125 protein-coding genes, 5 pseudogenes and 1 CRISPR repeat array (1 of these 131 only partly in view) are annotated in these 113589 nt (G+C 49.0%); of the genes and pseudogenes, 24 read left to right on the plus strand and 106 right to left on the minus strand.

Annotated features, from left to right (window positions below):
- Window positions 1-477: 477 nt before the first annotated feature.
- Window positions 478-900: a hypothetical protein gene (locus ABH897_RS16330; protein ID WP_404592399.1), complete on the plus strand. Its 423-nt coding sequence runs from the start codon at window positions 478-480 to the stop codon at window positions 898-900.
- A gap of 342 nt (window positions 901-1242) precedes the next feature.
- Here the strand turns inward: ABH897_RS16330 and ABH897_RS16335 are convergent, their stop codons facing one another.
- From ABH897_RS16335 to ABH897_RS16345, 3 genes are read right to left on the minus strand one after another with little or no spacing between them, the layout of a single operon-like run.
- The gene (locus ABH897_RS16335; protein WP_404581156.1) at window positions 1243-2115 is read right to left on the minus strand and encodes a MetQ/NlpA family ABC transporter substrate-binding protein; all 873 of its coding nucleotides are present in this window, start codon (window positions 2113-2115) and stop codon (window positions 1243-1245) included.
- A 22-nt stretch (window positions 2116-2137) separates the two neighbouring features.
- Window positions 2138-2908, minus strand: a complete 771-nt coding sequence (locus ABH897_RS16340) for an SDR family NAD(P)-dependent oxidoreductase (RefSeq protein WP_404592400.1) — start codon at window positions 2906-2908, stop codon at window positions 2138-2140.
- A 5-nt stretch (window positions 2909-2913) separates the two neighbouring features.
- Window positions 2914-3375 (minus strand): S-ribosylhomocysteine lyase, encoded by a 462-nt coding sequence (locus ABH897_RS16345; RefSeq protein ID WP_404519773.1) that lies wholly within the window; start codon window positions 3373-3375, stop codon window positions 2914-2916.
- A gap of 265 nt (window positions 3376-3640) precedes the next feature.
- On the opposite strand from ABH897_RS16345, the gene ABH897_RS16350 reads away from it, so the two are divergent.
- Window positions 3641-4444: a GTP pyrophosphokinase gene (locus ABH897_RS16350; protein WP_404592401.1), complete on the plus strand. Its 804-nt coding sequence runs from the start codon at window positions 3641-3643 to the stop codon at window positions 4442-4444.
- A gap of 201 nt (window positions 4445-4645) precedes the next feature.
- Here ABH897_RS16350 and thrS read toward each other — a convergent pair whose 3' ends face one another.
- From thrS to ABH897_RS16390, 8 genes are all read right to left on the minus strand, one after another.
- A complete protein-coding gene (gene thrS / locus ABH897_RS16355) occupies window positions 4646-6559 on the minus strand; it encodes a threonine--tRNA ligase (RefSeq protein WP_404592402.1) in 1914 nt (637 codons plus the stop codon).
- Window positions 6560-7139: 580 nt separating this feature from the next.
- A CRISPR array of direct repeats spans window positions 7140-7640; the repeat unit is 32 nt; unit sequence ATTTCAATCCACGCACTCATGTAGAGTGCGAC.
- Window positions 7641-8340: 700 nt separating this feature from the next.
- Window positions 8341-10377, minus strand: a complete 2037-nt coding sequence (gene tkt / locus ABH897_RS16360) for a transketolase (RefSeq protein WP_404592403.1) — start codon at window positions 10375-10377, stop codon at window positions 8341-8343.
- An 89-nt stretch (window positions 10378-10466) separates the two neighbouring features.
- Window positions 10467-11747, minus strand: a complete 1281-nt coding sequence (locus ABH897_RS16365) for a class II D-tagatose-bisphosphate aldolase non-catalytic subunit (RefSeq protein ID WP_404592404.1) — start codon at window positions 11745-11747, stop codon at window positions 10467-10469.
- Window positions 11748-11902: 155 nt separating this feature from the next.
- Window positions 11903-12952, minus strand: a complete 1050-nt coding sequence (locus ABH897_RS16370; RefSeq protein ID WP_404592405.1) for a PTS fructose transporter subunit IIC — start codon at window positions 12950-12952, stop codon at window positions 11903-11905.
- Between the two features lie 37 nt (window positions 12953-12989).
- Window positions 12990-13304: a PTS fructose transporter subunit IIB gene (locus ABH897_RS16375; RefSeq protein ID WP_404592406.1), complete on the minus strand. Its 315-nt coding sequence runs from the start codon at window positions 13302-13304 to the stop codon at window positions 12990-12992.
- A gap of 55 nt (window positions 13305-13359) precedes the next feature.
- Window positions 13360-13809 carry a PTS sugar transporter subunit IIA gene (locus tag ABH897_RS16380; protein ID WP_404592407.1) on the minus strand — a complete coding sequence of 150 codons (450 nt, stop codon included), beginning with the start codon at window positions 13807-13809 and terminating at the stop codon, window positions 13360-13362.
- 2 nt (window positions 13810-13811) lie between these two features.
- Complete coding sequence (locus ABH897_RS16385) at window positions 13812-15788, minus strand: BglG family transcription antiterminator (protein ID WP_044646553.1); 1977 nt, start codon at window positions 15786-15788, stop codon at window positions 13812-13814.
- Window positions 15789-15944: 156 nt separating this feature from the next.
- Window positions 15945-16754: a histidinol-phosphatase HisJ family protein gene (locus tag ABH897_RS16390; RefSeq protein ID WP_044646552.1), complete on the minus strand. Its 810-nt coding sequence runs from the start codon at window positions 16752-16754 to the stop codon at window positions 15945-15947.
- Between the two features lie 68 nt (window positions 16755-16822).
- Here ABH897_RS16390 and ABH897_RS27555 point away from each other — a divergent pair.
- The 3 genes and pseudogenes from ABH897_RS27555 to ABH897_RS16400 all read left to right on the plus strand — a co-directional run.
- Window positions 16823-17176, plus strand: a pseudogene (locus ABH897_RS27555) (hypothetical protein); the annotation flags it as partial.
- A gap of 355 nt (window positions 17177-17531) precedes the next feature.
- The gene (locus ABH897_RS16395) at window positions 17532-18086 is read left to right on the plus strand and encodes a TetR/AcrR family transcriptional regulator (protein ID WP_283654493.1); all 555 of its coding nucleotides are present in this window, start codon (window positions 17532-17534) and stop codon (window positions 18084-18086) included.
- Between the two features lie 12 nt (window positions 18087-18098).
- Complete coding sequence (locus tag ABH897_RS16400; protein ID WP_283654492.1) at window positions 18099-18527, plus strand: DUF3995 domain-containing protein; 429 nt, start codon at window positions 18099-18101, stop codon at window positions 18525-18527.
- Between the two features lie 204 nt (window positions 18528-18731).
- Here ABH897_RS16400 and ABH897_RS16405 read toward each other — a convergent pair whose 3' ends face one another.
- Complete coding sequence (locus ABH897_RS16405; protein ID WP_404581153.1) at window positions 18732-19883, minus strand: glycosyltransferase; 1152 nt, start codon at window positions 19881-19883, stop codon at window positions 18732-18734.
- Window positions 19884-20059: 176 nt separating this feature from the next.
- Window positions 20060-20482, minus strand: coding sequence for a MarR family winged helix-turn-helix transcriptional regulator (locus ABH897_RS16410; RefSeq protein ID WP_404581152.1), 423 nt, complete (start codon window positions 20480-20482; stop codon window positions 20060-20062).
- Window positions 20483-20650: 168 nt separating this feature from the next.
- Between ABH897_RS16410 and ABH897_RS16415 the strand changes: the two genes are divergently transcribed.
- Window positions 20651-22120, plus strand: coding sequence for an MFS transporter (locus ABH897_RS16415; RefSeq protein WP_283654489.1), 1470 nt, complete (start codon window positions 20651-20653; stop codon window positions 22118-22120).
- A 139-nt stretch (window positions 22121-22259) separates the two neighbouring features.
- Window positions 22260-22760 (plus strand): NUDIX domain-containing protein, encoded by a 501-nt coding sequence (locus ABH897_RS16420; RefSeq protein ID WP_283654488.1) that lies wholly within the window; start codon window positions 22260-22262, stop codon window positions 22758-22760.
- Between the two features lie 90 nt (window positions 22761-22850).
- On the opposite strand, the gene ABH897_RS16425 is transcribed toward ABH897_RS16420, so the two are convergent.
- Complete coding sequence (locus tag ABH897_RS16425) at window positions 22851-23927, minus strand: Gfo/Idh/MocA family protein (RefSeq protein WP_404519778.1); 1077 nt, start codon at window positions 23925-23927, stop codon at window positions 22851-22853.
- Between the two features lie 418 nt (window positions 23928-24345).
- Between ABH897_RS16425 and ABH897_RS16430 the strand changes: the two genes are divergently transcribed.
- Entirely contained in the window at window positions 24346-24777 is a 432-nt protein-coding gene (locus ABH897_RS16430) for a hypothetical protein (protein ID WP_283654486.1), read from the plus strand.
- Window positions 24778-24829: 52 nt separating this feature from the next.
- Here the strand turns inward: ABH897_RS16430 and ABH897_RS16435 are convergent, their stop codons facing one another.
- The 5 genes and pseudogenes from ABH897_RS16435 to ABH897_RS16455 form a co-directional block, all read right to left on the minus strand.
- Window positions 24830-27967 carry a hybrid sensor histidine kinase/response regulator gene (locus ABH897_RS16435; RefSeq protein WP_404592408.1) on the minus strand — a complete coding sequence of 1046 codons (3138 nt, stop codon included), beginning with the start codon at window positions 27965-27967 and terminating at the stop codon, window positions 24830-24832.
- Window positions 27968-28218: 251 nt separating this feature from the next.
- Window positions 28219-29114, minus strand: a pseudogene (locus ABH897_RS16440) (M15 family metallopeptidase).
- Window positions 29115-29264: 150 nt separating this feature from the next.
- Window positions 29265-29981 (minus strand): phosphoribosylglycinamide synthetase, encoded by a 717-nt coding sequence (locus ABH897_RS16445; RefSeq protein WP_404592409.1) that lies wholly within the window; start codon window positions 29979-29981, stop codon window positions 29265-29267.
- Between the two features lie 20 nt (window positions 29982-30001).
- Window positions 30002-33127, minus strand: a complete 3126-nt coding sequence (locus ABH897_RS16450) for a DEAD/DEAH box helicase (RefSeq protein ID WP_404519783.1) — start codon at window positions 33125-33127, stop codon at window positions 30002-30004.
- A 157-nt stretch (window positions 33128-33284) separates the two neighbouring features.
- On the minus strand, window positions 33285-34223 hold the full coding sequence (locus tag ABH897_RS16455; RefSeq protein ID WP_404592410.1) for a helix-turn-helix transcriptional regulator: 939 nt from the start codon (window positions 34221-34223) through the stop codon (window positions 33285-33287).
- Window positions 34224-34327: 104 nt separating this feature from the next.
- Between ABH897_RS16455 and ABH897_RS16460 the strand changes: the two genes are divergently transcribed.
- A complete protein-coding gene (locus tag ABH897_RS16460; protein WP_404592411.1) occupies window positions 34328-34870 on the plus strand; it encodes a dihydrofolate reductase family protein in 543 nt (180 codons plus the stop codon).
- Between the two features lie 82 nt (window positions 34871-34952).
- Here the strand turns inward: ABH897_RS16460 and ABH897_RS16465 are convergent, their stop codons facing one another.
- Genes ABH897_RS16465 through ABH897_RS16475 form a run of 3 tightly spaced genes read right to left on the minus strand, consistent with a single transcriptional unit; the run spans window position 34953 to window position 38012 of the window.
- Window positions 34953-36251: an ABC transporter substrate-binding protein gene (locus ABH897_RS16465; RefSeq protein WP_404519787.1), complete on the minus strand. Its 1299-nt coding sequence runs from the start codon at window positions 36249-36251 to the stop codon at window positions 34953-34955.
- A 42-nt stretch (window positions 36252-36293) separates the two neighbouring features.
- A complete protein-coding gene (locus ABH897_RS16470; RefSeq protein WP_283654479.1) occupies window positions 36294-37130 on the minus strand; it encodes a carbohydrate ABC transporter permease in 837 nt (278 codons plus the stop codon).
- Complete coding sequence (locus ABH897_RS16475; RefSeq protein ID WP_044646534.1) at window positions 37131-38012, minus strand: carbohydrate ABC transporter permease; 882 nt, start codon at window positions 38010-38012, stop codon at window positions 37131-37133.
- A 204-nt stretch (window positions 38013-38216) separates the two neighbouring features.
- On the opposite strand from ABH897_RS16475, the gene ABH897_RS16480 reads away from it, so the two are divergent.
- Both ABH897_RS16480 and ABH897_RS16485 read left to right on the plus strand, forming a co-directional pair.
- Window positions 38217-40031, plus strand: coding sequence for a cache domain-containing sensor histidine kinase (locus ABH897_RS16480; protein ID WP_283654478.1), 1815 nt, complete (start codon window positions 38217-38219; stop codon window positions 40029-40031).
- A gap of 6 nt (window positions 40032-40037) precedes the next feature.
- Window positions 40038-41699, plus strand: coding sequence for a response regulator transcription factor (locus ABH897_RS16485; protein ID WP_283654477.1), 1662 nt, complete (start codon window positions 40038-40040; stop codon window positions 41697-41699).
- Here the strand turns inward: ABH897_RS16485 and ABH897_RS16490 are convergent.
- The 3 genes from ABH897_RS16490 to ABH897_RS16500 all read right to left on the minus strand — a co-directional run bounded on the left by ABH897_RS16490 (window position 41629) and on the right by ABH897_RS16500 (window position 44621).
- Window positions 41629-42216 (minus strand): GNAT family N-acetyltransferase, encoded by a 588-nt coding sequence (locus ABH897_RS16490; RefSeq protein WP_404592412.1) that lies wholly within the window; start codon window positions 42214-42216, stop codon window positions 41629-41631. The genes ABH897_RS16485 and ABH897_RS16490 overlap by 71 nt on opposite strands.
- 111 nt (window positions 42217-42327) lie before the next feature.
- Entirely contained in the window at window positions 42328-43452 is a 1125-nt protein-coding gene (locus tag ABH897_RS16495; protein ID WP_404592413.1) for an NADH-dependent flavin oxidoreductase, read from the minus strand.
- Between the two features lie 218 nt (window positions 43453-43670).
- Window positions 43671-44621, minus strand: a complete 951-nt coding sequence (locus tag ABH897_RS16500) for a bile acid:sodium symporter family protein (RefSeq protein WP_404592414.1) — start codon at window positions 44619-44621, stop codon at window positions 43671-43673.
- A gap of 209 nt (window positions 44622-44830) precedes the next feature.
- On the opposite strand from ABH897_RS16500, the gene ABH897_RS16505 reads away from it, so the two are divergent.
- A complete protein-coding gene (locus ABH897_RS16505) occupies window positions 44831-45586 on the plus strand; it encodes a tryptophan-rich sensory protein (RefSeq protein ID WP_404592415.1) in 756 nt (251 codons plus the stop codon).
- A 90-nt stretch (window positions 45587-45676) separates the two neighbouring features.
- Here ABH897_RS16505 and ABH897_RS16510 read toward each other — a convergent pair whose 3' ends face one another.
- From ABH897_RS16510 to ABH897_RS16525, 4 genes are all read right to left on the minus strand, one after another.
- On the minus strand, window positions 45677-46057 hold the full coding sequence (locus ABH897_RS16510) for a RidA family protein (RefSeq protein WP_014279543.1): 381 nt from the start codon (window positions 46055-46057) through the stop codon (window positions 45677-45679).
- 160 nt (window positions 46058-46217) lie between these two features.
- Window positions 46218-46937: an NAD(P)H-binding protein gene (locus ABH897_RS16515; protein WP_404519791.1), complete on the minus strand. Its 720-nt coding sequence runs from the start codon at window positions 46935-46937 to the stop codon at window positions 46218-46220.
- Between the two features lie 49 nt (window positions 46938-46986).
- On the minus strand, window positions 46987-48432 hold the full coding sequence (locus ABH897_RS16520) for an ATP-binding protein (protein WP_404592416.1): 1446 nt from the start codon (window positions 48430-48432) through the stop codon (window positions 46987-46989).
- Window positions 48433-48607: 175 nt separating this feature from the next.
- The gene (locus ABH897_RS16525; protein WP_404592417.1) at window positions 48608-50110 is read right to left on the minus strand and encodes an HD-GYP domain-containing protein; all 1503 of its coding nucleotides are present in this window, start codon (window positions 50108-50110) and stop codon (window positions 48608-48610) included.
- Window positions 50111-50329: 219 nt separating this feature from the next.
- On the opposite strand from ABH897_RS16525, the gene ABH897_RS16530 reads away from it, so the two are divergent.
- Together ABH897_RS16530 and ABH897_RS16535 are read left to right on the plus strand one after the other, a co-directional pair.
- Window positions 50330-50488, plus strand: a complete 159-nt coding sequence (locus ABH897_RS16530) for a hypothetical protein (protein WP_404581145.1) — start codon at window positions 50330-50332, stop codon at window positions 50486-50488.
- Between the two features lie 97 nt (window positions 50489-50585).
- The gene (locus ABH897_RS16535) at window positions 50586-51254 is read left to right on the plus strand and encodes a hypothetical protein (RefSeq protein WP_404581144.1); all 669 of its coding nucleotides are present in this window, start codon (window positions 50586-50588) and stop codon (window positions 51252-51254) included.
- Window positions 51255-52140: 886 nt separating this feature from the next.
- Here the strand turns inward: ABH897_RS16535 and ABH897_RS16540 are convergent.
- The 3 genes from ABH897_RS16540 to ABH897_RS16550 all read right to left on the minus strand — a co-directional run bounded on the left by ABH897_RS16540 (window position 52141) and on the right by ABH897_RS16550 (window position 53203).
- Window positions 52141-52449, minus strand: coding sequence for a LexA family transcriptional regulator (locus tag ABH897_RS16540; protein ID WP_283656178.1), 309 nt, complete (start codon window positions 52447-52449; stop codon window positions 52141-52143).
- 142 nt (window positions 52450-52591) lie between these two features.
- A complete protein-coding gene (locus tag ABH897_RS16545) occupies window positions 52592-52714 on the minus strand; it encodes a hypothetical protein (RefSeq protein ID WP_283654467.1) in 123 nt (40 codons plus the stop codon).
- 195 nt (window positions 52715-52909) lie between these two features.
- Complete coding sequence (locus ABH897_RS16550; protein ID WP_283654466.1) at window positions 52910-53203, minus strand: hypothetical protein; 294 nt, start codon at window positions 53201-53203, stop codon at window positions 52910-52912.
- A gap of 170 nt (window positions 53204-53373) precedes the next feature.
- Between ABH897_RS16550 and ABH897_RS16555 the strand changes: the two genes are divergently transcribed.
- On the plus strand, window positions 53374-53751 hold the full coding sequence (locus ABH897_RS16555) for a VOC family protein (RefSeq protein ID WP_044646520.1): 378 nt from the start codon (window positions 53374-53376) through the stop codon (window positions 53749-53751).
- Between the two features lie 90 nt (window positions 53752-53841).
- On the opposite strand, the gene ABH897_RS16560 is transcribed toward ABH897_RS16555, so the two are convergent.
- From ABH897_RS16560 to ABH897_RS16575, 4 genes are all read right to left on the minus strand, one after another.
- Window positions 53842-55803 carry an FAD-dependent oxidoreductase gene (locus ABH897_RS16560; RefSeq protein WP_404592418.1) on the minus strand — a complete coding sequence of 654 codons (1962 nt, stop codon included), beginning with the start codon at window positions 55801-55803 and terminating at the stop codon, window positions 53842-53844.
- Between the two features lie 125 nt (window positions 55804-55928).
- Window positions 55929-57221 (minus strand): homocysteine synthase, encoded by a 1293-nt coding sequence (locus tag ABH897_RS16565; protein WP_014279530.1) that lies wholly within the window; start codon window positions 57219-57221, stop codon window positions 55929-55931.
- A gap of 317 nt (window positions 57222-57538) precedes the next feature.
- Window positions 57539-57853, minus strand: coding sequence for a protease inhibitor I42 family protein (locus ABH897_RS16570; protein WP_404519799.1), 315 nt, complete (start codon window positions 57851-57853; stop codon window positions 57539-57541).
- A gap of 16 nt (window positions 57854-57869) precedes the next feature.
- Window positions 57870-58754, minus strand: coding sequence for a C1 family peptidase (locus ABH897_RS16575; RefSeq protein ID WP_404592419.1), 885 nt, complete (start codon window positions 58752-58754; stop codon window positions 57870-57872).
- A gap of 145 nt (window positions 58755-58899) precedes the next feature.
- On the opposite strand from ABH897_RS16575, the pseudogene ABH897_RS16580 reads away from it, so the two are divergent.
- Window positions 58900-59591, plus strand: a pseudogene (locus ABH897_RS16580) (DUF2278 family protein).
- A 221-nt stretch (window positions 59592-59812) separates the two neighbouring features.
- Here ABH897_RS16580 and ABH897_RS16585 read toward each other — a convergent pair.
- Window positions 59813-60628 (minus strand): DUF2935 domain-containing protein, encoded by an 816-nt coding sequence (locus tag ABH897_RS16585; RefSeq protein WP_283654461.1) that lies wholly within the window; start codon window positions 60626-60628, stop codon window positions 59813-59815.
- 240 nt (window positions 60629-60868) lie between these two features.
- Between ABH897_RS16585 and ABH897_RS16590 the strand changes: the two genes are divergently transcribed.
- Complete coding sequence (locus ABH897_RS16590; protein ID WP_404519800.1) at window positions 60869-61522, plus strand: acetylglutamate kinase; 654 nt, start codon at window positions 60869-60871, stop codon at window positions 61520-61522.
- Between the two features lie 76 nt (window positions 61523-61598).
- On the opposite strand, the gene ABH897_RS16595 is transcribed toward ABH897_RS16590, so the two are convergent.
- The 3 genes from ABH897_RS16595 to ABH897_RS16605 all read right to left on the minus strand — a co-directional run bounded on the left by ABH897_RS16595 (window position 61599) and on the right by ABH897_RS16605 (window position 62411).
- A complete protein-coding gene (locus tag ABH897_RS16595) occupies window positions 61599-61733 on the minus strand; it encodes a hypothetical protein (RefSeq protein WP_404592420.1) in 135 nt (44 codons plus the stop codon).
- Window positions 61726-61959 (minus strand): hypothetical protein, encoded by a 234-nt coding sequence (locus ABH897_RS16600; RefSeq protein WP_283654459.1) that lies wholly within the window; start codon window positions 61957-61959, stop codon window positions 61726-61728. Before ABH897_RS16600 ends, ABH897_RS16595 begins: the two co-directional genes overlap by 8 nt.
- 95 nt (window positions 61960-62054) lie before the next feature.
- Window positions 62055-62411, minus strand: coding sequence for a hypothetical protein (locus ABH897_RS16605; RefSeq protein ID WP_404592421.1), 357 nt, complete (start codon window positions 62409-62411; stop codon window positions 62055-62057).
- A gap of 426 nt (window positions 62412-62837) precedes the next feature.
- Here ABH897_RS16605 and ABH897_RS16610 point away from each other — a divergent pair, with 426 nt between their 5' ends.
- Entirely contained in the window at window positions 62838-63083 is a 246-nt protein-coding gene (locus ABH897_RS16610; RefSeq protein WP_283654457.1) for a helix-turn-helix domain-containing protein, read from the plus strand.
- Between the two features lie 153 nt (window positions 63084-63236).
- Here the strand turns inward: ABH897_RS16610 and ABH897_RS16615 are convergent.
- Together ABH897_RS16615 and ABH897_RS16620 are read right to left on the minus strand one after the other, a co-directional pair.
- Window positions 63237-63632, minus strand: a pseudogene (locus ABH897_RS16615) (BclA C-terminal domain-containing protein); the annotation flags it as partial.
- 171 nt (window positions 63633-63803) lie between these two features.
- Window positions 63804-64088 (minus strand): DUF4183 domain-containing protein, encoded by a 285-nt coding sequence (locus ABH897_RS16620; RefSeq protein ID WP_283654455.1) that lies wholly within the window; start codon window positions 64086-64088, stop codon window positions 63804-63806.
- Between the two features lie 219 nt (window positions 64089-64307).
- Here ABH897_RS16620 and ABH897_RS16625 point away from each other — a divergent pair, with 219 nt between their 5' ends.
- Entirely contained in the window at window positions 64308-65447 is a 1140-nt protein-coding gene (locus ABH897_RS16625; protein ID WP_404581142.1) for an IS4 family transposase, read from the plus strand.
- A 205-nt stretch (window positions 65448-65652) separates the two neighbouring features.
- Here ABH897_RS16625 and ABH897_RS16630 read toward each other — a convergent pair.
- The 29 genes and pseudogenes from ABH897_RS16630 to ABH897_RS16770 all read right to left on the minus strand — a co-directional run bounded on the left by ABH897_RS16630 (window position 65653) and on the right by ABH897_RS16770 (window position 87596).
- Window positions 65653-66681 (minus strand): annotated as a pseudogene (locus ABH897_RS16630) (IS630 family transposase).
- A gap of 462 nt (window positions 66682-67143) precedes the next feature.
- Entirely contained in the window at window positions 67144-68010 is an 867-nt protein-coding gene (locus ABH897_RS16635) for a collagen-like protein (RefSeq protein WP_404592422.1), read from the minus strand.
- 457 nt (window positions 68011-68467) lie between these two features.
- Entirely contained in the window at window positions 68468-68581 is a 114-nt protein-coding gene (locus ABH897_RS16640; protein ID WP_404519804.1) for a DNA cytosine methyltransferase, read from the minus strand.
- A gap of 407 nt (window positions 68582-68988) precedes the next feature.
- On the minus strand, window positions 68989-69192 hold the full coding sequence (locus ABH897_RS16645) for a hypothetical protein (protein ID WP_283654452.1): 204 nt from the start codon (window positions 69190-69192) through the stop codon (window positions 68989-68991).
- 104 nt (window positions 69193-69296) lie between these two features.
- Window positions 69297-70097, minus strand: coding sequence for a hypothetical protein (locus ABH897_RS16650; protein WP_404592423.1), 801 nt, complete (start codon window positions 70095-70097; stop codon window positions 69297-69299).
- A gap of 126 nt (window positions 70098-70223) precedes the next feature.
- The gene (locus ABH897_RS16655; protein ID WP_404592424.1) at window positions 70224-70421 is read right to left on the minus strand and encodes a hypothetical protein; all 198 of its coding nucleotides are present in this window, start codon (window positions 70419-70421) and stop codon (window positions 70224-70226) included.
- A gap of 1 nt (window position 70422) precedes the next feature.
- The gene (locus ABH897_RS16660; RefSeq protein ID WP_404592425.1) at window positions 70423-71184 is read right to left on the minus strand and encodes a M15 family metallopeptidase; all 762 of its coding nucleotides are present in this window, start codon (window positions 71182-71184) and stop codon (window positions 70423-70425) included.
- A gap of 6 nt (window positions 71185-71190) precedes the next feature.
- Complete coding sequence (locus ABH897_RS16665) at window positions 71191-71499, minus strand: BhlA/UviB family holin-like peptide (protein WP_404592426.1); 309 nt, start codon at window positions 71497-71499, stop codon at window positions 71191-71193.
- A gap of 19 nt (window positions 71500-71518) precedes the next feature.
- Window positions 71519-72790, minus strand: a complete 1272-nt coding sequence (locus ABH897_RS16670; RefSeq protein WP_404592427.1) for a pyocin knob domain-containing protein — start codon at window positions 72788-72790, stop codon at window positions 71519-71521.
- A 2-nt stretch (window positions 72791-72792) separates the two neighbouring features.
- Window positions 72793-73365, minus strand: a complete 573-nt coding sequence (locus ABH897_RS16675) for a putative phage tail protein (RefSeq protein ID WP_404592428.1) — start codon at window positions 73363-73365, stop codon at window positions 72793-72795.
- Window positions 73362-74438, minus strand: a complete 1077-nt coding sequence (locus tag ABH897_RS16680; protein WP_404592429.1) for a baseplate J/gp47 family protein — start codon at window positions 74436-74438, stop codon at window positions 73362-73364. The genes ABH897_RS16675 and ABH897_RS16680 overlap by 4 nt, the downstream gene beginning before the upstream one ends.
- A complete protein-coding gene (locus ABH897_RS16685; RefSeq protein WP_404592430.1) occupies window positions 74438-74791 on the minus strand; it encodes a DUF2634 domain-containing protein in 354 nt (117 codons plus the stop codon). Before ABH897_RS16685 ends, ABH897_RS16680 begins: the two co-directional genes overlap by 1 nt.
- 61 nt (window positions 74792-74852) lie before the next feature.
- Window positions 74853-75329 carry a DUF2577 domain-containing protein gene (locus ABH897_RS16690; RefSeq protein WP_404592431.1) on the minus strand — a complete coding sequence of 159 codons (477 nt, stop codon included), beginning with the start codon at window positions 75327-75329 and terminating at the stop codon, window positions 74853-74855.
- Window positions 75326-76453 carry an XkdQ/YqbQ family protein gene (locus ABH897_RS16695; RefSeq protein WP_404592432.1) on the minus strand — a complete coding sequence of 376 codons (1128 nt, stop codon included), beginning with the start codon at window positions 76451-76453 and terminating at the stop codon, window positions 75326-75328. The genes ABH897_RS16690 and ABH897_RS16695 overlap by 4 nt, the downstream gene beginning before the upstream one ends.
- On the minus strand, window positions 76453-77127 hold the full coding sequence (locus tag ABH897_RS16700) for a LysM peptidoglycan-binding domain-containing protein (protein ID WP_404592433.1): 675 nt from the start codon (window positions 77125-77127) through the stop codon (window positions 76453-76455). Before ABH897_RS16700 ends, ABH897_RS16695 begins: the two co-directional genes overlap by 1 nt.
- An 11-nt stretch (window positions 77128-77138) precedes the next feature.
- Window positions 77139-79187 carry a phage tail tape measure protein gene (locus tag ABH897_RS16705; RefSeq protein ID WP_404592434.1) on the minus strand — a complete coding sequence of 683 codons (2049 nt, stop codon included), beginning with the start codon at window positions 79185-79187 and terminating at the stop codon, window positions 77139-77141.
- A 33-nt stretch (window positions 79188-79220) separates the two neighbouring features.
- A complete protein-coding gene (locus ABH897_RS16710; protein WP_404592435.1) occupies window positions 79221-79355 on the minus strand; it encodes a hypothetical protein in 135 nt (44 codons plus the stop codon).
- A 26-nt stretch (window positions 79356-79381) separates the two neighbouring features.
- Entirely contained in the window at window positions 79382-79756 is a 375-nt protein-coding gene (locus ABH897_RS16715) for a phage tail assembly chaperone (protein ID WP_404592436.1), read from the minus strand.
- Window positions 79757-79815: 59 nt separating this feature from the next.
- Complete coding sequence (locus ABH897_RS16720; RefSeq protein ID WP_045245306.1) at window positions 79816-80256, minus strand: phage tail tube protein; 441 nt, start codon at window positions 80254-80256, stop codon at window positions 79816-79818.
- 15 nt (window positions 80257-80271) lie between these two features.
- Window positions 80272-81318, minus strand: a complete 1047-nt coding sequence (locus ABH897_RS16725; protein WP_404592437.1) for a phage tail sheath subtilisin-like domain-containing protein — start codon at window positions 81316-81318, stop codon at window positions 80272-80274.
- 50 nt (window positions 81319-81368) lie between these two features.
- Window positions 81369-81797, minus strand: a complete 429-nt coding sequence (locus tag ABH897_RS16730; RefSeq protein WP_283654437.1) for a hypothetical protein — start codon at window positions 81795-81797, stop codon at window positions 81369-81371.
- Window position 81798: 1 nt separating this feature from the next.
- Window positions 81799-82272, minus strand: a complete 474-nt coding sequence (locus ABH897_RS16735; protein WP_283654436.1) for an HK97 gp10 family phage protein — start codon at window positions 82270-82272, stop codon at window positions 81799-81801.
- Window positions 82273-82590, minus strand: a complete 318-nt coding sequence (locus ABH897_RS16740; RefSeq protein ID WP_404592438.1) for a hypothetical protein — start codon at window positions 82588-82590, stop codon at window positions 82273-82275.
- A gap of 1 nt (window position 82591) precedes the next feature.
- Entirely contained in the window at window positions 82592-82990 is a 399-nt protein-coding gene (locus tag ABH897_RS16745) for a hypothetical protein (protein ID WP_404592439.1), read from the minus strand.
- A 14-nt stretch (window positions 82991-83004) separates the two neighbouring features.
- On the minus strand, window positions 83005-83211 hold the full coding sequence (locus ABH897_RS16750) for a hypothetical protein (protein WP_283654433.1): 207 nt from the start codon (window positions 83209-83211) through the stop codon (window positions 83005-83007).
- Window positions 83212-83259: 48 nt separating this feature from the next.
- Window positions 83260-84378, minus strand: a complete 1119-nt coding sequence (locus ABH897_RS16755) for an SU10 major capsid protein (protein ID WP_283654432.1) — start codon at window positions 84376-84378, stop codon at window positions 83260-83262.
- A gap of 57 nt (window positions 84379-84435) precedes the next feature.
- Window positions 84436-85113, minus strand: a complete 678-nt coding sequence (locus ABH897_RS16760) for a phage scaffolding protein (protein WP_404592440.1) — start codon at window positions 85111-85113, stop codon at window positions 84436-84438.
- A gap of 72 nt (window positions 85114-85185) precedes the next feature.
- A complete protein-coding gene (locus tag ABH897_RS16765; RefSeq protein WP_404592441.1) occupies window positions 85186-86001 on the minus strand; it encodes a phage minor capsid protein in 816 nt (271 codons plus the stop codon).
- Complete coding sequence (locus tag ABH897_RS16770) at window positions 86001-87596, minus strand: phage portal protein (protein WP_404592442.1); 1596 nt, start codon at window positions 87594-87596, stop codon at window positions 86001-86003. Before ABH897_RS16770 ends, ABH897_RS16765 begins: the two co-directional genes overlap by 1 nt.
- A 53-nt stretch (window positions 87597-87649) precedes the next feature.
- On the opposite strand from ABH897_RS16770, the gene ABH897_RS16775 reads away from it, so the two are divergent.
- Window positions 87650-87970, plus strand: coding sequence for a hypothetical protein (locus tag ABH897_RS16775; protein ID WP_025365274.1), 321 nt, complete (start codon window positions 87650-87652; stop codon window positions 87968-87970).
- 1 nt (window position 87971) lies between these two features.
- Here ABH897_RS16775 and terL read toward each other — a convergent pair whose 3' ends face one another.
- From terL to ABH897_RS16805, 6 genes are all read right to left on the minus strand, one after another.
- Window positions 87972-89828 (minus strand): phage terminase large subunit, encoded by a 1857-nt coding sequence (gene terL / locus ABH897_RS16780; protein WP_404592443.1) that lies wholly within the window; start codon window positions 89826-89828, stop codon window positions 87972-87974.
- Window positions 89829-89846: 18 nt separating this feature from the next.
- The gene (locus ABH897_RS16785) at window positions 89847-90089 is read right to left on the minus strand and encodes a hypothetical protein (protein WP_404592444.1); all 243 of its coding nucleotides are present in this window, start codon (window positions 90087-90089) and stop codon (window positions 89847-89849) included.
- A 606-nt stretch (window positions 90090-90695) separates the two neighbouring features.
- Complete coding sequence (locus ABH897_RS16790) at window positions 90696-91097, minus strand: phBC6A51 family helix-turn-helix protein (RefSeq protein WP_404592445.1); 402 nt, start codon at window positions 91095-91097, stop codon at window positions 90696-90698.
- Window positions 91098-91195: 98 nt separating this feature from the next.
- Window positions 91196-91471: a hypothetical protein gene (locus ABH897_RS16795; RefSeq protein ID WP_404592446.1), complete on the minus strand. Its 276-nt coding sequence runs from the start codon at window positions 91469-91471 to the stop codon at window positions 91196-91198.
- A gap of 287 nt (window positions 91472-91758) precedes the next feature.
- A complete protein-coding gene (locus ABH897_RS16800) occupies window positions 91759-92037 on the minus strand; it encodes a hypothetical protein (RefSeq protein WP_404592447.1) in 279 nt (92 codons plus the stop codon).
- Between the two features lie 595 nt (window positions 92038-92632).
- Window positions 92633-92782: a hypothetical protein gene (locus tag ABH897_RS16805; RefSeq protein ID WP_404592448.1), complete on the minus strand. Its 150-nt coding sequence runs from the start codon at window positions 92780-92782 to the stop codon at window positions 92633-92635.
- Window positions 92783-92936: 154 nt separating this feature from the next.
- Between ABH897_RS16805 and ABH897_RS16810 the strand changes: the two genes are divergently transcribed.
- Complete coding sequence (locus ABH897_RS16810) at window positions 92937-93143, plus strand: hypothetical protein (protein ID WP_404592449.1); 207 nt, start codon at window positions 92937-92939, stop codon at window positions 93141-93143.
- A 256-nt stretch (window positions 93144-93399) separates the two neighbouring features.
- On the opposite strand, the gene ABH897_RS16815 is transcribed toward ABH897_RS16810, so the two are convergent.
- The 3 genes from ABH897_RS16815 to ABH897_RS16825 all read right to left on the minus strand — a co-directional run bounded on the left by ABH897_RS16815 (window position 93400) and on the right by ABH897_RS16825 (window position 94194).
- Window positions 93400-93687, minus strand: coding sequence for a hypothetical protein (locus ABH897_RS16815; RefSeq protein ID WP_404592450.1), 288 nt, complete (start codon window positions 93685-93687; stop codon window positions 93400-93402).
- A 55-nt stretch (window positions 93688-93742) separates the two neighbouring features.
- Window positions 93743-93958, minus strand: a complete 216-nt coding sequence (locus ABH897_RS16820) for a hypothetical protein (protein ID WP_137062294.1) — start codon at window positions 93956-93958, stop codon at window positions 93743-93745.
- A gap of 98 nt (window positions 93959-94056) precedes the next feature.
- Window positions 94057-94194 carry a hypothetical protein gene (locus tag ABH897_RS16825; RefSeq protein WP_404592451.1) on the minus strand — a complete coding sequence of 46 codons (138 nt, stop codon included), beginning with the start codon at window positions 94192-94194 and terminating at the stop codon, window positions 94057-94059.
- 158 nt (window positions 94195-94352) lie between these two features.
- On the opposite strand from ABH897_RS16825, the gene ABH897_RS16830 reads away from it, so the two are divergent.
- Both ABH897_RS16830 and ABH897_RS16835 read left to right on the plus strand, forming a co-directional pair.
- Window positions 94353-94547 (plus strand): helix-turn-helix domain-containing protein, encoded by a 195-nt coding sequence (locus ABH897_RS16830; protein ID WP_262384591.1) that lies wholly within the window; start codon window positions 94353-94355, stop codon window positions 94545-94547.
- 88 nt (window positions 94548-94635) lie between these two features.
- Complete coding sequence (locus ABH897_RS16835; RefSeq protein WP_404592452.1) at window positions 94636-94854, plus strand: hypothetical protein; 219 nt, start codon at window positions 94636-94638, stop codon at window positions 94852-94854.
- 56 nt (window positions 94855-94910) lie between these two features.
- Here the strand turns inward: ABH897_RS16835 and ABH897_RS16840 are convergent, their stop codons facing one another.
- From ABH897_RS16840 to ABH897_RS16885, 10 genes are all read right to left on the minus strand, one after another.
- Complete coding sequence (locus ABH897_RS16840) at window positions 94911-95495, minus strand: hypothetical protein (protein WP_404592453.1); 585 nt, start codon at window positions 95493-95495, stop codon at window positions 94911-94913.
- Entirely contained in the window at window positions 95486-95758 is a 273-nt protein-coding gene (locus ABH897_RS16845; RefSeq protein WP_404592454.1) for a hypothetical protein, read from the minus strand. Before ABH897_RS16845 ends, ABH897_RS16840 begins: the two co-directional genes overlap by 10 nt.
- Window positions 95758-96150, minus strand: a complete 393-nt coding sequence (locus tag ABH897_RS16850) for a sigma factor-like helix-turn-helix DNA-binding protein (protein WP_404592455.1) — start codon at window positions 96148-96150, stop codon at window positions 95758-95760. The genes ABH897_RS16845 and ABH897_RS16850 overlap by 1 nt, the downstream gene beginning before the upstream one ends.
- 1 nt (window position 96151) lies before the next feature.
- Window positions 96152-96601, minus strand: a complete 450-nt coding sequence (locus ABH897_RS16855; protein WP_404592456.1) for a DNA N-6-adenine-methyltransferase — start codon at window positions 96599-96601, stop codon at window positions 96152-96154.
- The gene (locus ABH897_RS16860) at window positions 96601-97848 is read right to left on the minus strand and encodes an HsdM family class I SAM-dependent methyltransferase (RefSeq protein ID WP_404592457.1); all 1248 of its coding nucleotides are present in this window, start codon (window positions 97846-97848) and stop codon (window positions 96601-96603) included. Before ABH897_RS16860 ends, ABH897_RS16855 begins: the two co-directional genes overlap by 1 nt.
- Window positions 97848-99224 carry a DNA-methyltransferase gene (locus tag ABH897_RS16865; RefSeq protein WP_404592458.1) on the minus strand — a complete coding sequence of 459 codons (1377 nt, stop codon included), beginning with the start codon at window positions 99222-99224 and terminating at the stop codon, window positions 97848-97850. Before ABH897_RS16865 ends, ABH897_RS16860 begins: the two co-directional genes overlap by 1 nt.
- Before the next feature lie 345 nt (window positions 99225-99569).
- Window positions 99570-100892: a DNA cytosine methyltransferase gene (locus tag ABH897_RS16870; RefSeq protein ID WP_404592459.1), complete on the minus strand. Its 1323-nt coding sequence runs from the start codon at window positions 100890-100892 to the stop codon at window positions 99570-99572.
- Window positions 100843-101031, minus strand: a complete 189-nt coding sequence (locus ABH897_RS16875) for a hypothetical protein (protein WP_404592460.1) — start codon at window positions 101029-101031, stop codon at window positions 100843-100845. Before ABH897_RS16875 ends, ABH897_RS16870 begins: the two co-directional genes overlap by 50 nt.
- On the minus strand, window positions 101028-101651 hold the full coding sequence (locus ABH897_RS16880) for a nucleoside/nucleotide kinase family protein (protein ID WP_404592494.1): 624 nt from the start codon (window positions 101649-101651) through the stop codon (window positions 101028-101030). Before ABH897_RS16880 ends, ABH897_RS16875 begins: the two co-directional genes overlap by 4 nt.
- Window positions 101652-101656: 5 nt before the next feature.
- Window positions 101657-103159, minus strand: coding sequence for a hypothetical protein (locus tag ABH897_RS16885; RefSeq protein WP_404592461.1), 1503 nt, complete (start codon window positions 103157-103159; stop codon window positions 101657-101659).
- 50 nt (window positions 103160-103209) lie between these two features.
- Between ABH897_RS16885 and ABH897_RS16890 the strand changes: the two genes are divergently transcribed.
- The gene (locus ABH897_RS16890; protein ID WP_404592462.1) at window positions 103210-103626 is read left to right on the plus strand and encodes a hypothetical protein; all 417 of its coding nucleotides are present in this window, start codon (window positions 103210-103212) and stop codon (window positions 103624-103626) included.
- A gap of 297 nt (window positions 103627-103923) precedes the next feature.
- Here ABH897_RS16890 and ABH897_RS16895 read toward each other — a convergent pair whose 3' ends face one another.
- The 16 genes from ABH897_RS16895 to ABH897_RS16970 form a co-directional block, all read right to left on the minus strand.
- Window positions 103924-104562, minus strand: a complete 639-nt coding sequence (locus ABH897_RS16895; RefSeq protein WP_404592463.1) for a hypothetical protein — start codon at window positions 104560-104562, stop codon at window positions 103924-103926.
- A gap of 13 nt (window positions 104563-104575) precedes the next feature.
- Window positions 104576-105085 carry a hypothetical protein gene (locus ABH897_RS16900; RefSeq protein ID WP_404592464.1) on the minus strand — a complete coding sequence of 170 codons (510 nt, stop codon included), beginning with the start codon at window positions 105083-105085 and terminating at the stop codon, window positions 104576-104578.
- Between the two features lie 307 nt (window positions 105086-105392).
- Window positions 105393-106241 carry a hypothetical protein gene (locus tag ABH897_RS16905; RefSeq protein ID WP_404592465.1) on the minus strand — a complete coding sequence of 283 codons (849 nt, stop codon included), beginning with the start codon at window positions 106239-106241 and terminating at the stop codon, window positions 105393-105395.
- Window positions 106242-106435: 194 nt separating this feature from the next.
- A complete protein-coding gene (locus ABH897_RS16910; RefSeq protein WP_404592466.1) occupies window positions 106436-106597 on the minus strand; it encodes a hypothetical protein in 162 nt (53 codons plus the stop codon).
- 14 nt (window positions 106598-106611) lie between these two features.
- Window positions 106612-108891 carry a ribonucleoside-triphosphate reductase, adenosylcobalamin-dependent gene (gene nrdJ / locus ABH897_RS16915; RefSeq protein WP_404592467.1) on the minus strand — a complete coding sequence of 760 codons (2280 nt, stop codon included), beginning with the start codon at window positions 108889-108891 and terminating at the stop codon, window positions 106612-106614.
- Window position 108892: 1 nt separating this feature from the next.
- Complete coding sequence (locus ABH897_RS16920) at window positions 108893-109069, minus strand: hypothetical protein (RefSeq protein ID WP_283654405.1); 177 nt, start codon at window positions 109067-109069, stop codon at window positions 108893-108895.
- Window positions 109066-109296, minus strand: a complete 231-nt coding sequence (locus tag ABH897_RS16925) for a hypothetical protein (protein ID WP_283654404.1) — start codon at window positions 109294-109296, stop codon at window positions 109066-109068. Before ABH897_RS16925 ends, ABH897_RS16920 begins: the two co-directional genes overlap by 4 nt.
- Complete coding sequence (locus ABH897_RS16930) at window positions 109293-109514, minus strand: hypothetical protein (RefSeq protein ID WP_404592468.1); 222 nt, start codon at window positions 109512-109514, stop codon at window positions 109293-109295. The genes ABH897_RS16925 and ABH897_RS16930 overlap by 4 nt, the downstream gene beginning before the upstream one ends.
- Window positions 109511-110056 (minus strand): crossover junction endodeoxyribonuclease RuvC, encoded by a 546-nt coding sequence (locus tag ABH897_RS16935; RefSeq protein ID WP_404592469.1) that lies wholly within the window; start codon window positions 110054-110056, stop codon window positions 109511-109513. Before ABH897_RS16935 ends, ABH897_RS16930 begins: the two co-directional genes overlap by 4 nt.
- Entirely contained in the window at window positions 110034-110543 is a 510-nt protein-coding gene (locus ABH897_RS16940; protein WP_404592470.1) for a hypothetical protein, read from the minus strand. Before ABH897_RS16940 ends, ABH897_RS16935 begins: the two co-directional genes overlap by 23 nt.
- Window positions 110544-111509: a hypothetical protein gene (locus ABH897_RS16945; RefSeq protein WP_404592471.1), complete on the minus strand. Its 966-nt coding sequence runs from the start codon at window positions 111507-111509 to the stop codon at window positions 110544-110546.
- 75 nt (window positions 111510-111584) lie between these two features.
- Window positions 111585-111839: a hypothetical protein gene (locus ABH897_RS16950; RefSeq protein ID WP_404592472.1), complete on the minus strand. Its 255-nt coding sequence runs from the start codon at window positions 111837-111839 to the stop codon at window positions 111585-111587.
- The gene (locus ABH897_RS16955) at window positions 111839-112168 is read right to left on the minus strand and encodes a hypothetical protein (RefSeq protein ID WP_404592473.1); all 330 of its coding nucleotides are present in this window, start codon (window positions 112166-112168) and stop codon (window positions 111839-111841) included. The genes ABH897_RS16950 and ABH897_RS16955 overlap by 1 nt, the downstream gene beginning before the upstream one ends.
- On the minus strand, window positions 112169-113167 hold the full coding sequence (locus ABH897_RS16960) for a DNA polymerase (RefSeq protein ID WP_404592495.1): 999 nt from the start codon (window positions 113165-113167) through the stop codon (window positions 112169-112171).
- A gap of 76 nt (window positions 113168-113243) precedes the next feature.
- Window positions 113244-113525 carry a DUF6440 family protein gene (locus ABH897_RS16965; protein WP_404592474.1) on the minus strand — a complete coding sequence of 94 codons (282 nt, stop codon included), beginning with the start codon at window positions 113523-113525 and terminating at the stop codon, window positions 113244-113246.
- Window positions 113522-113589, minus strand: partial view of a DNA polymerase gene (locus ABH897_RS16970; RefSeq protein WP_404592475.1) — the 3' portion only. It continues 1750 nt past the right edge of the window; only the last 68 of its 1818 coding nucleotides appear in the window; its start codon lies beyond the right edge, outside the window — the gene reads right to left on this strand; it ends in the stop codon at window positions 113522-113524. The genes ABH897_RS16965 and ABH897_RS16970 overlap by 4 nt, the downstream gene beginning before the upstream one ends.

The following is a 113589-nucleotide window of genomic DNA, read 5'->3' on the forward strand; positions in this document are numbered from 1 at the left end:
GTCATTTCTATTTATACCATTTCCATAAGTACTTTAAGAGAGTGGAAACAGAAATATGCTTTTGTGAAAGGACAACAAAGCGAACCTTCATGTTTAGTCTTCTACAAAACGGATATATGGACGTTGAAAATACCTTTGGTCAGACACGAAATAATATTCTTTCCCCACAACAAGAGGAGGGATAACGGATTTTGAAGTGATATATAATTTTTTAATCTCACCTCCGTTAGCCGGATCACTCTGTATTACTAAGTAATCATCATGAATTTCAACTAATTTAGCCATTTCACTTGGATGAGATCCTGAATAATAATAAATCCAGCCTAATATTAGCAAAATAAATACAATTCTTAAAGTGACTTTAATTATTTTATTTTTTGACCAAAAATATCATCACCTCCAATAATTGATCATTATACTATATATATGATAATATCGAGAATATATTTACAAATAATTCCATTTTTAAGGTATAAAATGAAACATAAGACAGGTTTACTCTCGCTTGTGGTAGTTGGACTCCTTGCATTATCTCAAGGCTCAGTTAGCGCGGCTAGTGCGGCAGAAATTGCAGTAATGGACTATACTCCACTGAAAATTGACAGCAATCTAACGGTTAAAAAATTTTCTGATGGTCGTGTTGAGCCAATTGAGAATGCAAAATCTTTGACGGAGAAACAACAATACGAGATCTTAAGCGAAATGGATTATACCGAAAAAGAAATTAAAAAACTCTCTGAGACAGAGAAAGTTTTTCTCATTACTGAGGGTGGAGCGAAAGTTAATTTAAACCAAAGTGAAATGGTTCACAAATATTTTGACCTTAGTGGTAAGGAACAGCACCACAGCTTTCGGGCTTCGGTGATCAGGTCGGCCAATGTGCTGGCCTTTTTTATATAATCCTTGCAGAATCTTTGGATCTCATGCAGTTCTTGCTCCATATGAAAAAACAAGTGGAAGGATATACATTTCACTTTGTCGAAGTATGCTGTCATGGGGAGGTGTTGATTCATTGGGTTTCTGGCAATTGATAATCGCGTGGATATGTACTGTTTGTTTGGTAATCGTTTTTAAAGGTAGAGTTAGCAAGTGGCTGCTCTATCCTTTGTCGCTTGTTTGTATATTGGGTACATTGTGTTTTTGGGTTTATAATCAATAAATTGGGCAAATAGAGGAAATCGGGAGCATCCTGTCATTCCTCTACCGCTCAACTATGATTTTAACGACAGCTACTTCCGAGTATTACTTTCCTTCCAAATAAGAAACAGGCTCTTTAACCTCTACCTTGGTGCCGCCAAATTCATCTTTAATGTATTTTTGGGTATCCTCGCTATGATACAGATCTGCCAACTTTTGAAGTCCTTTGTCATTCGCCTTATCGGATGAAGTGACCAGGACATTAATATTATTTTTGGTCGCCTGACTGATCTCTTCGTGGAACAAAGAATCTTTAAGTACATTCAGGCCACCTTCTAAAGCAATCGTATTCCCGATCAAAACCAATCCCACATCCTGAATCACACGAGGACCTGTTTTATCGTCGATCAGCTCAAATTTCAGGTTTTTAGGATTGCTGGTGATATCATTGACCGTGCCTAAAGCATCATCAAAATCTGCTTTCAGCTTAATTAGGCCGGACGCCTCCAACAGCTTCAAGCCTCTTGCCGTATTGGCCGGATTATCTGCCAAAGCCACCAAAGCCCCGTCCGTCACTTCATCAATGCTTTTGAATTTTTGTGAGTAGATGCCCATCGGCTCCAGATAGGTTGTGGCAATAGCCTTCAAATCCGCCTTACTTTCCTTGTTGTAGGTAACGAGATATGCCCACGACTGGAATGCATTCACATCCACTTCGCCTTCCTTGGTGGCATTGTTCGTTTCGATCCCGCCGTTAATTTCCTTCACTTGAATGTCCAGCTTGGCATCCTTGGCTGCTTGAGATTGGGCAATATGCTTCCAGATCTGTGCGTCAGAACCCATGGAGCCGATGACTAATTTCTGTGTTTCCGAACCGGAAGTGGAGCTGGCGCCACTACTGTCAGAGCTTTTATTGCCACATCCTGCAGCTACTAATAATAAACTGATTCCTAATAGTAAAATTAATGATTTCTTCATCTCTACTTCCCCCCAGATCTTGCTAGTGCATCGTCATTCCGCCTGTAACATTAATCGCTTGTCCTGTCATGTATGCAGAGAGCGGACTTGCCAAAAACAGCACCACATTGGCGACGTCCTCCACCTCAGCCGTTCTTCCCAGAGGTACCTGAGAACAATCTTCCTCATATATTTCTTGAGCGGTCATTCCACGAATGACGCCCCCCTCAATCCGTTCCCGATGCTTCATCGGCGTTTCTACAATGCCGGGACACACCGCATTGACCAAAATATTTTGGGACGCAAGCTCAATCGCCATAACCTTGGTTAATCCGAGAACCGCATGTTTGGAGGCGCAATACCCTCCCATCGCCCGATATCCATTTTTTCCAGCCTGCGAAGCGATTTGAATAATTCGTCCCGGCTTATGAGCGTTCACCATTTCTTTGGCAAACCGTTTGGACGTCACATATAATCCGGTTGAATTAATAGAAAATACCTTCTCCCAGTCTGCTAACTCGCTATCAATGACATAGTCCATCGTGGAAGTGCCCGCACAGTTTACCAATATGTCAGGGACTCCCGTTTCACTGAACAGTACATTGCACCATCTCTCAATATCGTCCGGCTTGGAAATGTCCAAATGAGTTTCAACCAACTGCGGATTGACCACTCGATACGGCTCTTCATAAGAAATATCAGCAGAAATCACTTTGGCCCCGCTTTGAATGAACAGTTCCACAATTCCCTTGCCTATACCTGACTTGCCGCCTGTCACTACCGCTGTCTGATGAGATAAGTCGATCGAAATCATAGATTTTAAAAAACTCTTTCAAAAGGATCCCGGCTAATGCCAGCTTCCAATACAATTTTTACATATTCCTGCGCCGAGAAAAGAGAGTGGTCCTTGTAGTTCCCACATTCCAAAGACGTAACAGCCGGAACCTCCGTGGTTTCCAGAATTCTTTTCAAGGTTTTTTCCAAAGCGACTGCAATTTCTTCAGGCTCATGCTCGTTCCAAAGAATTAAATAGAACCCGGTTCTGCATCCCATCGGAGAAATATCAATAATCCCTTTAATTTCATCTCTCAAATACGTCGCCAACAAGTGTTCCAGCGTATGTACAGCGGCTGTTGGAATTGCATCTTCATTCGGCTGTAAAAATCTCAAGTCATACTTTTGGACTGTACTTCCTTTTTCGTCATGCTCTACACCGGCTGCTCTTACATAAGGGGCTTTTACAATCGTGTGATCTAATTGAAAGCTTTCTACTTTTGCCATTTGTCCCGACCTCTTTTTCTGTAATTTATATTGAATAGAGTGACTAACAGAGCTTCATGTAATTTTTTTAAAATGCTTCGAATCAACATTTCGGTAATTATACATCGGTTTACTCGGTTTTACAATATGAATTGTTATCCTTTTTTTCTTCCCGCAGCCTCTTCTCCTTTGCCTGTAGGTTTTGACATAGTGTACAATATATACGGTAGTGCATATTTACGAAATAGATCGAGGACATCGTAAGCCTCAATTAGGAGAATGGCCTGTGAATGAACCGGATTGGAAGCACTTGAATGCTGTCCCTTTGCCCTTACAGGAATTTCAGCTACAGCTGGAGCAGAACGGAGTTAACGCCAAGCAACTGGAGGAATGGAGAAAAATCCCTGTCCTTTATCAGTTGGCTCTGGAGGAATTAAAGAACAAAATTAAGCTGATTCAGACGGAATGGAAACTGTTGGACGGCTTTAGCCCGATTGAGCATATCAAGACCCGAATCAAAGAGCCTCACAGCATTGTGGAAAAGGTTCGGCGCAAAGGGTATGAGGTCACCCTGGACAATATATTGCGTGAAATTCATGATATCGCGGGAATGCGGGTCGTGTGTGCTTTTGTTAAAGATATTTACCGCCTGATGGATCATCTGCGTACACGGGAAGACATCCGTATTCTGGAGGTCAAGGACTATATTGAGCAACCCAAGCCCAACGGCTATCAGAGCCTTCATGTGATTGTAGAAGTTCCCCTGATTCTGTTTGAAGGTACGCGCTGGATCAAGGTTGAAATTCAGCTCCGCACACTGGCTATGGATTTCTGGGCCAGCATGGAGCATATTTTGTACTATAAGTTCGATAAGAAAGTGCCTGAGCATGTCGTTAACGGATTATCCGAGGCTGCGCGTGCAACCTATGAACTGGATCAGAAAATGCTAAAACTACGCGGCGAAATCTTGTCGCTCAGCGAGGAACAGGAGCAAGAAGAATCCCCCGAGCAGCCAACTGCTGCGGAATCCTCTTCGAAGACACTCTCCCTCGCCACGGATCACATCGAATCCCGGCCACAGACCTGCTAGACATTGGTATATATGATCCTTGAACATTGGGCTGAGGCGTCAACAGCCTCGATTCAGCTTCAGCATTGCTAATTATGCATTATGAGGATTTTACAAAATCCTGATTATTAAATTAAGAGCGCTCAAAACCACTTTTATCGTGGCTTGAGCGCTCTTTTGCTCTATATTTTTTTGTCTTGCTCTATTTCTTTTATTCAGAGCTTACTGCTTCTCGCGAATCTCTGTGCTGATTTTCTCAACGATGTCCGCAATGCTGAGTGATCCCAGATCGCCTTCGCCGCGTTTACGAACCGCTACAGTACCGGATGTTTTTTCATTTTCCCCGATAACGAACATATATGGAACCTTCTCCAATTGCGCCTCGCGGATTTTATAACCAAGCTTCTCATTACGAGTATCCACTTCGACGCGCAGGCCCGCTTTCAGCAATGCATCCTGTATCTCATTGGCAGTCTCGATATAGTTCTCGGATACAGGCAGCAGCTTCGCATGTACAGGGGCCAGCCACAATGGGAATGCACCTGTAAAATGCTCAGTCAGGATGCCCATGAAGCGGTCAATCGAACCGTAGATGGCACGGTGAATGACGACTGGACGGTGCTTCTGGTTGTCCTCGCCCACATAAGTAAGGTCAAACTTCTCAGGCATTTGGAAGTCTAATTGGATCGTTCCGCACTGCCAGCTGCGTTTGAGCGCATCGAGAATGTGGAAGTCAATTTTCGGACCGTAAAACGCTCCATCTCCCGCATTAATACGGTAGCTGATGCCGAGATGATCCAGCACGTTTTGCAGAGCTTGTTCCGCTTGATCCCACAGCGCTGGCTCGCCCATAAAGTCATCCGGACGTGTGGACAGCTCCACTGTAAAATCAAAGCCAAACACACTATACATTTCGTTAATCAGCTTGATTACATCTGTAATCTCTTGCTCAATCTGACCCGGAGTAACGAAAATGTGCGCATCATCCTGACAGAATGTACGAACACGCATCATACCGTTCAACGCACCGGACAGCTCATGGCGATGCACTTGTCCAAATTCGGATATACGAATCGGCAGATCGCGGTAAGAATGAAGCTCATTTTTAAACACGAGCATATGCCCCGGGCAGTTCATCGGTTTCAGAGCAAATGTAGTTTCATCGACTTCGGAGAAGTACATGTTTTCCTTGTAATGCTCATAGTGTCCTGATTGTTCCCACAGACGGTTGTTCATCATCAGCGGTGTGCGTACTTCCTCATAGCCATGCAGGCGTTGAATTTCACGGGAGTAATCCTCAAGCGCAGTACGGACAACCATACCTTTAGGCAGGTAGAACGGCATGCCCGGTGCTTCTTCGGAGAACATGAACAGCTCCAGCTCTTTACCCAGCTTGCGATGGTCGCGTTTTTTCGCTTCTTCCAGCAAGTACAGATGCTCATCTAGCTGTGCTTTTTTCGGGAATGCAGTTCCGTAGATACGTTGCAGCATCTTGTTGTTGGAATCGCCTCTCCAGTATGCACCTGCTACACTCAGCAGTTTAAAAGCTTTAATGCGGCCTGTAGATGGCAAATGCGGCCCGCGACACAGGTCAAAAAATTCTCCCTGATCGTAGATCGTGATTTCTGCATCCTCTGGCAAATCGCGAATCAGTTCCAGCTTCAACGGATCTTCCAGCTCTCCGAAAATACGAGTTGCTTCCTCACGGCTAACGACACGACGTGTAATCAGCAGATTTTCCTGTGTAATCTTCGCCATTTCCTTCTCGATCTTTGCCAGATCGTCAACGGACAACGGGTTTTCAATATCAATGTCATAGTAGAAGCCGCTGTCAATGACCGGACCAATACCCAGCTTCACGTTTTTCTCGCCATAAATGCGTTTGAGGGCTTGTGCCAGCAAATGCGCTGTGCTGTGACGATAAATTTCCAGACCGTCCGCACTGTCCAGCGTAATAATTTCAAGGTCACTGTCCTGATCCAAAACGGTGTTCAGATCCACAGCCTTCCCATTCACTTTACCTGCGACTGCGTTCTTTTTCAGCCCGGAGCTGATCGAACCCGCCACGTCGGCGATCGTTACGCCCTGCTCGTACTCGCGTACGGCTCCATCCGGCAATTTCACTTGAATACTCACGATTAAAGCCTCCATTCAAATTGTAGGTTGCATGCTATATATCAAAATTGAACGCAAAAAAACGCCTCTCTCCCTCAAGGGACGAGTGCGTTCAGCTCGTGGTTCCACCCTAGTTCGGCCCGCTCCTGTGTGTACATTCATGTTCATTAAAACATGCTCATGCACGACATGCGTGACCCTCCATTGGTATCCGTTAACGGGGATAAATCGGTAGGCGCTTACTGATGTCACTGTCACATTGCACAGCTACATGTTCAACGTTACGGCTACAAAGGGGTAACTTCACATGCGGTTGCCGGAAAAGCTCTCAGCCTCGTCTTTTCTCTCTGAACGGCCCTTCAAGGAAATCATGTCTTTGGTCAATGCCTTGAGTATTACTATATGCTACAGCATTATAGATGAAACTTGCAGCTATTTCAAGAGGGTGTTTATGTAAGTAGTTGTTTTTCTGTGATAATGTCACTATGGGACAGGAGACAATCACATGAGAGTAAACAAGAATTGAAAAAGGTACTCGTCGTCGAAAAGATCATTGCAGGACACATGACCAACAACGAAAACAGAACAGCGAGCCGATGACATTTCAATCCACGCACTCATGTAGAGTGCGACTGAAAAAGTGGACTATATGTTTGGATCCTAGAAATTTCAATCCACGCACTCATGTAGAGTGCGACCACGTACACGGCGCCGGAGCATGATCAAGAACTTATTTCAATCCACGCACTCATGTAGAGTGCGACAAAAAAAATCGATAATGAAATTGTTTATTTAGATATTTCAATCCACGCACTCATGTAGAGTGCGACAGTAGAGGTTGTCCATAGAGTCGATGGGATAATGATTTCAATCCACGCACTCATGTAGAGTGCGACGTACCCGATCCCCTACCTGTATATCTGGCTCTGGATCATTTCAATCCACGCACTCATGTAGAGTGCGACCGCGGCTTCCGCTTGCGTCGCAAAAAAAGGTTCATGCGCTATTTCAATCCACGCACTCATGTAGAGTGCGACGCCGTGACGGATGCAGAAGCACCAGCAGCCAAAATTTCAATCCACGCACTCATGTAGAGTGCGACAGCGAAAAATGGGTAAAATGAGCTTAAGTTAAGCCCATCTTAGCGCATTTTGGACCAAATGACATCAGAATTAATAAGTTTGGAGCATCATTCGTTCACAACATGTTCACATTCGACATATTTTCGACAAAATCTGAGGTGCGAATGTCCCAGGGATTTCATGTGAGCTTGAGGTTCGCACCAGTTCGCTGCCTTCTGTATCCTTCCAAACAATATGAAATAATACGCAGCACTGTAACAAGTTGCTGTTCGCTCGTTTTCAGCACGGCTTGCAGCTTGGAGTGACCTGGTCCTTTACGGTGTGGAGATGAATTGCACTCCTTCTAAACTCAAATGAGAACTACTCTGCTTATATGCGAAATGGCGAGGGTATCCCCTACAGGTTGGAACATATCCTGTTGATCCCACTGCGCCCATCCTTCTTATGGCTGTCATTATCCGCGTGTTTCTGAGCGTGAGCTAAACCGGCAACAGAACAGTCTTGCGGCGCTCATCCTGAGTGAGCTACATATATGGCGGAGTACGCTTGTTGGGTTATAGTAAACGGTAAAATAAGCCACCTGTGTAGAGGTGGCTTAGGTGAAATCCTCACTCTTATATTGAGTGTTGCAGGAGCAATATACAAAAGTCTCAGGGCGAATGGGTGCTTCCAATCCACATTAAACTCATGCTGTTTAAGAACTCATAACAGGCTGCATCACTATAGCCTATCGAGCCCTACTATTTCAATTGCCTTCTTCACGTGCGACACTACATTGTCCACCGTAAAGCCATACTCCTGAATCAGTCGGTCACCCGGGGCCGACGCGCCAAAGCGGTCAATGCCCAGCATGGTGCCACGATCTCCCGTATAGCGTTCCCAGCCGAAGGAAGACGCCATTTCCAATGCAATTCGCGCCTCCACATCAGGAAGGATGACGGAATCCTGATAAGCCTGCTCCTGCTGCGTGAACAGCTCCCAGCTCGGCAGGCTGATGACGCGCACATGAATACCGTCTGCTGCCAGGGCAGCCTGAGCCCGTACCGCCAGTTGCACCTCGGAGCCTGTAGCCAGCAATTGTGCCACGGGACAGCCGTCCTGTGCTTCTGCCACTACATAGCCTCCGCGCCCGATACCTGTTCGGGCCTTCTCTAGATCAGGCACGGTCAAGGGTAGGTTTTGCCGGGTCAGCACCAGAGCGACGGGGCCTTCGTTGTGCTCCATGGCGTAAGCCCACGCTGCCGAGGTCTCATGGGCATCGGCAGGGCGAATGACCGTAAGCCCTGGAATAATCCGCAGGGAAGCCAGCTGCTCAATCGGTTCATGGGTCGGACCGTCCTCTCCGACGGCTATGCTGTCATGCGTCAGCACGTATACCACCGGCAGCTTCATTAATGCCGCAAGGCGAATCGCCGGACGCAGGTAATCCGTGAACACAAAGAATGTCCCGCCAAATACCTTCACCCCGCCATGCAAAGCCATTCCGTTCATGATGGCGCCCATGCCGAATTCCCTGATGCCGAAATAGATATTCCGGCCAGCATAATTACCGGGACGATACACTGATTCAGCATGCAGGTGCGTCATGGTGGAGCTCTCCAGATCCGCCGAGCCTCCCAACAGCCACGGCACAACCGGGCTGAGCGCGTTCAGGGCCTTACCTGAGGCAACCCGGGTGGACAGGGACATATTAGGCTCCGTATACTCCGGCAGGTGCTGGTCCCAGCCCTCCGGAAGCTGCCCGGATATGGCTTGTCTGAACTTCTGTGCCAGCTCCGGGAACTCTGCTTCATACAGGGCGAAGCTGCCGTCCCATTCCTGATTTGCGGCCACTCCGCGCCGCTTCACCTCCGCGAAGAATTGACGAACCTCCGCAGGAACGTGGAAATCCTCCTCATTGTGCCAGCCATAGGCTTGCTTGGTCAAGCGCGTTTCTTCCTGCCCAAGCGGCGAGCCATGAGGTCCGCCGTGGCCTCCCTTTCCTTGCTTGTTGGGACTGCCGTAGCCGATCACGGTCTTGACCTCAATCAATGTCGGACGAGCATCTCGCTTTCCCTCTTCAATCGCTGCGGCAATGGCAGACAGCTGATTCCCGTCCTCCACCAGCAGGGTATGCCAGCCGAAGGCCTCAAAGCGCTGCCGGACATTCTCCGAGAAGCTGAGACTCAGTTCCCCATCCAGGGAGATATCATTGGAATCGTACAGCACGATCAGCTTGCCCAGTTGCACATGTCCGGCCCATGAAGACGCTTCGGAAGAGACTCCTTCCATGAGGTCACCGTCACCACAAATAGCAAATGTGTAATGATCCAGCAGATTGTAGCCAGGTTTGTTATATATAGTCGCCATATGCGCTTCCGCAGCCGCCATACCCACCGCCATCGCAATACCTTGGCCTAGCGGGCCTGTGGTGGCATCCACTCCGGGAGTATGTCCGTACTCAGGATGTCCCGGCGTTTTACTGCCCCATTGCCGGAAGGACTGTATATCCTCCATGGATAGGTCGTAGCCGCATAGATGCAGCAGAGCGTACAGCAGCATGGACCCGTGTCCCGCCGACAATACAAACCGGTCGCGGTTGATCCATGAAGGGTTATCCGGGTTGTGGGTCATTGTCTTGGCAAAAAGCTGGTAGCCCATCGGTGCGCTGCCCATCGGCATGCCGGGATGTCCGGAGTTGGCCTTCTCGATAGCATCAATAGCCAGGGTACGAATCGTGTCTATAGACAGCTGGTCTATCTCCATCGAATTCAACATTGTATCTCTCCTTTACACAGAACGCGAACTCTACAATACGTTGTTAGTAGACTTCATGTAATGCTTTCACTGTTTATGAAGCGACCCCATCAGGCAAAGGCAGATAATTCGTTCATAATTTTGGCTGTACTTTCCTCCAGATTGAAGCCTTCAACATACACATTCAGCGAGCGCTTGATGCGGTTGATGACGAACCGTTCCCCGTCAATATGACCTTTCTTGAGGTTGTCGATCAGCAAGCCAATCTCCTGTTTGACGGATTCATTATTAAAGGTATAATGACCTGCAATATCGAGAATTTGCCGTGTAAGCTGCTCATTGCTGATAATTTCCTCATTGCTTAAATCACCTTCATTATTCGTCATCCATTTCTGCCACCTGCGGCATTGGATGGCCTCTTGCGCCAGCACCTGGCCTATATTCGATTTGGCGGAGATGACACCATCTGATAGGAGCTGCTCTTCTACCTTGGCCAGTTCCAGATAGGCCCGTGTCTCCTCCGTCCCGAATTGCGGTGCCACATTGGTAGCCGTGATTCCGGTAGCCTGATGCAGCAGCAAGATATCGTCGGCAATATAGTCACCATTATGCTCCTTCAAGCCCACACCCAGCTCTTTGGCCGCGTCAGCCAGCTTCAGTGCAATGCTGGAGTTGAAGGTGCCTACATTTTCGGTCTTTTTGACGAGTGTGCCTGTTTGACCGACGATGAAGATCGGTTTGGGCAATCCTTTTTCCTTGAGTATCTGATTCAGTTGTTTGATAAAAGCCGTGTAGCTATCTGTTGAGGTTAGCCCGCCGTTCGTTTCTTCAGTACCCACCTCATATCCAATTTCCGGTAATCCGCGCTTCAGGCGTTCTTCCTCGCAGTACGCTATCAATTCGACCGTTCTGGTTAGGACAAAGTCCATCGGTACGACCTTGCCCATCACATAAGGATCCTTGGTAGGGTCAATGTGGAGCAGATCGAAGCCGCTGACGATATCCTCCAGATAGGATTGCTTGCCAAACTTCATGGCCTCATCTACCTCCAGATGTTCGTTGCGCTCATTATCCCGCTGCCACGGTCCGCCGTGATCGCGGCAGATATAATAGAGACCGTCGAAGCCTACTTCTTCCGCCACCTCCGAGATCGCAGCGACGAAGGACTTCTGATCCCAGTTGCACACATAGCCTCCGCCAAGCTCGCGGGCATCAACCTGATTGCGGCTGGCAATGAACATGAGAGGGAAGCTCTTTTCCTTGCCCAATTCCAGACTGGCCTTGATCAGGTTGTAGGACATCGGTCCAATCCCGAGTAATGTTATCGGCTCCCCTTTTTCACGCAAATTCAGAACGGTGGTGACCACTTGGTTAATGCTGGGTTTTGTCATCTTAATCTCTCCTCTGTGAATGAATGTGAGTTAGTTTGCACATGATTCAAGTGTTCGGTTGAAGCACGGTAGACGTACGTAATGATTCCCTGGATATAGGACAGTTCCAGTACAGGAATACTCGGCACGTCAGTCTCCATAGGGGATAAGTTAGATCAAGGAGTGGCTTCGGTATCTGACGGAATATTCTTCTTCAGCAGGTTAACCATTAACGCCGTTACCAGAGTTCCGACTATAATGGCTACTACATACCACAGGCGTTCTCCAACAACCGGCAGTACAATAGGGCCACCGTGCGGAGCATGATCTGTTACCTTCGCCAGTGCACCGATTACGGCTCCGGTGGCAGACCCCAGCATGATGGAAGGAAGCACCCGAACAGGATCACCTGCCGCAAATGGTATGGCTCCTTCCGTGATGCCGATCATCCCCATGGCGAGTGCGGCTTTGCCTGATTCCCGTTCCTGCTCCGAATATTTACGCTTGTTCAGGAGTGTAGCCAGACCCATACCCAGTGGCGGTGTACAGATGGCTATGGCAATTATGCCCATTACAGTATAGACTCCCTCAGCCATCAGACCGAAAGCGAACATGCAGGCCACTTTGTTGATGGGTCCCCCCATATCAAAGGCAATCATACATCCGAGGATAATAGCCAGCAGTACCAGGCTGGAATCGGTCATGCCTGTCAAGGTGTCGGTAAGACCTGTCATCATCCAGGAAATGGGGCTGGCCAGCAGATAAATGTAGCCCAGACCAATAATCATGGAGCTGAGGATCGGAATGACGAAAATCGGCATGACTGGTCTCAGCATCGTCGGAACCTTCCAGGTCTTAATCCATTTCACCAGGAATCCGGCGGCCAAACCAAGAATAAGTGCTCCAAGGAAACCCGCCTTGACCCCGCTGCCTTCCAGCGGCGTATTAGCCAGGTACCCTCCAATCATGCCTGGTATTAGAGCTGGCTTGCCCGCGATCGAATAGGCAATGAAGCCCGCCAGAATCGGAATCATCATGGTAAAGCCCGCGACGCCGATGAAGTTGATATTTTTCATGAACTCGTTCGTAATGACCATACCTTTGTCGCTGGCCGTACCAGTAGCAAGTGACAGGGCAATGAATATGCCCCCGACGACAACTGCCGGAATCATGTAGGATACACCTGTCATCAAGTGATCCTTAAGCGCCTTAATTTTATCCTTCATCTGAATGCCCCCTTGTTGGACATAATATGGTGTATTTTCACTGCTGTTTGGCCAGTTGTTCCGCGTCAGAAATGACCTGGGCTGACTTGGAGATAGCGTCCTTGATCTCTACCTTCAGCACCGGCTTGCCTTCAAACCGCTCCAGCTTATCCACGGCACAGCCGACAGCCAGAATCACTACATCCGCTGCAGTGATGTCCTTCTTGCTCAATTCACTCTCAATGCCCATCGCGCCCTGTGTTTCAATCGAGATACTGTGTCCCAACTCCTTGGCCTTTTTCAGCAATGCAGACTGGGCCATGTACGTGTGGGCAATTCCGGTTGGACATGCTGTGATACCGACAATATTCATGGTGTTAGCCTCCTTGATCTGACTGATTTGATTTCTTGATTGATCTGATGCTGATTTACTCGTGAATTTGTCCCAGTAGGCCGTACACCTCGTTGACCGAATCCGACTGAAACAGCTTTTCCCGGAATTCTTCCTCCATAATGTTCCTGCTTAGATTAGCCAGAATCTTCAAATGAATATTGCCTGGATATTTTGGGGGTACCCCCAAGAGAAAAATGGTATTCACTGTAGCATCCTCTTCTTCATGGTTCCATACGATGGAATGCTTCAATTTGCCGTATACCACAAAAGGCTCCTTCACCGCTGAACTTTTCCCATGGGGAATTGCCACGGAATAACCTACGGAGGTAGGATATTCATCCTCCCTTAGTGAAACCGCTTGCAAATAGTTTTCCAAGGAATACAGCCTGCCCAGATCAAAAGCTCGTTGTCCCAGTTCCTGAATAGCCTCCTCCTTGTTCTCTGCCTCCACGTCCAGCAAAATCAATTGTTTGTCTATAACCATGTCTATTCCCCCTTTCCGGCAAGAAGCTCGTAGAGTCTTTGGTGATCCTGACAGATGCGCAGTCTGTTCATGTTGTAGTCGGAGTCCAGCAGATTGTACAGATCGTTCAGAATTTCCTTGGCCGAAAGTTCATCATCGAGCTTGAGTGCGATCAAGAATACGATATATACCTGCTCTCCTCCCCAATCCACTCCTTCGGGAATGGACATTACCGCGATCTTGGATTGGAGAACATGGTCCACCTCTCCATGCGGAATCGCTACTCCATTGCCGAGTGACGTAGGTGTAAGGGCCTCGCGTCTAAAGACGGTTGCTTCAAACTCACTGTTAATAAAACCCATTTCATGCATCCTATTAGTCAGGTTTGCGACCGCCTCTTCCCGGCTGCTCACCTTCGCTCCAGCCACACACAGCTCGGGAAGCAATACCCGAGACAAATATACGGGATTGTAGGTTTGCTTTTCTCGTTCGTACACATAATCCAGATAAAAGTAATTGATATTCTGAATATCTTTTTTGCTGACCAGCGGCGATATCGTAACTACGGGTGTGTCATCATGCAGTTCAATCGGAACGGTGGAGATCACAAAATCTATGCCTGCCAGGTCTGTTTGCTCGAATCGGCTTAATGGTAAAATGTCGGCAATCTGGATTTGGGGAACAAAGCGCTGGATTCTATTGGCAATTAGCTGCGACGTGCCGATCCCCCCGGAACACACAATGATGGTCTTCTTGATGCTAGCATTTCTCTCCATCGCCGCCTGAAAATGGATGGTGAGATATCCAATCTCATCCTCGTTCATGCGAATGCCGTAATTATGCTCGATGGAGGAGCTGATCAGACAGGTAGCAGCAAACATTGCCCCATACTGCTGCTTAATCTCGTCAAGGTGCGGATTCTTCACCCCGGAGGAATGCCGCAGCCGATGGATCATCGGCTTGATGTGCATCAAAAGCCCTTGATACAGTACTGTTTCTTCGCTGAAATCCACTTTCATCATTTCCGAAAATAGCCGAATCATATCCTTTACCAAAATCTTCATGTCCTCATCTACACTCTCAAGCCAGGCATCCTTGGAACTCACTAGCGGATTATCCATACCGGACGACATGAGATAGAAGTTAATGCACATCTTCTCTTTATCATTAATATCCACTTGAAAATGAAGGGCGATCTGGTCAGCTAGGGATTCCGCTACATTTGAAGCGTTTACAATAGTGGTATCGTCAAGCTCTATCTGTCGATTCAGCCTGAGTCTGTTCACAAGAATCAACAATTGAATCAACAGGTTCATATACGAATAGTCGTTAAAGCGGTATGACAGCATCTGCTCCGCATTGTTAACAATCCCTTCAATGTTCATCACCTCGTTGTCACCAAACAATCCGGCAAGCTTATTACGGGTTGCGGTGTTCAGGCGCCCACCTTTTGTGAGATTGTAAGGCTCTCCTGGGCCATCGGCCATTAGCATGACGACTGCGGCATACAGCGCTTTGCGGATATCCTCCTCCTTACCAGCGAGTTGCGTACCAATTCTGTTCTTGACGAGCGTCAGGTTATAATTGCTTCCCCAACGCTCTATCCATTCCAGATCGGCCACGATAGAAGTACGGCTTACATAATAGGCTTCCGACAATTTCTGAACGGAGGTTGTCTTCCCGGTACTTAGCATCTGCATGGCCATCTGGCATCTTCTGACCCCGGTGGACAACGGGTCATCCCCCTCACTGCCAGAGGCGGCCATATTCAACAATCGCAGCCTGGCTGATGCCGTAGCATGAAGCTGTATCCCAATGCCCGGCTGCTTATTCAGAGTGGCTTCCTTCCCGTCCAGTACATTTTTCAATTCATTCAAATCGTTATGGACTGTACGTTCAGAAACCTGCAGGGCTCGGGCAAATAATGATATCGGTCTGTACTCTGTTTCACTGATCAACATTTGCAGCAGCTTCTTCTGGCGAGAAGACAGATCGTTCATGTTCATTCTCCTTTTAGGCGAACTTCTGATAGCCTGAGCCTTATGCATCTCCTCTGTATGACTTGATTATAGATTTGCGACCATGATTCCTGAATACCAAAGCATTGCAACAAGTTCTTGAAAAAAGATAACTCTGCTTCGCTGCATTCAGCCCAGCTAATCCAGTTTCACAGCCATAGGCTTGCGGTTGGCATACGTAAATACGTAATGGAAGCCGCATTGTTTAGCCAGCGCATAAGCCTCCTTCAGATCGGCACCTGTGTCCTCCACCTTATGCGAGTCAGTGCCAATCGTCAGCAGTTCTCCCCCCAACTGCTTGTACAAGCGCAGTACCTCCGGCGAGGGAAAAGGACTACCCACTCCGCCCCGTATGCCCGAGGTATTGATCTCAATCCCGATGCCGCGGGATATGGCGGTCTTCAGCACCGTCTCCAGCAGCTCGGCATAGGCGGCAAAGGAATAATGTCCCACACTGCCGTGTGCATAACGCTTCAGCAGATCCAGGTGGGCAATGATATCGATGTCCGCATGCCGCACCAGATTCAGCACCTCTAGAAAGTAAGCTTCATACACGTCTACTCCAGTATGCTCATTCTCTTTCAGGAACGTCCGCAGCGTCTTCTCGTTCATGTTATGCACTGAGCCCAGAATCATATCCAGTGGCAAATCCCGCAGCTCATCAGCATATTCGTCCATCATCAGGTGAGGCTCACACAGCTCAATTCCGACCCGGATGGTCAATTGGGACGAGCAGGCCTCACGACAGGCTGTAATATTGTCAAAATAATCAGCAAAGCTCATATGTCCGTATGTCGGCAGCTTCGGATTCACCGCAAAATGCTCCGTAAAGCAGATTTCTGTCATACCCTGCTGCATGGCTGAGCGGCATACGTCAAACATATCCGCCTGCGAATCGAACGAATGGCGGGTATGTACGTGGTAGTCAGACAGGAAAAAGATTGTCATTTTAGTCACTCCACTCTGTTTTTGTCACAAGGATATAAATATTCACTAAAATCGTCAACTTACAATATATGGAACTGTTGTTCTTCTGTGATCATGTCACCCCGGGGCAGGGGGCAATCACATGGAGCAGACAAGAATTGAAAAAGGTACTCGTCGTCGAAAAGATCATTGCAGGACACATAACCAACTAGGAAGGAGCCATCGCGCTGGGGATTTCCGTTCGGAAAATCATCCAGCTGGAACACAAGTATCATTCAGAAGGGAGCACAGGGCCTGGCCCACAAAAATCGAGAAAAAAACCTATACATGCCTTGAGTGAGGATCTCAAGGATCGGGCCGGGGATCTCTAAAAGTCGAAGTATCACGGCAGTAATTGCTGCCATTTTGCCGAGTTGCTTGGGGAACATGAAGGCATCCAGCTTAAAAAGAAAAAGCAGCTCTGCGCAGCCACGCAAACCCGCATACTCGCATCCGTGGAAAGCCACGTATGCCCAAAAACAGCTTAAGCGTAACACAAAACAGAGCGTCTTCCAAGACGCAATGGATTCGTAACATGACTATTATTTCGAGGCCTCCTGGTAAGGCGGCCTTTATTCTAACAAGTGACATTTTCACAGACGATTGACAGAGGATGTTTATGTAAGTTTCACTCCTCACATTCATCATCTGGTGGTGAGAATGGATGTACATATATTTACACAACTCAAAAAACGCTGTAATATAACACCTATCTAGACGGTATCGTACAGAAAAAAAAGGAGAGAGGGGGAAGGAACGATGCCCAAAATCATTGTCACAGAAGAACAATGGATTCAGAAAGGAATTGAACGGTTTGAACAGGGCGGCATCGAGCAGCTCGTTATCGAAAAAATGGCCGTTTCCTTAGGATGCAGCAAGAGCAGTTTTTATTGGTATTTTGACAATCGCAGCAGCTATATTAGACAGATTGTTGAGACGTGGAAGGAACAGACAACACAGCGGGTTATTGCAGCGTCCATCATCCATGCTACCGCAGATGAGCGGATCAGAGACTTGCTGACCCGGATGTTCGGTACGACGAAACGGGGAGACTTCCTGTTTTATCTACGGAAACTGTCTTTGAGGGATGACACGTATCGCTCCATTCTGGATGAAGTGGAACAGATGAGAACGGAGTTTATGAAGCAGTTATTAATACAGCAGGGAATGCAGCCAGAGAAAGCCTTCCAGAGATCATGGATGTTGTACCATTATTACTTAGGGTGGTATGAGCGGCACAAACAAGAGACGTTAAGTGATGAAGCCATTCAGCAACATATTCACATGATTTGGACGGAGTGGATTTCAATTTAAGGAGGATGTCACATGTTGGAGTTACTTACATGGGCAGTTGGCGGAATTCTTTTGGTACTGAGCGGCATGCATGTATATTGGGTATTCGGTGGAAAAATTGGCATTAACGCAGCGATTCCAAGCACAGGAACAGATAGGCTCTTTGAGCCCTCCAAAATAGGTACAGCGATTGTAGCCATTTTACTAGCTTTAGCCGCTTGGTTCATCTTGGAACTAGGGGGAGTTACACAATTCCTGCTTTTCAACTCCTTCTATTCCTACGGAGCAGGCTTGTTATCGTGTTTATTTATTTTACGTTCTATAGGTGATTTCAAATGGGTAGGGTTCTTCAAGAGAAAGAAAGGAACCGTTTTTGCAAAATGGGACAGTGTGCTCTATTCCCCCCTTTGTTTCCTTTTGGGAACAGCCATTTTAATGATTATGTTCCTGCGTACGGAGTAAACACGGTCTGTAGTCATATTGAATCTGTCTCTACACTCGCAGAAGCTTATTTGTCGTTATCTTCGGACAGGGGTTCGACTCCCCTCATCTCCATTTTGCTAAATCCACAATCGAGTGAGATTGTGGATTTTTCATTTCCTGAATTACCTTCACACAATAGGGAAGATGTGATGGGTATGAGCTGCACGTTGAAAACGAGCAACACTACTCTACCAGCTTTTCAGACTTCAGCACCATGTCTCGTAACACGTGAGCGACTCGACTTTTCCCACTCTTTGCTTTCTTTTTTATCCATCGCAATGATTTTTTGTATGCATGAGTATGGTTTTGATAATAGAACTGCTTGGCTGCAATTCGCAGTGTTCTCCTCAACAACAGCGCTGACGAACGTGTTTGCTTGGATCGGCTTCCACTGCGCAGTACCCGCAACGTATTTTTGTAAGTCTCCAAATCCAGGGATGGATGTACAAGGGCGAATAAATTTAACGAGGAGTCATTAAATCCGTAGGTTTTAAACATAATTTTCAGATTTTCCGTATTTAAAACGTTTCCTCTGAGGTGGGTTGGATGCTCCTGGTGATATCCGACTACCTCTTTCATGCAATAAAAAGGGATTTTCAATCGATGCAGCCTGTAGCCAAGGTCCCAGTCTTCGAGTCCATAGAGTACAAACCGTTCATTGAAACCTCCAATACGAGCCAAATGGCTGCGTCTGATGGATACACAACGTGTAACTAATAACGTCCAAGAAGCTACATCCGTTTTGACAAATTGCTTTTTGACATTTGGGGGAACTCTGGAAGGGATCATAACCTTGGACAATGCATCCGTTTGATGAAGGATATCTTCTGGCGTTATTAACGGAATAATTTCATTCGCTGCTTCAAAGTCCGCACTCCATAGGTTGGATTGTGTAAGTGTATTACGAAAATGTTCTTTTTCCGCAGGGGAAAAGTCAGGGTAATAATGGGTATAAGCATCATCCCACGAGTGAGGGAAGCCTGAAAGCACGGATTTGGGATATTTACGGTGATAACGGCTCACGATTCTAATAAAATCAGGTAACACCAAAAAATCAGCGTCGCAGAAAATGATGTATAGCCCTTTGGCACGGCGCAGTCCCAAATTTCGAACGGCAGATCGACCGCGTTGTTCTGGATGGGACACATAGATAAGAGGATAGGATGCTTTGAAGCCTTCGACCATTTCTTTCGTTCCATCTGTAGAACCGTCATCAGCTACAATCACTTCGAATAGATGCTTCGAATAGGTTTGTGTTTCAAATGAAGTGAGCGTGAGCAACAGCTGCTGGGCTCGATTATAGGTTGGAATGACGATGCTGTAGCGGATAGCCAATGTGATCTCCTCCCCATTTTTTAGAAAACCTTTAAATAAGATGAATGATAACAATATATTCAATGACTTTAGCCTGGTATAGTCAAACACCCTCTAAAGATTGAAACAGGCTTGATTTTATTGGAGATGTATGTTGGAGCCGATGGGGGAGTGGCCAATGATTCCGCTGTATACCTTTATTCACCAGGGTCTATACTAATCTTTTGCAGCAGGGCGATAAGCAGGTCTTCTTCCTCATCAGATAAATTATGTACAAGATCAGCATTGAACTCATCCAAGATTCCTTGCAGGACAGGATAAAATTCTAATGCCTTGGCCGTTGGGAACAAAAGATGGGAGCGACGATCATTCGGGTCCGTTTCTCGCTCAATGTAACCCGATTCCTCCAATTGTTTCACAGAACGCGCAGTGGTTGCTTTGTCAAATTTGAGTTCATTCGTCAACTGTTCCTGTGTAATGCTCGGACGCCGCAAAATAAGCTTTAAAAAGCTGTGTTGGCCCCCGCTACCGATCCCATAAGGAGCCAGTTTTTTGGACAGTATTTTTTGATTTCGCCGGTACAGGTGGGAAATCAGCTTTCCAATCGGTTTTTTTCTCATTAAATAAATACACCTCAGTGGCTTAAAAATGGCAAATCTTCAGGTGGGACCAAGGCAAATTTTACAACAATATTGTTGCATGCGCAACTAATTTGCTGTACACTAGAACCGTCATTTAGTTGCGTGTGCAACTAAATAGTAATGGTCAACGATGAAGAGGTGCTAATCATGAGTTCAACCGCTACAGCTGCCGCAACGTATCAGGAAAATAGCGAAATCCAGAAGAAACGTTGGATGATTTTGATTGTATTGAATCTGTTTACGTTTATGTCCACGCTGGATGGAAGCATCGTCAATATTGCTCTACCCGTGTTGTCCCGCACGCTAAATTTACCCGTAGCACAGATTGAATGGGTCACAACAGCCTATTTGATGGCTATATGTACAGCCATTTTATTTTTTGGCAAGCTTGGAGATATTGTAGGCAAAATTAAAATATTCAAGATCGGCACGATCGTGTTCATCCTTGGCTCACTGCTGTGCGGTCTCAGTCATTCGTTGCCCATGCTGCTGATCTCCCGAATCATTCAGGCGCTCGGAGCATCCATGACCATGGCCAACAGCCAGGGAATCGTCACGGATATCTTCCCTTCCACTGAACGAGGCAAGGCACTCGGCCTAATCGGAACCTTCGTTTCCCTCGGCAGTATCGCGGGACCCAGCTTGGGTGGTATTATCGTCTCTTCGCTAGGCTGGCAATATATCTTCTGGGTCAATGTACCGATTGGTCTGGTGGCCGTTTTTCTCGGCTGGAAGCTGCTGCCAAAGGATCTGATCAAGGTGAAAGACAAGATCGACGTTCCCGGCAGTCTGGTGTTTGCGGTTTTTATCCTCACTTTGTTCGCCGGATTACTACTGGGACAACAGGTCGGATATGGGGACAGCCGCATCATTGCTTTGCTGGTAATTGCCGTGATTGCTTTTGCGGTATTCCTTCGGGTGGAAATTCGCCGTCCACAGCCGTTGTTGCAGCTCGCTTTATTCAAGAATCCGTTGTTCTCGCTCAGTATTCTGTGCGCTTTTCTCGTATTCGCCGCTAACTTCTGCTTTAATATCATTTCGCCTTTCTATGCGCAGAATATGCTGAACTTGTCGCCTTTTTATGCAGGGTTCCTGCTGATGCTGTTTCCAATCTCCATGGTTATCGTTGCCCCTCTCAGCGGTGCGCTTTCAGATAAAATCGGGTCTGAACTGCTCACCTTTGCCGGACTGGTAGTCATGGTAGTCGCCCAGATTGGCTTGGCTCGTCTCCATGCAGGCAGTCCCGTTCCGTTCGTGGGTCTTTGGATCGCTATGCTGGGTATCGGCAGTGGTTTATTCCAATCGCCGAACAATTCGCTAATCATGTCCAAGGTGCCCCGCACGCAGCTCGGCTCAGCCGGGAGTGTCAATTCACTGGTCCGCAACGTCGGCATGGTGGTGGGGATTACCTTAGCCACGTCGATCCTGTTTTATATCATGAGCAAAGAGGCTGGCTATCGAGTCACCGGGTTGGTTCCAGGTCACCCGGAAATTTTTCTATCAGGAATGCATGTGGTCTTTATGACTTCCGCGTCCATTTGTCTGGTGGCGGCACTGCTGACAGGCTGGCGGCTGATCGGGTCCAGACGGGCAAAGGTACAGAAGGAAAAGCAATAAAGGAGTCGAGAGGAACGAAAACGCGCATAGACAGAATAGTTATTGTGGAATTAAGATGATGAGTATTCCGTACGAAGTACGAACATGGAATAACAAGCAACATTTACAATTTGAAAATGTGATATAAGGTGGCGCTTAGATGAAGTATTGCTATGAATGTGGAACAAAACTAATCGTGAAGGAGTGTGAAGGCGAAGGCCCTATTCCCTATTGCAATACATGTCAGGTCTTTCGGTTCCCGATATTCAGCACTGCAATTAGCACCGCTGTAATCAATCGGCAGAGAAATAAAGTGTTGCTCATACAGCAGTACAATATCAAGGATTTTATTTTGCTGGCTGGTTATGTGAACAAGGGGGAATCCGCCGAGCAGACATTGGTGCGCGAGGTTATGGAAGAAGTGGGATTGCAAGTGGATGAGTATACATATATGCGCAGCGAGTATTTTGAACGAACCCATACACTGATGCTGAATTTTGTATCCATTGTGAACGATGACAAACTGGATGCTCTCAGTGCAGAGGTAGACCAAGCACGTTGGTTTACGCTGGAGGAAGCCAAGCAGGTTATTTTGAAAAACAGCTTGGCTGAATCCTTCCTGCTGACCATTATTCAACAGATCGAAGCAGGATTCATTTGAACTGATGCAAACCGAGCGGAACTGTGATCCGCAAGAGGGTCACTCCTTTCAGGACTCCATCTTATGGGCCACAGTTTGGTATGCTTGCCCCTACACTTCCACTAAACGTCCGTTCTCTTTCCAGGATTGCAGTATTTGTTCGAGGACCCACTGGTTTTTGTAGCCGTCCTCGAACAATGGGGCACGATCCACGGACTCTCCCCTTGTCAGCTTAACAAAGTCTCCATAGGCCGTATGATCATAGATTGCAGGGACAGCCCAAGACTCGTATTCGGCATCCGGGTGCTCCAAATCTCGCAGCACAATGCGGACATTTTCCCGGTTGTTGAGACTGGCGTGCAGCGCACCGAGCTCGCCATAGATATCAACTTCGATATCGTGGCGTTTGCCAATGGCATTTTTGTGGGTGATGAACGTGCCGACGGTATTATCCCCTATGATTCCATGGAAAGCAGCGAAGTCTTCCACATCTACTTTTACAGGCAGACCTGTGACCGGATCAGGCCGCTCGGGTGTAATCGTATGTAGCAGCGCCGCGACGCTTTTAAATTCACCCACCAGAAAACGGGCCAGGTCAATAATATGCGAGGCTGTATCGCCCACGACTCCGGAGCCTGCCTTCGCTAAATTATGGCGCCATGTATACGGATGTTGACGATATGGTGAGAATGCATCCATCAGATACCGAAATTGAATGTTATAGATGTTGCCCAGCTTGTGTTCATCCAGCAATTGCTTGGCATATTGGAAAGCAGCGCCGTAACGATGCTTATAATGAACCAGAAAAGGCACCGGGTTCGCTGTATACAGCTTTTTCAACTGATCCGCTTCCTCCCACGTGAGTGTCAACGGTTTTTCCGCCAGAACGGCTTTGTGTTCTTCCAGAGCAATACGAATAATGTCAAAATGCACATCGTTGGGTGTCAGCGACAGAATCGCATCCACCTCCGGGTCACGGATTAAGGCTTCATAATGGGGATATTGCTTGGAAGCAGGCAGTTGCAATTGCTTACCCAGCAGTTGAAGGCGATTGGGGTTCACATCACTAATGGCCACAATAGAAACCCCCGAGATGGTTTGCAGGGATCTAATGTGATATTCAGCGATAAGGCCCAGGCCGATGACACCCATATGAATGGGTTTGGTTGGGGAGATGGAGGTACTCATGTGATCAGAATTCCCTTCTCTTCAATTTGGCTTTTATGACTGCATTAAATTCCTTTTTGCTATGCAGTATCACCCGTAGCTTTGCAGAATAGTCCCCGCAGAATCGATAGTTATCCATAAAATAAAAAGACCTACAATTCCGCTGTGCGGTTTTGCAGATCCTTTTCACACCTTCTCTATACCAATTCACATTAAAAATGTACCTACCTGTTCAATTTTTAGAAGATAATCCGGAAGAGTTATTACCCGGACTCGTCACGATCATGGAGACATCTTCGCTTCATTCGGTTAATGTAGATGATCTACTTGAAAGATTCTCAGAAAAAATTAAGGATTTTGGAAATCTCGAAGACGCTACAAATAGAACTCACTATTTTAGATTGTTATATCATCGGGCTATTTACTATGCTAAACATCTATGCAAGAAGAGAAGCGGCAATTTGAGCAGTTCCCTAGCAGGCAGGACAATATTAGGCAGGCGTATGAGAAGGGGGAAATTTCAACGACGATCGCTCTGAATAAAATAGTCATTCCAGCAACTCGTGTTGTTTCTGACATTGAGTTTATCGCCAAGCAGGTTATTTTAATCAAGGCAGGAAAACTTGTCTTGCAGGAGGAGCCCCAGCAGATTTTGGAGCGTATGAAAGAAAAAGTATTTGAAGTGCAGATAGAAGAAAACGCCTTGGCTCATGTGCAAGAGCAATATAAAGCAAGCAATATTACAAGTGAAAACGGCGGTGTCTGTGTTCGAATCGTTAGTGATAGCAAGCCGATAGAAGGGGATGTGCGATCCGTAAAGCCGAATTTGGAGGATGTTTATTTATATATGTTTGATCAGGATTCGAATTAGAATTTAGGCTCACGTCATGGTATCATCCCTGTCCAGGACGTGAGCCTTGTTACTATCTATCCGGAATAACAAACGACACGGTTGTTCCTTCATTAACACGGCTCACGATCGACAAGCCTTGACCGTACAGCTGCTGCAATCGCCGATTCGTATTAGGGATGCCAATGCCTGCTTTTTCACTCTGAGCCGCATTTTGCAATTGATTGACCTTTTCCTGCTCCATTCCCTTGCCGTTATCTTTAACTTCAATAAGGGTGAAGCCCTCCCGGCGAGTAATGGACAGCTGAATCGTACCGCCTGCGTTTCGGCTGAGAAGACCGTGTTTGACGGCGTTCTCGACCAGCGGCTGAATTGAGAGCGGAGGAAGCAGCAGCCGCATGCCCGTCTCCACCTCCCATTTAATCGACAGCCGATCCCCGAACCGCGTTTTTTCGATGTATAGATAGGCTTCAACGAGCGCGAGTTCATGGGCCAGCTCTACTAACTCCCCCGTATTGAGATAATCAAAACTAATTCGTAAAAAGGACGAGAAGGCCTCACCCAGCTTGCGCATGCTTTCCGTATCGATATCGCTTAACGCCATTAACGAATTAAGGGTGTTGAATAGGAAGTGGGGCTGGATTTGCGCTTGCAAATAGGCAGCCTCCACACGTAGACGCTCTTTAATGGATTGCTTTAGGGCTATCAATGCCCTGATCCGATATTTTAACTCCAAAGCGTCTACGGGCTTCGTCACATAGTCGCTTGCCCCTGCTGAAAATCCGGTGTAAATGTCCGCTTGCTGGCTGCGTGCGGTAAGGAGCAGCACAGGAAGCTCTGACATGGAAAACTGCTCTCTAACCTTCTGTGTTAATTCATAGCCGGACATTTGCGGCATCATAACATCGGCTATGAGCAGATCCCACTGCCTGGTCCCCAGCAATTCTATCGCCTCCCGTCCGGAACGAGCGGTAGTAATGTTATAAGGCTCCGTTGAAAGGATACTGACAAGAACATTTAGGTTGACCGGATTATCATCAACGGCAATTATATAGGCTTTTTCCTCCTTTAACAGCGGCGGCAGTGCGGCGGCAGCTTCCATTTCCCCAATGGAGTGCGGAAAAAGAAAGCCGGCAGGCACCTCATCTATTATTCCCTTCGTTTGTGCCTGAGCAATAGGGACCTGATTGGGTTCAAAATCTGCTGCGTCTGCTAAAGGCAGATTAAAGCTGAAAATGGAGCCCTTTCCCAATTTGGAGCGAACCGTCAAGTCGCCATTATGCAGCTCGACAAGCTGCTTGCAAATGCTTAAGCCCAGTCCGATGCCCTGCTCACCGCTTATTCCATCAGAGCCTTGCTCATAAGGGAGAAAAATACGCGACTGGGTCGCCTCATCCATGCCGGGCCCCGTATCGGCAATATGAATAACAGCCTGCCTGTCCCGAATTTCGGCTGAGACGGAGATGCTTCCCTCCTCGGTGTATTTAAGCGCATTATGCAGCAGGTTATACAAAATTTGAACGAGCCTTTTCTCATCCGCCAGTACCAAAGGCAGCGATTCCGGTATCTCCATATGCAGTTCGATTGGCTTGCTTTCCTTCATAAATTGCAGCATTGCGACAACGCCAGGAGCGATGGACTGAATGCTGAGGGGCTCCCGCTGCAAAACAATGCGCCGTTCCTGAAGCCGAACGACATCGAGAAGATCGCCAAGCAGCTGTGACATCCGTCTGCTGATCGTAATGAGCAGCTGCATATCCTCAAGGCTGCTTTTCGCAAGCCTGGTCTTCTCTTTGGTGACAACGTTATAAGCGATGTTCATAATACCGTGCAGCGGCGTGCGGAGCTCATGGGACGTATTAGCCAAAAACTGGTCCTTAATTTTATCCGCTTTTTGTAGTTGCTTGTTCAATTCCATGTTTTCTATCGAATTTCGAAAATACTTTTTAAACCAATAGGCCGAAAAGCCGGTAATAGCAAAAATAATGTCGATGGGATAGTAGACAGTCGTAACATCTCTTGCGCTCTCAGCAATACTCCACAGTAAGTTGGATAAGATGTTTGTTGCGGAGAACAGCAAGAAAATGACGTCATTATCTTTATTTTTTTGCAAAATCATCGTTCCTACTATGTATATAAACCAGACGAATGATATGAAATTAATCGTATGAAATACATTGAAATGGACGATTGTATAAGCAATATTGGCTGGTGAGACCAGGAAAATGCCGGTAAGAGCAACATTCGCTGCAATGTAGGTTTGGAACCATTTTTCTCGCAGCGGGGCCGCGTTGAAACTTTTGAATAGCAGAAGCAGAAACACATTTTGCCACAGCAGAGAGATCAGTCTAATTTTGATTGCCCATGTATAGTTAATCGGCAGCCATAACAAGAGTATATTATCGTGACTTACTAGAATCGTAATGCCAACGGATATCGTTAACAGCGCTGCGATCAACAAGGTCCTCTCTTTTGAGCTGAATAGATAGAGAATGCAAGCATACAGGCAATGAAGCAGCAGAATAAGAAAAATGAACAGCTGAAATCCAATCGAGTACCAGCGCACAAAATCAATAGTGGCCGCAGTGCCAAAGCGAATCGGAGTTACAATGCCGCCCTTATAGGGGTTGTCGAAATTGGCCACACGAATGACCAGTTCAATCTCGGTCACTCCTTCTGTGTCATAAGTAGAGGTAAAAGAGATGCTTTTGGGTGTATATTCATTTGCAGCGTCGGCTAGCTTGCCCATAGTGGCAAAATTTTTTCCGTTAATTTCAATTTCCGATGCCGCCTGAATTTTTTTAAACCAGAATGAAACAGGAGTCTGAAGCGAATCAATCAAAATGCGAAGACGATACGTTCCATACCCGTACGAGTTGTTTGAATGCTGCTGAAGCGCGCTCCCCCAGTCACCTGGTACGGTAACATGGCTTGCTTCGGGTTCCTTCTCCAGAAACTCGTCTCCCGTAACAAAATTTTCAGGATAAAACTGCCATTCTCCATTCAAATAGAGCACAGGGGAATTTTCCAGATCAATACCGCGCAGGTCAAGCACGCCGCCAACAGCACGGGGCTGGTGGTCGGATACGGGAAAAACGACAGACCACGCCCATCTCATGCCGACTAATGCAGCAAAAATAAACAGCATGATTGTTATATATTTAAAAAGTGTTATATGCTTTGCCTGCATGACGTTCATCAATTTTGTCATAAATGAATAAAACCTCTTTTGACCGCTCTTTATTGTTAATCCTTTACATTATAGCATAGGATTTAGCCATTCTCTTGCTTGGCTGCTAAAGAGAGCAGGTAACGACAAAGGTATCAAGATTCTGTAGAGCTTATTTTACTGTTTTAACATCATATAATATGATTAATGATGCGGACTTCAAAAAGTTTGTTGTCTATTTGGAATAGCCGCTGCTGCCGCAATCCCCAGGATTACGGCTTTGTTCTCGGCTACTACAGCTTGATATTCTTCTCGTCAAAATATTCCTCCAGCGTCATTCCCTGCTTGGCTACATCCTCCGCGATGTCAGTTCCCACATAACGAATATGCCAAGGCTCGTATACATAGCCAGTCACATCTTCCTTGTCCTTCATATAACGAATAATAAATCCGTATTCCGGCGCATGCTTCTCCAGCCACTCGCCTTCCCTAGAGGCTCCGAAGGATTGCTCCAGCACATTGTCTACGCTTGGACTGGACACATCAATCGCCAATCCTGTCTGGTGCTCGCTTGTACCCGGTACCGCACTGACTTTAGAGGCATATTCCTGCCCCTTTGTCTTCACATTGTTGTTGAAAATGGAAACCTGACGCTTATAGGAACGGTATCCCGATACAGCACGCAGCTCCATGCCGTCCTTCTTCGCACCGTCGAACAGCTTCTCCAGCGCCTCTGCCGCTTCTCATGCGGACCTTCGAAGGAAAAAGGTACCTTCGGCTCCACCAGATCGTCCGGGGCATAGCCTACAGGCAAGCTGCGCTTTTTGTTCACCACGACTGTATCAGCTGTTGCGTTGGTGACAATGGCAGTCCCCCCATCTTCCTTCACCGTAGCTTGCAGCGCACTCTCGCTTCGCAACGCCATCACGGGATCTGCCTGTCCGCTTCCTGTACCCACCGAGGCTTGTCCAGTACCCGTTTCAGTACCGCTACTATTGCCCGCATTCGACTGGGTGGCAGGCTGGACGCTCTCCTGTGTCGTCGGGGATGATTTCAGCGGCTCGCTTTCCTGTCCACCCGAACCTCCCTGCTGGCACGCTGCCAACAGCAGCCCCGGCAGGATCAGTCCCGGGATAAGCGCTTTGCTCCAGAGCTGAGGGGTCCGTTTCTGTTGTATATGTTGTTTCATGCGGGTATCTCCTCCAATATTACATTTGATGCATGGCTTGCTATGGTTTTACGTTCCCCTATTGTAACTGAACTTTCGACACTCTTCGAAGCCGTTATCCAGTTCGATGAAGCTGAATAGGCCCGAAAAAGAAAGAATAGACCCGAATTGTTAGGGAGTATGACGTTTTTGCGGAATTGTAGCCCGGGCGCGTTCAGCTACACGCTCACGTATGAGCTTCAGTGCCTCTTCCGCACGGGGCAGTCCCGGCAGCAATGCCGTAATGTCAGCTTCATTCATAGGCGCAAGCTTCTGCGACAGACGAATCTCAATGGCATGAAAGCCCGCGCCGGGACGATGTAATGCTCCTTCGGCGGCAGATTCAGCAATCCATTCGCTGATCGCCGCCGATCCGCTGCGTGCGCCCTCTGACCGCGAGGTTGGCTCATGCGCGAGAGATGCCCCCTGCACATGGGACAGTTCACCTGCCCAAGCACTGAATACGAATTCCAGCAGTGCTTCGCGCGTCATTCCGATCAGCTCCAGACCAAGCAGCGGCTCGCTTTCCAGCCCCGCTTGGAGAACCTTCTTCGCTTCGTCGGCTGCACCAACGCCGTCCTCCAGATTGGATGTAGCCGCATCGGCTGCTACCTGAACGACCTCATCCAGCGAGAGACAGGCTTCCCCCTGTATAAAACGGTATATGTCCCAAGGCTCCGCCTTTAGCTGCTCCAGCCATGCCGTCCGCTGTTCCGGGTCCAGTACAGGCACGGTGCCAGTCCAGCGGGCAGCCTGAGCAATCGCCGAACCGTTGTCTGTCACGTACTCCTCTACTTCCGCCTCCCATTGACCGTCAGTTACTCGCAGCTTCACTCGCGGCCTTGTCATCGTCTTCATCCTTTCTGTGCTTACTCAATCCATATATCATTTTGCAGCGCAATCAGACCACGCAATTCATCGTCAGACATTTCCGTCAGCCAATGCTCACCGGAGCCGACAACCTGCTCGGAAAGCGCCTTTTTGCTCTCGATCAGCTCGTCGATCCGTTCCTCCAGCGTACCTTGGCAGATCAGCTTATGCACCTGCACGTTCCGGCTTTGACCAATGCGGAATACCCGATCCGTCGCCTGATTTTCTACCGCAGGATTCCACCAGCGGTCATAGTGAATAACATGACTGGCACGCGTCAGGTTCAGGCCAACGCCACCCGCCCGCAGGGAAAGCACGAATATATTCGGCCCTTCCCCCTGCTGGAAGTTGTGGACAATTTCGTCCCGTTTGGTTTTCGCCAGCCCTCCATGCAGGAAATACGGTTCTTCCCCGAAAATCCGGGCCAGCCGTGCTACCAACAGCTCTCCCATGGACACATATTGGGTGAAAATCAGAGCGGATTCTCCATTCTCCCGAATGGTTTCCACCAGCTCCAGCAGCCGTTCCATTTTGCCCGAATTTTCGGTTTTTCCAGTGTCAGCCCGGCCCGGAATGATCAGACCCGGATGGTCGCAAATTTGCTTCAGCTTGGTCAGCGAAGACAGGACAAGCCCCTTGCGGGCGATACCGATCTGCCCGTCCAGTGTCCCCATGAGTTGATCCACCACGCCGCGATACAATCCAGCCTGCTCCGGTGTCAGTACACAATATGATTTCAATTCCAGCTTCTCCGGCAAATCCTTGCGTATATCCGGATCGCTTTTGAGTCGACGCAGCATGAACGGCGAGACGAGACGATATAGCTCGCGCAGCGCCCCCCCTCTCTCCTCTCCCGCCATACTGTAGCGCTGACGGAACGAAGATGAGGTGCCGAGGTAACCCGGATTCAGAAATTGAAAAATGGACCACAGCTCACTCAGCCGATTCTCCACCGGGGTGCCCGTCATGGCGATCCGATGCGGTGCTGACAGCTTCATTACGCTCTGAGCCTGCTTTGTCCGTGCATTTTTAATATATTGCGCCTCATCCAACACGATAGAGGACCAATAGACCGCAGATAAATCGCTGCCGTCCCGACCCGCCAAATGGTAGGTAGTGAGAACGATATCATACTCGCGGACGCTTTCTTGAAATGCCTCCCCGTGAAGTCGCTGGTTGCCGTGATGAATATAAAGTGACAAATCCGGCGAAAAACGCTTCAGCTCCCGCTGCCAGTTACCGAGCAGCGAGGTCGGACAGACGATCAACGCCGGACGCTGATCCGTCGCGCCGATGCCGCCATCGAGCAGGCAGGTAATCACCTGAATCGTTTTACCAAGCCCCATGTCGTCCGCAAGGCAGACACCGAAGCCCAGCCCGCGCATGGCAGCCAGCCATTGGAAGCCGCGCTCCTGATAAGGACGCAATGCGCCATGCAGCGTCTTTGGTACAGGGCGCGGCTCCACAGAACGAAGCACGCCGCCCTCAACCAGAGAGGCCAGCAACCCGGCAGATTCCGCGCCGAAGATGGACAGGCCCTTCCATGAGGCCTCGCCTGCACCTTCATTTTCCGCGGCCAGATGCATCCATTCGGACAAGGTCATTTCGCCGTCTTCACCGCGCTTGATAAAACGCAGCACCTGACGAATTTCCTTCGGATCGACCTCGATCCATTCGCCTCCCAGACGTACATACGGCAAATTAGCCGCGACGATGCTTTCCAATTCCTCCATCGTCAAGGTCGTATCGCCCAGCACAGCCTCGGCATCAAAGGAAATCATGCGGTTAATACCGACCGTCGATGTGTCGGTATTCACGCCTTCCGGCGGGGTGCCGCGCTCCGCCGGACGCATTTTGAGCCGCAAGCCTGCGCGGCGGCGACCCTCCCGGCTCCAGCGTGAAGGCATTTGCACGGTGGTTCCGTTCTTTTGCAGAGCGGGTACGGCTTCTGTCAGGAAGCGGAAGAACAGCTCAGGCTCCAGCGTGAGTCCCTCGGGATAAGGGCGGCTCAACGCTTCTTGCAGTATCGGTGCCGCTTCGGCCGCCTGTCCAAGCAGCAGCAGCAGCTGTGCCTGCACTTGGCGATACACGATGGTGCCGCGCACCAGATCGCGCTCGGGATGCGCCCACAGCGCCAAAGCAGGCAGTCGCAACCCCGGCTCGGCATCGCTTTCTGCCCAAAAGGTAATGCGCCATTCCTTAACATTCTCTTCCAGTGAAGGCTCCAGACGAAGGCACAGACGAACCTGTCCTTCGATCGGCTCCTGATCCTCCCGTTCCATGACTGGCATCGCGCTTCCTTCAAGAGAAGCCGCCTGGAGAACCAACTCCTCCATCTCGGCAGGCGTTCCCTGTATCGCAACCGGGCGGGAACCTGTCAGCAGGCTGTTCCACCACAGCTCTGCCAGCGGCGATCCCCCGCGCCGATACTCTGCGCGATATCTGCTCAGCTCACGGTCGGAGGCTGCCAGCACCGCGGTCGTTTCCGCATGGATGACCGCACACAGGAAGGAATAGAGCACAATTCCCGCTGCATCCTCCCGTGTTTCCGGCTCCTTGCCTGCGAAGACGGCGGGAGCCGCCATACAGACGGCTGGCATCGCCGAAGCCAGCTCATGAAAGCGGCGAACGTCCTCCTCCTGGCGCAGCCGGGGAATCCACACCCCAACCGCCGCCTCCGGGCCGCGCCGTCGCGGTCCCGATGGACGCGCCTCTGTAAGCGATGGCGCAATTTCGCCTCGCTGCATCAGTTCCAGCGCAAAATAAGCGGCCTTTTGCCAATATTGCATTTCCTCTCCCAGCGTAATGCCCGACGCAGCACAGCCCTTCTCGTCCATACGGGTCAGCAGGGCCAGTGTTTCGCGCGGTTCCAGCGCCAAGCCCTCCAGCGTGCGGCCCAGCATGGAGCGTCTTTTGCCTCCTCTGCCTGCGACTTCCACGCGAGCCGTGTTCGGTATCCGCACCTCGGCAAGACGCAACGCAGCCTGCCGAAACGGCCGAAGGTCTCCCTTCAGCGTCAGCCTGCGGATTACACTGCTCCACGCATCAATACGTGGTTCCGACGTCTCACCAGAAAAGCAAAAAAACACATCTCCGAGCCATATTCCATAAAGCGGTTGATTCATATCTGTCTCCCGTCCAGCCTTTTGAATTATTACTCTTCATCATATACGAAAACAGGCTCTTTTCAAAACTTTATCGCAAAAACAAATGGAAAGTCATAAGTTAATAACCTTAAATATTCATGTGGTTAACTATACAAAAGAGACTCGATCTATAGGATCAAGCCTCTTTTTCATCATCATCAGCTTCCGCATCCCTCAGATAAGAATTCAGGCTGTCTTGCAGCAGTTGCCTGACCCGCATACGCAGCTCTTCCGGATATATGACCTCGGCCTCCGGCCCATACTTTAACAGGAGTCTGGATACATAACTCAATTCCTCGGGCGGAATATATCCCTGCCATTCCTGATGGGAGACATTCTGGAAGAGGGGGTCTGATTCCGCCAGCCGGGCACCAAACGCAGTAAACTTTATTTTTGACGGAATTCCCTGGCGGGAATCATCCGAAGCCATCCATTCCCGGAGTGTGGGAAGGCTGGGTAAGGTTTGTTCCAGCATGGTCATTGCGATTACCCGATCAGAACGGTACAGGATAATCCGGTCTTTGCTCTGCGCTGGCATGTACCAATATCCGTGATCAAAATATAGCCCAACCGGATAAACTTCAGTCCACTTTTCCCCGGAAGCGGAGCGGTAATGCATCTTCACCCGGCGCTTATTCAACGCAGCCTCCAAAATGAGCGAGGTGTAGGGCGACTCTGCGTGAGTAGGCAGCATGCGAAAAGAGATATAATCCTTCAATTGATCAATGCTATCCTGCACATCCTGTGGAAGCCCGGCATAATATTGCTCGGATACATGCCCGCGAACCGATCCGAAAGGGATATCAGGAATGTCTTCCAGCAGTTGCAGCATGAGAAAAAGACCCAAGGCCTCGTCGCGGGCAAGATGAAGGGGCGGAAGAAGTCGATTGGGAAGCGCCCGGTACCCGCCATGAGGTCCGGTTTCGGTATAAAGGGGTAACCCGGTCTGCTGCAAATAGTCGAGATCTCTTTGTATCGTCCTGACGGAGACGTCAAAACGCTCGGCAAGCTCACGTGCCGTATATTTTTTTCGGGAATCCAGTATCCTCATAAGGGCAATTCTCCGTTCGTTCATCAGGTACTCCTTTTATTAAAAATTCAATCGGATACGCAATTTAACTACGACATGATATGTCATAAATACATTATATCATAGGAGATAGAAAGGAGCGATGAACGATGAAGGATACAAAATCTCGCAACAAAACTGTGCTGTATATTGCCATGAGTCTCGACGGGTATATAGCGCTGCCAGATGGCTCAGTGGACTGGCTGTATGATGTCAAAGGGGACGGCGGTGACAATGGATATGCCGACTTTTACGACACCGTAGGCACGGTGCTGATGGGCAGGTTAACGTATGAGGAGGTATTGAAGCTTTCAGATGATTTCCCTTATGCCGGCAAGCCGTGTTATGTACTCACCCGGTCATTAACGAAGCATCAGCAAGCACCGCATGTTACGTTTACAGACGAAGCTCTGTCTGAGCTTGTTCTGCGTCTGCAAGAACAATCGGAAGGTGCAATATGGCTGGTGGGTGGAGGCCAGTTAGTTCAGGTCTTCATGCGGGAGGGACTGCTGGAGGAGGCTATCATTGCGGTCATTCCCAAGGTGCTCGGACAAGGAATACCATTATTTCCAGAAGGAACGCTGCCAAGTACGTTTGAACTCAAAGAAATAGAACGCCGCGGGGATATCGTTATGCTTCATTATCATATATAATTCTGTTTACAGAAAAGCCTTCGTATTTCAGGATCATGCAATCTCCCTGAAATACGAAGGCTGTATCGCGTGCTTTTGTTCATTATTTGGTCTTCAAATTATCCCACGTGCTCTGGAAATCCTCGAACAGCTTCCCGGCATCCGATTTGCCCGCCACATAGGCTTGCATCTGACTGCCGAATTCCTGCTGCGCTCCTTCAGGATAGCGGCTAAAGAACCAGCCCAGCAGCTTGTTTTCCTGACTGTATTTCACCACTTCGGCACCCAATTGGCCCATATCAGCCTCTGACCCTTTGATGCTCTTGAACGCCGGAATGAATTTGAATTCCTTGGTGATATACTTTTTACCCTGCTCGGATGTCACCATCCAGTTTAAAAACTCCTTCGCCTCGGCTTTGACAGATGAATTTTTATTAACCACCCAGTTGTTGGCGACTCCTACAAACAGCTTATCTCCGGCTGCTGCGTCTTCACCAATCGGCATAGGCAGAATACCCAGATTCAGCTTTGGATTAATCCCGTCAATTTGTACTTGGGTCCAATTCCCTTGCTGCATCATGGCGGCCTTGCCCGTAGCAAAATTCGTTACCTGAGTATTGTAATCCGTCGTCAGCGGTTTGGAGTTGCCATACTTGAGCGTCAGATCGAACAGCTTAATCCACTCGGCGAATACAGCGTTGCCCGGGATTTTCGCTGTTCCATCATTCAGTCCCTTCACGAAAGCTGACGGGTCCGGCTGATTGGCAAATGCCACGTTCAGCAAATGATTGCCCAGTACCCAAAACTCCTGATATCCATTAGAAAAAGGTGTAATTCCTGCGGCTTGGAGCTTTTGGGCAGCTCCTTCCAGCTCAGACAGCGTTTTGGGTGTCTCGGTAATGCCCGCTTTCTTGAACAAATCCTTGTTATAAATGAATCCGTAGCCCTCCAGATTCATCGGCTGACCGTACAGCTTGCCATCCTTGGTCATCGGCTCCTTGGCGACATCGACCACGTCACCGACCCAAGGCTGGTCAGACAGGTCCTCCAAATATTCCAGCCACGTATCCAGCTCGCGGTAGCCTCCTACATTAAAAATATCCGGCTGCTCCCCGGAGGCAAACTTCGCCTTCAAGGCCGCCCCGTAGTCGCTACCTCCGCCCACGGTCTGAATATCAAGCTTGATTCCCGGATGGGAAGCTTCATATTCGGCCTTCATGCGATTGAGTGCCTCTGCAATTTCCACCTTGAACTGAAAAATGTGAATCGTCTTTTCCTTGGCTTCCTCTTTGCCTGCATTTTGTTCACCACCGCTACTGTTACAGCCTGCCAGAACAAGTGCAAACGCAGCGAGAAGCAGAATCAGGGCTTGGGCTTTCTTTTTAAAAGTATGCGTTTTCATATTCATGTTCCCTTCTATACTAAATTTCAGTTCATCCCACACTCAGCCCTTGACTGAGCCAGCCATAATACCTTGAATAATATATTTTTGCATGGCCAGAAAGAATACGATCACTGGCAAGATACCCAGTACCAGTGCAGGCAATGCCAAATCCCACTGCTTGGTGTACTGTCCGAAAAAGGCATAGGTCGCGATTGGAATCGTCCGCAGCTCCGCCTTTTGCAGCACAAGAGAAGGCAGCAGATAGTCATTCCAGATCCAGAGCGTATTCAAAATAATAACCGTTACCATCATCGGCAGCATCAACGGATATACAATGCGGAAAAACACACCGTAAGGCGTACAGCCGTCTACCGTAGCCGCCTCCTCCACCTCCACCGGTACGCCTTTGACGAACCCGTGAAAGAGAAAGATGGACATAGGCGCCCCGAATCCCAAATAACAGATAACCAGACCACTGATGCTGTTCATTAAATCCAGCGTACTTACGACCTTGACCAAAGGAATCATCACGGATTGAAACGGAATGACCATGGCAGCCACGAACAGGGTGAACAACACCCGATTATAACGCGTCGGATGCCGGACCATCCGGTAAGCAGCCATCGAGCTGATCAGCGCAAGCGACAGATTACTGACCACCGTAACCACGAGTGAATTCCATAAGGCCTCGGGAAAACGTGTAATGCTCCATGCTCTGGCATAGTTACTCCATACAAACGTTTGCGGCCAGGCCGCCGAATCGGTGAGCAGATCACCAAAGCTTTTGACCGAATTGACGAACAAAAAATAAAACGGAACGAGGAATATCAAAGCGACGAGAATCATGACCAGCTCGGTCACCCATGTTCCGGCACGGTAACGCTTGCTTGTTTCCACTTACGCCTCCACCTCCCGGCTTTTCGTCAAACGCACCTGAAGGCTCGTAACAAGCGCAACAATGATAAAGAATATGAGTGCTTTGGCCGTTCCTAGCCCATAACGATTATTCACAAACGCTTCATTGTAAATATTGAGTGCGACTGACTCCGTGGAACCGAAGGGCCCCCCTTTGGTCAGTGACAAATTGAGATCGAACATTTTAAACGACCACGAGATCGCCAGGAAAAGACATACCGTAACGGCAGGCATGATCAAAGGCAGTATAATTGACCTTAATATTTGCATCCGGCTCGCTCCGTCAATTTCAGCTGCCTCCAGCATATCCCGCGGCACATTGGTCAGGGAAGAGATGTAAATGACCATCAAATATCCGGCGGTTTGCCAGATAAACACGATCACAATACCCCAGAAAGCCGTGATCTCATCTCCCAGCCAGGGCAGATTGAAGAAAGACAAGTCCGTACTCTCTCCAATCGCTGCAAATCCTTTGACGAAAATAAACTGCCAGATAAATCCCAGCAACAGCCCGCCAATCACATTAGGCATGAAAAAAATAGTCCTCAGCACATTTTTTGTTTTCAGCGGCTTGGTTAAAAAATACGCCAGCAAAAAACCAATCATATTCGCAGCCACTACTCCAATCACCGTAAAACGGACCGTAAACCAGAACGCTGTCCTAAACTTGTCATCATCCAGTAAAATGTGACTGAAATTATCCAATCCGACCCACTTCGCCTGATTAGCAACTCCATTCCACTCTGTAAAAGAATAGTACATTCCTAGCATGAAAGGGATTACAATAATGATAACGAAAAATAACGTCGACGGCCCTACGAAAATCCATTGCTGGAGCCATTGCGACGATTTGGCGCGGTTCAAGCCGATCCCCCCTTTGTTGTCTGTTGGTGTCTGGAGCGCTCCTTACGGCTTCCTCAAGCAGCATGGGCGCTTTGACCATTCGATTTGTGGTTCACATGTTCATTATGTCGAATAAGCGCTCTGGAGAACACGCAAGATCGTGAACCATTCAGGGGGAAAATATTGACCTCCGGCTTGCCTTGAATTGTGAAAGGAGCTATTCGCATGAAATTCCACAGCATTCGTTCTCGCCTGATCTGGTTTCTCTTAATTGCGGTTACTCTGCCGCTGCTGCTGTCGATGACTATGACCTTCATTCTTACCAAGCAATCCTTGCGAGAGCAGGCCACACAAGAAAATGAACGGCTTATTTTTCAGGGAATTACGAATCTGGATAACTATTTACAGGGATTAAACCGCGCGTCCATTGGAGTCTATAATGATCCTCATTTCCTGCGCAACCTGGCTAAAATTCCGAATGATTACCGGGCCGTTGCCGAAATTTACACCACGCTGCAAACGATGATGAATGCTTCGTCAGGCATCGATCAGGTGTATTTGCACTCTTTTGAGGCCAGGCAATCTACGCTGATTACCAGCACAGTCCCTCTACGGGAATTCCGGCTGGCACCCTTTCCCGGCTCCATTCATTACGGCTCTTCCGGATTGTTCATCCAGCCTTCACATACGAAGCATTTGTACGGCTTTTCGGCGGTTTCCTATGCAGAACACGACACACAGCGGCAGGTATTTACACTCCATCGGGCGATTCAGAACATTCCTTCCTCAGAGATGCTTGGGGTGCTTGCTATGGATGTTCGTCTGGACCCGCTGCGTAGCATTTGCCGTCAGTTGTACAATGCAGATACAGAGGAACTGTTTTTGATCGACCGGAACGGAACGATCATATATAGTGGACAGGAAGCGTCGATTGGAACGCGCTGGAAGGAATCCGGCCTGCTTAATCGAATTTCTAAAGAAGGCAAGCACGGAGTCATTGAAGATGATACGGCATTGCAGGTGTACGGCAAGCTGGATGCCAGCCTGTCAGGCTGGACGCTCATTAAGAAAATCCCTAATCGCACGCTTTATTTACGGGCCACCCGCCTGACCCAGATCAATGCAGTCATTACAGGCGCAGCGTTGCTGCTCGTCATTGTTGCCACCTTGTGGATTTCCATCAAAATCACGGAGCCCATCAAGCGACTGACCCGCTACATAAACCAGATTCAGTCCGGTCAATTGGATGTAGACATCCGGGCCATGAGCAATGATGAGATCGGAGTGCTGTCACGCCGCTTCAGACAGATGATGGATACCATCAACAACCTCATTTTACGGGAATACAAGCTCGAACTGGCGAACAAGACACATCAATTGAAAGCGCTTCAAGCACAGATTAACCCTCATTTTTTATACAATACGCTGCAATCTATCGGAACGCTGGCTCTACAGCATGAGGTGCCGCGAATCTATTCCCTGCTCTCTTCCCTTGCCAAAATGCTCCGCTATAACATGCGGGATCATACAGTCGTAACACTTAAGGAAGAGGCCGAGCATGTAAAGCAATATCTTGATTTGCAAAAAGAACGCTTTGGCGAGCAATTAGAGGTCACTTACCAATGGGATGATGGGGTCCTGGATGATCAGGTGCCCAAAATGATTCTCCAGCCATTAGTGGAAAATTACTTTAAACACGGTGCTGATCCGCGGCTGGGACATGGTGAAATTCGAATTGCGGGCTGCCAGATTCGGGAAGGAATCGTGAAGATTACAGTGGAAAATAATGGGATATCGATTCCGCAGGCTGAGTTGGAGCATCTCCAGCATATGCTGAAACGTCCGCTGAAAGCCTATGAGGAACCGAACACCAGCGAGTCGGATTCTATCGGACTCCGTAATGTGCTGCTGCGCATCCAGCTTCACTCCGAAGACGGCTCTAATACCCTGTATGTAGACAATATTCTGCCTCATGGCGTTCGTTATACACTTGAAATTCGTACCGAAGCTCATACCGAAATTTATACTAAGGGAGAGTGACCTGTCATGAAAGTCCTGATTGTGGATGATGAAAAGCATGTGCGCCATGCCATTCGAATGCTTGTACATTGGGAAGCTTGTGGCGTGACTGAGGTCATTGAAGCCGAGTCGGGCGATCAGGCGATTGAGGTCATCACCGCCCTTTCGCCACCCGTTGTACTCACGGATATGCGGATGCCTGGCAAGGACGGGGTGGCCCTAATGGAGTGGATTCAGGTGAATTCCCCCGCGACCAGAGTCGTGGTGGTCAGCGGCTATGACGATTTTGAGCTGGTCCGGCAGGTCATCCGGCGGGGAGGCATGGACTATATTCTCAAGCCTGTGGACCCGGTGGAGATTAACGAGGCTTTAACGAAAGCCACTCAAGCCTGGCAGACAGCGGAGCAAGACCGGAACAGGCACACGATGCAGGCGATTGAGGTGAACCGGATGAGGCCGCACTATGCCGACAAGCTCCTGACCGAGCTGGTATCCGGTACGGCGAATACCCATCTTTCCATCACGCCCTTACGTGAGGAACTGCATCTTCCTGCGGCTATTCATATGTGCAATGCAGCGGTGATGAGCACCACTCAACTGAATGCCGATATGCTGGACAAATACAAGACGCGGCACACGCTTTTGGGCTTTTCCCTGATTAACATCTGCAACGAGTTTCTCGGGAATTCCCAAACCGGAATTGCGTTCCGCCATCTGGAGCGTATGGACGAAATTATTCTGCTGTATTGGGGCGAACCGTCCCGCTGGCCGCTGCTCTTACAGGATATCCACACAGGGATAAGAACGACGTTGCGGTGCTATATGCACATCGGAATCGGCTCTTTCGGTGCCTTTCCCGTGGCGGCGGCCACAGCCTACCAGGAAGCACGGCAAGCACTGTGGAAACGAGATGTGCTGCAAGCAGCAGACTGGCTGCACAACAGCTTTCTAGCACGACAAGCGGTGCGTCTTCCCCAGCTTCCCGAGATGGAGGAGGAGCTTCGGCTTAGTGCACTCAGTTGCAACGCCAGTCGTATAGCTGCGGCGGCTGGCCGCTGGATATCAGCCGTAGCCGAGCTGCCTTTGGTTACGGCTGAGCAACTGGTCGGCTGGAATCAGGAGCTGGACTGGATGCTGGCCCGCTGGCTGAACGACAGACCCGGCGATGCGGCAGGGGAGGAACTGGCAGACGAGCACGGCTCCATCCCTGCCCTGCCGATCGACAAGCGGGGCTTGCTATCCCTGCCCCTATGGCAGAAGCTGGTCGAGAACCGGCTGCTGGCAGCTGGGCAGGCCCTTACACCAAGCCATAGCCCCAGCAATCCTGTTATCCGTGATATTGCCCGCTATCTGGATGCTCACTACGACGAGGACATTTCCCTACAGGATATGGCGAGCCGTTTTTACCTCAGTCGGGAATATATCTCTCGTAAATTCAAGCAGGAATACGGCGTTAATCTGTCCGAGTATCTATGCCGGATCAGGATGGACAAAGCGAAGCTGCTGCTGTTAAACGACAAGCTACGCCTTCATCATATTGCCGGTATGGTCGGTTATCAGGACGAAAAATATTTTGGCAAGGTATTCAAAAAACTGGAGGGCGTCACGCCCGGCGAGTTCAGAAGGCGCCATTCTGTAGATTCTCAGCCGTTAACGCATACAGCACATGATCTTCCCAGACACCATTAATCTTCAAATAGTTTAGAGCCAGCCCTTCCCGGCGAAATCCGGCCTTTTCCATTACTCGATTGGATGGCGTATTTCTCGGCATAACCCCGGCCTGTATACGGTGCAATCCCAATTCATTTATGGCGTAACGTACAACATCCTTTACTGCTGAGGTGGCGTAGCCTTGTCCGTGATGTGGAGAATCTACGAAGTACCCCAGATTCGCATTTTGAAAAGGGCCTCTGGCCACGCCTGATAGCTCCATTCTGCCGATCAGCTTGTCATTTTCCGGCAAAAAAAGTCCAAACGTATATCCCTGCCCGGCTTGCGCAGCTTCAAGGCCGATGGAAATCAGGCGGGCCTGTTCTTCCAGCGTAAAGTAAATTTCAGGCCGTTCCGGCTCAAATGGCTTAAAAAAATCAAAATTTTCGCGTCTAATCTCCAATAATCGTTCTGCATCACTTACTTGTAAAAGTCGAATCCGTAACCCGGGATGGGTGGACTCTATCGAAAAAGAACCATTAGCTTCATGTAACATTGTCATTTTCCTTCTTTCTCGCTATTCATATGTTTCGTACTCACGGGACACAAGACAGGAAAATACCCCGGATGCTTGGCAGCAACCCAGGGTATCCCTTCAATTCAAAAATTAATCCGTAAAAGTCACCCAGCCGGGTGTCATCGTCAACGCACCCCACAGGTAGTCCGGAATGACCAGCTCCTGTTGAGCTTGCTTGGACAATGTCGTGCGGATCGTATCTTCTGTTCCGTTTTGCACCTTCTGAACCCATTGCGGCTCCATCAGAAGCGGACGTCCCAGTGAAACCAGCGGTACACCTGCCTCCAGCGCTGCAAGCGCCTCGTTCGGTGTATTCAGCGACCCAACTCCCATAATCGGCACGCGATTTCCAACTTTCTCATGAATGAGAACAGTACGTGACCGTTCGTCGCTACGGTCACGGAACGAACCACCGAAGAAATGCATGACGGCAATGTGCAGGTAATCCAGCCCTTGATCCGCCAAGCGGTCTACGAGCACCAGCGTATCGTCCAATGTAATGCCTGGCGTGTGTCCCTCTTCGGGAGACAAGCGATAGCCGAAAACGAACGGCTGCTTCGCATGCACTGCGATCACTTTCTTCACTTCGTGGACAATCGCTAGCGGGAAGGTCATACGTTTTTCAAGGCTTCCTCCCCATTCGTCGGTACGAAGGTTGGAATGCGGGGAGAAGAACTGCTGCACCAGATAACCGTTCGCGCCGTGAAGCTCAACACCGTCAAAGCCCGCTTCAATCGCGCGGCGAGTCGCTTCGCCATAGGCACGGATGACACGGTGAATATCATCAGTGGTCATTTCACGCGGAACAGGTGCGCCTTCTTTTTCCTCAGCAACCGCGCTTGCGCTGATCGGCTGTCCGTCCGGTATTTGATCCGGTGGGCACGAACGACCGCCATGATAAATTTGCAGAATCGCTTTTGCGCCCTCCTGATGAATCGTGTCGGCCAGACGACGCAGGCTCGGAATCATTTCATCCTTGTCCGCGCCAAACTCATTTACAAAGCCTTTACCGTCTGGAGTCACGTAGACGCAAGCGGTAATGACCGCACCTACACCGCCGGAACGTTCACGGTAGTAAGCCAACTCCTGGTCACTGACTTCACCATTTTCATGAGACGCAAAGTTGGTCATAGGAGCCATCGTAATACGATTTTTCAACGTAACGCCAGATGGCAGGGTAAAAGTATCAAATAAAGGTTTATATTTCGGGTTCATTCGTTTTCTCTCCTTCAGTTTAAGTCAGATCAGATGAGGCTGTAAACCATGAAGCCTGCCTACTGTGACTTGCTTTAATTGCTTACTTTAATACAGTGGTCATAACAACCACAGTATAATGATCCGCCTCCATAAAGTCAAATCTAACCTTTTGACCTTCCTTAAACTGTCCGAAAAATCTGAACCTTAGCCACTTGTCATAAGCCACCGACAGTAATTCAATTGTTCCTGGCTGTGCTGTCCTTTTCGTCCCGACGGGAAAACCAGGTCGCAAGCAGCGAGCCGGAAATATTGTGCCACACGCTGAAAATGGCACTCGGAACAGCAGCAACCGGATTAAAATGAGCCGCTGCCAGCGCCGCGCCCAACCCGGAATTTTGCATCCCTGTTTCCAGTGTAACGGCTTTGCGTTTGGACAGATTCATTCCGAACAGCTTGGCAAACCAATACCCGAGCAGGAACCCGATGCCGTTATGCAAAATCACAACAGCAAAAATAATCGGGCCGGTTTCCAAAATCTTGCCTTTACTGCCTGCGACCACAATCGCCACGATCAGCACAATAGCCAGCGTCGATACGAGCGGCAGTGCCTTGACACTTGCTTCGGCCTGTTTGCGGAACAGCGATTTGACGATAACCCCCAGCACAATCGGTACAATCACCACGACGAGAATATCCATAATTAGCGACTTTGCATCAATATTCATCCACCGTCCAGCAAGCAGGCTGATCATGGCCGGGGTTGCCAGTGGCGCGATCAGCGTCGACACCGAAGCAATGGATACTCCCAGCGCCACGTCGCCTTTTGATAAAAGGGTCATTACGTTGGACGCGGTGCCGCTCGGGCAACAGCCTACCAAAATAACACCAACAGCAATATCTGGCGGTAGCTGCAATACCAGCGCTAACGCAAAAGCCAAAAACGGCATGATCAGATAATGCCCGACTACACCAATAGCCACATCAACCGGACGCCGGAATACTTCACGAAAATCAGCCGAGGACAGCGTCATCCCCATACCGAACATCACGATGCCAAGGAATAGCTGTATGTATCCTTTCAGTTCTGTAAACGCCGCAGGAAAGAAAAATCCCAGACATGCAAATAAAAGTACCCAGATCGAAAAGGTTCCTCCTACGAATTTCCCCGCTTTTTCCAAACCATTCATTCTCCTATCTCCTCACTTCTAGTGCTTAAAATTTTTATCATTGGATTACATATGACTGCATATAAATACACCTTTTTAATAAAATATTTGTAGCATGAAACTTTTCCTGGCAAGGACATATTTGGTAGCAAAGTGGGTATATTCATAGTAGAAGATTGTGACCAGTCGGTCATTCCACGGTTCATTATTCATTGAGGAGGAGATGCCCTATGGCACGAAGCCATTCATTGAAATGGTGGAATATCATTGCGTTTATTGCTGTCATCGTCATTAACATTCTGGCTTCCACACTTCCCATCGGCGGAAGAAGCACCGCTGCCGTATCCAACATGTACCCTACCCTGCTGACACCTGCGGGTTATGCCTTTTCCATCTGGTCGGTTATTTACTTGCTGCTTGCCTGCTTTGTTGTGTATCAGGCTACATCGGCAGGACAAACCAAGACGAGCGTTCAGTCTATCGGGGTTTTCTTTATTTTAAGCTGTATCTTCAACATGATCTGGATTTTTTTGTGGCAGTATGTATATGTAGAGTTGTGTGTGATTGTCATTATACTGTACTTGCTCTCTCTGGCTGTCGTATATGTGCGCACTCGTACGCCGCAACCAACCCTCGGGGAAATGTGGTTCGTCAAGCTGCCGTTCAGTCTGAATCTTGGCTGGATATCCGTCGCTACCATCATCAACATCACGGTGGCACTGAAAAAGAACGAGTGGAGCGGCTGGGGGCTCAGCGATACTACTTGGGCGATCATCATCCTGGTCATTGGCACCGTGCTTGCTATCATGGTCAGCTTCCCATATCGTGACAGCGTTTATCCACTTGTGTTCGTGTGGGCTTATGTCGCCATCGCCATCGAGCATCCGAACAATGAAAACGTGCGGTTGGCTGCATTCATTCTGGCCGCAATCATCCTGGTGTACTCGCTTTGGCTGTTCTTTGCCCGTAACCGGGACCGGGACTAAAGGAATCTCATCACGTATACCACAGGCATAAAAGAACTTCCATTTCCACATCAAGTGTGGATTTTGGAAGTTCTTTTGTATTCCTTCAGCCTATTCGCCTTTCAAGGCGATAACTTCAATCTCCACCAGTGCATCCTTCGGCAGACGTGCTACCTCCACTGCACTACGAGCCGGATACGGCTGTTCGAAGAAAGAGCTGTATACTTCATTTACGCTGACAAAGTCGTTCATATCTTTGAGGAATACGGTCGCTTTCACGACTTGGTTCAGGCTGCTTCCAGCCGCTTCCAGAATAGCTTGTACGTTGCTCAAGGACAGACGAGCCTGCTCTTGTACATCTTTACCGAACTCACCTGTTGCCGGATTCAGTCCAAGCTGTCCTGAGGTGTAGATAAAACCACCCGCCTCTACAGCTTGGCTATAGGGTCCGATAGCGCCGGGAGCTTTTTCAGTGGCAATTGTTTTTTTCATATAGGTTGAATTCTCCTTCCTGATACTGGTTCTCCGTATTATAGCACGGGAAGTCCAAAGCCACTATTTCGCATGAATGGATTACCGCATAACAGGCCCCCCCAAGGCACCTGTTATGGTTGTGCTTTATTTTTTCTTCCTACACGGTAGTACAGTAGGTTTACACATTTTTATCGGCACCCGTTACTGTGCCGGGTTCATCCTCACCGGGTGCCAGCTCGGCTCCGATGACCCGAATGATATCATTCGGATAAATATGTACGCCGCTCGCATGCGCGAGAGCGATTCGTACCATAGCCCGTGCGATCACCGAGGCCGGGATGGCGCGGTAGGAAGCCAGTTTGCCTGTCATCATGCCATCCAGTGCCTTCATCACGACAGCTGCGGCGGCTTCGCCAAAACGATGTTCGGGCCTTGTGCCTAAAATCAGCGACGGACGGAACAAATGCAACGCAGGCAAGCCAATATCGGCAAGCGCCTCCTCAGCCTCACCCTTCGTACGGTTGTAAAACACGCGCGATTCCGGGTCCGCTCCCATCGAGGAGATGGCGAGCATCTGCACCGCACCGGCCTCTTTGCCCAACCGTGCGGTCAGAACCGGATAGTCCAGATCCACCTGACGAAACTGCTCCTTGGAGCCAGCCTTTTTCATCGTCGTCCCGAGGCAACAAAAAACATCAGCAACCCCCTCGAAGGCGGATGCCGCTTCCTGCGGCTGCTCCCAGTCGATGAGTGCCTGCTCCAGCTTGGGATGCTTGATTTCCAGCGGACGTCTGCCCACAACCATGACGCGGCTGTATTCCTTTTGCACCAACAGCTCCCGTACAACATAACCCCCGACAAGCCCCGTTGCACCCACAACGACCGCTTTACGTTCCACGATAGACCTCCTTTATGCCTGTAACCTACCTGCTCCTGCTCCTGTGCTATTAGGCTAATTTAAACGGCTGTTCGCCCGCCTCCCTGCTTTCAGACGGACACATGGGCAGGTACAAGGAAAATGTGCTTCCCTTGTCCTCCTCACTCTCCAAACGGATAAAACCGCCCAACAAGCGGGATAAATCACGGCTAATCGACAGTCCCAGTCCAGTTCCTCCATATTTTCGGTTAATGGAACCGTTTGCCTGCTGGAATGCCTCAAAAATAACATGCTGCTGAAGCTTGGAGATACCGATACCCGTATCTTTTACCGCAAATATAACCCAATCTCCCTCCTGCCCTTTTCGTTCCAGATGCTGAGTGCTGATTTCCAGCAGTACACGTCCTTCATGAGTGAACTTAAAAGCATTAGACAACAGGTTGCGCAAAATTTGCTGTACACGTTTGGGATCGGATCGAATTTCATCCGGTATATCACCATGCTCCTTCAAGCTGAATTCAAGATTCTTGTCCTTGGCAGTGACTTCAAAATGCATCATCATCAACTGCGCAATCTCGCGCACGCTGACTGGCTCACTGACAATTTCCATCCGTCCAGCCTCGACTTTAGACAAATCCAGAATGTCATTGATCAACTGGAGCAAATCATGCCCCGAGGCATAGATCAGCTCGCTGTACTGGTAAAGCTCGTCCTCATCCAGTTCTTTTCCCTGCTCGTTGATGATCTGCGCCAGATTAATAATGCTATTAAGTGGTGTACGCAGTTCATGCGACATCGTTGCCATAAAATCGGATTTATATTGGGAAGCCACCATTAACTGCTTGGCCCGTTCTTCCAAAATGATTTTCGTCTTCTGTAACTCATCACGTTGTTCCGATAATAGCTGATTCGCCTGTATAATCTGATAATTACGCATCTGCTCCATCTGAAAATCACGTAAAATCAGCGCAAATAAAAAGCTGAGTACAATGCCGATAGGCAAAGTGAGAGGGACAACTTCCGCCACATAATAGTGCCATGGAATGACGCCCAGAAAGGCAATATTCAACGTATTTACGATATTAACCGCTAAAATGGTCACCGATGCCTTAATAATCAGACGGCAGGTGGAACGGCGCATCCAGTAGTTCAATCCGGCGCACAGCACGCCCAGAATGCTCATATTCAGAAAACCGGCCCACGCCGCCATATTCACACCGAAGGTAAATCTCGTAAGCCCGATCGCTACCCCGATAATAATAAGCGTATAGGAGCGGGGATACACCAACGCCGCGATAATTAACGGCACAAAGCGCAGATCAAAAATAACCGTCTCACTAAAGTTAAAACCGAAGCAAGAGCTAACCCATCCGCCAAATACCACCAGCAGTACCGAGCTGATATATTTAAATCGCGAAGAGGTACGACTCAACCCATATTTATAAATCACGTTCGCCACATAGGCAACGGCAATCAGCATCCCCAAATTCATTAGAAACATTATTGAAAATTGCATGGACTCACACTCCCATAGCGCGAAAAAATTGGATGCCAGGCCTATGCCGACCGCTTTTGCTTTTCTCGTATATCATAACATGAAGCTTCAGCTTTCGACATGTCAAAGATGCGTACATCCCTATATAAAAAAGGCGAACCGCAACGGCTCGCCCTGGTGGATATACAGTATAGGGTCAACTCATGATGCCCTTGTTTCGGCGCCATTCTTCGACAAATAATTCAGCAAAGTAAGGGTCCCACTGGGTTCCTTTTCCCTCTTCCAATATCATAACCGCTTTTTCTTTCTGCATACCCTTCCGGTATGGACGGTCAGACGTCATCGCATCATACGCATCCGCTACCGCGATGATCCGTCCAAATAGCGGGATATCCTCCCCGCAGAGCTGGTCTGGATATCCTTTGCCATCATAACGCTCGTGGTGCGAACGCACGCCGGGCAAATAAGGAGCCATGGCATCGGCCGGCTCCACCTGGCGGAGAATGCTTTCTCCCATGACCGGGTGCATTTTAATCTGGTCAAATTCCTCATCCGTCAGCTTGCCATCCTTGAGCAGCACGGCATCGGCTACGCCGATTTTGCCGATATCATGCAGTAATGCCGTTTTGCGCAGCAAATCGAGGTCTGTCTCATTCAAACCGCCCCGCCGTCCAATGATCACCGAGTATTCAGCCACACGCAAAGAATGTCCTGCGGTATAAGCGTCCCTCGCATCCAGTGCTGCCGCCAAGGTGGCGAAATAACTTTCCTGTAGCTGACTGTTTTTGTCTTCCCGTTCCTTCAATCCCTCGACCATGATGTTAAAGCCTTCAACCAGCTTCGCAAATTCGTCAGAGTACAAATCGCTAGCCTTATCGTTCAGGCGGCCTTCCTTCACTTCATTCATCTTTTCCAGCAGATGGTGAATTGGCTGCTCAATCTCACGGGTTAACAGCCAACCTCCCAGATAAGCAAAGGCCACACCAAATAGTAAAATCGTGCCCGCCCATAACCAATAGGAGCTGGAAAGTGCCTCATCCAGATGTTCCAGCCGAATCTGCGTAGCCAGGCAAAATAAAAACAGCGGAAAAGCACCAATCAACGTTGCACTCAGCTGAAATTTGTGCCGGAGCGATAGTAATACCCGTCCCCGAAGCGATATGTTAATTCCATATTTCTGATAAGTTCGGTCTCTAATTTCTATCAGCAACGGACGGATCGCCCTCATCGTCAAGAAAAATTCAATCATCGCGTGCATCGAAGCAACCAGACAAGCCCCTATACAGGCAATCCCTACATAATAGAAGGGCAAGGCAAGCTGTCCGGTATCAATCATCCATATGGCCATACCAGCTGCCGGGATGGAAAAACCGAGCAAATGCGGTCCCATAATACGTAACACAGACAGATTAGGCAGACGGTGAATCCGTATATACATCGCTTCTACATCCTCGAACGTCGTCCGCTTATCCAGAAAAAAGTGACGAACCGGTCCCAGATGCATCCGAAATACCAGCGTTTCACAAGCAATCATAATAATACTGGAAAAAGTAATGATCTTCATAAGACCTAAAAATTCATAATGGGCTACATTTAACGTGGAAAATATAAAAATCGCGCCCACCAACAGAACAGCTATAAACGAACCTATAATATAGTTCAGGATAACATGCTGAATAAAACGCTTATAGATCGGCAAAATGCTACCCTCTTTTCATCCGTACACTCACAAAATATCTTATTTATTCAATATCGGAGTCCGGTCGGCAAAAGTTAACCTTCTTGCTTGAGCAATCTGCACAAATCCTATAAGTGCCTTTTAATCAACCATATATAGATTGAAACACTTAAATCCGTCTACATATCTCACCTGCGAGTGTAAACATTTAATTCTGCAACATGCTGCTTAACGAGCATTGTGGATGGAAGCACTGCATTGGGAAATTGGACTATTACAATGGATGATAAAAAGAATAAAATAATTCATGTTAATATTTCTTTAGTTTGGTCTAATGGACAAAAGGATACCTTTAATTATCCAACAAATGGAGCTAAAGTGACTTTTACAACTAAATAGCCCAAAAAGAGAACACAATTACTCCTCAATTCTTGTGTTCTCTTTTTGTCTTAGTACTAAGTATTTGTTATTGTGTTTTTATAGAGGAGGAATAAAGATGAAACTATTTGAAGAGATTTTAAATAATCAAGAACAAACAACTATCGAAAATAACAACAAGACCACTATTTTTGATAGACCTAGCATTAAAAAAATTAAAATAAATGAGACTATTGAGGAGAATCTATCAGTATTGGCTCAATTTTTTCTTTTGCCATTCGAAACAGGTGATTCAAATGCCGTTTTACATATTCCAGTTTTTGATGACGATACTAAAGTGCAAGTATTACAAGAGATAGGGTCACATTTTGAAGAGTGTAAAATCGTTGAGTATAAGGAGCATGCTCAAATTATGTTAAGTAAAGTAAGGGGTATTTCAAAAAGGTTTATTGAAAAAGTGATGGACTCTGGTGAAATAAATCCAATTGCATATAGTTTGTACAGAAATAATTCTATGGGTATTAATTATTCGGAAGAGAAAGAATACAAAGTCAATATTGAGTTGATCCAGAGGTCATCTGAAAAATCAATCATTGAGTTGTGGACATTCTTAAACAATACCTTTATAAGAGAGGCGGGGGAATTAGTTTTACTACCGCACCAATGGTATCTAGGTGAAGCATTTAAGGATTATTTAGCAGTAAGATGTTTTGCAAGCGTATGTAAATCAATGAGAGTATCTGTAAATCCTGTCGATAAAGCAATTATGTATATATCCATTAGTTAGAATCAAAATATTATGACTTTTTTTTGAGCGGAATTTAACCGCTTTATGATCTGCCGTTGGACTTTTCATGTGGTAAATTTGTATCATGGAAAATCAAATACGGAACACACCACAGCTTTCGAGCCTTGGTGATCAGGTTGGCCAGTGGGCGTTGCCTACTATGTCCGTGAAGACAAGGCTTATGCCAAAGGCAACAAGTTGGATGGCCAACTCAACACCGCCAGTGCTCAAGCAGTTTGCGGCTCTGGAGCGCTAATACAGTCTTATCCGTCATTTTTTCCAATCTATCATCAATAAAACCAGAAATGCCTTGCATTTTATAATCGTTCTTGCTATACTATTAAAGTATGTATTAAACCCCATAGGATTCCGCGCAACAAGCTATTACTCCTAATCACCGCATGGAGCTTCTCCAAATTTTATGTATAACCCTAATGTAGAATTTTGAGCTTTTGCCGAAGATTTTCACATTCACACTGGCGCGGTCATCGGAGCCGCAAGGACGAAAGAGAGGTAGGGCTTTTGTCGTTTGGAAAATGAGCAGTGGAATCGGACTGCCCCTTATGAACATGCTGACCATATTATGCAAGGCAGCAGGGGTTGAATATATATTATGCCGTCGAACCATGAAGTTCGAGCAGGCCGTGCAGTTCACGCAAGCTGCACCCATCCTCCGGATGATCCCCGGGGGATTTTTAATGTACATATGTATCTAGCAAGTACCGCCGAGAGCATCTATGAACAAAAAAAATGACCCCGCCGATACACCGGCAGGGCCTATAGCTTGATCAAAAAGGGGTTAATAGGGTCATTATAGTCCCCCTTTCTTAAAACTAAATGATATGCACCTTAAAAACTCATTAATTTTCCAGCTTTGTGTTCTACTCTAATAATTCGTCCAGTATTCCGTGCCGCCCTGCGGCGTGGTTGGCGTAGTTGATCGCCCTGTTTCCGGGCGGGTGCCCCTGTCCGTCGAAGGCCGCTCCCACCCTTCCAGCAAAACCACATGCTGAGTACTGGAGTTATTTTCCCATGTAATATAACGCTCCTGTTCCATATGCCGCAAAGCGGCTGTAATCTCGCTGTCCCTCTTCCCCGTTTTGACGGTCAATTCCGTCATCGTCGGCATATGGCGATGCTGGGCAAAATAGTTATACAGAATCCGTAACAGCTTTCGTTCCAAATCAGGCAACATCATCTTTCCTCCCTTTCCAGGTTTCCCAAGCAACCAACGGCCAGGATCACCATCACAAAGAACGTATGTTCCCATTATAACACATAAAAATGCACCCTCCTACTGGAAGCTGCATTTTAGACTTTTACAGTCCGGTTCAAATTCAGTTTTTTTCTTTCTCCTGACGACCGATAGAACGCAGCCACCAGACGATTCCACCAACGCTTCCTAATGCCAGAACCGTCAGGAAAATAATATAGAACAGATGAAATGCACGATCACTCATGGCAATCGCCTCCTTACTATATGTATACACTTCCCAACTAATCCTGTAAACCTCTTTTTGAAATCCAGCTCTATTTTTTTCCAAACGCTCCACAACAGGTATCTTCTTGAGGTAAATCGGTACATGCTAATTAAATACAAAAAGGGCTTTCGGCAAATGACCGCAAGCCCTGATTCATCTGAGGTTAAGGCTGAATTACGCCTTGTTCTTCTTGCTATATTTAACGAAAGTAATCACAATCGTCACAGCAAACAATATTCCGGTGACTACCCAAGTTGTTAAAAATGCCATGCCCGAACCAACATTAGCGCCCATCGTCGGGTGCTTCACCGCTGTAAGTACTGAACCTTGCACCATAAATATCGTACAAAATAAAACGATGGGCACCAGAAGAATTGTACTCGCCGTCCTCCGGCTACCTGATACCACAATCACGCTTAGAGCAGAAATTACCAAAATCACAAAATATATAGCTGCTTCCCAAAGCATAGAAATGCTCACCGTCCGATCTTTTTTCTATCCATTCGTAAATGTCCCTTCTATTGTAACAGACGTCACACAGTGAACCAAGCCATAATTTGAAATGAAAAGGGGTAAACCCTGTAGGCAACGTAAATAATGTATAGTAACTACATAAAGACCTAAAAGGAGATGAACCCATGAGAAGTGCAAGCCCTTTTGTCATTGTGAACGATGTCCAGCAAACGGTGGATTATTATCAGTCTGTTTTGGGCGGAGAAATTAAAGTGCTGAACAAGCAGGAGGGCAAGCTTTTACACGCTGAGCTTCACCTGGGCAGCAGTCACATTCATTTTTCTGATTCCTACGGTAAACCGCTAAAAGCGCAGCATGTACAAATCATTCTCGACTTTGACAGCGAAGAGGAGCTTAAGCAGGCTTACCATGCACTGGCGGAAAAGGGTACCGTTGACGTAGAGCTTCAAGATACTTTTTTTGGTGCCCTGCATGGCGAAGTGACAGATCATCTCAATCACATTGGATGGGTTATGAACTATTTTAAAAACCGTCGTCCTTGATCTGTGGTTAAAAAGGAAACAGCGCTTAGAGGATTCCAAGTAAAAAGGATAGCATCGACGCTGTCCTGCTTGTTTCTTCTACTACCACCACTATTGGCTGTTAACAGCAGGCGACTTGCTGTAACCTTTGCGTACCACAGCCTTAACCTTGTCTTGGGACACTCCCAAAGATTCCAACGTATTCCCGGTTTTGAGGCACCATGCTTCAATATCTCTCGCAAAACCGAAATCGGTTGCGGTAACCTCCAGCTTTTGCCCTTCTTCCAGTGCCTTAACGGCTTCATATACCTTGAGAATAGGACCAGGACATTGCAATCCACAGGCATCCAGCAGGGTTAGCTCTGTGCCGGATCCGTCTTTGGCTTCCTCGTCCAGTTCGCCCCCTGGCAGATCAGAATCAGAATCCCGTTCAGCCATAACTGAATATGTCTTGTAGCCACCATCAACGTTTCTCACCTGATATCCGTATTGGGTCAGCATTCGAGCCGCAATATAGCCCCGCAAGCCAACCTGACAGGATACCGCCATCTCTTGATCATGGGGGATTTCCGACATTCGTCCTCTCAGCTCTGCCAAAGGAATATGGATAGAGCCCGGAATGACTCCTGCTTGCAGCTCCACCTCATCCCTGACATCAATAATAACGCCGCCTGTGCGGTAAAAATCATCGACTTCATGCCATTGCATCGTTTGGACCAGCCCATCCATGATATTCGAAGCCACATAACCAGCCATATTGACAGGATCTTTGGCCGAAGAATACGGGGGTGCATAAGCGAGTTCGATATCAGCCAGCTCACGCACCTCCAAATGTCCACGAATGGCGGTCGCAATCACATCAATCCTTTTGTCTACTCCATCGACTCCAACGGCCTGTGCCCCATATATCATTCCAGTCTCCGGGTTAAAGAGTAGCTTCATGGAAATTGGCGATGCCCCGGGATAATAACCCGCATGCGAAGCGGGATGAATATGAACAGCCTTATAGGGAACACCCAGCCGCAGCAATGTTTTTTCGTTATTGCCTGTAGATGCTGCGGTCAAGGAAAAGGTCTTAATCACGGAAGTTCCGAGCGCGCCATCATAAGAAATGGCCTGACCGTTCATATGATCCGCCACCAAACGACCCTGCCGATTGGCTCCCCAGGCCAGCGATACCATAGTTGCAAACCCGTGATTGCGATCTTTGACCTGAATGGCGTCTCCTACCGCATAAATGGCCGGATCACTGGTTTGCAATTGAGCGTTTACCTGAATAGCCCCACGAAAACCAAGCTCCATTCCGCTTTGCTTGGCCAGTTCATTTTCGGGAACAACACCAATCGCCAGAATAACCAAATCCGTCTGAAGCACACCTCCCGAAGCTAAAAGGAGCCGTGTACCCTGAGCTGCAAAAGCCGCGACCCCTTCCTTTAAGCGCACCTCCACCCCGTTCAGCTTCATATGCTGTTCTACCAGTTTAGCCATTTCAGGATCTAGCGGATTAAGCAATTGTTCTCCCTGGTCGATAATCGTTACCGCAAGTCCACGCTCCCGCAGATTCTCAGCCATTTCCAGCCCGATAAATCCACCGCCGATTACAGTAGCATGTCGCGGGTGCTTTTCATCTACATATGCCTTAATCACGTCCGTATCAGGAATATTTCTTAGCGTGAATAGATTAGTAGCTTCGTTTAATCCGGGAATATCCGGTATCATCGGTTTGGCCCCTGGGGACAAAACCACCAAGTCGTACGGTTGCTCTCCCATTATCCCTGTTATCACATCACGGAAGCGAATGAGCTTCTGCTCTCGGTCTATTTCAATCACTTCGGTGAGTACCCTCACATCTATATTAAAACGTTCTCGAATCCCTTGAGGTGTCTGGAGGAACAGCTTCTCCCGCGCATGGATCGTGCCGCCAATATAGTAAGGAAGACCACAGTTCGCAAAAGAAACATGCTCTCCGCGCTCAAACATCATAATCTCGTCTTCCTCATTCCATCTACGCAATCTCGCCGCCGCAGAAGCTCCACCTGCTACCCCGCCAATAATAACTATTTTTCTGCTCATTTCTTCCCCTCCCAATATACCCTATGGGGTATAATATATACCTGCGGGGGTATGTTGTCAACGCTATTTATTCATGACATGGACGCAAAAAAGGTGGAGGTTACCCCCCACCTGATCAACCTTAACTACTGCTGGCTGGCCGCGATCGCCTGCTCCAAATCGTACAAAATATCGTCTATCGCTTCCGTCCCGACAGACAAACGCAACAGCTCTGGCTTGACTCCGGCAGCAACCTGTTCCTCCGCATTCAACTGCTGATGCGTTGTGCTCGCCGGATGAATGATCAGAGATTTGGAATCGCCCACATTCGCCAAATGGGAAAATAGCTTCACATTTTCAATCAGCTTGCTTCCCGCCTGACTGCCGCCTTTAATGCCGAAGGTCAGGATCGCCCCTTGCCCTTTCGGCAAGTATTTTTGGGCTAACTCGTAGGATGGGTGGCTTGGCAATCCAGTGTAGCTGACCCATTCCACATCCTTGTGGCTTTCGAGATATTGCGCTACCTTCAAAGCATTCTGGCTATGTCTTTCCAGCCGCAGATGGAGTGTCTCCAAGCCCTGAAGCAGCAGCCATGAGTTGAACGGTGAAATAGCTGCTCCCAGGTCACGCAGCAGTTGTACCCGCGCCTTGATAATGTATGCAATAGGCCCCACCGCCTCGGTGTATACAACCCCATGATAGCTCGGGTCCGGCTCGGTCAGTCCAGGGAAACGGCCACTTGCTTTCCAGTCAAACTTGCCGCTGTCCACGATCACCCCACCGATGGACGTTCCGTGTCCGCCAATGAATTTCGTCGCCGAATGCACGACAATATCCGCTCCGTATTCAATGGGACGCAATAAGTACGGGCTTGGGAACGTGTTATCTACAATTAACGGAATACCGTATTCATGCGCAATCGCTGCTACAGCTTCCACATCCAGCACATTGCCCTGCGGATTGCCAATCGTCTCGGCATATAACGCCTTCGTTTTATCCGTAATGGCTTTACGAAAGTTCTCCGGGTCATCCGAATCCACAAAATGCACCTTAATGCCCAGCTTGGGTAACGTCGTGGAAAACAAATTATATGTACCGCCATATAGACTGGATGCCGACACAATTTCATCCCCTGCTCCTGCAATGTTCAGGATGGAAAAGGAAATGGCTGCTGCTCCCGAAGCCGTTGCCAACGCGCCAGCCCCTCCCTCCAGAGCTGCGATCCGCTGCTCGAACACATCCGTGGTCGGATTCATCAGGCGCGTATAAATGTTGCCGAACTCTTTTAGCGAAAACAAATCAGCCGCATGCTCGGCATCCCGAAATCCATACGAGGTGGTTTGGTATAACGGAACGGCGCGGGCAAAGGTAGTAGGATCAATTTGTTGTCCGGCATGGACAGCGAGAGTTTCGAATGACAGCTTGCGATCTTCTGACATGGTTATTTCCTCCCTTGTTATACGTGCTGTAATGCGCAATCATGAATGATTTTTCAATCATTCTCGCACAAAAAGAACGAATTGGGAAGATATTTCTCATTATTCAGGTATGAATTATAATAATCCACATAGCTGTTCCCGGCCAATCCCTTGGTCTGTTTGTACATTTGGTCAAAAGGAACTTAGTTTAGTTTGGGACATGTTTCGGCATGCGTTGCTTCATACAGTAGGTAATGCCATTCCATTTTGCTAAAGACGCGTAATCAATAGCCCCTTATTAAAACACAGAAATAAAAAAGGAACGCTTTTCAGCGTCCCTATATGACAATAACCGTAATTTCAAAACTTTTTACAGCCTCCTGTAGCCACGGCCTTTGGTAATGAAATCTCACCTTTCTCTGACCTGCTTCATTTGCCGTATACGTCCAAGCTCGGGCACCAGATCCTCCAATTACAGTGTGGTTACCAACATAATCTTCTTTCTCAAGCAAAACCACATTTTTCTCTGAAACGATTTCTTCCAACCATGTATATCCTGTAGATGCATTTTCAAGTAGGGTAATCTGAAAGGCTTCGCCCTTTTTTAGACGGAGGATTTTACCATTGTCCTTCTCTTCAATGGAAATGATCATTAAATCACCTGACTTTCTAGTGATATTTAATAACCTGATCTCCTCCCCAATGGTGAAGCTCAACCTCTTCTTTAAACTCTTCACCCATTTGCTGCAATATTTTCTCCTTAGCACCGACTAAGGCGTCAACATTGTCGATTAGATCCGTTGCGCTATATGCTTCGAAAAAGAAATGTTCCGCTTGGGTTTGAATACGATAATCATAAGGTAAGTAGCCAAATCCATTATCTCCCCAACTTGTTCCCCAAGAATTTTTAAATTTAAACATTTGGGTTTCATCATCGAAGCCTACAATACATATGGCATGTCCACCTATAAATTCACTACTTCCGGGTAAAGGTATTTTACCTGTAGCTGCTACGTTTGGATCCATCCAGTTTTTGTATACTGATGTCCCGACTACAAAAGGGCCATTTACAACTAAGCTTCTCTGCATTGCTTTTATCGTATCCAGATTTGCATATGCTTTTATTTTATATTTTGCTGCATTTGTTTCTGCTCCAGCTTGGGGACTACCAGGACTACAGGCTTCATACTTCCAAAAGCTTTCTTCACATACTCCCTGTTTTTTCAGTATATCCATGGCTACCCTAATAGATGTCCCGTCTCCATCAGGAGTACATCGAGGTGTATTATCTGGAGTTGTATCTGCTGCTTTTGCCTTCTCGTAAAGGTACCTGGGTGAGAGTCCGACATGTTTATCTCTCTCTTGCCACTCTTTCATACCTACAGCGCAGGAGAATCCAACGCACGTTCCTTCGTGTCCCTGATCTCTTACAGGAGTTATTCCTTTAACTTCAAATTTTGATGGAATAATAAAAGGCGGCAAAATAGAAGACATAAAAATATCCCTTTTATCTATTGGAGATGGGGTTAAGCCCAATCCCTTAACCTCTGACATTTTTGTTTCCTCCTTTGTTTATTAAATACTGAGTTATTGTTTCATTTTTCAAAAAAATTTATAACCCCTAAATTATCCAACATAAAAACACAAATATAAGACACGTTAGAAAATATAAAAAATTAATCACAAGGAGACTATAACAATGCCCATTAAATACGGTGTGCTAAAAGCAATTCTAAAGAATTTAAATTAGGAAAAGATGACCAGCATCTAGAAGTGCTCATGGAAGTATCGCATAGCAAAGAAAAGTTCAGATTAGCCATTAATATCCAATCACAAGCTTGGCCGTCAGAAGTTCTTTATTTGATTGGCGAAAATTTTAATTCCTCGCAAATTACCCATCTGCAAGGTATGGCAGAAGGCTTCACTGGAATCAATAAAAACAATCGGGAGATTGCCCTGGATTATGTCAGGGGCCGTCTGTTTGATCCTAAACAAATGACACCACTCCCAAATATTAAACCTGGATTGGACAACGATTTGTATGAAAAGTTAACAGACTATGTTCAAAAAGCCATTGATGAAGAAGCTGTTATATATGCTTATGGAGAACGATTTGGCCCTGAACATAAGGAGGATGAATACTTTCATTTCAAACCCGGAAATGGAGTTCACGATATTCATATGAACCAAGGTAACTCAGGAAATCCCAAATGGGAAAAAGATAATGGAGTTTGGCAAGACGGGGGATTGCTAATTCAGTTTAAAGACCGTTGGGTCGCATTATTCTTGGCTTTTCAATCTCAGTCATGGTGTACTAACGATGATACAGGTTATACACTTAAAGTATGTAGTCACGAAGAACATGAACAGAAAAACGCTGTGCATTCATAGTTAAAATTACGAATCGATGACAATATAAAACGATCTCTACAAAGTAGAGAAACCCGCTTTACACAAGGCAGGGTTTCTCCTTTTTTTTGAGATATAGGAAAAGGGCCCAACGTAATGATTTATAAATTTCGAAACCTGATTAGGATTTAAATGATATGGTCTTGGCGCACCTCCTGTTGGGGAATACTGTGTCCCAGTCTGAAGGATTACGTTTTAGCATATCAGTGCATAATTTCTTTCTTGTTCACCTTAACACCTGATAAAGATTGATCAAACATATCGAGAATAAAAAGGAACCTCTCAGCTTCACGAAATACATGATCGGCTAATAAAGGATGGATAATACTTTTTATTCGGCATTCGTCGATTAAATCACGCGCTGTTTTCTTAAAATCACGCAAGGACTTAACAGAGACACGGTTTTCATCAACAAATTGACTCAGGAGTGGAACGGTCTGCGACTGCGGCCGCATATGACTTAAATCAATCGCTTGAAACATCAGCGTATCAAAATCATTACTAAACTCCCTGGCTTGCTCAACCAGTTTACGTTCGGATGGATCTAGCAAATGGCCTATAAATTTTGCATGATCGGCCATTATTTTCAAGAAAAATACATTTTCATCGATAATTGCATCGGGTAATGGTTCGAGCTTTCCTGAATTGAGTTCCTCTAAACGGTTTCTGAAATAATTCGCTTCCCGGCTTATATGATCTACCAGTAAAGGGAAATTGGTTTGTCCGGGAAGCTTGCATTGCAATATAAGGCCCAATACCATTCTCTTAAACGCCCAAATATGAGTCGCTGCATTCTGGACCTCCGTATTAAACTCTTTGATTGTGTGAGGGTCAGTATCGATATTAAAATCGTGTGATCTTCTCTCAATATCCTCAAAAATAGCATGAAACTGATTGGCTTCTGTAATGAGTTGAGTATCTTCAGCTCTAAAACCTAACCCCAGAAAAAATGAATGCTCCTTCATGATCCTGGACCAAAATCGTATCTCATCTAATGAGCGCGCAACAAATGCATCCAATCATATCCCTCCTCTATGTGAGCAAAAAGTACTTACTTAGTCATATGGAATATGCCTTGTCATTATGATTATCGAAGTCCCGCGTCTCATACTAATCTAATTCCGAGGTTGTTTAGAAGTTCTGCTAGAAGATGACTTTTTTACTGGACATTCACCCAACAATATGAGTTCGAATAATGTAGCACTATATATGCAGATACATGTGGTATACAAATTTATCGAAAAAAGGAGTGAAATATTATGTTTCCTTATTCAACGGGCGTATTTCCTTATGTAATACAACCATACGATCATTATTGGCGATCGGATCAAGTAACACCTGCTCATCTAATGACCAAAAATCCTCATTGTGTAAGCAAGGCGAAGGTTGAATTGAAAAGCTTCATGCGTATGCTGTGGGAACAACATATAGCCTGGACCAGGATGACCATCCTTAGCTTGGTCTTTCATCTACCTGATGTGAACGTGGTTACCGCCCGGCTTCTTCAAAATGCAACAGATATGGGGAATTCACTTCGACCTTTGTATGGTGATCATGTAGCTCAAACATACGGTAACTTAATTAGGGAACATTTAGTGCTTGCTGCGGATCTTGTTAAAGCAGCCATAGCAGGAGATCAAAATCTGGTTGCAGCTACAGAAAAAAAGTGGTACTCCAACGCCGATGAAATTTCCGAGTTTTTAAGCCGTATCAATCCCTATCTACCTAAAGAAGAATTTAGGAAAATGTTCTACGAACACTTAGCTTTAACAAAGTCAGAGGCTGTCTCCATGATCACCAAGGATTATGAAACAAGTGTTCAGATATATGATAAAATCGAGGCGGAAGCGTTAGAGATGGCGGATACGATCACTGACGCAATCGCTAAACAATTCCCTGGAATATTTGTGTAATTACACTCATTTCAATAAAAAAGCGTGGCCTCCAAAAAGCTTGGGAGTCACGCTGTACCCATGCCTCCGCCCAGCTTTATGCAAAACGAGTCCCGAACGTAACACTGAATTTAAAGCCTACGTCTGCCTTGGAGGGGAGTGGAACCGTTGCCTTTAACCTCTCCATGTACTTTAATCTTTCTTTTAAAATCGGGATTTTAAAATCATTCAAATTGTTCTCCTCCTATGAGGTCTGCCCGGAATTCAAACTGTTCTCGTATAAAATCTTTACTGGCGATCTTAACCGACTCCGGCGTAATCTCCTCCACCACTCCGCCATAATCCTCAAATGTCACACGTAATTCTTCATCGACGGATACAACGTATACATGTGCCTGGGTTAAAGCCGCTCCAAATAGCTCCATGTCTGTTTTCAACATTTTATATGTATGCTTCAAGACGATCACCTCGAATATTTCATTCGGTGAACAATATAACGATTCCTTCTACGACAAAAATCCCTGTAAATGCTATCCCTTGTTCCTTACGAGATTCAACTGGATGTCACAGCGCCCCTCCCCTCCCCTTCCAACCATAACAGTTCATTAAGCAAAAAAGTCATGCCATCCATAGAGCGTAGCTGGTCAATGGTTTCTGAAACAACCTCCATGAGATCACGCTGAATGCCTTCTGCCAGTTGCAGCCCACCACTGTCACCATCGACGAATAAGTGTGTATGTTCGGGATGCTCCAACCTCCGCACATGACGCATCCACAAACGTCCGTCCTCAATGTGAAAGAAGTAGCGTCCATCATAAAGCACACCTTCATATATTTCATACATTTGTAAATGGTCAAAAGGTCCATATACCATTGCCACCCATTCTAGTATGGTTGATTTAGTCTCCATTTTTATGCGCTCCTTCTTAGTGTTTATCCGTCCAACTTGGTAAGGGCTCCTGACCATCAAATTGTGGCAGCCTCAACTGCCCTCTCAATAGCAAAATCCCAAATTCCCTTCTTACCTATGATTTCAATAAGTTGTGATAGGACTGCTTCATGTTCACTCGCGTAGAATTGCGGATTAACTTGCTGTACAATAATGAAGAACCACTCTAATTAGATGCGAATTTTCGTACTGCCTTATCATCAACTATGTCAATAACGAAATTGTTTCCATGACATGAATTAACATAACAATTTAACGTTATTTCGTTATTAATAATATAACCATATAACGTTATTGTCAACATCTTTTTGCGTTATCTTTTAGTTTCACTTAAAATCAACACAAGCATAACTAAGCAAGAATCAAGGGGAAGGAACGGTCGGTTATATGTCAAAAAAAGCTATAATCGTGGTCAAGCTTGGAAAGATTCTGGAGTCAAAAGGAATGACACAAGGGACTTTATCTCAGTTAACAGGATTACGCCCAAGTACCATTAGTGAAATTGTCCGTGGCTCTCGTAGTGTTTTGAATAAAGACCATCTGGCAAAGATTATTGAGGTACTTGAAATTACAGATATCGGAGAAATTATTGAAATTGATTACATATCAAATGCCAAAGAAAGTACTGAATAACCCAAAAAGGACCGCAGATGCTGAGGGTCCTTTTTACGTTGGGACAGAGTTTCTATTAATATAGAGCGATATATTATCGAAAAGGACATTTTGTCGATAGTCAGATAAACTTTAAGCTGAACCAATTCACATTTCATCATTAATTATTAGAATCTAACTTAATTTTTTGATAATAACAGAAGCGTTTACGTTTGTTTGTGTGCCACCAGCCAAAGTCTGAAGGCCAACCGCAGCAGCTGAACTATGATTTCGCAGAGTAAGAACATCGCCGGCCGCTAGAGCGATTATAGCTTGCCCATTGTTTTGCTGAGTGCCGGCACCTGAACCATATACGGTTCCTATAACCAGGGCGCCATTTAAAAATAGTGCGAATTGGTTGGGTTCTACACCCGTCACGGAAAAAGTAACCTCATACTTGCCCGGATTGCTAACTGCAATCTGAGTGGTTCCGGGGGTATGTGTGATTCCAGGTGAAAGATTACCGTTTGTATCAAAAATAACATCAGTCTCTACAGGAACAGTTTGAGCACTTACATTATAAACAATTCCGGAAACTATTGGGGGAAAGATAGGGTATATGATCGCCATTAGATTCACTTCCCTATTTATTTGTATGTTTTAGTAGATATATACGAAACTAATACCCCAAGGGCGTTTAAAATGAAAATGCCGAAAATCCAAAACAATAAGAATTGTCGGCATCTCGTCAATAAGGAAGGATTAGTTTACAACAAATTCGATTACAATTGGAGTCGCAGGATCGAGTGCGTCACCACCAGGAATGGTGATCGCAGTGGTGGTAGCGGTTGAAGTATCACCTGTTTGAATCTGTGCATTAATGTAAAGATTATAATACGCAGGTGCAGTTGGGAAGGCTGTGGCAGCAACACCGGTGTCATTGGTGGTGGCTGTTGCAAGAATATTATATGCAATGCCAACACCTGTTCCGGCTCCTGCTGTAGTAGTAAACCTTCGGGAAGCCATAAAGGGTTTTGTAATTGGCATTTATATCACCTCTCTTTCCTGAATCTCTATTAGTAAATGTCAGAGATTGAATAAAGGGAAGGGCTAATCATGTGGTTAATTGCACATTTTAAAAGGTTACTTGAGCAAAGAATTGAATTAGATCACACCTGTTGATTAACCACTAAATGGTAGAAAAAGAGCCGTCAACACGGTAAAATGTTTGTACCCCTACAAACTTAACCGAAAGGTGACGACTCCATGAAAAAGTCTATCACGATCCCATTGATCCTTCAATCCATTCTGACACCGGAAGAAGTGCAAAGCGTTGCCAAGGGAGCAGATTATGAAGACAAAGCCCGTAAATTCGCAGTAACCCACTTACTTCAATACTGGTGTGTAGCTGCCTTAGAACAATGGGACAGTTATCGTTCCGGTGTGGATCATGCCGCTCGCAGTGGCTTACCTATGGTTCATTATTCGTGTTTTTCCACCAAAGAGGCCGAAGTCCCCTTTGCTATATTTAAGGAACTTCTTCATCGAGTCATTCACAAGTGTAGCCGAGAAACACGCCGAAAACTTACGTTTTCCAAAGAATTACTCCTCATCGATTCGACCACCATAACAGTGGGAAAAACACGACTACCCTGGGCTCCTTATCACGGAGAGCGTGCGGGCATTAAACTTCATGTCGCTTTGCGAGCCCAAAATGGGCAACCGCTTCAGGTCGTCGAAACGCTGGGTTCCAAGCATGATGGCCCCATGAGTGAAACGTTGGCTCAACCGGACTACATTGTGGTGATGGACCGTGCTTATGGGAAACTGGAGCGTCTGGACGACTTCAAAATCCAAGGACAATCCTTTGTCATTCGGCTTCGCGACAACGTCCATTTGGAAAAACCTCATGCCCTTTCCCGTCTCCAAAAAGCAGATTCTTCTGTCATTCGGGATATCACCTGCCAGTTGGGGACACCGCAGTGTCGTTCCAAGCAACGTCATCGTGTGGTGATGTTTCGAGATTTTGAAGGTCGAGTCATCCGAGTCGTTACCGATTTAATGCAGGTCACAGCGGAACAAATCGCACAGATGTATAAAGCTCGATGGCAGATTGAGGTCTTTTTCCGTTGGATCAAGCAACATTTGAATATTCCAACGCTGTTTGGGAGAACCGAAAATGCGGTCTATGGGCAACTCTTTTGCGCGCTCATCGTTTATGTCCTGCTTAAATGGTTATTTGATGCCGCTCAAGGGGCGTGGCCCAAACATGCCATTCTTTCCTTTGCTCGATTTTCTCGTCTTTTTCTTCTGCAAAATCTACCGGTGGAATGGCTGATCCAGATTCAGCATGTTCTTCCTAAGCGTGTCTCTGCTTCTATTAATCAAATTACTTATTCTGGTTAATCAACAGACGTGGAATTAGATCAATGTAATGTTAGTAGTACAGCCTTTGACTCAAACAAGCTGGACTATCTAACATTATTATGTTGACGGTGATTGTGAGAAAACCAAATCATACCGTGGGCGCTTAATGACGCATCGTCAGTTTAATACTTTATTTTCCTATTCTACAACTTTATTTTTTTCGAACAATAAGAGCTATATAAGTTCAACTAATGATTTTAGGCTTAATGAGTTTTCGTAAGGAAGATTCCATGCGGACGCACAAACGGTTAATGATGGCCCATCTATCTTTGGAGATCTCGGCCACCGTATGATAAAACACATTGTTGATGACATCGGCTTTTAGCCATTTCCATAGCCCTTCGACTACGTTAAACTGCGGGCTATACGGGGGCAAAAAGGGGAACTTCAACCGATCTTTCTGCTCTTCCAGAAAAGGTTGCAGTAATTTCGCATGATGAATGCAGGCATTGTCCATCACCATCACCATTTTGCCTGTAGGGTATTTCAGGAAGGCTAAAAACGTTTCAGCTGTATATTGCTCATCTTCTTGCCATACGATTTCCCCGGTCATGTAGTCCACCATCGCGAGCAATTTCACGCCGCGATGTTTACCGATGGTCGGAATGACCCGTTGCTTGCCTTTCTCGAACCAGGTTCGCTGTAAGGCTTGATAGTCCCGGATCATGCAACAAATGATGGATTTCGTCGTTCATGAGTCTGTTTTTAACTGGGGGAACCGTTCGTGGACAAACTCCTTTGGCCTCACTTCATCGGCTGCTTCCAGAGTATAGGTTGGTTTGGTAAACCGCAGATCCAGTCGGTGCAGCAGTTTGGCCATGCCAGCAATGGTGTAGCTTCGTTCAAACTCACGCTTCACATAAGCGGCAGCCAGAGCGAGGGTCCAATTGTGCTTGGCGGGAAACCCGACTTCATGCGGAAGTTTTGTGATAATGAGCTGCTTGAGCTGCTGTTGCTGCTCGGCAGTCAACTGTTCGGGAGCGCCTGTGGAGACGCCCGTCACCAAGCCATCCAGTCCTTTCTCTTGATAGGATTTGATGTAGGTGTTCACCGTTACAGGACTTCTGCGAATGATCTCCGCAATTTCGGTCACCGACATCTGTTTCACAGCATGTAAGTAGATCGTCTGATAGCGTTCATACATCCGACGGTTTTTCTCTTGACCCAGCCGCCTTTCCAATTCTTGTTGATCCGTTGGTTGAATTTCCATCATCATCACTCGTCTCGTTGATTTTCCTTAATCTATTCGACGTGCGAATCGGAAATCCATTCCAAGATTCGTGAAACTTTAGTTGAACTTATATAGATTGAACTCGTAAAATTAAGAGCCCCAAAAAGGTGGCGATCCGAATGACGACGCAACACGAAACTATTTTGGGATACTGCTCCTTGCTTTCCAGGATACTTTCCATTACCGCGATTTCATGTTGTAGTGCTGCATTTTGTTGTTCGTATGCTGTTCCCATTGTCGTATCCCTCGGATTTCCCATTTAATGAAATACTAGATAGCGGATTTCTGCAAAATGCCACGCGTGACGGGCCGCTATCTCTGCCGAGGGATACTCTGGAGGAAGATGAGGACGTTTGTACGTCCTTTCTTTTTATTATGATCATATGAAAAGCCGTCTAGTAAAAGATAGCAAATTTCTCGATTATTTATATGCAAGATATCTTGCTATGCTAATTGTGTGATAACAAGATGTGCTGAAACAGGTCTTGTTCCTCCAGCGAGTGGAGTAATAGTAAGTGCAGTGGAATTGCCAGCAGGATTTCGAACAGTCAGTATGGAATTAATGACCGTCGTTTGCACTATAGCCATTTCTACGATTTGCGATGTACCTGTTGCACGTCCGACTACAGTATAGGCGAGATCCGCGCCATTGAGTGTCAAGATGAGTTGTCCAGCTTCGGTTACGCTAACCTGAGAGAGCACCTGATAAGTCCCTATTGCTGCTAAATTAAAAGAGCTAGGACCGGTTCGGGTAATAGTAGTCCCGCTGGTAGGGCCATTTTGCGGAAAACTTACGTCTGTACCCGGAGCAACAGTTGCTGCATTATCAGGAGGCATCAAGGCAAAAAAATCTGCAAATCCCAATACTCCCCCTGCTGCTCCTGTTGCGCCAGTGGCTCCCGCTGCTCCCGCCGCCCCTGCTGCTCCTGTTGCGCCGGTGGCTCCCGCTGCTCCCGCCGCCCCTGCTGCTCCTGTTGCGCCGGTGGCTCCTGTCGGTCCGACTGGACCGCCCGCTGGACCAGTTGGTCCTGTGGCTCCCGCTGGTCCCGCCGCCCCTGCTGCTCCTGTAGCGCCGGATGGTCCCGCCGCACCTACTGTTCCTGTTGCGCCAGTGGCACCTGTCGGTCCGACCGGACCGCCCGCTGGACCAGTTGGACCTGTAGCTCCGGATGGCCCAGCCGCCCCTACTGCTCCTGTAGCGCCAGGAAAGCCTTGTGGGCCTATAGCTCCAGCCGGTCCAGGTACTCCTTGAGAACCTTGTATGCCTTGTGGGCCCGTAGGACCAATAACTGTCGGAGTAGTAATATTCACTTCTGGTGGGGGACATTTTACCTTTACTATCTTCTTAATAACTTTTCGGCACTGTTCTTTTCTTTTTCTTTTCCAAGGGAATACAGTTTCTATTTTTCCTTTACGACATTTTTTTTTGTCTGAACAACTCAATGCGTACACCTCCCTATAAAGATAGTCCAGTGTATGCATATTGTTAGGTTTAGACATGGACGAACAACTAGTTTTTACTAGACTGGAACATATATCTAGAAAAAAGGCTATAAACCTGAGAGGATGGCCCATGAATACATTACAATGTCCACACCTTCTTCGCGTTCCGCAATATTCACCCATGTTCATATCCGGTGGACGCTATTTGTGCCAACGTTAGTTAGGCTGTCTGAATTGATTGGCCTGCCCTCTCCGCTACGAATGTTCCTGTACAACACGGGGCGGTTCGCTGTACTCCAATCATGGAGGTGGAGAAGGTAAATCCTCACGGGGCTGCGATGAAGAAAACGCACTCCCGCTTTTGAGGAACGCCTATCGTGGCTGAGTTGAGAAAGAATAGCTGCGGCCTGTAGCCAATCTCTCGAAAGCGAGACAGCACCAAACTGACGAAACCTAAGAAACATTGGGGATTCAATTGCAGGGGAGTCTATGAACACCGAAGAACCCACTTTACTAGACTAAAGGTTAGAAGAATGTTAGAAGATTGTCCAAAATCACAAAAAAACGCGGCCTCCAAAAAGCTTGGAAGCCGTGCTGTGCTTGAGTTTCATAGAATGCTGGTGAAGGGAATTGAACCCCCGGCCTACGCATTACGAGTGCGTTTAATCTCCGTTATCGCCCCGAAACCTAGACGTAGCCTATGACGGACATTCAGACGATGACCTACGGATTGTACGAAGCCCTACGGTTTGGTATTTTAGTACATAGCGATTATACCACGGGGATATTGTCGGAGCAACGCGTCCATAAACGAAGAAAAAGCGCCCGCCTCCGAAGAGACAGGCGCTAATTTATCGTTACATTGAATACAAGTCCGTAACGTAATAGTCCGTACAAAAACCACAGGATGATGCCGCCAATTATGAAACCGGAAATTAGTCTTGCGTATAGCTTATCGACTTTAAACGGAAACATGTCCCAAAAACTCGGATCGCCGTCGTCCTCTTCTTCGGCTGCTTTCGCCGCTACTGCGGATTCCTGATCTTTCAAACCGAATCTCCTCCGTCATCTCACGTTTACCTAAATAATACCATCGGACTAGTACGTTGTCACTAAAAGAAAAACGGACCCACCCGAAGGTAAGTCCGCCGCTCTTACCGGAAATTGTCCTTCCCAGCGATCAACTCGTCACGTATTTCTCGGTAATCCTTCCTAAGACGTATGAGCGAGCTAATCGCGGTCTCTACGTCTACAACCTTTCGTAAATCCTCCGTACTAAGTGCGTCGCGGGTTGCTTCGCCTTTTTCCAATCCGTACATCTCACGGAGTCCGACTGTGTCCGTATCCCACAAGACCTTATATACGAGATTCGTGAACGTTGCGTACTCAAGCCCTCTATCATTCTTGAGGCTGCCGTTATAAAACGATTGGATCGAATCCGTGAGGCGGCGACGTTCCCGTTTAGATATTTCGCGCTCGATCGCCCATTGACGTTGATCTGCGTCCGCAATTTCTTCCACGTTGAGGAGGTAGTTACGGATAGATTTGGCGACTTCTGATTCCGTAAGAAGCATACCAATACGGAGAAGGCCGCGCCGGGTAATTAACGTTAGTGAGGAAATGGATTTGAGCTCGGGTGCAAGATGCACCTGACCTTTAAATGCAGCTAAAGGCGCCCCTTTTAAGACTCTCAATTCCGCGTACTCATTGAACTCCGTACGGTTCCGTCTTACGATAGCCTTTACGGTGTCATGTGGGACCTCATAGTAATTCGCGGCCATCTCAATAGTAACTTCGGATGTTTCAGGTATTACGGTAACAAACTTTACCTTATCCATGACGTCATCCTTAAAAACCAAATCATCCCGCATGGACTTACTCTCCGTGAGGATGAGTTCGTTCCTCCCAGTAAGATCATACGAGACTTGCTGAACATTTTTCTTTCCTTTAGCCATATAGACACCTCCCCCAAATTGCTCACTATTTCGACAAAATGGGAGGATATACCTTCGGAACACACGTTCTAAATGAAACTTTTTTACCAAGTCTATAGAACTATAGGCAAGTCCGCATCATATTCGTTACTTCTTCGATACCTCACCCGTTTTAAACGTACTATACACACCCGTCCCGATTAACGCATATGAAACGATATCAACGCCGATTTGCCACGTTCCGAAATCCGGTGCGACTCCGTACTTTTCGAGGACTTGATACGCAAGGCTGACGACGGCTGCGATGAATAACGGATTAGTTAAACGCTGTTTAGCTCCGCCCATATTACGCTGCACCTCCTTTCGTAAACAACCCAGCGCGGTCGAGTACGGTAATCATCCGGTAGAAGTCGTAGCTACCATCGTTCGCGGTATCGAGTACCCCGACTGCCTTTGCGTTAACACACGCCTGTTCCGCCCACGCTGGCACCTTCGCGAGCTTATTCGTAGCTTCCAGCGCGATTACACGATCCTGCAACGCCTTAAATGCGGCCTTTTCTTCCGTTGTCATCTCTTCGTTCGCCTCCGTTTTATTAATCTTCACCATCGCTACGTCAAGTTGCGCTTGACTAGGACGCTTGCCTGCGCGGAATTGATCCGTAGTAAATCCGAAGATCATCTGTAAATGCGGCATATCTACGAATTTACGCCAATCACCGCCCCACTCGAAGCCGAGCCGCTTCGCTTCTTCGACAACTTCGTTCCAGTCCGGTAACGAATCCTTATCGTCGTCCTTCAACGTATCCCACGAGACGGACCGCCCATCGCGAAGTAGTAGCGCAAAGTCTACCGCGTATCCGAAGTTGTGAATCGAATAGCCTCCGCGTACTTTCGTTACGATCTGCCGCTTGTCCCCGTTGCGTCCTTGCGCGTACAACGCATCTTGCTCCGCATATGTCCGCAACCCCTGTGTAATTACGATCCACACGCCGCGCGCATAGCAACGGTCGATAAGCGCTTCGGCGGCGGCTTTGATTACGGGCGCTACGCCTTCGAGCCGTTTCGCGGATTTGACACGGACTTGTTCTAGCGTTAGATTGTTCGCCATATTACGTTATCCCTCCCGTTTAATTGCCGATTTGATATCGTTAACATCGATCGCAAGCGTCTCGTACTGGCCCGCCAACGTTTCGAATTGATGCGTAATGCCCTCCGCGAGTTTGAGCAGACGGTCCTCTCGTTCACGCGCTTCCGAGTTGATGCGGATCTCCCGCTCGGCTGCCTCGTCTTGGATGCGGGATTCGCGGGCCTTGCCGTCGTCTTGAATGCGCCGCGACTCGCGCAATTGATACAAAAAGAGCGCGACAAAAAGGACGGCGAAGATACCGTCCTTAAGTGCTGCGTTTATTAACGTTTGTTCCATGCGGTAATTTCACCGTCCTTTATTCGTAGGCCCACCATTCATAGGCGGATATTTTGGCGATGGGATTTCCGCCAGCGTACGCGTCTATCCGACTGCCGGACAGTTTTACGCTAAACCCTTGTATCGGAGGTTCGAGATATCCGACGTTGACGTAGTTATTACGCCATCCTTTAGCGGACTTGTTGTCGTTAAATACGCTGGAAGTCATAACAACGCCATCTACCTGTCGTGACGTGGATGTACCTTGCGTATCCTCCAACACAACACGTATAAACACGCGAGTAACGGTAAACGGCAAAGCGACAGATACGGTCATGTCCACCCCATTCGCGCTACTCGTAGCCTGTGCGCTCTGGCCGTTGAACGTACCGGACGCAAAACGTTTGACCGGAAGATTCGTTATTGCCGCAGCCAACTCCGCAAACGTGTTGCTGCCGCTTGCGTTGCCGCCTTTGCCGTTAATTGCGCCAGCAACAGCGCTTTTACCATCAACGACAGATTGCTTTAAATCGTTCAAAGTAGTGACCCCGGTTGATGTGGTGAAATGAACGTTAGACGCAGTAATCTCAAGTATGCCTTGGCCGCTAGTACCGTTGCCGCCGCTTGCGAGTATCCGAACGTCATAATCAATCGCAGCGGCTCCTGAATGGAAGTCGATGAACGCCGGGCCAGCACCGGGTACATTAGTACCGATTTCCACTGCCCTCACTGATTCCAGCCTTGGTTGTGCATTGTTTGAGGTTATTACCTCTACCCACGGCCTCCAGTTAGTTTCAGAAAACGACGAACGTATATACATTCTCGCGGGGTTATCATGAGTAGTGTACGTTTGTACGCACGCCCCACCGTTATAGTGAACGACAAGCTTCCCGTAAGTGTATGCTCCAGACGGATAGCCACTGTACCCTGTCCAAGAACTAAGACCTACGTTATAGTTACCCGACAAAAGCGCAGTATTCCAATCTGCTGGCACATTACCTCGGGCGCCGTAAACCGCAGCCAAGTCAGCTACGGTTTTCAACGCCTTGGCTGTCGGAGCTAATGTTTCGGACGTGTTATTCGTGGCGTTCGTGAGCTGCACGATCCCCTTTTGCGTTAGACTCGCGTCAACCGGGTCCTTTACGTTAAGCTGATCCGCAGGAACCTTTCCATCCGCACCAAGTACCGCGAGCCCACCCGCAACGCCCACCTTCGCGTCCACCGCCTCGGCCAGTGCATTCATGTCGCGTGGCACGTCTGCAGTCATGTTCGGCTCAATCAACGGAAGACCGAGTTTTTCCGTAGTTGCCATCATTAAAACCTCCGATTATATATGTCTTCGTACGTTTTTCCCGTTGCGGTGACCTCTCCGTACGTTTTCTCCGTTGCAAGCAGCTCCGCATACGTAAAAAAACGGAACACGTAGTCGATTGCGAGATGCGCCGGGATAATCTCGCGTAACGTCTCTTTCAAAATGTCGATCTGCGCAGGCACGCCAAAAACGCCTACGAACGTAACCGTAAGCGTGTAACTTGAGATATTCGGTGTTACGTCTACTTCTCCATTTGCGTACGCAGCCGCCACGTTTTCAATAAGCTCCGCGTTTACTCGTCCGACGCCGCGAAGTTTACCACGCAGAACCTCACGCCGCTGTTCGTACGTCTTCGTTGGGTCCGTTGTAATCCCGAATATGCGTTCCCAACGCGTAAGCCCCCACGTAGCCGAGCCGATGTAAAACTGGTCAAGTACGTCGTATGCGGACGCGCTTATACACGCCAGTTCCTCCGCTTCTCGGTCGATAATGTTTCCCGCGATACGAGACTCGTCGTAATAGCGTGGTAGGGAATCGCCCATAGACTGCCGTATTTGATCTACCGTGTTAGTCACGTAATTGTCACCGTCCCAAGCACCGCAACCTGTCCGTCTGCGACTATGACGTTGCCGGTCGTACCGTTTAACGTAAGCGACGCGTAATCTCTGACCGGAGGTAGGTCGATGACCACGTTGCCGATCTGATTAATACGGACGATCGGGTCCACGAAAGCCAGCGTTTCGAGGTACGCGCGAGATCCCGCGGTGACCAACGCTTTCACTTCGTCCAACGTTGCGCCGGGCGCTAAATCTACGTCTGCTACGATGTTAATCGGCACCTCTTCCGCGCCTACAACGGTAGCTACCGCACCGAGCGGAGCCTGGCCTTCGCCGCGTCCGTCTTGTGTCGGGTCAATATACGTCTGCGCGGCGTTAATTACTGCGGAATCTGGCGCTGTTTTATCGTCGCCGAGTAGTACGACTCTAACGGTGCCGGCTCCGTTCCAGACCGGATAAACGCGTGCATCCGTTACGCCGGGCACCTCACGCGCCCACTGCCGATAGTGATTCGCGTTACCGCTTGTAACTGGTCGCCGCGCCCGCTCGTAATACCGATCTCTGAACGCATCGTCCGATTCGCGGTCGACGCCACCTTCGAAATTTACTGGATTAGTGACCGTTACAATCCCGACAAGATCGCCTACCATCGTATTGACTGCGCCGATACTTACGTTGCCGGAGGCGCCTGCTTCTTCAGCTATAGCAGCGACTGTAACGCTAGACGCCGTAATTGTTGCTGCGACAGTTGTAACGAAATAAACCGGAACCGCCGCGCCCGTCGACGTAATGGTGCCCGCAGAAATAACCGTCCCTTCCGGTCCCGTGAACGTCAATGTACCCGTCGCTTTTACGGCTGCTTTGCGTGTTAGTCCGTAATCGGCTGCGCGACGGTCGAGATACTCATCCGAAGTGGTATCCGTAAAGCCCATCGTAAGAACCGTGTCCAACTCCGTGTAAAGTCCGGTCATTTCAATAGCCGATGGGCTCAACAAATCGTTAGTTACGGAGCCTTGCCGTTTGTCGATATCCTCCGGAGATGCGTCGAGCATCCGCTGCAATATCGCCTCTTTCGTTTGATCCTCGTACATTACACCGTCACCTCCATCGGCATTTCCTCTCCGTCCACGTCAACGTAAAAAGAGACGAACAAATTGTCCGCCTCCTTCGTTATGTCAAATCCGTATACATCGTCGATCCTGTCATCGTAAATAAGTGCTTCGGTTATGACGCGGGGAATCTCCGTTTCAAGCAGCTCCATCGGAACGTCTTGACCGATCAAGTCTTCGAGCTCACACCCGTAGTCCTCATCGTAAATCGAGAAATGAAATCGTGACGTCAATATCGCTTTGAGGATAAACTGGCGGATTGCCTCGCGCCCGTCGATTATCCCGCCGACTGCTCCGCTATCTAAATCCAACGCGTACGTCCGGCTCGGTTCCACGTCAGTTTCCGTAACTACGTCAAGGTCCTCGCTCAAATCAACGTCAACCGCCGATAATGGACTAAGCGCCATCGGCCGCACCTCCCATTCGCCCCAACACGATATAACGTTGTCCCGCGCCAAACGACGCAACGGCTACGCGGTCGCCCGCCTTCAGCGTGTCGTGAAACGTAATCTCGAACTCGCCGGACGTGAATCCGCCGATGTTAAACACGTCACTGAACGCCTTCGAATTGACAGGTGCGGACGACTCCGTTTCCTTTGTTACGCGCGTATAGCGGTTGAGTTCGAGCGTAGTCGGTGACAGCGACCCCGCGGAGCTTTTAACGGACACCTTCCGCGTATGTTCACGCAAATGCTCCGGTATGATTACGTCATCTCCGTCGAGTTCGATTTTCATATTATCGACTTGCACGCGGAGAGCTGGCGGAGGTGCGATGATCGTCGCGTATTCGATATCGACCTCTACGTTGTGGCCGAGTTGCTTAATGACGTCGCGGAATTGCGATACGCCGCCTCCGTCTATTCGTTCGATCATTTCGCACCTCCTCGTATGGATTCCATTTCAGATACGGTATCCAACACCTTCAGCGTGGTGCCGCCCGATGAAGCTTTCGTTGTTTTTTCCTTCGCTTTCTTTTTCTTCTTCTTGGCCGCTTCTTTCTTCGGTTCCGATTCTTCGTATTCCAATTTCGGAAGGTCGTCCGTTTTGCTCAACGTTAGCGACATCATGTGTGTACCGTTCGTAAACGTATGAGTATCCGCATTTACGTAATAGCCGCCAACAATATCCGTCATGCTCTCGAAGGCATAAACGGCAGTTCCCGCGACGACTTGCGTGATGCCTAACACATCCACGGATACGTCTTCGCCGACTTTGCCGAGTTCCTTCAGCTTTGCCTTTGCGAGCTGCTGAATTTGCGAAGCTGTTGCGTCACTGTCCGCAGACTCTACGTGCTGCATCATTCCATATTTTTTAATCAGCGCGGCATCCTTCGCCGTGGACGTAATCGGCTTTTCGTCCGTGCCGCCCTGCGCCTTGACCGCTGTCCGCATCTCCTCAATCGACTGAGACCGTCGCGCTGACGTAATGTTAACGCCATCTTCCAACATCCAGCGGACAATTTCGTCCTTCTTCTCACGCAAAAAAAGCTTACCCTCGCGCGAGTAAACGAAGAACTTACGGTTATTTTGCTTACGTGTTTCCGTTAAGGCCGTCGTTATCATATCCCACAACGACATATCGCGGAGGATGAGTTTCGGAATAACGTAGCCCGTGTTCGCGATAGTTCCGGCCGGGATTCCGAACGATTTACACAGCGAGGACACGATCGCACCAGCCGTTTTGCCAACGAATTTCTGCGTATCTACGTTTTTCGTAAGATACACGTTTTCATCGTACGCAGTAATCGTCGTGTCACCTCTATCGTCAATATCGTACGTAAAGATAACGCCGCGGAAGAGACCGACATCATCTACGTAAAAACGCAGTTCCTTCCCGAGTTCAAACGCGATCCGCTTGTCGTCCGCATTTAGTGTATTGGAATACGAGATAGACAACGTGCGGTGAGGCTGCGCTACATCTCCAGACCATGTTGCGGACTTGACGAGCGGCTCGATCCAATACTTTCCGTCGTATAACAGCTTAATTTGCGTAGCCATTACGGAATCACCAACTTTTGCCCCGGCTTAAGTACGTTTGGATTCGGCCCGATTGCGGACTTATTCTTCGCGTACAGTTCCCGCCACCTGTCGCCGTTGCCAAGTACGTCCGCTCGCTGCGCGATCTTCCATAGCGAGTCACCTGCCTTGACCGTATACGACTTTGCCTTAACGGTTGCGTTCGGACGCTTTGCCGCCGATGTAAGTTTCGGCATTGTTTTCGACGCGGAGCCCGTAAGCTTTTTATTGTCCGATTTCTTTGCGATGTCGATAAATACGTGCTCTTTGAGGGACAACGTATAATAGATATCGCCCGGCTCACCGCCGCGCTCCTCGTACTCAAAACTTCGGATAGTAACCGCGAAATTAACGGAGGTGCCCGTAATGATAAACCGCGCAGGCTTACCACTGCGCATCCAGCGTTCGATTATCGCGACGTATTCGCGCGGCTCTTTGAGGTTCGTATACGAACAATAGCCCGCGTTGTAATCGCGGGGAAAGAACGATGACATCGAGAACCCACGGAGGCGTTGATTGCCGATTATCGTGTACTCGCCGAGATTCGAAATCTCAACGTCCTCGTATCCGTGAGTCATCGTTGTTTGAATACTCTCGGGATTAACGGGGAGCCATAGGACTTCTGCTCCGTTGTTATACTTGAGCCAAAACTGCAAAACACCGCCTCCTATCTCGCTAATTGAACCGCTAGTTGGCGCGCTAGTTTATCGATATCCGCATCCTCGCGTATCGTCGTACCGTACATATTAATTACGACACCGCCCGCTCCGCCTCCGCGTTGCTGATCGCGCCATTCTGACGCCTCGTGCTTCGTTAAGACCGCTTCGTCTTTATGGAGACGCGCCTTAAATCCGTTATATGGAACGTTGTCGAGGCCGCTCGCCTTCCCGCTCCAACCGCTGCTTCCGGTGGTTTCGCTCCACCACTGCTTGACACTGCTCGTAAACCCCGACTCTTTAGTAGGAACCATCTCGGTTTTTCCTGAAAGTGCGGGGGTTCCTTTGGGTAAACTGTTCAGGTGTGCGTTGTACTCCAACAGACGTTCGCCTTTTGCGGAACCGCTGACTTCCTTTAGACCACCGCTCAGAAAGTCAATTGTCTTCTTAACCCACGGGGACGCAGTAATAGCGAGAGCTACGGTGAGCCCTATCGGGTTAGGTGCCTTACCTGCGATAAACAAACCGAGGATAAACGCAAACTCCGGATTATTGACAATCGTGCTCGCAAAGTTCTTTCCGATAGCCATTGCGGAGTCCTTCCCGAATTGCGCAAACTTTTCGGACGCGCCTCCGTTCCACCAATCGGATAACATCTTTTTCACGTCGTCGAACACAAACGCAATTTTACTCTTAATGTCCGGAAGCTTATTAAACTCCGGATTGTTTATAAAGTGCGTCTTCAAGTACGCTTTCGACGTATCGACTGCGCGTTGCATGGCGGCCGTAATTCGCGGAGTGTACTTAATAACGAGGTTAGACATTGCGTCCGCAAGTTTGGCAATGATCGGCATTGTCGGTATCAGGGCGGAAATCTGTAAGGTCTCTAAGGCTCCGGAAAATTGCTCCACACTTCCTGCTGCGCCTTCCATCTTCTTTTTCGCAACTTGGAGGGCGGTAACGTTCGCCATTTCCGTCTGAAACTTCTTGACGCCAGCCGCACCCTCCTTAAAGAGGATATTTCCAGCGCGGATCGCGTCGGACCCGAATATCTGATGCAAGTAGTATTGACGTTGCTCATTCGTAAGCTTGCCGAAACGGTTCTTCAGCAAATCCGCTACCTGCGCCAAGTCCTTAATTTCGCCCTTATTATCGTAGAAAGCGGAATGAATAAGATTACTCGCAGTCAGGAACTTCTTCGTTTCCTTCGCGGCCTTAGATGTACCCACCTTGAGTCCCGTCTGCGCTGCGACGTACTTCTCGATATCCTTCGTAACCGCTTGTACGGAGGTTCCGGTTGACTTAATGCCCTTTTTACTCATAAACGCAAGAGCATCCGTAGTATTTACGGTCAAGAGGTTGAAGTCTTCGAACATGCCGTACGCCTTGTCCGTTGCTGGAACCAAGTTCGATAACATCGTCTTCAGCGATGTACCCGCGTCTGCGCCCTTTAATCCGTTATTCGCGAACAGACCTAACGCTGTATTCGTATCCTTAAACGACATCCCTACGCCATCAGCGACGGAACCAACCGCAGCCAAGGAATAACGCAAATCGTGTACGTCAGTCGCGGATGCGTTCGCGGTACCGGCGAGAATATCCGCAGCTTGCGCCGCCTTTAGCCCATCTTTTTTGAAAGAATTGAGCGCGGTTGACATGATCTCCGCAGCCTCTGCCAATCCGAGACCGCCCGCTGTTGCGAGGTTGAGCGCCGCGTTAAGTCCGCCCTTCTTACCGACCTGTTCGACGCTCATACCTGCTTTGAGTAATTCCTCGATCCCTTGAGCGGCCTCAAGCGCGCTATATTTCGTTGCAGCGCCTTGTTCGAGCGCGAGTTGTTGCATAGCTTTCGTCTGCTCATCGGTCGCGCCCGTTAACGCCTGTACTGTCTTCATTTGAGCCTCGAAATCCATCGCCTTTTTGACGGAGTCCGCCGCGAACGCGATCCCTGTAGTAGCAACGCCAATCCCCGTTGCTGCTACTCCGAACTTGAGCATTCCGCCCATTGCTTTACGGAGCGGACGGGACATATCGTCAATCAGCCGCAAGTGTCCGATCAAATCGAATGAAATCGTAATTACCTCCTTCCTGCGTTAGTTCTGCCGTGCCTTCGCTTCCCGTTCAAGCTGGAGCATCATCGACGCGTACATAAACATCCGGTGCCTTCGTTCCTTTGCGTAAACCTCGTCGGGCGGAATCCCGTGGCGCTGGAAAATCTCGTGTAGCATGTACGCCTCCGGGTCGCCCGACTTGATTAGTTTTTTGCGTCTTCAACGAGCTCCGCGTCTCCCACGAAGCCGGACAGCGCCAATACCGCTTGAATCAATCGTGTCTGTTCACCGGGGAGTAGAGCCTTCTTCACGCAGTCCGCTGCGTCGGACGCTTCGTAATGATCTTTAAGCGCCTTGTCGTTGAAATCCGGATCGACCGCGCTCTTTACGATTAACAAGCGGTTTAATAGCGCATCATCTACGGAGCCGTCCTTGCCTGTGGTTGCCTGCGTGCGAGCCCGTTCGATTGCGTCCTCGTCGAGTGCTTTAATCGTGAAATGCGTTTTCAAACGCGGAATATAAATCTCTTCCTTCAAATCCGTCGTTGCTCCGAGTAATGCCTCTAAACCTTTAGCCATCTACGTCAACCTCCGTTTATTTTCGTAATTAAAAAGAGGCCCCGAAGGACCCCCGTATATTAAGCCGCGCGAATTTTGTCCATAACCTCGTAGCCGCTGAACAAGAACGTAAGCTCCTGCTCAACGATCGAACCGACCTCGTAGTTGATAATCGGAATCTTGTCGAACGTGACGTTTTTAAGCCGCACGCGATACGCACCAAACGATTCGGGGTCGTCCAGCTTGACGACGAGCTCCGTAGTAAATGCCGGACTCTTATCGTCGGTGACTTGCGCCATTTTTTCGATCCATTCCGAGGTCACCATATAGCTCCCGATTGAACCGGAGCCTTTGAGCGACGTGACCTTATTCCCGATCCAACGCGTACCAGCGAGCTTAACGTCCTCGAAACCAATCTCGATGTTCGCCTCGCACGAATAAACGTTGGACATCCAGTTACCGTCTGCGTCGTTTACCGCTCCGTACGCACCACTGATTACGCGTGTAGCGTCTAGTACCATCTATTTTCACCTTCCTTATACGTTCACTGTGATAAAGATGCGTTCCATACTGTCGACCTCTACGTAGCTAATTGCGAGGAATACTTGGTCACCTACGGATGGGAAATTCGGGTCAAGCCCGACGGCAGGTCCCGACAGTACACCCGAGATTTCCAAGCGTTCCAGGTACGCCTTAATCGCAACCATCAACGTGGCCTGACCGTCAGCGTTGTTATTGAGCTTGCCGATGTAATTGTCTTCCGCGGTTTTGGTAATGTCCGTAGAAATCGCCTGACGTGCACGCATATTGCGGACTTTTTGCTTCGATGTAACGAGACCTTGCTTAACCTTCACGCGAGTACCGTCGTTAACGAAAACAAACGAACCGGCTGTAAGCGCTGTGTCAAACTCCGTCTTGGTCAAGCGCCGAGTCACGTCGTCCGCCGGTACTTGCGCGTAAGTAGTCGAGCGGTTAATCGCAGTTCCCGCAATCAAGCCGGCCACCCACGGAGCGAACGCGGACGAAAGATACGTTTTGGTGCCGATAACCACTCCGCTAATCAAGTTGACGATGTAGTTGTCCGCGTTAAGTACGGACCGCGCATTACCAAGCGCAGGATCGGCGTCTGTTGCTGCATCGCCTCCGATTACGGAGATAAAGTGCTTGCCCTCCGTCCGATTACGGATTGTCCACGTCTTGGTTAACGCTTGCTCGTCCGCGTTAAATTCACCGTCGAAAACAAACACGTTAAATTCGCGAGCATCGTAAGCCGCACGCATATCCGTGTAGTCCTCGGCGACTGGCGTTTTCGGCATCGTATAGACGAGCACGTTTTTAGCACCGCCCTGCAACGCAAATAAGATCGACTGGATATTAGCGCTCCCGAACGTATCGGATGCGGCTTTCTCCGTTTCGACCGTGTAAAACGTCTTGGCGGTCGCCTTCGCACCGTAGTTAAGCAGCGGAATTGCGACCGTACCGCGTGCGCCTCCGTTAATCTGCGCTGCGGCCGCTTCGACATAATTGATGTACAGCCCCGGCTGAATTTCTAATGCAGTTGGATCCCACGAACCTCCGGACATCTAAAAACCTCCTTTGGAAATAAAAAAGAGCGCCCATTGGGACGCCCTGCTTACACGTAACGCGGATGTATGTGATTGATTTTGTCATATTGCTTTTGCGGCTTCTGCTCGCGTACCGTCGTCTGCAAAACACCGACCGTCGCGTATATCTTGTTCTCCGTCAGAACCGGTTGACTGAATCCGAAGCCCTCAAAGCGCATATGCACGTCAGGCAGTCCGCCCTCTGCGTAAATAGCCGCGCTCAACTCGGACATAATCGGCAGCGTCTCCTCCGCATACTTTGCGAAATGGATGATCTGGTAATCGCGGTCGATTCGGTAATGCATTCCGGTTTCAAGCGTCCGACCATCACGCAAAAAGCGGACAACAAAAAGCCCCGGCGTAGGCTGCTCCGGGACTGTCTGCTTCTCGTATGTTGCGGTCGTGTATTTCCGCTTTATGAACGCCTCTATCGCTTCAATCTCGCTAATCAGCGCCATATTACAGCCCCTTTCGCCTGATAGCCGCTTTAATTTGGCCCTCGATCATACGCTGCCACTCGCGCTCATTCTCTTCCGCAGGCTTATCCAAAAACCCCGGAACAGTTCCCGGCGTAGTTGGATTGCGGAAGGAGTCGCCGTGCTTTTTCGGAAACTCGTCGTTAAGATACGTAGCGTAATCGAACTTACGTTTACCTTTAACCTCGATCGCAGACGCGCTGATCTCGCCTACCCATTTATCGCCCTGCTTCGTAACGTCCGTCGATATAGACCGCCGCAACGTACCGGTCTTCAGCGGAGCAATGTCCGTAGACTCCCGCCGCCACTCGTCCATAACGTCTTGAACGCCTTGCTTCGAACCGTCGGCCACCGCGTTCTCCAGTCGCGAACCGTAGCCCTTGAAGAATCGTCCGATAACGCGCTTAATGAACGGAGCCCCGCGTGTGGCGTCAAAATCAAGTCTGTTTACCGCCATCTATACGTTCACCTCCGTTATTAGCGCCTTACCGGATAACCCGCGTTTAGGCTGGATTGCGATTGGCTTGCGCTTAATCGTTACGCCGAGTTCGTTTGTGTACGTAATCTCGTCGTCGTACGATACGTCCGCCAGCTTGTCGATTAATATCGTCATGCTTGATACCGTTTCGTCTCCGAACTGATTCGTAACTGTCTTCGTCTGCTCGGAAACGCGTGCGGATACTGTTACTTCTGCGCCAGGCGACGAGTGACCCCACCCGCTGCCTTTCGCAGCCTTCGTTATCGTTATTGTTTGCCGCATGGATACGAGTGGCACGTCACATCACCGCCCATTTCGCGGAACGCTTCGATATTTTAACGCCATTTTCCGCGCCGATAAGGTCGAGTGCAGTCTGCGGTATAAACTTACGTAGATCGTCGTAGGGCATCGTCGTACTTCCGTCCTTAAACGTCACGTTAAACACGCCGGTCAAGCCGAATGATGCGGTGCCCTGACGCTGGAGACGCCCGGTATCGTTGTAGAGTATCGAAAGTACATTCGCAAACTCGTATGTCGCCGCGTCCGGAATGACGTATTTCGGATAAGCTGTTGTGAGCGTTCGTCCTGCGACGTTTAACATTCGTTGTTTTCTCGCAGCGTCACTCGCTTGCCAATCCTCTACGTCAAGACAAGACGCGTTAATGTACGCATCTGCCGCTAATATCGTAGTTGCCACGGTAACACCTCCGTTTATTCGTCGGAGGTTTCCGCTTGCGCCTTCTTAGCGCGTGGTTTCTTCGGTTCCTCCGGTTCTTTTTCGTCAATACGGCTAATCCAAACAGGTACGAGCACGTCCAAACGTGCTATCTCGCCGGCATCCTCGGTTACATAAACTCCGCATACGTCAAACTCGATGCCGTCAAGGGAGTAATGAGGGCTTGCGTGGTACTTCGCCATTCGCGTAGTCACCTCCGTTAAATATAAAGAGGAGCCGAAGCTCCCCAATTAAGACACCGCTGTGCTAATGTTATCCAGGATTGCGATCTTCTCGCCCGCATTCTTGACTGTTACACCGTACTCGCCGCGAATCTGACGAGCAACAAAGTCAGCGCCCGGTACAGTAGCGTCCACGTCATGCAGCGCACGGCCGCTCAGTGCGTCGATGGACAGGATATCGCGGTCAAACAGTGCAATTTTATTTTTCGGAAAGTTCGGATCGACGATGACGGTTGCTACGGAGCCGCCCACGATATCAGAAACGAACGTTTGGATCTTATGGCCGGTAGCGGTGTCCGTGCGCTCAGTCCGAATCGTATCGGAAGCAAATTTCGTGATTTGACGAGCCCCCGCGGTGTTAGTCAAGATGGTGTTTACCGATCCGCCACGCAAGTAAATTTGTTCGGACAGGTCGTTCAGAAGCGCAGGGGTAACTTCCTTACCCTCGGCATTCTTTTTCGCAGCGCCTTTCTTGTCCGCAAAATAAAGCAATCCGCCAGTTGTACGAGGCATACCAGCGGCACCACCAATACGGCGACCATAAATCAACCAGTCATTCATCTCGCGTTGCATTTCTTTTAGACGCAATTGTACTTGGTAGTTCAGCTCATCCGTAACGTTATAGGTTCGCACGTTCTGTTGTGTACCAGACACTTGCGCATAACGCTCGATGATCTGCGTCACATTGTGATCTACGAGACGGTCATGACCTTCGTCGACACCGGGCAGCGCACCTTCCAACTGCGGACGGGCAACGATGCGAATCTCTCCGCCGGCTTCGATCGCTGCTGCGTTTGTGCCATCGTAACCACGGACAACGGTAATGACGTCACCAGCTACGGCAGTAACGCGCATATACTCCTCGCCAGAAACTACGATCGCATTGACGCGGAATTTGAGTCCATCGCCTTCGGCGACAGTAATTGCCGTAGCACCTACCGCAGCCGCGGAAGCGGCGGTCGCGCGGTTAGAGTTGAGGTTATCGGACATCCATTCGAACTTTGTTTGATACAGAGAGTTGGAGCCTAGCCCCACAATGCCGAGCAAGTTTGGTGCGTCCTCGATAATTAGGGAAATACCCGCTTCGAGCTGGCGCACTTGGTCCTGAAAATCGTAAGTTCTCAACATGTATAAACTTCCTCCTTATATTTGGGCAAAATAAAAAGCCTCGGATTTTCCGAAGCTTTAGCGCGTAAGTTTATTGGATAGCTCGACGACCTTTGCGAAGTCTCTGATTCGTTTTGCCTCCGCAAGTTGCTGCTCAAGTGTACGTGTTTCCTTGTCATACGGATTTCCACCGGAAGGGCCTCCGATTGGCAACGGTTCTTTTTTCGGCTGCTCAACCAGAAACGGTTTACTCGCGATTAACGCATTTACTACGTCCTTGACACCGTTGATACTTCCGTCATCCCCAACGGACGCAGTGCTCAAATCCGCCAGTACATACGCGTCGTCAATCGCGTCTGGTCTAACGTTTAACTCACGCGCCAACGTGCGAAATTCAGCCTTAATGAGGCGTTGATTAGCGGCTGTTAGCGCTTGGTCACGCTCAGCCCTCGCAGTCTCCGCGGCTTTCAGTGCTTCTGCTTTTTCCGCCTCAAGACGCTCAGTTGCGGTCATATCCGCCTTCTGCCGTTCTTCATCAGCAAGCTCAAACTCGGTCAATTTCGTCTTAAGCGCGTCGTAATCTGCATACTTCTTACGTTCACGGGCGATACGATCCGCTATGACCTGGTCGAGTTCGTCTTGTGTGAAGGTCTTTGGTGGTGTCGGATCAATCGGCGGGTCCGGCGTTGGGTCTGGATCGCCCTCCGCGAACAACTGAAGATTCAGCGGATACTTAGCGTTGATTGTTTTACTCATATGTCTCCCCGCGTTTAAGCGCCGCGTAGCGCATAGTATCCGTCAGTTTTAGGACGTATCGTAGGTCCGTAATTATTTCGGATTTCGTACGGGCATCAAGACGTGACGACAACGCGGATGAAAGATATCCCGTCGAGGTAAATCGCCGTAATACGGGTAATCGCCGGGGGCGTCCGGCGTTAGTTTGACAATCCGCCCCTCCCACTTACTGCAAGCGTCCTTCGCTCCGTGACTTGATATTTGCGCATAGTAAACACCGCGACTGAGTGCTTCGTTTATCGTAGCTTGCCGATGTGTCTCCGCCATCTTCGTACGGACGAGCATATCGACGTAAGCTTCCGGTTTCCAGCGGCGACCTTTTGCGTCAATGATCCCGGTATCGACCTCATCGCCGAGTACCTTACGCATTCGATCGAGCACGTCATGCTGAAGCGTCGTGTTTCCGTTTATTCCTTGCGATAGATTCGCGCGAAGCGACTCCGCAAGAGACTGGCGTATAGCCGCTTTCGTTTTGCGATCCATATTCGCAGTTACGGCGAGCACATCCGCGTGCGTGTCTTGTATTGCAGCCGCCAACATATCGCGATTAGCTCGGTTCAACTTCGCTTTTTCAGCAGCTTCAAGTAGCGTTTTAGCAGCGCCAAGATCAATTAATGCGCGCTTTACGCCATCCTGCGCGGCTTTCGTAAGATTGTCCTTCACCCATTCCTTAGATTCCGCGTTCAGTTTCGCGAGAGCTTCTGAAGCTTCCTTCGCGGCTGCATCCGCTGTCTTGCGGTTAGCTCCCCGCGTAAATAAGCGACTGACGGCGGAACCAATAGCCGAACGAGCACGCCGAAAAGCCCCGAGTAGTTTAGACACGGGGCCATCGTAATTCGGATCGTCCATTAGGCGTCACCACCTGGGTCGTCGTGATTAAAAATAGAAGCGTCAACAGTGCCCGAAACGCGCTGCTCGTCTTCGTCAATTCGACGGACAAGCTCGGCTGCCTGCGAGTCATCTACGCCGTCTAAATCTTTGATTGCGTCAGTAACCGACCATGTAGGTTTACCACCAGTGCGCAGGTTAGCGACCTCTGCCGCTTCTTTCTCGTCACGCGGAATCCCATCGCGCCAGGTAATCGTAGGGTACACTGCTTCGTACGCTGTGAAATCGTCGACGCCGTCGTTGGCGTGGTTCTCCAGTTTCATCGCCTTCCACAACGCATTACGTAGGCCCCGATCAACATGCGCTCTAATGCGCTTTACCTTGGACAAGATCGGCATAAACCGGGCTTTAATCGCGCCAGCGTCCGTATGTGATGTTCCTGTTCCGCCTTTATCAGAGGCAAGCGTCGTCCCAAACAGCCATTGCGGCGTCTCGCTGATTTGGTAAACAAGGCCAAGAAGAATATCGAGCTCTTTAAACGCGCCCTCCAGTTGAGAATTCCACGTCATATAACCAGGTGTTGCGTCGTCCTTGGTTACGGGAATATAGCGCCCGCCGCTGCGTACTGTCGCGTCGTCGTCCTCCTGAAAATCGGGTCCATACGCGGTTGGGTCGCTGTGCTTCCACAGGATATAGTCAATCTGTACTAATCGGTCGTTAATCGCAGCCAGAACGCTCTCCAGCTTTTCCGTACCGCTTTCCCCGCGCCAATCTGCGTCTGTCGTCTTATACGGGACATGCTCGACAAGCAATTCCGGCATGCCTGTCGGCACAACGTCCTGCTCCCGTCCTGTCGGAACTGACTCTCCGATGTTATACGTTGGAATAGGCGCTCCCCATCGGTCATCGACGCCCCGTTCCGTAAGCTCATACCTTTCGTACACGATATAGCCCGGTATATGACGCTCCACGTTTAGGTACGGCGTCTCTGTAGTCGGGATTCCGGATAAGAACGACATAATTCGGCTGCTATTCTCTATCTCCCACTCTACCCATGCGATATTTACCGCCTTAAATCGCTTCTTAGAGCCGCGGGACAGCTCCGGAAATACAATTGAAGCGTCTACGGGTTCGATAATCGGCTCCAGCGGTACGTCCGGCGCATCCAAACCGAGTTGCAGCGTCTCAGATACGTCCGCACGTTGTCCGTAGTACGTCTTGAGAAACGAATCGCCCCGAAAGCCTGCTCCGATTACAATCTCGTGGATCATCTGCGTTAGGTCGTTCTCTTCAACGATACGACTTAGCGCTGTCTGCTCGGGGGATTTCGGATCGTGTCCGGTCTCAAACGTGGGAGCCTCGCCGACCATCAAATCCGCGGGCTTCGTCAGCAACACGTCCATAAGGTTGACCGCGATAAATAACGTTTTGAGCTGCGGCGCAAACGGCGTATCTTTTAGGAGTCCGGAGGCGCGATCGTATATCTCAACGTGGCGCCCTTGATAAATAGCCCGTCCGCGTTCATACTTCGCCAAGCGAGGAATCTCATAAACCGGCGGATATTGAGCTCCGGTATAAAATAGTTTCGTTTCTCTTGCGTCATAAAACTCCGTCACAAAGATCCTCCTTTCGTGGTATAATTTCCCTATGATATAGAGGAGGGATATTTTTGAGCTTCTTTGATAGACTGGACAGCAAAATAGAAGAAATTGAAAGTGATCAAGACAGAAAACAAGCGATTGAAGACAGGAAACACCTTTTAAGTGAAATCAGAAGTGCTTTTCAAGAATTGCGAGAGGAGGCTGCAAACCAAAACGCGGATTTTAGCGTCACACCACCAGCATTAGGTACCGATACCACTTGGTTCGTACAATATCAAGGTCGCTCCTTTGCTGTATTCACTGATGAGGTTATGCACAACCTTAAAGAGAACCAAGGCACTGAGGTTAAGTCAGCTATCGAGAATATAATTATTTCAAAAATAAATTAGGTTACATCCATTTCGGCTTATTCCGGAGCTTCTTCCGCCCCGTCTTCGCAATACTTACGGCCATTTCGAGCGCATCCGGTAAGTCATCGTGGCTACCGGACCCGTACAACTCGAATTGCTCCAGTAATAACGAATGTTTCCGCGAAAACTGAATAGCGCCGCTCTCGATATCCGGGAGCAGCGCTTCTATACGGAGGTCCTTACGGGACCGTTGATGTATTTCCTTAACGCGGGTCTGAGCGGGATAGCCCGCAGTCCTTAACGCTTCCTTTAGCTTCTGGACGAAAAACTCCTGCGCAGCCTGCGCTTCCGCCGCGATTGCTGTCGGCTGGTATTTCAGCGTCTTCTCGACTATCACGCGCATAAACTCGTCTGGCTTAACGCGTTCCCCATACGCATCAATCACGTACTTCGTACCGGATGCTTTATGTCGCGCAATCGTAACCACGGCGGAGTAGTCGCCCCTTGTTTTGCCCATCGCGAAGTCAATTCCGAGGTAAACGTCATACTCGGGAACCGGGCGCGGATATTGCGAGAATACTTCGTCGAGTTTTCCGTCCCAATACGTAAAGGATTCCGGATTGAATATCATGGACTCCTCGTCTACTGGATTGTTCATATACTCCGTGTTGAACGCCTTCGTACCGTTATCCCATTTCCACGTCATCAACTTCCATAGCGGCTGCGCTTCTGGCCACAATACGGTAGCTCCGCGATCCATTTCCGCGCGGTTCATCTCGTAAAGAGAGCGCGCATCGACGGCTCGATTCGGGTTATCTCGGTCGGTATAAACGAGCCGACACGCTTCCCATAAATCCATACGTTCCGGCCATTCGATAACCGCGCGATAAACTCGTGACTTAAAGTCCGACCGCTTGTACAGTACGTTAACGAGTAGCGCCTCGTGATGGACCGTTGTTCCCATGTATACGAAGGCTGTACGCTTACCTTTCGGATCGCCTAGCGGTACGACCGTCTGTGCAAACCAGTCACGCATCTTCTGGCGGAGCTCCGGTGTGGCTGCGTTAGACTTGATGTCCTCCAAGTCGTCACATACGATCAAATCCGGACGGACACCGTTCCAGTTACGTCCACGGAGCGCCTGCCCGGTAGATGCCGCTTCAACCTTCGTGAGCATTTTCGGTATTCCGTTGTCTGTCGGCTCCCACGCGATAAACTCCGAGGAATTATCCTTCGGGTTCTCCTGCTGTTTCGGAGACAATAAAGGACCAAAGTCCCTCCGCAGCTTCTCGTTATGCTTGAGCTGCATTGATATCCAGTCCAGGTTACCGCTCGATACTGCCGGCGTCTCCGATATGATAATTTCGTACTTACGTTTCCGGTACACTATCTCGCGTAGGGGAAACGCCTTTGATAAATACGTTGATTTGGCGTGAGAACGGGGCGCAGCGACTGCGACCTTATCGTTGGTATTAACGTTAGATACATCGTCCATTATCACGGCGATTTCACGGTGAAAATCAGGCGCCTCGTTTACGTCTACGATATCGAAGCCGTCCCAGTTGCCCGCGTTACCCGGATTTTTAGCCTCCGAGAAGTATTCGAGCGCGAACGCAATCAAGTCCGTTTCGGCTTCGTTAATTACGCTTAGCCGCTCGTACTCCGAAAGCTGCGTCTCTATCTCGCGTTGATCCTCGTCACTCAAGGCGGCGATATCTACGCCATCAAGTGCGTCAATTAGCGCGGCCAGTTCGTCAATTTGCGCTTCCCGTTCGTCGCGACCGATCCATTTTCCGTTAACCCAAGCGATAGATACCGCCTCCTCCCTTAGTTTTGACGTAGATTTAGCGTGAAATGAGCCCGTTTCGTATTTTCCGAATAGTCTCGTTAGGGTCAACGTGTTTAAACGCTAATTTCACGTCAATTTATAGGCAAGTGCTGCGAACATAAGCGCGTCATTAGGGTCTGCCGCATATCCGTAGGCAAAATGAAACGGCTCCGACTTGCCGACTCTCGCGTAATACACCGGCCAGTCTTGATCGTAAGTAACGTAGGATTTCGGATGTAGCGTAAGCACCTCCGCCAAACTTTCGAAGTGTTCAGCGAACAATTTAGCGCGATCTTGCGGTGACATATCTCTAAGCTCGAACCAATCCATACGTTGCACCTCCGTAAAAGTCAAAAGTTAATTTTGATACGTGGATTATTTGCGCACCAGATTCCGGGCCGCGCGAGGGGGCGCTTGGGGGTACGGTGATCCTGCGTTGTATTAAAGCGTTAATCAAACGCAATTAAAGCGCAGACTCCCTTCTTCGTTCTCTATTCGTAAAGGTACCGATATACACGGGTATGCACGGACATGTTCACAAAATACACGGTTTTGTGAATATGTCTGCGTCCGGAACCCGCGCCATTACTGCGTTTATTTACGCTGCATAAATCCGCGTTATACATTGCATATACATTTCCAGCGCATAATACGGATAACCCGCGTTGCTATGCGGATTAGCCCCGTTACATACTGGAAGATTATACGTGTATTTCCCGTATCCCCTACCGCGTTTATGCACCGCTTATTCAACGAACATGTGTTCGAGATACGGTCGCATATTCGTAGAGTGACGCGGTGTTTCGGTGAAGTGTACGGGTGTAAATCGGAAAGTTTCGGAGGGGGCGTGCGCCAGGAGCTTCGTGTAGGTAAAACACACCCGATCCGAAAGTATCCGAAGGCACCACGCACAAATCGCTTCTTATATATACGCGCCTATTCCGTATCTTCGGAATCGCTACCCTTACGCACCTTAAACGCCTCAATCCGCGCCCTCAGCGCTTCTACATCCGTAGCATTCGCACCCTTCGTTTCAACCTCGACCTTATCCGTCAGCATCCCGTTAATTTGAAGCACGAGTTTAGCGGCTGCTGCGTTACCCTCACGGATAGCCCATTCCGCCATAGATTCGACTACTTCCGGTAGCTTAGCGCTATTGTTACGGATGATCGCACGCTTTAGCTCCGCATCAAATGTCGGTGTCTTACGCCAGTTCTCTAATGTACGCGCAGTAACTCCGCAGATAGCTGCGATCTCTTCGAACGTCTTACCGCCCTTATTCGGAATAGATAACCACTCGATAGCTACGTATTGTTCAGCCGTTATTTTCTTCGACATATATACGTCCTCCTTCCGTGTTTTTAACGTGTAAATAACGAAAAGAACCGCCTCTCCTACGCTCAGGCAAGGCGTAGAGTAAAGCGGCTCATTTCACGTTATTTTATCGGGTACTTCAACGCTGTATATTCCGTAATCTTATCGACTGTGGAAGCAATATCAATCCGGTTAAGATTGTACGCATATACTCCGTTCTCGTATGTTTCATCGTTACTGCCATCTGCGTTATGACTTACGAATACAAGCGCTGGTATTCCGTTGTTAAATACTAACGCAGGTTTGCCGTCTATTTCCGTCCATGTTGACCGTTCGATACTTACGCCCTCCCTTCGCTCACTGTGCGTTCGCTTTACGCTAGATACCGTATTGTTCACGCTGATTCATAGTGAATCTACGAGAACTAAAGAGATACTGCGCGTCGCTTCGCTCCTTGCCGTCGCCTACCGGCTCCGAACGCGTATAGAGATTATTTATCAATATACTTTTCTGCGTGATCCGCAAGGAACGAAGTGACGCAGCGCTTACCACGTAGTGTGTAAGATAAAGAGTTGCTCGACCCCTAAAACGGCTGAAACCCTTGGCGCTCTAAGGCGAAACCCATTTTTGAACTATGCAGTATTTGATACCCTTTTGGCTCTAACTATGCAGTATTTGATACCCCCTAAAATGGAAGGTCCTCGTCATCCCCGTCAAAAGCCGCTTCAGCAGCGCGTTTGTTCTGCGCAAACTCAAACCGTACACCTTGCGTATACTCGTCATTATCGAACTTCTTACGGTACATCACGTCCGGATTCATGCGGATAACGACCGCACCAAACGCTTCAGAACGCATGACGAAGCCGTTCTTACTCAGATCACGTAAGCCCCGTCGCGCAGTTTGATCGTCAACCCCGATGATTCGCGCGAGTGATGCCTGCGTAATGTGATCAAGCGTACTCACGTCTCTTTCGTCCGGATTCGTACAGAGGTAAAGCATTTCGTAGTGTACATACGGTATCATGCAATATAAAAGGCCCGCCGCCTGAACCGTTAAGTTCTTGACGTCGGACCTCGTTTTTGTTTGGTAAACTTTCGTAAATGATTCGCCTTGTTTAAGCGCGCGTCCGATCGAGTGGTACTCCGAATCGACGGCATATACCTTACGCCTGCCCTCTTTAGCTTCCGTAAGGACTCCGCACTTAGTTAGTGTCCCTATAAGCGCCACAGTCCAGCGTGTAACCTTTCCGATTGCTTTCGCTATCTCAGCGGAACCCATACGCTTTCCCTCGTAATAGAGGTCGCCACCCTTGTCCAATCGCATGTACGGAAGCAGTTTCATCACCGCTCCGAGTTCGTTCAACGAAAGCATTGACGTGAGATTGCGTACGCCGCCGTGGTATGACGTTACGTAGTGCTTCGTGTTGCGCGAGGCTGCGTCCGCTCTTTGCGCGTACTCGCGTTTCCTGGCGATTTCCTCTTCGGATTCAACACGGTAACCGTCAACTGGAACCTCTTGGACCCAACGGCCATCGTCGGTCAGATACGGTTTAATCTCGTTAGCCACCGGCACGCACCGCCTTTTGCGCCGCTTCAAGTTCCCGCAATGCCTGCGTAGCCTTCTTTGCTTCACGTTGGATCGCCTTCAGTCCGGCAAGTGCTTCGGACACATCTACGTTAATTCGCGCGCTGATTTCATTAGCCGCCATGTATACGTCATCCTTTCGTGTTCACGTTTTTACCGATGAGGCGTGCGGAGTGTACCCGCAACGTTCTACTTCCTCAATGTATATAGTCATGAAACCCCTAAAAAAGCAACCATAAGACGAAGGATTTTACGCAAATCCGTCGAAATATTTACGCATGAAAACGCTAATTACTGACGTAGATTTACTCTCCGTGGCACTCACACAAGCACGCGTTACAGTTTACGAAAAGGACGGACGAATTGCAGATTACGGAGGTTTGATCGAAAAGTATACGCCTGAAAGCGTAAAGATAGCGGGAACGTATTTTAGGCGTGGAGAATACGTGTTTAAGGCCGAGAGTGCACGAAAAAAGCCGGAATAACTCCGGCCTAGTGCGTTATAACAGCGTTGAAAGCTCCGCCCACTTCCCGGCGGCGATGCGCACGTACAAGCGGCCATTTGCGTAGCGTCCTGCGCAGAATTTACGTTTATTCATTGCGTAAGCACCTCCGCGTATTATTTATTTCGGAATACAATAACCGCGACAATTATCGAAGCGACTAAAGCCGCAATACCTACGATCCACGTTAACGTATCCATACGATTACCTCCTATAGAGGGGCCGTAGCCCCGTGTTATTAAACAACGCCACCCGCTCTAGAGAATTCTTCACATGCCGTTTGATACGCGCCTTGCCAAGCCAACAGTTCAACTTCCAAGCGTTCGATAATCGCTGCTGTTTCATCCTTATATTCTGCTGGGTACTTCGGATTCGCCAGGCGCTTACGTTCAAGCGTTAAATCAGACTTAATAGTTCCAATCCGCCCGCTTGCAATCCCCACCCTTTTGTCAGCCTCATATGCTGCCTCGCTAGCGAATATTACTGACCCTTGAAATCTTCCGTAGTTCACTGTAATTGTTCCCATATCCTTTATCCCTCCCGCGTAAGGCCGCCGCCAGATTGAGTGGCCGAAGCAACGTCTAAATGTGCTCTGTAGCAGCTATATATTCCTCAAAGCTAATTCCCACCGCATCACGAATTATCCGAGATGCAGAATCAAGCCCGATCATTTCACCAGCTCTTTGCCGATACTCATTTTTATCTGTTTCCTTTGATAAGGATTCGCGTATACGTTTTACTTCCTCATATCGTTCTGCAAGCAATTTTACCAATTCTAGTCCTGTTTCTTTGCACATTTCCAATCCCTCCAATCAATTAGTAGAAACTCAACTGCCAATATGTTAAGATTGGGTGGAGATGGCGCTATACTAGCCGCCACCTCGCAAAGGAATCCTTAACGTCTGCGCCCACCGCGTCGTTTACTGGTTCCTTTTTTCTCTGTCTTCTTACGGCTGGCGTTGTGTACTTGGAGTATAGCCAGTGCTGTGAATAGCTGTATGATTGCCGTAACAAGATTAACCCAATCCTTCATGATGCTGTTCTCCTTTCCGGTGACTCTTTGTATGTGTCACCCTTATATACACATTATACAATAATGTATAATCATTAGTCAATAGTTTTGACAAAAGTTTATTTTTCCTTTATATTAGGTATATAAAAATGTTCGGAGGAGTGGCATAATTGATTAAGGTGACCCCAAAGCTAAGCACTATATTGAAAGAACGCGGACTCACGCAAACTGAATTAGCAACGGCAGCGGGAATCCCGCAGGCAGCTATATCTAGGTTCGACCGAGCCAGCCAAGGAGCATACGCAAACATTATCGCCATTGCCCGCGCGTTAGATGTGTCAGTTGAAGAGTTGTTTGATATAGAAAACGAATAGAATAAATTATTGATTATTCACTTGTGTATAATGTATAATGTATAATTGACTTATGAAGTTAATTTTACTTTTGAAAGGAAGTTATACAATGGAAGAGATAAAGCAATTACTAACAGCCTTAATCGAAAGAGCTGACGTAACGAACGCCAAACTAGACGGTATCGAAATGCGTCTATCCACGTTGGAAGGCGAAGTAAAAGACGCGAAGGAAGAATTAGCAGACGTAAAGGGTAGCGTTGACTTCCTCGTCCACAAAATGGGCGAACACGATCGTGATCTCTACGTTATCAAAACGAAGCAAGGGTAAACAACGAGAGCGCCGCGTAAAAACGGCGCTCTTTTTATTTCCGTTGTATAGTACGGCTACGCTGCGTACAAATTAAGGATCGTAGTACTTTGCGTAAACTCCTCCGTTAGCTCTCCGTAGGTATCGTTAAGGTTGTACGTAATGACCGGACCGGGCGCAGTATCCTTGCGGTATTGTACGGCACGTACTTTATTACGAATCTTCGCGTTCTCGTCAACGTACATTAACTCATCGATGGTCCGAGTACGTCTATTTGGGTATCGGTAGTCCCTGCCGTCGGCTCCGACGCACTGAGCCGCTTCCAGCGATGTCTCCCCGGACATATTAGAATCTTGCCCGCGTCCTCCAAAGCGCCTACGGTCTAACTGCGTACCGCTCAAAATGGGATACTCGTTATGTTTAGTTTTGTGAGGGTTATTATCCCGCAGGTCGTCTAAAAGAATCAGATCGCTAATTCGGTCTAACTGCGTATGATCCGGGCGGCCTCCCGTATATTTTATATAGGCATCGATTATGTTTTCGGCTTTTCTTGTCCTATCTTCGTACGATGTCACAGACGCGCCGGCTAGGTGTAATAGTAAGGTGGTGTACTCCTCGAATTGCGACTTGTATTCCTCCGTAAACACATCGACTATTGACATGCCTCGCCGCTCCTTTGCGATTGTATGGCTTTTTGATATTCGGCATCCGCTTCCGCCCGGACGTAGGTAGCTATGATAAGTCCAGAATCCCCCGAGACATAGTACTTTTTCTTCTTAGCGGCATATTCGTTGATTTGAATGAGAGTAACCCCGCCCTCTTCATACAGAATAACACCGTCGAAACCTTCTTTTGGGTATTCGTAGTAGACCAGTTGTTTTTCTATTGACCGTTCCCGCCACAGTCTTTCTTGGTCACTAATCACTATGCCGCAGCCCCTTCCTCGGAATATTCGCACATAACTTCTCCGTAATCCCAACGCTGATACACCGCCACAATCTTGTCGACAGCTTCATCCGCTAGTTTCGCGACAGTCTGCCGCAGGACGCCCATAATAGCCGCCGCTTCCTTTTGCGTAAGGTCAACGCCATAAACCCACGCAATAGCTTCCGTTTGCCTCTCCGTCAAGCCTGCGGAATTAATAGCGCTATGCAGGTCGATGAGTATATCGCTAGCTGCCGTATCGCCACGGAAGCGCGCGGAGCTGATCCGGTGACGGTCGCGGAGTAAAGAACGTACCCCCGCCGCGTCGTTGAGTGCGTATTTTACCGCGTAGCTGCGGTCAGATTTTGCGATGTCTACTTTAACGTGCCCCATGTTATGCTGCCTCCTTTGTTTGTTGGCTAGCTGCTCGCCAAATCACAAGAACGGACGGGAAGGGTGCCGAGTTCTTAGCGTCACCGAACTTCAGCCGTCCACGAATGAACCTGAGTTCCGCCTTCCCATAACAATAGTCATGAAACCACGCAGTATCCGTCCGTGCAGGAAGAAGCCCAACTACGGTAGCACCAGATAATGACGATTCATACGCCTTCCTCACCCAATTATTGATTGTTCGCCCATAGGGTGGGTTCATCCAACATGTCCCCACCCATTCCTGCTTCAGTCCGTCCATTTCCGGAGAAAAGAACCTACGACACTTGGTGTTATCCGGGAGCGCACAGACGTCGACATCGAATGAAAACTCCGCGTCTATCTCGGCATAGAAGTCACGCGGTGTTGCGTGTAAATCTGTTTTCGAAGAGAACATTAGATCAGCATTGAACATCAGGCCGCCTCCTTTGTTTGTTGCGCTAGTCCTTCGTAATATTCGTCAACAATGCGATCCGCCCACGTGAAATCAAACGTACTTACTCCGTCAATTTCCTCGCCAGCCCCAAGCGTGAGCTCGTTCCAGCGATAGGGACCGTCCGGATACGTATTTGATGCGTCCCGGTAGCCATCGCATGTATCGTTACCATGCGAAAACATAAACGCTGACACGTCTTTAACGTCGTGCCACGACGGAATATGCGGATAAAGATTCTCGCGGACCAGCGTATCGGCAAAGTCTTCGAGCAACTCGTCAAGCTGCGTCCGACCGTCTCCCCATTCCAGCGGAGTTGGCGTGCCTTTACTGTCATAGCCAATGTCCGTAATCTTTGCGAAATAGGACGCCGGCTGCCCTGTGAGGAACTTCGCGTCAAACTGCGTAATATCATGACCCCCGCGTCGAAAATACGAAAACCAGCGCTTCGTGGCCGGCTCAACCATCGGAGTTCCTGGCGGTGCTTTCCGTACGATTAATATCTGCGTCTCAATCGTCGTACCCGTCAATGCGAATGTCTCGCCGGGCAACCCGATAGTCGCTACGTGCCAACACGTTTTATAGAGTAGTTGGCGCACCTTTTCCGCATAATTCGCGTAGTTGAGGCCTAACGGGAGCACGAACGCGATGTAGCCTCCGGGCTTGACCGCTTTGATTGCGAGTTCAATAAACGCGACCTCCGACTTGCCTTTCGCGCGGCCTTTCGTAATTCGCAATGTCTCGAACGTATCCGGTAGATCGGTCGCTGCTATATCGAGATTGACTCCGTACGGGGGGTTACCGATCACATAATCGTAGTAATCGCGCTGAGCGTGCAGGAACGCATCGCCTGTTATTACATCGGCGTGCGGATAAATAAGCGATGCCACCTTTGCGCTTGTTTCGTCCAGTTCTAGCGCTGTGATTTCCGTGTTGTCCGGCATATGTTCGATGAATACGCCGGAGCCTGCGGACGGTTCGAGAAAACGCGCAGCAGGTGGAAAAGAACCGCCGGATAACCCGCATAACGCTTCGACAATAAACCGTGCAACGTGCGTCGGCGTGTAAAACGCGCCTCCTGCGTATGCATTCGGCAATAACCCGCCAGTTGACGTGTAGTTATCGCGGAGAAACTGAACGTCCTCCTCCGTTATTTCTTCGCGCGGCTTCGCAACAATCGCCATTGAACGGACGTTACCGTCCCATCTTGCTCGCGATGCTTTTCCCACTAAGCCGCCTCCTCTTCCGAAGCTTCGACGCGTGATCGGATAATCTCTACGTATTCCGGCTCGCGTTCAACCCCGATAAATCCGAAGCCCTCACGCTTGGCCGAAACTAGCGTGGAGCCGCTCCCTGCGAACGGATCGAGAACAGTACCGCCGGGCGGCGTTACCAAGCGCACGAGCCACGCCATGAGGTCGGTCGGCTTGACAGTTGGATGCGTATTGCCTACGCCTCTATCGCGTTTGCTCGCCTTTTTGCTGACGCTTTGCGGTGCTACATTGAAGTACGGAGAGTAAAACGCGTCGTCGCCCGTTGTGACGCAATTTGCGGGGAACCGCCCGGAGTCATGGGTCGTGTACGCCAGTCTTTCCGCAAACTTACCGTAAATTCCGGCGGTTACATCCGAGGGTTCGTCACCGCTAACACCGTATTCGGTACGGTCGCCTTCTACCCGCCCGATTCTGCATCCGTCAATATTAATTACACCCGTGCCGAACTTCTCGACCGTTTCCGCGACGGTTCCGGCGAGCGGCTTTCTGGCGACTATGATCGGTTCGTGTGCGGGCTTGAGCGCCGTTCCCCACCCGTCCCATTTGCGAGCGAGATCGGTCGTTCGTGAACGGATAAGCTTATCGTTAAATGAGAACCTATGATCTCCGAAACCTCCCGGAGTTCCCGCGTACTCCCCCACAATCTCGGCATTTTCCCACGCGTCGCCCGGCTTACCCTTACGACCATTCAGTCGCCAAACTTCCGCGTCCATTTTGTCAGATAAGAATAAGAACTCTTTGAGAAACATGTACTTATCCCATGGCGGTACTTGCGTGTTTCTATGAGGACTAAACCAGTATTGGGAGACGTTAGACGTTCCGAAGTGGTCGTCGATAGCCGTTCGAGTTTTACCGCTCGCTTCTAGCTTTTCGCGTAAATACACCGCGACGGACCGAATCGCCTCCGAGTCCTCCTTTCGTCTCCGGTCGAACGCCTTCCCGACGTCCATAGACTTCGGAAATCCGCTGAAATAAAGCCATTCGATAACGTCGCGGATCTCGAATCCACCGAGTCGCAACGCAATCGTCATCAAGTCCTGCGTTCGGGTTCCGGCGAATACCAACGCATGGCCACCTGGCTTGAGGACGCGGTAAACCTCTTTCCAAACGTCCGGATGCGGCACGAACGAATCCCACGACTTACCCATGAATCCACCGTGTCCGTGATCGTATGGCTCACCGGCTATCCATTTCGTGAGGACTTCCGTTATATTCGGTTCTTTAGAGAGGCCATACGGCGGGTCGGCTACGACCGAATCCACGCTATTGCTCGGCATCTCTCGCAAAACTTCGAGACAATCGCCTTGTATCACCTTACCGTTCACTTCCATATAAGCGCCTCCCCTTTTTCCGTAACGAGCGCGGCATCAACATACTTACGCTAAGTCACTAAGTACGCCGAGCCGCCGCTAGTCTATTGCGAATTATTCATACGTTGATTTTTGCAAATACTTTACGTGACTTCTCCGTTCTTGCCCGCGACGCCACGCTCATGTACTACGTTACACTCGACCCAGGCGTGTTCACACGAGCTATGCACGAGGATAGGCTCCGGGTCGTATACGCTAGTTACCGAAGCACCTACGTATATCTCGCCGCCACACCAAGCGCAGTGAGCGGAAATACGCGGCTCGTCGCGCAGGCCCGGCGGCTGAAAGCGATCAAACGCGCTCATATCACGCCGCCTCCTGCAAATCCTGCGCCAAGGCTGCATTAAGTTGCCCCGCCAGCGCGACTCCGATTAGGTAGGAGACGCGCGATGCGACTCCGTTACCGACTATGCGGTATTGAGCGCTTAGAGATATATCCGAAGGCAGTACGTACCAGTCAGGTACGGATTGGATACGTAAGCACTCGCGGACGGTAAAGCGGCGTGTTTGCGGTTTTGATTCCGGGTGTACGCCTTCATTACGAGCGTGCCCGCCGACTGTAGCGCCCGGCGTATCCCACGAAGCCTGACGATTAGCCTTTTCGTATGTCCAGTCGGGGTTTACGTTATCGAACAGGTGTCCCTCGTGATTGTCCGGTCCCGGATGTATTTCGGCGTGATCCAATCGGTTCGTACATACTGTTTTAGCGGGCGTATCCCAATCCGCCTTATATGCGCGTTGGTTGTATATGCCCTCCGCACGCTTAACCGTTGTAGCCTGCGTTTGAATATGCGCATTAACGCCCGTATTCGGCTCCGGTAAATCCCCAATCACATCACGCAATACCTGTGTCCGATATTCCCCCGCACTCGGCTCCGGAAACTTGAACGTGAATCCCAAGTCCTTACGGATTCCCACCGCAATCACGCGTTCGCGCTTTTGGGCTACCCCGTAGTCCCAGGCATTAACTACTCGCCAAGAAACGTCGTAGTTAATAGATTCAAAATATGCGAGTAGAGCGTCAAAAGTAGGGCGGTGCTTTTTAGATACGAGTCCCTTGACGTTCTCGAATACGAATGCTTTCGGCTGCTTACGTTCGATAATCGACAGGTACGTCCAAACGAGCTTACCGCGCTCGCCCTCTTCGCCTGCGCCCGTTCCTGCGACGCTGTAGTCCTGGCACGGCGGCCCTCCTGCGATAATGTCAGCGTCAGGTATCTGCGATTGGATATCGTCACTCGTTATGTCTCCACACACAGCGTGATCGCCTATGTTATGCGCGTAGGCTTGCGCCGCCCGTTTATCGAAATCGTTAGCGAATGTTAGCGTGTAGCCTGCGGATTTAAGACCGACCGCCATGAGACCACCGCCGCAGAATAGCTCGGCAACCGTTAAGCCGTTCGAAGGCAATTGAGGAGTTACGTTGTAGTTTCGTATGGATACCGTCTCCTTTCCGTTTGGTAGTACAAGTCCGTTCGGAGCGCCCTTTGCCCATTGCGTAAGCACCGCAGGACTCGGCTGGTCGAACGTGGCAATTGGGTGCTTACGTATATAGTCCGCGTATCCACCCTCCGCGAATTTATCCGCCACATGTTCGCTCAGCGGTTTCGGATCGTGATTCGCTATCATCCTCGCTGCCCCCCTTCCCGTAAACACTACGCAGGGCAGCCGCATAGCCCACACCATACCCTACGTCATATCCACGTGAATATCCGTTGTTAGCCGCTTCTTCTACCGCTTTGCGTACACGCTCCTCAAACGTAGTCATTCCGGCCACTCTCCGGACAAGTACGCGACGATCTCGTCAATCTGCGCATGGAGTGCGTCGAGGCTCCCGCTGTTGTCGACCGTGAAGTCCGCTGCGAAACCGTCGAGTGCCGTTTCCGTGTCATGCGCGAGGTCAGCGTAGTTAAACACGTCGCCAGATTTGATAGCGCGGTCGATACGTACGGCGTCTGGTGCTTCGACGCGGATGAGTACGTAACCTGCGGACTGGAGCGCTGCGTATTCGTTTGGCTGTCTGCAATCGCTGACGACTGCGTGGAATGGACGAGCAGGTACGGAAAGCACGACCTCACCGTTCGTTACAAAATCGTGGGCTCTCCGTAGCTCCTCCGGAATGCTGTCGCGGTTCTGCTCGATCGCTTCGAAACACTTGCGGACCCAAATGTCCGGATCACGCTCACGCATCGTCTGTCCGAACCACTGGTAAAGTTCGCGCGGCTTCTCATCGGGCGCAGGCTCACCGAATAATTCGTGAGCGTAACGTTTAAGTTCGTCGCCAAACACGAATTGCGTGTAACCGTAGTTATCCGAAATATAACGAGCTACTTCGTCCTTGCCGCTTCGGAGGCGTCCGAGAAGTCCGATGTTAGGTAGCGTAGTCATTCCGCTCAAGCTGCCTCCTCCTCGCGGGTGTCGTCGATAACTCTTACATACTTAGCGAATGACCACACGCCGCCGTCCCTACGGCTAGCGCGAACACTTGGGAAGAGGACTCCATGCTGTCCATCATCGCGGTAATCAATCTCGTCAACATAACCGGATGCGTCGGCTCCGAATCCGAACGTACCTTTAACGAAGTCACCAACGCGAACCTCTGTAGGCTGCGGTACGTTCAGGTACTCCGCAGGTACTTCGAGACCAAGCGCACGATACAGCGCTATTACCTTACCGATGTGCGTGTTAAATACGTCGCCGGATGTGCACTTTGCTACGCCGCGATAATCCACTCTGTGGCTGTCGAGATAGCGTATTAAAGCGATGACTGTACGTTTATTCCGATCTACAACGTAATCTACGTAGTGAAGCGGAGTTGCTCCGTATTTCTCGCAACCTCGCGGCCAGAATGAGGAGGCCCCCTCGCACGCAAACCACGACTGTTGCTTGTTTTCCAACCGCTCAACGTCAGCCTTCGCGCGCTCAACGATATCGTCCCGACGTTGTTGACGCTCAGACCTTGACACGCTAACCTCCGCAGGCGTCGCGGGTTGCGTTTTTAATTCTTTCAGCGCAGCAACTCTCGTTTCGAGTTTTCGAACATCGTACGCAACGGCTTCGTCCATAATGTCGATATCCTCACGCGCCACTTTAACCTGTGTCTCAAGCGTTGACACACGCTCACTCAACGCATCTAGTCGTAAGGCTAACGCGCCGATCGTAGCGGCCGCTTGATCTTGCGCAGACTGTTCGGATAGGAGTGGCGCGGTGGTTAACGGTTCAAGTACGCGATAATCTCCGTCAAGAATGTACCAACCGTTAACGCCCGCCCGGTCAGGCAAGCGCGAATCTACGTCTCCGATTTCACCGATCGTGTGGCGGAAGTAACAACCCGCTGACTTCGTTTTATTCGAGCTAACGATGATTACGCGCTCTCCCGACGTTGCCTTACGGTCGACCATGCGGAATCGTTCCGTACCGCTGGTACGTTCCTTAATCGGAAGGTGTACGATATCCGTCGGTTCGAGGACTACGTAATCGTCATGACTCGGGTTCAACACGGAACCGTCCTTCCACTTTCCGGTTGTTTTTACGTTGAGGACAAATACGTCCGTCACCTCATGTATTGTTCCGCGGAAATCCTGTCCAAAGAAGGCGCCGCGGCCCGCTGTAACTTTAATACGTTCACCTTCGGTTGCTTTCCGTTTAACTTCGCGATATTCGCGCTCGATGCCGCCGAGGGATTCGTCTGGCAAAACCGTTATATTCCCGCTGCCCTCGTCCGTTTCAAGTATGAACCAGTTACGGTAACTGTCCCCACCGGAGTCCGGAAGCTTCGTGTAGCCCCCGAAACCACGGATCGTATATAAACGATCATCTTCGTGAATAATCTCGTAACGCTCACCTACCGTTTGTCCAGCTACACCAGCCGTGTGACAACGCAAATACTTCGTCATATAATCCGCTCCTTTATGGTTTCCGATATATTAAATAAGGGGGAATAGCAATGAATGAAAAAGAAGAAGAGAAAATTAATAGGATTAAATTGATTTGTAAGAATTATGAAACGACGAGTGATTCAGACTTAAAAGTTCTCGAAAAGTATTACCTTGCTGAGGAAGATTCAGCGAAACAAATGTCCTTGTTAGGGTCTTTGATAGCATACGTGATACCGCTAGTGTTACTTACCGTGAATAGGCTCTTAGGCGACGGACGAGACTGGACTGCGATATTCATAGCTGCCGCTTTTTTCGTAGGGGTATTCGGAACTCTAGTAACAGCAACGGGTCTTCATTGGAGAGCTGCGACAAGCCTACGCGCTGTCCAACTCGTTATTGAAGAACGCGAACGTTTAGCCGCCGCTTCCCAAAAACAACCGCCCGCCGAATATCCTTTACGTAGACGTCGATATGTCCGTCAGTAATCCGACCACCTCGGTCCCAACACGTTCGAACTCCGACGCCTTCGATATCAACACGTGTACCGAACGGAATGGACTTCGGACAAGCTGCGGTTACTCTGTTCTTGACGCGCCTACCTGATGCAGTAATGCCGTGTGTTGGCGTGAATCCATCACCAAGCGCGTACGCAGTGACTACGTAAGTAGAAGACGGGGAATTGCCTGTTTTCTCCGTCTTTACTACGGGCGTGGGTGTCGGCTCGTACGGTGGATTGATTGCGACTACTGCTGCGATTATAAGTTCGATGAATGTACGCGAGACTACGCCACCTCCTTGAATTGCGCCTCCACTTGCGCAAGGATTGCGACTTTCGCTTCGGCTGGCGTAACTTTTCCGCAAGTGCGCACCCACGCCGGGTGTGTCGGATTTAGAACGGGGCAGACACGTAGTGAAAGCTCGTCATCGTCCGGATCTATGCTGTCAATGACAACGATGTCTCCCACGGCTAGTTTTTCCGAACCGCCCGTATTGATCACACGCGCATAATCGCCGACCTTCAGCGTCTTCTCGTCCGCTAACTTCGCTTCGAGTTCCGCTATGGTTGCGATAATATTAGCGAGTTCTTCACGTCTGGCTTCGAGGAGAGTTTCCGTTGAGGCTTCGCACGGCTCATACACGTTAAAATCATGTGCGTACGCTCCGTAGACTCCCGCAGCTTCGCCGCCACGTCCCACATCGGTTATTACGCGGACGTCTCCCGCGTTGTCCGTGAATGACGCATTACCTTCATATAAGCGGTCAATTAGAAAGCAGTCTCCTTTATCAATGTCCCAATAATCGCCTGAGGACACCACGATATCTCCTACCTTCGCCATACCCTTCACGTTAACGAATTTAACGCCTTCATACTCAATTACGCGAGGCTCTACTCCCCGAATAACTCCGTTTAACTTCGCCATTCTCCCCACGCTCCTATTCGAATAAATTTACGTCGACCGTTTCGATAATCCGCGAATCGTTCAAATCGTTGACGAGTACGCTATTTTCCCGTGAATTAACGTTGACCGCCGCTGTTAACGTATCACCGTCGAGTCGGTCTGATCCGAGCCCTGCGATGATGACGCCGCTAATCTCACCGCGCCGAGCTGCGGCCACCCAAGCTTCGAGTACGTCGGCGACTGCGTTTGGAAACGGGATGACTTCGGCTAGTTGCGGCTCGGTTACGGGCTCAATCTCGAATACGCTTCGCAACAAATACGACATTTCCGATTGTGACTTCGAGACTGACGTACCCTGCGTAGGATTCTCCGCTTTGAAGTATGACGCGTAGACGCCTCCGCCGGAAGCTCCGCCCTTGTGTTCGATACCCGTTGATAGCTGAATTTCGTCTCCAACACGCCAGTCAGCGAAAGTCTTAGCGCGAGTCTTACGTTTAATGGCCGCGATTTTGTACCGTGCGCTTGTTAACGTTATTTCGTTCATATTACGCCTCCTATCGTGTAGCCTCGTGAATTACAAACGCCCAAAACAACGCGCAGCCTGCGAGAACTGCTGTGCGGATGAATCCGATTGATGCTCGTTTCAATTAACCGTCGCCTCCTGCCAAGTTTCGGAAGCTTTGCGCAAACCCTCGATAGCTTCTTCCGCTGTAACCCCCGTATGTCCGAAGCCGCCCGTCTCGATGAGATTGATGCGAGGAATCGGAAGAATGAACGCCTGAGCTACGCGATCGCCTTTGCGGATGATACATTCGCCGCTGAGCAGATTAACCCCAACGGCCTCACTTCCGTCAATAAACGTCGGTGTCGTCGATGATTACACAGTCCTCGATACGTGCCCAATACTCGAACCCATCCGAGAGGAGATGCGTAAACCCACTCTCCGGGCTATCAAACCGATGTCCAGTTGCTGCTCGATGCGTTGGCCTAACCGCATGCACGGTAACTTTCTCGCGAACCGCCTGAGATAGGACAATATGTCCTCTGCGTAAATCATCCGGTTTCGGCGCGTCCGTATACACGCTCGGCACCGTCAGGCCCAACGCGCGGCGGAGTGCGATCGCCTTGCCGATTTCTGCGTGGAATACGTCGTCAGGCGCAGCTTTTGCGATGCCTTTTTCGAAGATTTCGTTGCCGTAGATGCCCCGCACCAGTGCGGTAACAACGCGTTTATCTCGGTTAACGTGAAATTCCGGCTTTGAAGTGAGCATATTAAACGTACGGTTCCCGTCTGAATTAGCGCGATCACTACACATTTTCCGAGCCAACTCCGCAACGTCAGCACGTGCCTTTTCGATAACGGCTGCGCGGGTTAATACGGCTGGCTCCGTTTTAGTTACGTTAGATGCGCTGTCTCCGAGAATAGTGCGAATCGTATCGGCGTTGTCGCGGATGAATTGCGTAAAAGCGTCGGCTAGGGCTTCGTCAGAACCTAACGTCGCTACCGGTTCGAGTACGACGTATTCCCGATGAAAGACGCCGCGTCTGTTTCCGTTGATGTTGACGAATACTCCGCTACCTTCGACTTTAAGGACAGTTCCCTCGTCGCCATCTCCGTAGCCGTGCGCGAATTGCGGATTCACGATCTTGATCCGTTCTCCTACGGTTGCCTTACGGTTAACCTCACGATAATTCGTCATAATGCGAATCGCCTCCGTTTTAGTTATTCGGCGGTTGTTTCCGCCTTACACTACGTTTGTTTCCAGCGGAATGTATTTCGCACAGTTGAGCGTAATGTTTTCCGCCTTTCATCTACTTCAACGGATGAGAAATGCGTCTCGCACACTTTTACGAAAATAAAAAAAAAAAACGGAGAAGCCCGAAGGCCCTCCGTTTACTTCCGACGCTTATCCGGTGCTCTCGCTGGTACCATCCGCATTAGCGCGTCAATCTTCCGCAGCTCTGCATCTGTTAGGTCGTCAAACTCCGATGCGTGGCGGAGAAACGGGTGTAACCGGAACGTCCGTAACATCTCGCACATAATTACCGAAGACATACGCATACCTCCGTTTATCTAATCGGACACGCGCCGCCCTCACATCCGTCCATCCCGTCAAGGTCGGATTCGCCCGTGGTTTCGTAACGTTGTAGCAGCGCCATATCGAACGGTCGCATAGCCGCGGAGAGCTCCTCGTACTTCTCGCGCGTAATCGCTTCGTACGGTGCGAGGTCGTATGACCCACCGTCTAGCGCCAGGAAAGACACCGCCGTAAACTCGTCCCAACGCGAATATACGATTTCCTCGGCGATCTCCCACTCGTGCGGGCGCACCGTGATCGTATTAGACGAATTATGTTCGGTATAATAACGCTGAAAATCGAAATACGTATCGAGTTGTTCCGCTGCGCTGACGTCATCCTTCGTACGTGTTGCGCCAGAAGCGACCGGAAAGTCGATGACGTACGTACGGGCATTTCTCATCCGCTCGTCATGTGTTTCGCCAGGCGTACCGACTTCGGGGTTTACCGTCCAGCCGAGGTCGATAACGGCTTTAGCAAGTGGGTCAGCCGCGTTAATGCGAATACGGCGAATGTAATACGGTGAGTGCGACCAATGTAAACCGGACGAGACCCCGCCAGCTACCTGTGAAATCGTCCCTTCCGGCTTGACCGTCGTAATGAGGAGCGGTGCAGATACGCGGAGTTCTTTTGCGTAACGGTCGGCTTCAGTACGCGCGATTGCGCCTAGTTCTTCTAACGTCTCCGCCTCGTACCCGTTAACCTCTCGCGCTACTGCGGCAAACGCGTCCTTAACGCCTGTGAGTGATGTTCCGAGTAGCCTATCGCGCTGTTGAACTGTATCCCAATGCGGGATCTCAAGCTCCGCGAGGGTCATACGCATACCACATCGAGCGGACAAAGCTAGCGCCTCCTTCAGCGCGTCCCAATCGAATGTTGCATCTGCGCGCACAAACGCCGTCATGTTAACCGTCGTTAAGTTACATACGCCGTACGAGTCGAGGAGTATTTCCGCACATGGGTTTAAGCCTTCCGCATTCGGACGACGTCTACGCGCTTCCTCCAGATTTACGAAGCCCGGCTCGCCTTCCGCCTGCATCATCGTGAATACAAGGTTAAGGAACTCACGCGAAGGTTGCTCCGTAAATGCGATCGAGTTATTCGACATCCGGCGATGATGCAACGGACGGGCATTCGGATCGAACGTCGGTAAGCTCTCCAGGAATCGCGCCTCCTTTTCGAGACCGAGCGCGCGAGTCTTTTCGATTACCTTCGCGTGCTTATCTGCGTCCCAAATACCGTTGAGTCCGTACTTTGCGAAGATACATTCGTAGTCATCTGCGTCCATAAGGAAGATTTCCGCAGTACGTCGCACGCCCCCGACCACAACGTTATTACCGATGAGATTACCGATATCGAGAATATGGATCGGACGTACTCGCTGGTACCACATTGGGTGTCCGTGCTGTAGCGTCAGCCCCGTCGGCTCGTGGTAAAACGGAACCATTAAGTCATCTAGCGGAGCCAGCCCCGGATCGATTTCGTTTTTAAGTACGCGATCAATCCCTGCGAACATTTCACGTAAAGGCTCCGGACCGGATGCCGTACCTCCGAAAGTGTTCAAACGCTCACCGTTAGGGCGTACGGAATTGTACGAAATCTTGATCGTATGAATGTGTTCATACTCGCGTTTCGTCAAGATATCGAGGTACACGCGCAGAGATTCGACCCATCCTTCCTTCGAGTCGCCGACGTAAATCTTCGCGTATCCGTTCTCCATGTCTCGAAGCTGCGTCTGCTCGTAGCGTGCGGCCTTTGGAACGGGCTCATACTCCGAATGAAGTAGCGTTGTGTTAGTACGGATAGGTGCGAGATTGGCCGCCATTTCCTTCGTACATTTGAAGCCGGTACCGGTGCCGACAAGCAACAAGTAAAACATATCACCGAGGTCCGACCACGACACAATATTAAGGAAAGAACAGTTAAAATTCGCCAGTGGGAACTTCTCGGCTACACCGTTCTCCGCACCACCTACCCACAATGTCCGTCCACTGAGGAACTGCCGCAAATGGAACATATTTTCGAATAGTAGCTCCGCTTCTTTCCGATGCCACTCGAAGTCCGCACCGTATCCGATTTGGTCCATATGCTTAACGCCGAGGCCGACGTTATATTCCGTAGCGCGTCTGACGGTTTCTTTCCACGTTTCGCGTCGGCCTTGTTCCGGGAGCCAGCGCGAGTATGTTCGTAAGTAAACGAAATGGCCGAGCGGATTCATTTCCGCAGGAAAGTCCGGGTATCGTCCAATAAACTCATCCGTTAATAATTGCATGTTAGCGCATCTCTCCCATTCTCTTTTCTACTTCCGCAAGCTTTGCGCGTGTCTCCGCCAGTTGGCGCTCGTACTCCGCGACGTCGAGTCTCTTATAAACAAGCGCGTGTGTAAGCCTGCCGATCTGCTGGTGTAGGCTAAGTGCATAGCGTACGTAAACGTCCTCTTCCTCCGTCATGACAGCGCCACATCCGCGTACTTCCGCACTAACGGACGGATAACTCGCGCAATATCCTCGTCAGCCATTGCGTTCAGCTCTGGCGTGTCCGTCAACTCTTCGAATCTTACGATTTCAGCTTCGGTAAGGACTTCGGACGGGTCGCCGCCTACGTCCTGAAGCGTAGACGATAACGCTCCGCAAATAATCAACGCGTGTAATTTTTCGTCAGATATTACGTTACTCATTCCGCAACAGCCTCCCGTAGTAAATTACGTACAGCTTCCTCCGCATCCTCAACACGGCCGGGAACGCGGATATACACATCCAAGTAACCGCCGGACTTCGTATACACTTTCGCACCTATTCGAGTGCCTGTCGTCACGCCACGCAGGACCCTCGTGGTTCCCGCGCATATCTCGGCAACGTCATAGTCAATTTCGGTAACGTAAATTCTCGCACTCACGCCGCAATCCCCTCCGTATCTATTAAACCCTCACGTATCAAATACGCCAGCGCCACCGCACACGCATCGCTATCGTCATAACCCGTTTTAAACGCGTAATCCTCACCTAGCCGTAACAGTCTCCGCACAGCCGCCGCTACTTCCGCCTTCTCCGCTTTACCGCTGCCGGCGACTAGATGTTTAACTGACGTAGGCGCTAACGCAGGCTTTAAGTCCGCCGCCTGGTATCCGTAGGCGTACAGCGCACGATCCGCCGCAGCCCACGAAGAAAATATCGTTTGCGTAGCGCGTTTATTGCGGCCTGACGTAAAGTCCTCGCGGACAACGTGGTCAAACGGACGATATTCGCGTACAAATTGCGCTACGAACGACTCAACGATATAATTACGGACCGCGTCCGGGTCGTCCGTAGATGTAGCAACGGAAGAACACGCGACGAGGTACGGTTGTCTATTTCGTACCTCAATCGCAGCAATGCCAGGCGATAACGATAGGTCGAGCCCGAGCACACGTAACGGCTTAGGCCGCGTCGTCTTCGCCAATTCGCAACACCTCCGCTAATTTCTCGCGGATGAGTTCCGCCATCATCTCTAGCTGCTCCTCCGCGGTGCACGCCTTCTCAAGCCGCGCTCCGATATCGTACAGCGTGTCCGCATCTGATTCGGGTAACAGTCCGCGTAAGTCTCCGCCATGTTGGCCGTACGCTATCAGTAGCGCAGGGAGAACCAGGTACTCGCGTGTTTCATTCGTGGCTTCGACTTGTCTGCGTTCTTCCAACCGTTTACGCGCTTCCTCTTTCTCTTGACGCGAGGGTTTGAATACTCCGTCATTCTTCGGTTTATCCTCGGATTCCCCCTCCACGAATCCCACTACGAAAGCCCAAATCGCAAGTAGTGCGAAGAAGATACGCATCCGCCAATCCGAGTCCTCTCCGAAAATTAACGCCAAAGCGAATAGACCGCCGAGTAATACCGAGAAGACCTCACCTACGTACATAACTCCGTTGCTGATTCTTCGTCCGTATTTCATTTACGCAGCCTCCTTCGTTTGGCTTTCCGCCGCTTCCGATCTAATCCGTAAGATGTCCGCCAACGCCTCGCTCGGTCCGCGCTTCTTCCAGTCCGGTAGACTTGAGTGGTTAATCGCGATTACCTTACGTTCCAACTTCGCAATCTCCGCTTCGGATAGGGACAACGCGATCGTGCGCTTGAAGTCGTTAAACGTCCACTTATCGAGGTCAAGTTCCGGAGGATTCCCCTCCCGTGCGGCTTTTACGATATCCGCAAAGTGGTCGAGGACTTCGTTACGCATCTCGTCCGTAATGTGTAGGCCGAACACGGCAATATCCGGATTCTTTGCGAACTCCTCTGGCGTCATATTCCACGCCTTACGCGATCCATTTACGTAGAGGATAATGAAGTAATCGAGATCGTACATTTTCGAATAACATATCGTCTGCTTCACGTGATCCTCTTTTGGGCCGTTACGCGTTGAGTAACCCGACGTCATGGCGTACGTTGTCTGCTTCGATTTAACTTCAAGACCGACACGGATGACTTCGCCATCCTTCGACATGTAGCGCATAACGCCGTCCCCTGTTCCGTATAACGCGAACGTTTTACCACGGTGTTCAACGATATGTCCTTTTTTCGCGAAGTCTTCAAACATCGGTTCGCCGAGTTCGTTACGTTCGAAGCTGAATCGCGGCTCCTCTCCGATTGCCTTGGCGTAATGTTTCTCCGCGAACAGAATATCGCGTTGGATTAGGTCGCCGATTGCGGTTCCGATACGAACTTGGCGGCCCTGGTGCGGAGGTTTCGACGATATTTCCTTCTTGGCTCCCCGCATCTTTTCGTAGAGACCGCGTGAATCTGCGTTAGCTGACGAAGGAGAGAAATACGGAATGCCTCGCGGCGGCCATAGCTTGCGAGATTTGTCTGTTAGGAAATCCGCATACCAACGATGGATCTGCGCGTCGAGAGCGTCGTCGTACACTTCCGGAGCTGCGTGCCAGGAATTAAGGAATTGCGTAAAGTCTTGCGCGATTTTATTTGCGAGTTCTTGCGACAGTTAAACCGCCTCCTTTTGATAATCGTAAATGCCGAGCCTGCCCGTTTCCGTTACGTAAGCAATTGCGTAGCAGCCGACCGAGTAACCGGGACTATCGAATCCACCACAGTGTTGGTACGCGCAGGTTACGCCGAAATAGAACCTAACCACGTCAACCGCATGACGGCATATTTCCTCTCCGCCAAAATCCGGGTTTGCTTCCGCGCTCGCTATTGCATCGGCTATTTTTAATCGTATGTGCGCTTCAGTAGCCACTACGCAACCTCCTTCGTTATTACCTTCCAGCTGTAAGCGGAGCCCTTCTTCGTTTCCTCTAGCGTACGACTCGTCAATTGAACTCCGTTAATGAAATCAAATACACCGGACATATAGAGCGGATAACGCTGGCCCGATCGCGTGTCCTCGACAATAAGTCCCGCGCTTGACCGCGAACTGAACCAGTCAACAATCGTGAAGTCACCGAAGACTTGGCGTTTGTCTCTCGTAGCCTTGTAACAGCGGCAACGGCAATCGTAGCAATATCCGCGTTCATACTCGTTGCCACATGTAGGGCACATGTAAACGTTGATTTTTCCGTTAGCCACTTACGCAGCCTCCTCGTATTTGTTCTCATACTCTGGTAACGGGCAGCAATTATCGAAATCCCACTCATCTGCTCCGTACTCCATCATCCAGCGCGGTTCAATCACTATATCCGTAACAAGTGGCACACTGAACGTTACTGTCTGCGTCATAATCTCGTCGATAAGCGCGATCGTCTCTCGCGTTAATTGCTCGTTAGGTATCGAATTTTTAATTTCATCGTGAATGGATGCGTTGAACTCCCAGCCCCGCGCTCGACACTCTTGGGCGTTACGGATGCCGATACGCTTCAGCACGTCAGCCCCCGTTCCTTGAATCACGGCATTAAATGAAGCACGTTCCCAATATCCGATTAGTCCGCGTTTCTCGGACAATACGTCGATTTCGTCTTGAATACCCTGTAACTTCGCGGAGTCTAACGCACTGAGCTTCGTACTATTGCGCAACGCCTTCCGTTCCGTATATAACCGGATTAACCGCTGCTCGTTCTTGGCCGCCGCTGCTGCGACGCTCTTGTAATCCGGAAACCTCCGCTTACGTCCGTCCAGGGTTTCGACATATCCGTGTTTCCGCATAAACTCGCGGATATCGGCCACCATCGTTTTAAATGACGGAAATGTACGGTCGAAATTATCGAAGAACATCGCGGCTACGTCATCACTAACGCCCATCTTCTTCGCAAATGACTTCGGCGACTGGTCGTACGATACCGCAAGTTGGCCCGTCTTCATCATCTTCCGAGGCTGGAACGTATGTGTCGGGTCGTACGCCTTGTCGACGCAGTACTCTTGCGGTAAGTTGAACGTCATCATCGCCATTGTCGTATAAAGGTCAACGCCGTCAACGAAGATTTGGCGCATCGAGTTATCGCCGTATCTCGTGTACATGATGTGCGCCATGATGCGCGGCTCAATCTGGCCGAGGTCAGCGCCGACGAACGTAGAGCCAGGGCGGGGTATAAACTGATTACGTACGGAAGTTCCTGCGCCCTTTGACGGCATATTCTGCAAATTCGTGCCTTTAGGGACTTTGCGCTCGTCAGTGATGAGCTTACGGACGATAGCGTGGTAATTTGCATCAGTTATCGTGACCAAATGGCATACCGTCCTTATCGTAGAGTGGTGACATGCCTCCTATTCCGTTCGATGTAGTACTAGAACTTAGCGCTGCGTAATAAATGCCCGTCTCCTTATCTCTTACAGTAGTTATCACGGTAGTTGTATCTATAAAATCCCGACTTATAAACTCGAATTGTATGTTCATAGCAGTTTTTTCTTTAACGCTATCCGTACTCTCGCCACAAGCTGTCAGTCCGAACGTTAGTAATAGCGCTACTAACCCGAAAACCATCTTCTTCATATTCGTTCCTCCGTTTCAAACTCACGTAATATATCGACTGGACGTCCGCTATAACCCGACGAAC

It is taken from the genome of Paenibacillus sp. RC73, assembly GCF_044908085.1.
In the GTDB taxonomy this organism is placed as follows: Bacteria; Bacillota; Bacilli; order Paenibacillales; family Paenibacillaceae; genus Paenibacillus; species Paenibacillus terrae_A.

What these genes read in the sequence shown, in the direction of transcription:
- ABH897_RS16330 (WP_404592399.1), top strand. Translation starts at nt 478, where the DNA reads ATGAAACATAAGACAGGTTTACTCTCGCTTGTGGTAGTTGGACTCCTT.
- ABH897_RS16335 (WP_404581156.1), bottom strand. Translation starts at nt 2,115, where the DNA reads ATGAAGAAATCATTAATTTTACTATTAGGAATCAGTTTATTATTAGTA.
- ABH897_RS16340 (WP_404592400.1), bottom strand. Translation starts at nt 2,908, where the DNA reads ATGATTTCGATCGACTTATCTCATCAGACAGCGGTAGTGACAGGCGGC.
- ABH897_RS16345 (WP_404519773.1), bottom strand. Translation starts at nt 3,375, where the DNA reads ATGGCAAAAGTAGAAAGCTTTCAATTAGATCACACGATTGTAAAAGCC.
- tkt (WP_404592403.1), bottom strand. Translation starts at nt 10,377, where the DNA reads ATGTTGAATTCGATGGAGATAGACCAGCTGTCTATAGACACGATTCGT.
- ABH897_RS16365 (WP_404592404.1), bottom strand. Translation starts at nt 11,747, where the DNA reads ATGACAAAACCCAGCATTAACCAAGTGGTCACCACCGTTCTGAATTTG.
- ABH897_RS16370 (WP_404592405.1), bottom strand. Translation starts at nt 12,952, where the DNA reads ATGAAGGATAAAATTAAGGCGCTTAAGGATCACTTGATGACAGGTGTA.
- ABH897_RS16375 (WP_404592406.1), bottom strand. Translation starts at nt 13,304, where the DNA reads ATGAATATTGTCGGTATCACAGCATGTCCAACCGGAATTGCCCACACG.
- ABH897_RS16380 (WP_404592407.1), bottom strand. Translation starts at nt 13,809, where the DNA reads ATGGTTATAGACAAACAATTGATTTTGCTGGACGTGGAGGCAGAGAAC.
- ABH897_RS16385 (WP_044646553.1), bottom strand. Translation starts at nt 15,788, where the DNA reads ATGAACGATCTGTCTTCTCGCCAGAAGAAGCTGCTGCAAATGTTGATC.
- ABH897_RS16390 (WP_044646552.1), bottom strand. Translation starts at nt 16,754, where the DNA reads ATGACAATCTTTTTCCTGTCTGACTACCACGTACATACCCGCCATTCG.
- ABH897_RS16395 (WP_283654493.1), top strand. Translation starts at nt 17,532, where the DNA reads ATGCCCAAAATCATTGTCACAGAAGAACAATGGATTCAGAAAGGAATT.
- ABH897_RS16400 (WP_283654492.1), top strand. Translation starts at nt 18,099, where the DNA reads ATGTTGGAGTTACTTACATGGGCAGTTGGCGGAATTCTTTTGGTACTG.
- ABH897_RS16410 (WP_404581152.1), bottom strand. Translation starts at nt 20,482, where the DNA reads ATGAGAAAAAAACCGATTGGAAAGCTGATTTCCCACCTGTACCGGCGA.
- ABH897_RS16415 (WP_283654489.1), top strand. Translation starts at nt 20,651, where the DNA reads ATGAGTTCAACCGCTACAGCTGCCGCAACGTATCAGGAAAATAGCGAA.
- ABH897_RS16420 (WP_283654488.1), top strand. Translation starts at nt 22,260, where the DNA reads ATGAAGTATTGCTATGAATGTGGAACAAAACTAATCGTGAAGGAGTGT.
- ABH897_RS16425 (WP_404519778.1), bottom strand. Translation starts at nt 23,927, where the DNA reads ATGAGTACCTCCATCTCCCCAACCAAACCCATTCATATGGGTGTCATC.
- ABH897_RS16430 (WP_283654486.1), top strand. Translation starts at nt 24,346, where the DNA reads ATGCAAGAAGAGAAGCGGCAATTTGAGCAGTTCCCTAGCAGGCAGGAC.
- ABH897_RS16435 (WP_404592408.1), bottom strand. Translation starts at nt 27,967, where the DNA reads ATGACAAAATTGATGAACGTCATGCAGGCAAAGCATATAACACTTTTT.
- ABH897_RS16445 (WP_404592409.1), bottom strand. Translation starts at nt 29,981, where the DNA reads ATGACAAGGCCGCGAGTGAAGCTGCGAGTAACTGACGGTCAATGGGAG.
- ABH897_RS16450 (WP_404519783.1), bottom strand. Translation starts at nt 33,127, where the DNA reads ATGAATCAACCGCTTTATGGAATATGGCTCGGAGATGTGTTTTTTTGC.
- ABH897_RS16455 (WP_404592410.1), bottom strand. Translation starts at nt 34,223, where the DNA reads ATGAACGAACGGAGAATTGCCCTTATGAGGATACTGGATTCCCGAAAA.
- ABH897_RS16460 (WP_404592411.1), top strand. Translation starts at nt 34,328, where the DNA reads ATGAAGGATACAAAATCTCGCAACAAAACTGTGCTGTATATTGCCATG.
- ABH897_RS16465 (WP_404519787.1), bottom strand. Translation starts at nt 36,251, where the DNA reads ATGAAAACGCATACTTTTAAAAAGAAAGCCCAAGCCCTGATTCTGCTT.
- ABH897_RS16480 (WP_283654478.1), top strand. Translation starts at nt 38,217, where the DNA reads ATGAAATTCCACAGCATTCGTTCTCGCCTGATCTGGTTTCTCTTAATT.
- ABH897_RS16485 (WP_283654477.1), top strand. Translation starts at nt 40,038, where the DNA reads ATGAAAGTCCTGATTGTGGATGATGAAAAGCATGTGCGCCATGCCATT.
- ABH897_RS16490 (WP_404592412.1), bottom strand. Translation starts at nt 42,216, where the DNA reads ATGTTACATGAAGCTAATGGTTCTTTTTCGATAGAGTCCACCCATCCC.
- ABH897_RS16495 (WP_404592413.1), bottom strand. Translation starts at nt 43,452, where the DNA reads ATGAACCCGAAATATAAACCTTTATTTGATACTTTTACCCTGCCATCT.
- ABH897_RS16500 (WP_404592414.1), bottom strand. Translation starts at nt 44,621, where the DNA reads ATGAATGGTTTGGAAAAAGCGGGGAAATTCGTAGGAGGAACCTTTTCG.
- ABH897_RS16505 (WP_404592415.1), top strand. Translation starts at nt 44,831, where the DNA reads ATGGCACGAAGCCATTCATTGAAATGGTGGAATATCATTGCGTTTATT.
- ABH897_RS16510 (WP_014279543.1), bottom strand. Translation starts at nt 46,057, where the DNA reads ATGAAAAAAACAATTGCCACTGAAAAAGCTCCCGGCGCTATCGGACCC.
- ABH897_RS16520 (WP_404592416.1), bottom strand. Translation starts at nt 48,432, where the DNA reads ATGCAATTTTCAATAATGTTTCTAATGAATTTGGGGATGCTGATTGCC.
- ABH897_RS16535 (WP_404581144.1), top strand. Translation starts at nt 50,586, where the DNA reads ATGAAACTATTTGAAGAGATTTTAAATAATCAAGAACAAACAACTATC.
- ABH897_RS16540 (WP_283656178.1), bottom strand. Translation starts at nt 52,449, where the DNA reads ATGTTGCCTGATTTGGAACGAAAGCTGTTACGGATTCTGTATAACTAT.
- ABH897_RS16545 (WP_283654467.1), bottom strand. Translation starts at nt 52,714, where the DNA reads ATGAGTGATCGTGCATTTCATCTGTTCTATATTATTTTCCTGACGGTT.
- ABH897_RS16550 (WP_283654466.1), bottom strand. Translation starts at nt 53,203, where the DNA reads ATGCTTTGGGAAGCAGCTATATATTTTGTGATTTTGGTAATTTCTGCT.
- ABH897_RS16555 (WP_044646520.1), top strand. Translation starts at nt 53,374, where the DNA reads ATGAGAAGTGCAAGCCCTTTTGTCATTGTGAACGATGTCCAGCAAACG.
- ABH897_RS16560 (WP_404592418.1), bottom strand. Translation starts at nt 55,803, where the DNA reads ATGAGCAGAAAAATAGTTATTATTGGCGGGGTAGCAGGTGGAGCTTCT.
- ABH897_RS16565 (WP_014279530.1), bottom strand. Translation starts at nt 57,221, where the DNA reads ATGTCAGAAGATCGCAAGCTGTCATTCGAAACTCTCGCTGTCCATGCC.
- ABH897_RS16570 (WP_404519799.1), bottom strand. Translation starts at nt 57,853, where the DNA reads ATGATCATTTCCATTGAAGAGAAGGACAATGGTAAAATCCTCCGTCTA.
- ABH897_RS16575 (WP_404592419.1), bottom strand. Translation starts at nt 58,754, where the DNA reads ATGTCAGAGGTTAAGGGATTGGGCTTAACCCCATCTCCAATAGATAAA.
- ABH897_RS16590 (WP_404519800.1), top strand. Translation starts at nt 60,869, where the DNA reads ATGTTTCCTTATTCAACGGGCGTATTTCCTTATGTAATACAACCATAC.
- ABH897_RS16605 (WP_404592421.1), bottom strand. Translation starts at nt 62,411, where the DNA reads ATGGAGACTAAATCAACCATACTAGAATGGGTGGCAATGGTATATGGA.
- ABH897_RS16610 (WP_283654457.1), top strand. Translation starts at nt 62,838, where the DNA reads ATGTCAAAAAAAGCTATAATCGTGGTCAAGCTTGGAAAGATTCTGGAG.
- ABH897_RS16620 (WP_283654455.1), bottom strand. Translation starts at nt 64,088, where the DNA reads ATGCCAATTACAAAACCCTTTATGGCTTCCCGAAGGTTTACTACTACA.
- ABH897_RS16625 (WP_404581142.1), top strand. Translation starts at nt 64,308, where the DNA reads ATGAAAAAGTCTATCACGATCCCATTGATCCTTCAATCCATTCTGACA.
- ABH897_RS16650 (WP_404592423.1), bottom strand. Translation starts at nt 70,097, where the DNA reads ATGGCTAAAGGAAAGAAAAATGTTCAGCAAGTCTCGTATGATCTTACT.
- ABH897_RS16655 (WP_404592424.1), bottom strand. Translation starts at nt 70,421, where the DNA reads ATGGGCGGAGCTAAACAGCGTTTAACTAATCCGTTATTCATCGCAGCC.
- ABH897_RS16660 (WP_404592425.1), bottom strand. Translation starts at nt 71,184, where the DNA reads ATGGCGAACAATCTAACGCTAGAACAAGTCCGTGTCAAATCCGCGAAA.
- ABH897_RS16665 (WP_404592426.1), bottom strand. Translation starts at nt 71,499, where the DNA reads ATGGAACAAACGTTAATAAACGCAGCACTTAAGGACGGTATCTTCGCC.
- ABH897_RS16670 (WP_404592427.1), bottom strand. Translation starts at nt 72,790, where the DNA reads ATGGCAACTACGGAAAAACTCGGTCTTCCGTTGATTGAGCCGAACATG.
- ABH897_RS16680 (WP_404592429.1), bottom strand. Translation starts at nt 74,438, where the DNA reads ATGTACGAGGATCAAACGAAAGAGGCGATATTGCAGCGGATGCTCGAC.
- ABH897_RS16690 (WP_404592431.1), bottom strand. Translation starts at nt 75,329, where the DNA reads ATGATCGAACGAATAGACGGAGGCGGCGTATCGCAATTCCGCGACGTC.
- ABH897_RS16695 (WP_404592432.1), bottom strand. Translation starts at nt 76,453, where the DNA reads ATGGCTACGCAAATTAAGCTGTTATACGACGGAAAGTATTGGATCGAG.
- ABH897_RS16710 (WP_404592435.1), bottom strand. Translation starts at nt 79,355, where the DNA reads ATGCTACACGAGATTTTCCAGCGCCACGGGATTCCGCCCGACGAGGTT.
- ABH897_RS16715 (WP_404592436.1), bottom strand. Translation starts at nt 79,756, where the DNA reads ATGGCTAAAGGTTTAGAGGCATTACTCGGAGCAACGACGGATTTGAAG.
- ABH897_RS16720 (WP_045245306.1), bottom strand. Translation starts at nt 80,256, where the DNA reads ATGGTACTAGACGCTACACGCGTAATCAGTGGTGCGTACGGAGCGGTA.
- ABH897_RS16725 (WP_404592437.1), bottom strand. Translation starts at nt 81,318, where the DNA reads ATGTCCGGAGGTTCGTGGGATCCAACTGCATTAGAAATTCAGCCGGGG.
- ABH897_RS16730 (WP_283654437.1), bottom strand. Translation starts at nt 81,797, where the DNA reads ATGGCGCTGATTAGCGAGATTGAAGCGATAGAGGCGTTCATAAAGCGG.
- ABH897_RS16735 (WP_283654436.1), bottom strand. Translation starts at nt 82,272, where the DNA reads ATGGCGGTAAACAGACTTGATTTTGACGCCACACGCGGGGCTCCGTTC.
- ABH897_RS16750 (WP_283654433.1), bottom strand. Translation starts at nt 83,211, where the DNA reads ATGGCGAAGTACCACGCAAGCCCTCATTACTCCCTTGACGGCATCGAG.
- ABH897_RS16755 (WP_283654432.1), bottom strand. Translation starts at nt 84,378, where the DNA reads ATGTTGAGAACTTACGATTTTCAGGACCAAGTGCGCCAGCTCGAAGCG.
- ABH897_RS16760 (WP_404592440.1), bottom strand. Translation starts at nt 85,113, where the DNA reads ATGAGTAAAACAATCAACGCTAAGTATCCGCTGAATCTTCAGTTGTTC.
- ABH897_RS16765 (WP_404592441.1), bottom strand. Translation starts at nt 86,001, where the DNA reads ATGGACGATCCGAATTACGATGGCCCCGTGTCTAAACTACTCGGGGCT.
- ABH897_RS16785 (WP_404592444.1), bottom strand. Translation starts at nt 90,089, where the DNA reads ATGGATTGGTTCGAGCTTAGAGATATGTCACCGCAAGATCGCGCTAAA.
- ABH897_RS16790 (WP_404592445.1), bottom strand. Translation starts at nt 91,097, where the DNA reads ATGTCGAAGAAAATAACGGCTGAACAATACGTAGCTATCGAGTGGTTA.
- ABH897_RS16805 (WP_404592448.1), bottom strand. Translation starts at nt 92,782, where the DNA reads ATGGCGGCTAATGAAATCAGCGCGCGAATTAACGTAGATGTGTCCGAA.
- ABH897_RS16810 (WP_404592449.1), top strand. Translation starts at nt 92,937, where the DNA reads ATGAAAACGCTAATTACTGACGTAGATTTACTCTCCGTGGCACTCACA.
- ABH897_RS16815 (WP_404592450.1), bottom strand. Translation starts at nt 93,687, where the DNA reads ATGGGAACAATTACAGTGAACTACGGAAGATTTCAAGGGTCAGTAATA.
- ABH897_RS16820 (WP_137062294.1), bottom strand. Translation starts at nt 93,958, where the DNA reads ATGTGCAAAGAAACAGGACTAGAATTGGTAAAATTGCTTGCAGAACGA.
- ABH897_RS16825 (WP_404592451.1), bottom strand. Translation starts at nt 94,194, where the DNA reads ATGAAGGATTGGGTTAATCTTGTTACGGCAATCATACAGCTATTCACA.
- ABH897_RS16835 (WP_404592452.1), top strand. Translation starts at nt 94,636, where the DNA reads ATGGAAGAGATAAAGCAATTACTAACAGCCTTAATCGAAAGAGCTGAC.
- ABH897_RS16840 (WP_404592453.1), bottom strand. Translation starts at nt 95,495, where the DNA reads ATGTCAATAGTCGATGTGTTTACGGAGGAATACAAGTCGCAATTCGAG.
- ABH897_RS16850 (WP_404592455.1), bottom strand. Translation starts at nt 96,150, where the DNA reads ATGGGGCACGTTAAAGTAGACATCGCAAAATCTGACCGCAGCTACGCG.
- ABH897_RS16855 (WP_404592456.1), bottom strand. Translation starts at nt 96,601, where the DNA reads ATGTTCAATGCTGATCTAATGTTCTCTTCGAAAACAGATTTACACGCA.
- ABH897_RS16865 (WP_404592458.1), bottom strand. Translation starts at nt 99,224, where the DNA reads ATGGAAGTGAACGGTAAGGTGATACAAGGCGATTGTCTCGAAGTTTTG.
- ABH897_RS16870 (WP_404592459.1), bottom strand. Translation starts at nt 100,892, where the DNA reads ATGATAGCGAATCACGATCCGAAACCGCTGAGCGAACATGTGGCGGAT.
- ABH897_RS16875 (WP_404592460.1), bottom strand. Translation starts at nt 101,031, where the DNA reads ATGACTACGTTTGAGGAGCGTGTACGCAAAGCGGTAGAAGAAGCGGCT.
- ABH897_RS16880 (WP_404592494.1), bottom strand. Translation starts at nt 101,651, where the DNA reads ATGACTACGCTACCTAACATCGGACTTCTCGGACGCCTCCGAAGCGGC.
- ABH897_RS16885 (WP_404592461.1), bottom strand. Translation starts at nt 103,159, where the DNA reads ATGACGAAGTATTTGCGTTGTCACACGGCTGGTGTAGCTGGACAAACG.
- ABH897_RS16890 (WP_404592462.1), top strand. Translation starts at nt 103,210, where the DNA reads ATGAATGAAAAAGAAGAAGAGAAAATTAATAGGATTAAATTGATTTGT.
- ABH897_RS16895 (WP_404592463.1), bottom strand. Translation starts at nt 104,562, where the DNA reads ATGGCGAAGTTAAACGGAGTTATTCGGGGAGTAGAGCCTCGCGTAATT.
- ABH897_RS16900 (WP_404592464.1), bottom strand. Translation starts at nt 105,085, where the DNA reads ATGAACGAAATAACGTTAACAAGCGCACGGTACAAAATCGCGGCCATT.
- ABH897_RS16905 (WP_404592465.1), bottom strand. Translation starts at nt 106,241, where the DNA reads ATGACGAATTATCGTGAGGTTAACCGTAAGGCAACCGTAGGAGAACGG.
- ABH897_RS16910 (WP_404592466.1), bottom strand. Translation starts at nt 106,597, where the DNA reads ATGTCTTCGGTAATTATGTGCGAGATGTTACGGACGTTCCGGTTACAC.
- nrdJ (WP_404592467.1), bottom strand. Translation starts at nt 108,891, where the DNA reads ATGCAATTATTAACGGATGAGTTTATTGGACGATACCCGGACTTTCCT.
- ABH897_RS16920 (WP_283654405.1), bottom strand. Translation starts at nt 109,069, where the DNA reads ATGACGGAGGAAGAGGACGTTTACGTACGCTATGCACTTAGCCTACAC.
- ABH897_RS16925 (WP_283654404.1), bottom strand. Translation starts at nt 109,296, where the DNA reads ATGAGTAACGTAATATCTGACGAAAAATTACACGCGTTGATTATTTGC.
- ABH897_RS16940 (WP_404592470.1), bottom strand. Translation starts at nt 110,543, where the DNA reads ATGAAATACGGACGAAGAATCAGCAACGGAGTTATGTACGTAGGTGAG.
- ABH897_RS16960 (WP_404592495.1), bottom strand. Translation starts at nt 113,167, where the DNA reads ATGCCGTCAAAGGGCGCAGGAACTTCCGTACGTAATCAGTTTATACCC.
- ABH897_RS16965 (WP_404592474.1), bottom strand. Translation starts at nt 113,525, where the DNA reads ATGAAGAAGATGGTTTTCGGGTTAGTAGCGCTATTACTAACGTTCGGA.